The 115,343-nt window shown below is 51.3% G+C and carries 92 protein-coding genes (1 of these 92 running past the window's edge); 32 read left to right on the forward strand and 60 right to left on the reverse strand.

All coding sequences use genetic code 11. The features are described 5' to 3' along the window. Positions 1-102 precede the first annotated feature (102 nt). Entirely contained in the window at positions 103-906 is an 804-nt protein-coding gene (locus DEV76_RS23410; protein ID WP_109700382.1) for a KilA-N domain-containing protein, read from the reverse strand. A gap of 188 nt (positions 907-1,094) precedes the next feature. Here DEV76_RS23410 and DEV76_RS23415 point away from each other — a divergent pair, with 188 nt between their 5' ends. After that, positions 1,095-1,673 (forward strand): Crp/Fnr family transcriptional regulator, encoded by a 579-nt coding sequence (locus DEV76_RS23415; protein ID WP_232827028.1) that lies wholly within the window; start codon positions 1,095-1,097, stop codon positions 1,671-1,673. A 388-nt stretch (positions 1,674-2,061) separates the two neighbouring features. Continuing rightward, complete coding sequence (locus DEV76_RS23420) at positions 2,062-2,754, forward strand: type 1 glutamine amidotransferase domain-containing protein (protein WP_109700383.1); 693 nt, start codon at positions 2,062-2,064, stop codon at positions 2,752-2,754. A gap of 92 nt (positions 2,755-2,846) precedes the next feature. Here DEV76_RS23420 and DEV76_RS23425 read toward each other — a convergent pair whose 3' ends face one another. Beyond that, positions 2,847-3,332, reverse strand: coding sequence for an MbcA/ParS/Xre antitoxin family protein (locus DEV76_RS23425; RefSeq protein WP_109700384.1), 486 nt, complete (start codon positions 3,330-3,332; stop codon positions 2,847-2,849). A 94-nt stretch (positions 3,333-3,426) separates the two neighbouring features. After that, positions 3,427-3,669 (reverse strand): hypothetical protein, encoded by a 243-nt coding sequence (locus tag DEV76_RS23430; RefSeq protein WP_109700385.1) that lies wholly within the window; start codon positions 3,667-3,669, stop codon positions 3,427-3,429. 467 nt (positions 3,670-4,136) lie between these two features. Between DEV76_RS23430 and DEV76_RS23435 the strand changes: the two genes are divergently transcribed. Beyond that, complete coding sequence (locus DEV76_RS23435) at positions 4,137-4,472, forward strand: hypothetical protein (protein WP_109700386.1); 336 nt, start codon at positions 4,137-4,139, stop codon at positions 4,470-4,472. 14 nt (positions 4,473-4,486) lie between these two features. Here the strand turns inward: DEV76_RS23435 and DEV76_RS23440 are convergent, their stop codons facing one another. Continuing rightward, complete coding sequence (locus DEV76_RS23440; protein WP_109700387.1) at positions 4,487-5,956, reverse strand: hypothetical protein; 1,470 nt, start codon at positions 5,954-5,956, stop codon at positions 4,487-4,489. Between the two features lie 156 nt (positions 5,957-6,112). Between DEV76_RS23440 and DEV76_RS23445 the strand changes: the two genes are divergently transcribed. The 3 genes from DEV76_RS23445 (at position 6,113) to DEV76_RS23460 (ending at position 8,272) form a co-directional block, all read left to right on the forward strand. Then, positions 6,113-6,406: a hypothetical protein gene (locus tag DEV76_RS23445; RefSeq protein WP_109700388.1), complete on the forward strand. Its 294-nt coding sequence runs from the start codon at positions 6,113-6,115 to the stop codon at positions 6,404-6,406. Positions 6,407-6,562: 156 nt separating this feature from the next. Beyond that, on the forward strand, positions 6,563-6,961 hold the full coding sequence (locus tag DEV76_RS23450; RefSeq protein ID WP_157963073.1) for a hypothetical protein: 399 nt from the start codon (positions 6,563-6,565) through the stop codon (positions 6,959-6,961). A 798-nt stretch (positions 6,962-7,759) separates the two neighbouring features. Beyond that, positions 7,760-8,272: a hypothetical protein gene (locus DEV76_RS23460; RefSeq protein ID WP_109700391.1), complete on the forward strand. Its 513-nt coding sequence runs from the start codon at positions 7,760-7,762 to the stop codon at positions 8,270-8,272. A 138-nt stretch (positions 8,273-8,410) separates the two neighbouring features. Here DEV76_RS23460 and DEV76_RS23465 read toward each other — a convergent pair whose 3' ends face one another. The 8 genes from DEV76_RS23465 to DEV76_RS23500 all read right to left on the reverse strand — a co-directional run bounded on the left by DEV76_RS23465 (position 8,411) and on the right by DEV76_RS23500 (position 15,035). Beyond that, positions 8,411-8,809 carry a GreA/GreB family elongation factor gene (locus DEV76_RS23465; RefSeq protein WP_109700392.1) on the reverse strand — a complete coding sequence of 133 codons (399 nt, stop codon included), beginning with the start codon at positions 8,807-8,809 and terminating at the stop codon, positions 8,411-8,413. A 56-nt stretch (positions 8,810-8,865) separates the two neighbouring features. After that, complete coding sequence (locus DEV76_RS23470; RefSeq protein ID WP_109700393.1) at positions 8,866-9,048, reverse strand: hypothetical protein; 183 nt, start codon at positions 9,046-9,048, stop codon at positions 8,866-8,868. A gap of 307 nt (positions 9,049-9,355) precedes the next feature. Beyond that, positions 9,356-10,360 carry an outer membrane beta-barrel protein gene (locus DEV76_RS23475; RefSeq protein WP_157963074.1) on the reverse strand — a complete coding sequence of 335 codons (1,005 nt, stop codon included), beginning with the start codon at positions 10,358-10,360 and terminating at the stop codon, positions 9,356-9,358. 530 nt (positions 10,361-10,890) lie between these two features. Continuing rightward, the gene (locus DEV76_RS23480) at positions 10,891-11,655 is read right to left on the reverse strand and encodes a hypothetical protein (protein ID WP_109700395.1); all 765 of its coding nucleotides are present in this window, start codon (positions 11,653-11,655) and stop codon (positions 10,891-10,893) included. Between the two features lie 260 nt (positions 11,656-11,915). Beyond that, the gene (locus tag DEV76_RS23485) at positions 11,916-13,106 is read right to left on the reverse strand and encodes a glycosyltransferase family 87 protein (RefSeq protein WP_109700396.1); all 1,191 of its coding nucleotides are present in this window, start codon (positions 13,104-13,106) and stop codon (positions 11,916-11,918) included. A 48-nt stretch (positions 13,107-13,154) separates the two neighbouring features. Next, positions 13,155-13,586 carry a preQ(1) synthase gene (locus DEV76_RS23490; RefSeq protein WP_109700397.1) on the reverse strand — a complete coding sequence of 144 codons (432 nt, stop codon included), beginning with the start codon at positions 13,584-13,586 and terminating at the stop codon, positions 13,155-13,157. 50 nt (positions 13,587-13,636) lie between these two features. Further along, positions 13,637-14,098 (reverse strand): YhcH/YjgK/YiaL family protein, encoded by a 462-nt coding sequence (locus tag DEV76_RS23495; RefSeq protein ID WP_109700398.1) that lies wholly within the window; start codon positions 14,096-14,098, stop codon positions 13,637-13,639. 52 nt (positions 14,099-14,150) lie between these two features. Then, on the reverse strand, positions 14,151-15,035 hold the full coding sequence (locus tag DEV76_RS23500) for an AraC family transcriptional regulator (protein WP_109700399.1): 885 nt from the start codon (positions 15,033-15,035) through the stop codon (positions 14,151-14,153). A 276-nt stretch (positions 15,036-15,311) separates the two neighbouring features. Here DEV76_RS23500 and DEV76_RS23505 point away from each other — a divergent pair, with 276 nt between their 5' ends. Genes DEV76_RS23505 through DEV76_RS23515 form a run of 3 tightly spaced genes read left to right on the forward strand, consistent with a single transcriptional unit; the run spans position 15,312 to position 22,712 of the window. Beyond that, positions 15,312-16,652 (forward strand): sugar porter family MFS transporter, encoded by a 1,341-nt coding sequence (locus tag DEV76_RS23505; protein ID WP_109700400.1) that lies wholly within the window; start codon positions 15,312-15,314, stop codon positions 16,650-16,652. A 10-nt stretch (positions 16,653-16,662) separates the two neighbouring features. After that, positions 16,663-19,998 carry a DUF5107 domain-containing protein gene (locus DEV76_RS23510; protein WP_109700401.1) on the forward strand — a complete coding sequence of 1,112 codons (3,336 nt, stop codon included), beginning with the start codon at positions 16,663-16,665 and terminating at the stop codon, positions 19,996-19,998. A gap of 14 nt (positions 19,999-20,012) precedes the next feature. After that, positions 20,013-22,712 (forward strand): sugar-binding domain-containing protein, encoded by a 2,700-nt coding sequence (locus DEV76_RS23515; RefSeq protein WP_109700402.1) that lies wholly within the window; start codon positions 20,013-20,015, stop codon positions 22,710-22,712. A gap of 118 nt (positions 22,713-22,830) precedes the next feature. On the opposite strand, the gene DEV76_RS23520 is transcribed toward DEV76_RS23515, so the two are convergent. From DEV76_RS23520 to DEV76_RS23570, 11 genes are all read right to left on the reverse strand, one after another. Next, on the reverse strand, positions 22,831-23,082 hold the full coding sequence (locus DEV76_RS23520) for a hypothetical protein (protein WP_109700403.1): 252 nt from the start codon (positions 23,080-23,082) through the stop codon (positions 22,831-22,833). Positions 23,083-23,119: 37 nt separating this feature from the next. Then, positions 23,120-24,763, reverse strand: a complete 1,644-nt coding sequence (pafA, locus tag DEV76_RS23525) for an alkaline phosphatase PafA (protein ID WP_109700404.1) — start codon at positions 24,761-24,763, stop codon at positions 23,120-23,122. A 20-nt stretch (positions 24,764-24,783) separates the two neighbouring features. After that, a complete protein-coding gene (locus DEV76_RS23530; protein WP_109700405.1) occupies positions 24,784-26,922 on the reverse strand; it encodes a ligand-binding sensor domain-containing protein in 2,139 nt (712 codons plus the stop codon). A 17-nt stretch (positions 26,923-26,939) separates the two neighbouring features. Then, positions 26,940-29,204 carry a hypothetical protein gene (locus DEV76_RS23535; RefSeq protein WP_109700406.1) on the reverse strand — a complete coding sequence of 755 codons (2,265 nt, stop codon included), beginning with the start codon at positions 29,202-29,204 and terminating at the stop codon, positions 26,940-26,942. Then, the gene (locus DEV76_RS23540; RefSeq protein ID WP_109700407.1) at positions 29,201-30,424 is read right to left on the reverse strand and encodes a purple acid phosphatase family protein; all 1,224 of its coding nucleotides are present in this window, start codon (positions 30,422-30,424) and stop codon (positions 29,201-29,203) included. The genes DEV76_RS23535 and DEV76_RS23540 overlap by 4 nt, the downstream gene beginning before the upstream one ends. Positions 30,425-30,432: 8 nt before the next feature. Continuing rightward, positions 30,433-31,899, reverse strand: a complete 1,467-nt coding sequence (locus DEV76_RS23545) for a SusD/RagB family nutrient-binding outer membrane lipoprotein (protein ID WP_109700408.1) — start codon at positions 31,897-31,899, stop codon at positions 30,433-30,435. 18 nt (positions 31,900-31,917) lie between these two features. Beyond that, complete coding sequence (locus tag DEV76_RS23550; protein WP_109700409.1) at positions 31,918-35,370, reverse strand: SusC/RagA family TonB-linked outer membrane protein; 3,453 nt, start codon at positions 35,368-35,370, stop codon at positions 31,918-31,920. A 21-nt stretch (positions 35,371-35,391) separates the two neighbouring features. After that, a complete protein-coding gene (locus DEV76_RS23555) occupies positions 35,392-36,369 on the reverse strand; it encodes a FecR family protein (protein ID WP_109700410.1) in 978 nt (325 codons plus the stop codon). 81 nt (positions 36,370-36,450) lie between these two features. Beyond that, on the reverse strand, positions 36,451-37,044 hold the full coding sequence (locus DEV76_RS23560; protein WP_109700411.1) for an RNA polymerase sigma factor: 594 nt from the start codon (positions 37,042-37,044) through the stop codon (positions 36,451-36,453). A 94-nt stretch (positions 37,045-37,138) separates the two neighbouring features. Next, positions 37,139-38,080 carry a dihydrodipicolinate synthase family protein gene (locus DEV76_RS23565; protein ID WP_109700412.1) on the reverse strand — a complete coding sequence of 314 codons (942 nt, stop codon included), beginning with the start codon at positions 38,078-38,080 and terminating at the stop codon, positions 37,139-37,141. A gap of 12 nt (positions 38,081-38,092) precedes the next feature. Next, entirely contained in the window at positions 38,093-39,628 is a 1,536-nt protein-coding gene (locus tag DEV76_RS23570) for a sodium:solute symporter (protein WP_109700489.1), read from the reverse strand. A gap of 145 nt (positions 39,629-39,773) precedes the next feature. Between DEV76_RS23570 and DEV76_RS23575 the strand changes: the two genes are divergently transcribed. Then, positions 39,774-40,631, forward strand: coding sequence for an AraC family transcriptional regulator (locus tag DEV76_RS23575; RefSeq protein ID WP_109700413.1), 858 nt, complete (start codon positions 39,774-39,776; stop codon positions 40,629-40,631). Positions 40,632-41,048: 417 nt separating this feature from the next. On the opposite strand, the gene DEV76_RS23580 is transcribed toward DEV76_RS23575, so the two are convergent. The 10 genes from DEV76_RS23580 to DEV76_RS23625 all read right to left on the reverse strand — a co-directional run bounded on the left by DEV76_RS23580 (position 41,049) and on the right by DEV76_RS23625 (position 55,996). Beyond that, positions 41,049-41,420, reverse strand: a complete 372-nt coding sequence (locus DEV76_RS23580; RefSeq protein WP_109700414.1) for a VOC family protein — start codon at positions 41,418-41,420, stop codon at positions 41,049-41,051. A gap of 152 nt (positions 41,421-41,572) precedes the next feature. Continuing rightward, on the reverse strand, positions 41,573-42,439 hold the full coding sequence (locus DEV76_RS23585; protein ID WP_198652194.1) for a sugar phosphate isomerase/epimerase family protein: 867 nt from the start codon (positions 42,437-42,439) through the stop codon (positions 41,573-41,575). Then, positions 42,436-43,545: a Gfo/Idh/MocA family protein gene (locus DEV76_RS23590; protein ID WP_109700415.1), complete on the reverse strand. Its 1,110-nt coding sequence runs from the start codon at positions 43,543-43,545 to the stop codon at positions 42,436-42,438. The genes DEV76_RS23585 and DEV76_RS23590 overlap by 4 nt, the downstream gene beginning before the upstream one ends. A gap of 27 nt (positions 43,546-43,572) precedes the next feature. Continuing rightward, a complete protein-coding gene (locus DEV76_RS23595; RefSeq protein ID WP_109700416.1) occupies positions 43,573-44,286 on the reverse strand; it encodes a ThuA domain-containing protein in 714 nt (237 codons plus the stop codon). Positions 44,287-44,291: 5 nt separating this feature from the next. Then, complete coding sequence (locus tag DEV76_RS23600) at positions 44,292-47,492, reverse strand: PVC-type heme-binding CxxCH protein (RefSeq protein ID WP_109700417.1); 3,201 nt, start codon at positions 47,490-47,492, stop codon at positions 44,292-44,294. A gap of 5 nt (positions 47,493-47,497) precedes the next feature. Further along, positions 47,498-49,075, reverse strand: coding sequence for an MFS transporter (locus tag DEV76_RS23605; protein WP_198652196.1), 1,578 nt, complete (start codon positions 49,073-49,075; stop codon positions 47,498-47,500). A gap of 23 nt (positions 49,076-49,098) precedes the next feature. Beyond that, on the reverse strand, positions 49,099-50,163 hold the full coding sequence (locus DEV76_RS23610) for a glycoside hydrolase 5 family protein (RefSeq protein ID WP_232827029.1): 1,065 nt from the start codon (positions 50,161-50,163) through the stop codon (positions 49,099-49,101). 19 nt (positions 50,164-50,182) lie between these two features. Then, entirely contained in the window at positions 50,183-50,890 is a 708-nt protein-coding gene (locus tag DEV76_RS23615) for a DUF3823 domain-containing protein (protein WP_109700418.1), read from the reverse strand. A gap of 17 nt (positions 50,891-50,907) precedes the next feature. Continuing rightward, positions 50,908-52,803 (reverse strand): RagB/SusD family nutrient uptake outer membrane protein, encoded by a 1,896-nt coding sequence (locus DEV76_RS23620; protein ID WP_109700419.1) that lies wholly within the window; start codon positions 52,801-52,803, stop codon positions 50,908-50,910. 19 nt (positions 52,804-52,822) lie between these two features. Further along, positions 52,823-55,996 (reverse strand): SusC/RagA family TonB-linked outer membrane protein, encoded by a 3,174-nt coding sequence (locus DEV76_RS23625; RefSeq protein ID WP_109700420.1) that lies wholly within the window; start codon positions 55,994-55,996, stop codon positions 52,823-52,825. A gap of 391 nt (positions 55,997-56,387) precedes the next feature. On the opposite strand from DEV76_RS23625, the gene DEV76_RS23630 reads away from it, so the two are divergent. The 4 genes from DEV76_RS23630 (at position 56,388) to DEV76_RS23645 (ending at position 61,192) form a co-directional block, all read left to right on the forward strand. Then, the gene (locus DEV76_RS23630) at positions 56,388-59,450 is read left to right on the forward strand and encodes a ligand-binding sensor domain-containing protein (protein ID WP_109700421.1); all 3,063 of its coding nucleotides are present in this window, start codon (positions 56,388-56,390) and stop codon (positions 59,448-59,450) included. 6 nt (positions 59,451-59,456) lie between these two features. Further along, the gene (locus DEV76_RS23635; RefSeq protein ID WP_109700422.1) at positions 59,457-60,230 is read left to right on the forward strand and encodes a response regulator transcription factor; all 774 of its coding nucleotides are present in this window, start codon (positions 59,457-59,459) and stop codon (positions 60,228-60,230) included. Between the two features lie 94 nt (positions 60,231-60,324). Then, positions 60,325-60,954 carry a DUF2975 domain-containing protein gene (locus tag DEV76_RS23640; RefSeq protein WP_109700423.1) on the forward strand — a complete coding sequence of 210 codons (630 nt, stop codon included), beginning with the start codon at positions 60,325-60,327 and terminating at the stop codon, positions 60,952-60,954. Positions 60,955-60,958: 4 nt separating this feature from the next. Next, positions 60,959-61,192: a helix-turn-helix domain-containing protein gene (locus DEV76_RS23645; RefSeq protein WP_109700424.1), complete on the forward strand. Its 234-nt coding sequence runs from the start codon at positions 60,959-60,961 to the stop codon at positions 61,190-61,192. On the opposite strand, the gene DEV76_RS23650 is transcribed toward DEV76_RS23645, so the two are convergent. After that, positions 61,189-62,124 carry a sugar phosphate isomerase/epimerase family protein gene (locus tag DEV76_RS23650; RefSeq protein ID WP_109700425.1) on the reverse strand — a complete coding sequence of 312 codons (936 nt, stop codon included), beginning with the start codon at positions 62,122-62,124 and terminating at the stop codon, positions 61,189-61,191. The two genes, DEV76_RS23645 and DEV76_RS23650, sit on opposite strands and share 4 nt — an antisense overlap. A gap of 82 nt (positions 62,125-62,206) precedes the next feature. Here DEV76_RS23650 and DEV76_RS23655 point away from each other — a divergent pair, with 82 nt between their 5' ends. Further along, on the forward strand, positions 62,207-62,767 hold the full coding sequence (locus DEV76_RS23655; RefSeq protein ID WP_109700426.1) for an HD domain-containing protein: 561 nt from the start codon (positions 62,207-62,209) through the stop codon (positions 62,765-62,767). On the opposite strand, the gene DEV76_RS23660 is transcribed toward DEV76_RS23655, so the two are convergent. Both DEV76_RS23660 and DEV76_RS23665 read right to left on the reverse strand, forming a co-directional pair. Beyond that, positions 62,764-63,921 carry a serine hydrolase domain-containing protein gene (locus tag DEV76_RS23660; RefSeq protein ID WP_157963075.1) on the reverse strand — a complete coding sequence of 386 codons (1,158 nt, stop codon included), beginning with the start codon at positions 63,919-63,921 and terminating at the stop codon, positions 62,764-62,766. The genes DEV76_RS23655 and DEV76_RS23660 overlap by 4 nt on opposite strands. Before the next feature lie 110 nt (positions 63,922-64,031). Next, the gene (locus DEV76_RS23665) at positions 64,032-64,478 is read right to left on the reverse strand and encodes an SRPBCC family protein (protein ID WP_109700428.1); all 447 of its coding nucleotides are present in this window, start codon (positions 64,476-64,478) and stop codon (positions 64,032-64,034) included. Between the two features lie 291 nt (positions 64,479-64,769). On the opposite strand from DEV76_RS23665, the gene DEV76_RS23670 reads away from it, so the two are divergent. The 3 genes from DEV76_RS23670 to DEV76_RS23680 all read left to right on the forward strand — a co-directional run bounded on the left by DEV76_RS23670 (position 64,770) and on the right by DEV76_RS23680 (position 68,435). Then, positions 64,770-65,516 carry an acyl-CoA desaturase gene (locus DEV76_RS23670; protein ID WP_109700429.1) on the forward strand — a complete coding sequence of 249 codons (747 nt, stop codon included), beginning with the start codon at positions 64,770-64,772 and terminating at the stop codon, positions 65,514-65,516. Positions 65,517-65,542: 26 nt separating this feature from the next. Next, positions 65,543-65,806 carry an RNA recognition motif domain-containing protein gene (locus DEV76_RS23675; protein WP_109700430.1) on the forward strand — a complete coding sequence of 88 codons (264 nt, stop codon included), beginning with the start codon at positions 65,543-65,545 and terminating at the stop codon, positions 65,804-65,806. Between the two features lie 241 nt (positions 65,807-66,047). Further along, complete coding sequence (locus tag DEV76_RS23680; RefSeq protein WP_109700431.1) at positions 66,048-68,435, forward strand: ABC transporter permease; 2,388 nt, start codon at positions 66,048-66,050, stop codon at positions 68,433-68,435. Positions 68,436-68,561: 126 nt separating this feature from the next. Here the strand turns inward: DEV76_RS23680 and DEV76_RS23685 are convergent, their stop codons facing one another. The 10 genes from DEV76_RS23685 to DEV76_RS23735 all read right to left on the reverse strand — a co-directional run bounded on the left by DEV76_RS23685 (position 68,562) and on the right by DEV76_RS23735 (position 76,839). After that, positions 68,562-69,044: a cyclophilin-like fold protein gene (locus tag DEV76_RS23685; protein ID WP_109700432.1), complete on the reverse strand. Its 483-nt coding sequence runs from the start codon at positions 69,042-69,044 to the stop codon at positions 68,562-68,564. Between the two features lie 40 nt (positions 69,045-69,084). Beyond that, entirely contained in the window at positions 69,085-70,155 is a 1,071-nt protein-coding gene (locus tag DEV76_RS23690) for an alpha/beta hydrolase (protein ID WP_109700493.1), read from the reverse strand. Positions 70,156-70,169: 14 nt separating this feature from the next. Then, entirely contained in the window at positions 70,170-70,757 is a 588-nt protein-coding gene (locus tag DEV76_RS26310) for a DapH/DapD/GlmU-related protein (protein ID WP_317048100.1), read from the reverse strand. A 65-nt stretch (positions 70,758-70,822) separates the two neighbouring features. Next, positions 70,823-71,701 (reverse strand): helix-turn-helix domain-containing protein, encoded by an 879-nt coding sequence (locus DEV76_RS23700; RefSeq protein ID WP_109700433.1) that lies wholly within the window; start codon positions 71,699-71,701, stop codon positions 70,823-70,825. A 350-nt stretch (positions 71,702-72,051) separates the two neighbouring features. Continuing rightward, complete coding sequence (locus tag DEV76_RS23710; RefSeq protein ID WP_109700435.1) at positions 72,052-72,717, reverse strand: RloB family protein; 666 nt, start codon at positions 72,715-72,717, stop codon at positions 72,052-72,054. A gap of 21 nt (positions 72,718-72,738) precedes the next feature. Beyond that, on the reverse strand, positions 72,739-74,106 hold the full coding sequence (locus DEV76_RS23715; protein WP_109700436.1) for an AAA family ATPase: 1,368 nt from the start codon (positions 74,104-74,106) through the stop codon (positions 72,739-72,741). Between the two features lie 85 nt (positions 74,107-74,191). Beyond that, positions 74,192-74,887: a cyclic nucleotide-binding domain-containing protein gene (locus DEV76_RS23720; RefSeq protein ID WP_109700437.1), complete on the reverse strand. Its 696-nt coding sequence runs from the start codon at positions 74,885-74,887 to the stop codon at positions 74,192-74,194. A 20-nt stretch (positions 74,888-74,907) separates the two neighbouring features. Beyond that, on the reverse strand, positions 74,908-75,567 hold the full coding sequence (locus DEV76_RS23725; RefSeq protein WP_109700438.1) for a cyclic nucleotide-binding domain-containing protein: 660 nt from the start codon (positions 75,565-75,567) through the stop codon (positions 74,908-74,910). Between the two features lie 74 nt (positions 75,568-75,641). Next, positions 75,642-76,325, reverse strand: a complete 684-nt coding sequence (locus DEV76_RS23730; protein WP_109700439.1) for a Crp/Fnr family transcriptional regulator — start codon at positions 76,323-76,325, stop codon at positions 75,642-75,644. 307 nt (positions 76,326-76,632) lie between these two features. Next, entirely contained in the window at positions 76,633-76,839 is a 207-nt protein-coding gene (locus DEV76_RS23735; protein WP_109700440.1) for a hypothetical protein, read from the reverse strand. 255 nt (positions 76,840-77,094) lie between these two features. On the opposite strand from DEV76_RS23735, the gene DEV76_RS23740 reads away from it, so the two are divergent. Both DEV76_RS23740 and DEV76_RS23745 read left to right on the forward strand, forming a co-directional pair. Further along, positions 77,095-77,808 carry a hypothetical protein gene (locus DEV76_RS23740; protein ID WP_157963076.1) on the forward strand — a complete coding sequence of 238 codons (714 nt, stop codon included), beginning with the start codon at positions 77,095-77,097 and terminating at the stop codon, positions 77,806-77,808. Positions 77,809-77,844: 36 nt separating this feature from the next. Then, complete coding sequence (locus tag DEV76_RS23745) at positions 77,845-78,051, forward strand: hypothetical protein (protein WP_109700442.1); 207 nt, start codon at positions 77,845-77,847, stop codon at positions 78,049-78,051. Positions 78,052-78,093: 42 nt separating this feature from the next. Here the strand turns inward: DEV76_RS23745 and DEV76_RS23750 are convergent, their stop codons facing one another. From DEV76_RS23750 to DEV76_RS23795, 10 genes are all read right to left on the reverse strand, one after another. Further along, positions 78,094-78,714 (reverse strand): P-loop NTPase family protein, encoded by a 621-nt coding sequence (locus tag DEV76_RS23750; RefSeq protein WP_109700443.1) that lies wholly within the window; start codon positions 78,712-78,714, stop codon positions 78,094-78,096. Then, positions 78,698-79,369 (reverse strand): hypothetical protein, encoded by a 672-nt coding sequence (locus tag DEV76_RS23755; protein ID WP_109700444.1) that lies wholly within the window; start codon positions 79,367-79,369, stop codon positions 78,698-78,700. The genes DEV76_RS23750 and DEV76_RS23755 overlap by 17 nt, the downstream gene beginning before the upstream one ends. Positions 79,370-79,816: 447 nt before the next feature. Next, complete coding sequence (locus DEV76_RS23760; RefSeq protein WP_109700445.1) at positions 79,817-81,628, reverse strand: glycoside hydrolase family 71/99 protein; 1,812 nt, start codon at positions 81,626-81,628, stop codon at positions 79,817-79,819. A 20-nt stretch (positions 81,629-81,648) separates the two neighbouring features. Next, positions 81,649-83,406, reverse strand: a complete 1,758-nt coding sequence (locus DEV76_RS23765; protein WP_109700446.1) for a RagB/SusD family nutrient uptake outer membrane protein — start codon at positions 83,404-83,406, stop codon at positions 81,649-81,651. A gap of 33 nt (positions 83,407-83,439) precedes the next feature. Beyond that, entirely contained in the window at positions 83,440-86,547 is a 3,108-nt protein-coding gene (locus DEV76_RS23770; RefSeq protein WP_109700447.1) for a SusC/RagA family TonB-linked outer membrane protein, read from the reverse strand. Between the two features lie 36 nt (positions 86,548-86,583). Then, on the reverse strand, positions 86,584-88,479 hold the full coding sequence (locus tag DEV76_RS23775; protein WP_109700448.1) for a RagB/SusD family nutrient uptake outer membrane protein: 1,896 nt from the start codon (positions 88,477-88,479) through the stop codon (positions 86,584-86,586). 19 nt (positions 88,480-88,498) lie between these two features. After that, positions 88,499-91,672, reverse strand: a complete 3,174-nt coding sequence (locus DEV76_RS23780; RefSeq protein WP_198652198.1) for a SusC/RagA family TonB-linked outer membrane protein — start codon at positions 91,670-91,672, stop codon at positions 88,499-88,501. A 53-nt stretch (positions 91,673-91,725) separates the two neighbouring features. Beyond that, on the reverse strand, positions 91,726-93,489 hold the full coding sequence (locus DEV76_RS23785) for a hypothetical protein (protein ID WP_198652199.1): 1,764 nt from the start codon (positions 93,487-93,489) through the stop codon (positions 91,726-91,728). A gap of 508 nt (positions 93,490-93,997) precedes the next feature. Next, positions 93,998-94,609 carry a hypothetical protein gene (locus DEV76_RS23790; RefSeq protein WP_109700449.1) on the reverse strand — a complete coding sequence of 204 codons (612 nt, stop codon included), beginning with the start codon at positions 94,607-94,609 and terminating at the stop codon, positions 93,998-94,000. A 27-nt stretch (positions 94,610-94,636) separates the two neighbouring features. Next, positions 94,637-94,984 carry a hypothetical protein gene (locus tag DEV76_RS23795; RefSeq protein WP_109700450.1) on the reverse strand — a complete coding sequence of 116 codons (348 nt, stop codon included), beginning with the start codon at positions 94,982-94,984 and terminating at the stop codon, positions 94,637-94,639. A 207-nt stretch (positions 94,985-95,191) separates the two neighbouring features. On the opposite strand from DEV76_RS23795, the gene DEV76_RS23800 reads away from it, so the two are divergent. The 6 genes from DEV76_RS23800 to DEV76_RS23825 all read left to right on the forward strand — a co-directional run bounded on the left by DEV76_RS23800 (position 95,192) and on the right by DEV76_RS23825 (position 101,441). Beyond that, positions 95,192-96,577, forward strand: a complete 1,386-nt coding sequence (locus DEV76_RS23800; RefSeq protein WP_109700451.1) for a hypothetical protein — start codon at positions 95,192-95,194, stop codon at positions 96,575-96,577. A 100-nt stretch (positions 96,578-96,677) separates the two neighbouring features. Next, a complete protein-coding gene (locus DEV76_RS23805) occupies positions 96,678-97,415 on the forward strand; it encodes a class I SAM-dependent methyltransferase (protein ID WP_109700452.1) in 738 nt (245 codons plus the stop codon). Between the two features lie 103 nt (positions 97,416-97,518). Further along, positions 97,519-98,706 (forward strand): acyltransferase family protein, encoded by a 1,188-nt coding sequence (locus tag DEV76_RS23810; protein WP_109700453.1) that lies wholly within the window; start codon positions 97,519-97,521, stop codon positions 98,704-98,706. Between the two features lie 21 nt (positions 98,707-98,727). Beyond that, on the forward strand, positions 98,728-99,738 hold the full coding sequence (locus DEV76_RS23815; RefSeq protein ID WP_109700454.1) for a sensor histidine kinase: 1,011 nt from the start codon (positions 98,728-98,730) through the stop codon (positions 99,736-99,738). Then, on the forward strand, positions 99,735-100,439 hold the full coding sequence (locus DEV76_RS23820) for a LytR/AlgR family response regulator transcription factor (protein WP_109700455.1): 705 nt from the start codon (positions 99,735-99,737) through the stop codon (positions 100,437-100,439). Before DEV76_RS23815 ends, DEV76_RS23820 begins: the two co-directional genes overlap by 4 nt. 192 nt (positions 100,440-100,631) lie before the next feature. Further along, positions 100,632-101,441 (forward strand): methyltransferase domain-containing protein, encoded by an 810-nt coding sequence (locus DEV76_RS23825; protein WP_109700456.1) that lies wholly within the window; start codon positions 100,632-100,634, stop codon positions 101,439-101,441. Positions 101,442-101,537: 96 nt separating this feature from the next. Here the strand turns inward: DEV76_RS23825 and DEV76_RS23830 are convergent, their stop codons facing one another. Next, the gene (locus tag DEV76_RS23830) at positions 101,538-102,797 is read right to left on the reverse strand and encodes a hypothetical protein (protein ID WP_157963077.1); all 1,260 of its coding nucleotides are present in this window, start codon (positions 102,795-102,797) and stop codon (positions 101,538-101,540) included. 129 nt (positions 102,798-102,926) lie between these two features. Between DEV76_RS23830 and DEV76_RS23835 the strand changes: the two genes are divergently transcribed. Together DEV76_RS23835 and DEV76_RS23840 are read left to right on the forward strand one after the other, a co-directional pair. Next, positions 102,927-104,003 carry a hypothetical protein gene (locus DEV76_RS23835; RefSeq protein WP_109700458.1) on the forward strand — a complete coding sequence of 359 codons (1,077 nt, stop codon included), beginning with the start codon at positions 102,927-102,929 and terminating at the stop codon, positions 104,001-104,003. Between the two features lie 116 nt (positions 104,004-104,119). After that, complete coding sequence (locus DEV76_RS23840; RefSeq protein WP_109700498.1) at positions 104,120-104,416, forward strand: DUF1905 domain-containing protein; 297 nt, start codon at positions 104,120-104,122, stop codon at positions 104,414-104,416. A gap of 5 nt (positions 104,417-104,421) precedes the next feature. Here the strand turns inward: DEV76_RS23840 and DEV76_RS23845 are convergent, their stop codons facing one another. Further along, on the reverse strand, positions 104,422-105,468 hold the full coding sequence (locus tag DEV76_RS23845) for a linear amide C-N hydrolase (RefSeq protein ID WP_198652200.1): 1,047 nt from the start codon (positions 105,466-105,468) through the stop codon (positions 104,422-104,424). A 104-nt stretch (positions 105,469-105,572) separates the two neighbouring features. Here DEV76_RS23845 and DEV76_RS23850 point away from each other — a divergent pair, with 104 nt between their 5' ends. Beyond that, complete coding sequence (locus DEV76_RS23850) at positions 105,573-105,980, forward strand: DUF1801 domain-containing protein (protein ID WP_109700459.1); 408 nt, start codon at positions 105,573-105,575, stop codon at positions 105,978-105,980. Here the strand turns inward: DEV76_RS23850 and DEV76_RS23855 are convergent. Then, the gene (locus DEV76_RS23855; RefSeq protein WP_109700460.1) at positions 105,946-108,774 is read right to left on the reverse strand and encodes an FAD-binding and (Fe-S)-binding domain-containing protein; all 2,829 of its coding nucleotides are present in this window, start codon (positions 108,772-108,774) and stop codon (positions 105,946-105,948) included. The genes DEV76_RS23850 and DEV76_RS23855 overlap by 35 nt on opposite strands. Positions 108,775-108,975: 201 nt before the next feature. Between DEV76_RS23855 and DEV76_RS23860 the strand changes: the two genes are divergently transcribed. From DEV76_RS23860 to DEV76_RS23870, 3 genes are all read left to right on the forward strand, one after another. Then, positions 108,976-109,332 carry a DUF3088 family protein gene (locus DEV76_RS23860; protein WP_109700461.1) on the forward strand — a complete coding sequence of 119 codons (357 nt, stop codon included), beginning with the start codon at positions 108,976-108,978 and terminating at the stop codon, positions 109,330-109,332. 94 nt (positions 109,333-109,426) lie between these two features. Next, the gene (locus tag DEV76_RS23865) at positions 109,427-111,853 is read left to right on the forward strand and encodes an ABC transporter permease (RefSeq protein ID WP_109700462.1); all 2,427 of its coding nucleotides are present in this window, start codon (positions 109,427-109,429) and stop codon (positions 111,851-111,853) included. Between the two features lie 9 nt (positions 111,854-111,862). After that, a complete protein-coding gene (locus DEV76_RS23870; RefSeq protein WP_109700463.1) occupies positions 111,863-114,274 on the forward strand; it encodes an ABC transporter permease in 2,412 nt (803 codons plus the stop codon). A 719-nt stretch (positions 114,275-114,993) separates the two neighbouring features. Here the strand turns inward: DEV76_RS23870 and DEV76_RS23875 are convergent. Beyond that, positions 114,994-115,343: the final stretch of a hypothetical protein gene (locus DEV76_RS23875; RefSeq protein WP_157963078.1), read on the reverse strand. 415 nt of this gene lie beyond the right edge of the window; 350 of the gene's 765 nt are visible here — the last part of the coding sequence; its start codon lies off the right edge, out of view; it ends in the stop codon at positions 114,994-114,996.

Raw genomic sequence — 115,343 nt, forward strand, 5'->3', positions numbered from 1 at the left:
TCGGGAGGACACCTTTACAGACTTTTGAAGAAACACTACCTTTAGCCAAAGAAAAACAGCTGGACGATATACCGCCAGCTGCCTAATATTTTAACCCGACTGTCAGGGCAAATCGGAACTATTACAATTTAGGGCAGCCTCCCTCATCAAATCAAACCGCTCCTTCCGCCCTACCCCTTGCCTGATCAAAAATGCATTTAGATTCTCCAGATTGGAAAGTACAATCAGCCTGTGAGTATCAACACAATCCCTGATTGATTTTCGTTGCTTTGCTTCTTCAGGATATTTCTCCTTCCATTGCTTCGCAGTAAGGCCGAATAATGCCAGATTGATCAGGTCTGCCTCTTCACCATATATGTACACATCTTGTTTCTGATGTATATCACTCCATGGAATGAGCTTTTCCCTGATTGCGTCTGTATGAATACAGTTGTTCGTGGCTGCCAGTGCTCTCCTGAAGTTCCATTCCAGCTGATGGGTGTTGCTTTCAACTTCCTTTAAACGTTGGAATTCTTTAATAAGATACAGTTTGAAAGCCGCACTTATCCACGAACCAAATTCAAAGGCAATATCCTTATGCGCATATGTACCGCCGTAGCGTCCTGCTTTGGATATCAGGCCAACCGCACGAGTTTTTCCCGTCCATTCTTTCACACTGATCTTGAACGAATTAAGACCAGCCTGACTTTTAAGTCTGTCGTATTCAACGTAATTAAAATTGGGATTATTAATACTTTCCCAAATACCCAGAAACTCTACAGTATTCCTGTTCCTCAGCCAATTCTCAATAAAATAGTTGCCTTCTTTTGCCTTCACCATATCAGTTATAGAAATGTAATCGCTGTGGTTGTGATCCACTACAGCAATTGAAATACTGTCTACGTTAATGACTCTTTTCTTTACCATAGTTCTACTTTTAAGGTTATCAATACAATGAATTATACTTTCTTTAAATGCATTTTATTAGCCCAATCCCTTATCGGGATTCAAGTTAACCCGAGCAGAAGTATGTAATTTTAACTACCCCGAGTTCTGGGTAATTAAAACACTGCCCTCCCGCCACCTCTGAAATTTTTACTAAATTGGGCTTAGATATGGACATCAAAACCCAACTCCGCCAGCACTTTGCACAACTCGTTTCCCTCACAGACGACGAGTTCGAACGCATCTGGTCTCACTTCTCCCTTAAAAAGCTCAAAAAGCGCCAGTTCCTCGTACAGGAAGGCGATCATGTGAAATACCACTACTTTGTCGCAAAAGGACTGCTGAAAGCTTCCTATACCGACGAATCCGGCAAGGAACACATCCTCCAGTTTGCCATGGAAGACTGGTGGATCTCCGACTACCTGGCGCTTTACAACAATACCCCGGCCACACTCAGCATCGATTGCATCGAAGACAGTGAAGTACTCACTCTCTCCGACGAAGACCGCCAGAAACTCACCCGCGAAATCCATGCATTCTCTAACTTCTTCCTCCAGAAGAAAAACGCCGGATATGTAGGTCTTCAGCAAAGGGTGTTGCTCCTCCTCTTCAAGAACCCCCGCGAACGCTACGAGCGCCTGCAGGAATTGCAGCCCCGGTTGTTGCAGCGGGTACCTAAAACCCTACTCGCATCGTACCTGGGTGTATCCCGCGAAAGCCTCAGCAGATTGTATCAGGGCGAACTGTGACCTATAAACCCCTTCTCACATCGTCCCCCGATGTTTCCCTCTGAAGCCTCAGCAGAAGTACCAGGGCGAACTGTGAACCGGAAACCCCTTCTCACATCGTCCCCCGATGTTTCCCTCTGAAGCCTCAGCAGAAGTACCAGGGTGAACTGTGCCCCGGAATCCCCTGCTCATATCTTACCTCTCTGTATCCTTCGAATGCCCAATTTAATCCCCCTCCACACATCGTACCTCACCACACCCCGCGAAAGCCTCAGCAGACTTTATCAGGGCGAACTGTGATCCGGATCACATCTTTTTAGTGCGGCACCTCAACTTTTGCCTTCCCTGCCTGTTCTAATTTTGTACTGTCAAAACGACAAAATCAATTGAACAAGCAAAAAGCAATCGTATGAACGTCCTCAAAATTCTCATTGTACTTACCTCCCATAGCCAGCTCGGCAATACCGGAGAAAAAACCGGCTTCTGGGTAGAAGAATTCGCAGCTCCCTACTACGCCCTGGCAGATGCCGGCGCACAGATCACCATCGCATCCCCCCTCGGCGGACAACCACCCATTGATCCCAAGAGCGAACTGCCCGACTTCCAGACTGAAGCCACCAAACGCTTCTTCGCTGATAAAGCCCTGCAAACTAAACTGGCTTCCACAGTAAAGCTGGATCAGGTGAACGCTGCAGATTATGACGCAGTTTTCTACCCCGGCGGCCACGGCCCCCTGTGGGACCTTACCACCAATAAAGCTTCCATTGCACTCATTGAGCAGTTCTACAACGCAGGCAAACCCGTTGCGGCTGTGTGCCATGCACCGGCAGTGCTGCTTCATACGAAGAAAGCCAATGGCGAGCCCCTCGTTAAAGGACTGCAGGTAACCGGCTTTTCAAACACCGAAGAAGAAGGTGTGCAACTGACGAAAGTGGTCCCCTTCCTGCTGGAAGATGAACTGAAGAAAAACGGCGGACAATACAGCAAAGGCGCAGACTGGGGCAGCTACGTCCTGAAAGACGGGCACCTCATTACCGGCCAGAACCCTGCTTCCTCCGAAGAAGCAGCGAAACAGTTGCTGACATTGCTGCAGAAGAAATAAACCCATAAGGGTTTCATACTCGGAAACAATGCCCGGAGGCTTTTGCCTTCGGGCTTTTGTTTCTTATACAGGAAACGCAGGCATCCCCCACCTCATGGCGCCACCTGCACCTCTCCCGCAAAGCTTACCGGCGCACCATCCAGATCAATCTTCCAGCGTTCCTGCCTGATCCATTGCCGCACCATTCTCCGGCCAGTTGTACTGGTAAGTAAAGCCAGCGGGGAAATATACCCCAGGTAGGCCCGCTCCGTCCGCATCCAGCGGTTAAACAGCTGTATATCCCCGCTTGCTGCATATCCTTTCCCGTAAATGATGAGGATATCCAGGAAGCGTTCGCGAAGCGGCCTGTCTAAGTAGAGGTTAAGCTTATACTCAGGCAGCAGCAGTGCGTCTATCTGCAATACATGGCATAGCTCCAGCCAGGATATCTTCGTCATTCTGGCAAACTCGAAGAGCTGTCCGGCTGCGAGTACCCTGCCGCCTAAAGCCTTACTGCTGCGGCTGGGATGGTAGCCCAGATCAATAACGGATCCCGGGCACACGTGGAAATAAGGCAATTCAATAGATTGCGGTTCCATATGGATTGGTTTTTACATTTACAGGGAGAAACCGGCTAACAAACGGGCACAAACTGTGCAGGTATTTTTAAGGTTAACTTATTGGGATTAACAATCACACACTCATTTGCGACTGATACCGGGCGTACATTTCATCCAGTACATCGCCACACTGTTCGGTAAAGAATAACATATTGGCGCGCACTTCGCTGGTCCACATATCTGCATGGGCACTTCCCATGGCGGCCAGTAACAATTCCCAAAGGATTTTGCGTGCTTCCTGCGGTGCGGGATAACTTGCGATAAAGTCATCTATGACCGAGGGAGCGGGCCTTGCTGCTGCGGCTTGTCTCTTCATACATAAAACTTTTAAGCGTTAAAGTTTAGGTATCTGCTGAGTGCCGCAATCTTTTAAAAGATGCGGAACCCAACTTGCTTAACAAAGGTCCTAGGAGACCCCAAAGAGACAAGAAGGGCCCGCACCTGTAAGGTACAAGCCTTTCTCTAAAAACTCTCTTTGAATTGAATTTCCTAGGTTCTTGTTAAGAGAATTAAAGAAATAGCTGGTTATATCTAGCTAATATTTTTGTGAAATCGAAAGTAGAGAAAAGAGAAATACAAAACGTTTTTGAGTGCATTTTTTTCACCGAGAATATCTCCGAAAATCGGAGGTTATTTAGGTTCATTTTTTATGTTAAAAGTTCTGGCACTTTCGTATATTCATACATAGTAAATACGCCCTATAACTCCAATTTAATACATTATTAACTGCTCACTACAATGAGCAACTATTCTAAACCCACAATTTAAAAGCAAACCCCCGCTATGAAAAAAGCCTACAAATTATGCGTTGTATTAACGATGATTGCATGGAGCATCCCCTTTTCCAGTGCTTTAGCCCAAAAGAAAATCGGAGAAGCCAAACTACCTACCGGAGAGTACATCGTAGTGTTCGACGATATGACCTGGATGTATCGGGATGTCAATAAGAGTGTACGGAAAACCAGCTTAGAAAGTAACAGAACAATTCAGACGGTTAAACCCATTTACAAACCAACAGAATCCAGCAACAACTATTCCTCCACATGCGGAGCCAGAACTAAAAAAGGAGGTGCCTGCAGAAGGGTTGTAAAAGGTGGCGGGAGGTGCTGGCAGCATTAATATGCCTACCGGTATCAATCTATACTGTTTTCCTTTAGCAATTTATCAAACGCTTTACCACCCCAGTCTTTCTTCAAATTTGGATTACGACCGGGGGCTTCTTTGATCCGTTTATTGATTGAAGGATCACCGATAGCGATTAATACTTCCACTGTTTTTAAATAAATATGCGGATTAGTCTCAGTTTCCAGCCTGGCAAAAAAAGATTCTACCAGGGAGGTATCATTTATCTGTCCGGCTTTGTCTGCCACCTCCAGGAATGAATGCACATTCACAGTACGGATGTTTTTATTGATCAGGTCCAATGCTGCAGGCCTGTCATATGCCAGTAAAGTATCCATCATCACTGGCAGCAGTCCTACTGATGCTGCTTCATAACCAGCATAACCTCCGGTACTCAGGTAGTAAAAGTCATCTAAGTTCCGGAGGGTTTTCTTAATTAGACTTAAGCCTCTTGCCGGGTTCTCCGGATATAACTTTTCAAACATTGCAGTAGAAATCCGCTTTTCGTTCTCCCAGATATCCCATAGCAAGTCATTATAGTATGGCGTATAATGTGTTGAGACTGCGTCAAAAACAAAGTTGATATGATACTTCCGGATATCCTCATCCATGCTTTTCGTGAATGGGATTTTCAGAAGCTTTAAGGACGCATCATTTTTATAGCTGGCTATGGCATTGTAAAGCCCCTTCCATTCGGAAGCCAGCCTGTCTTTACCCACTGCTGACTTAACTGCGCTGTTTAATTCAGGTAGAAAATCGGGATGTGGAAATTCGCTGATAGCGTAATAGTTCAGGCAAACTTCACTTCCATTATCTCTTTTCCTCTTATGACTGAAGATAAGCGGAATATCGGCTACCCTTTTGAAACTGGCTAACTTTTCCAACGCGTCCTGATTATTTTCATTCACGACGACTTCCCTCACCCGATTATAAGTTTTCTCATTCATGGGGGCAGTTAAAATGGCTCTTCTGATGGAAAACAATTCATTGGGGGTAAATAATAGCATACTATCCAGATATGCATACTCTTCCGGCTTCAGCCTTAGCGTATCATCACGCCTGTATACCGGTCTTATAGATTCAACAAAGTAATCACCTACTTTATTATAACTGCCAATGCACCCAAAATGCATTTTAACTATTGCGGTATCATTGAAATGCTTGAGTACAATGGGTAACAGCTTCACATCACCGCGATTATTTAAAGCCCAGAAAGCGTAGCAGCGTACTGTGGGGTTTGGGTGATCTGTTAGCGTAATCAATTCTTTCTGAGTGGCGGCTTTCTCCAGTAATTCAAAATTTTCGTACTGCATGGGCCTCTCGCCCCCATCACCTATTACAGGTCCCTTCAATACATTTACCTTTTCGATGGCAGAAATCAATTCGGCAGTTTTATGGGAAATAGTACCATGATCAAACCTTGTTTGTGCATTACAAGCAATTGATATCGTCAGGATGATAAGGGAAAGGGATACTTTCATAAGTATTAATTACAATAAATATATACAATCCACTCCTGTCTATATTAACCGGCTCTCACCCAGCCGCATGATTTAGGTTTACTTTAACATTAAATACTGATACGAACCGGAGATATCCTTATATTTATCAGGACATTATCCCATAAACCTATTACCATGCGCCGTTTCAGGTTTAACTACCTCAAATTCTTTATCCCGCTGGGAGTTCTTTTAGGCCTTACGATTTATTACAATACCAGTTACTACATCCGTAATCATGAATGGAAACATTCCCAATACGATTCTCTGGGCGACTGGATTGAATTCACCAATCCTTTTTACTATGACCTGCAATGGCGGACCATATACAAACAACATACCCCCCGGGATAGTATTGATCTGCTTTCAGAAACATGCTGCCTCAAATACAACCAGCGGGATTATGTTTACTCCTCCTCTTCATCATCCTGAACATTAAACCAATTATGCGTTTTCTGAATTTCAAGATACCTGAGATACCGGATACTAAATCTTAATTAATCAACTGTGGCACGATTTTCACTACTTGATTAAAAGGCATGGAAAATATCCCATACGATCTCAATAATAACTTAAATCTCTCTTCCAATGATACAATTCAGTTTGATTAGCCTTGTACATGCAGCAATGCTCACCTTCAGCAACCCTGCCTCCGAAGGCACTCCCCTCCCCATACCCCAGGTAATGGAAGCGAAAGTAATTGTAGAACCAATTAAAATCACCGAATCAGATTATAAACTCCTGAAAGAAGATGAATACGCAATAGATCTGAAGATAACCAACCGGAAAAAGCTCAAAGCACTGCAAAAGGCAGTGCATCCGGTTATAATGTTAACCTTAAACGGGAAGGAATATGTGGTCAGGGAAAACTATATGCTGAATGCATCCTTCCCTGCGAACTGTGATGCCTTTTACTCAGCCAGCCAGGCAGGTAAGATCGTTTGGGAGAAGTCTAAGGAGATCAATTTAAGGAAAGTACCGAAGTAAAGTGTTTTCTATTCTTTGCTATTAATCCCCCTTTAACTATGAAAGGAAATCCAATTGGAAAAATTATCCTTTATATCTTCTTAAAGTATACCCTGCTTTATCTACTACTCATGGTTATTTGGGATAATGGTGCCTTAATAAAATACGGAACGATTAACGACCTGAAAGGCTGGTTCTCCTATCTGTGTATATACTATTTAGTCCCAACATTTAGCTTAATCTTACTTTCATGGTTGCTCTACTTTTCGCTAACGATGAATAGCTTATCTGCTTTAATTGTACTCTTTAGCATTTACATACTGGCAGACTATTTAATGTTTGTATATCTCGTTGGTAATAGTTTTATCCATATTCATGGGTTCTACAGTATTCTGATAGGAACAACCCTTTTCCTGGCAATGTTTCACAAGCGGATCAGCAAACTGTACAAAGGAAAAAACATTCAATAAGTAGTTATATAATATCCTTTACTATAATTCTGTATGCTTTACTTGCTGCATTCAGCACTACGCATCCGAAGAATATAAAAATAGCCAGGGTATACAGCAGGTTCTGCGCTAACGTATCCGCCATTTATTTCCTCATTAACCATTATCATGACTAATTGCAGATAAATTACAAACTAAACAGAAAAATGAAAATTACTTCTCTTACCACATTATCATTTCTCTTATGTTTTAATTGCTTTTCACAATCTGATACTATCATCAAAAAACAGGTGAAAGGATTTCTATTTTTGACTAACTACAACTATCAATAAAGATCCCTGCAGATTTTCATAAACAGATTAAACGAGGTATGAAATTTATACTTTATTCTGCACTAATGCTTTTAGCCGGAGGGGAAAGTAGTGCTCAATTATCGATATCGGAGCAAAAGGAATACAATGGATGGCTATTCTTATCGAATGAGAATTTCCAATACGACTGGAAAGAGGGCGTGTCTGAAATCAGGAACCTGGGTTTTCATGACTTTTTCTTCCTGGTAAATGAACTTCCTCTCAAATCAGTTCTGGATAGTAATATATCTATCACTTTAAAAAACGGTATCAGAATTGACTATTTAAATAATAGAGGAGACCTTAAGTCTAAGGCGCAAAAGGTCAATTGTAAAGATACCTCCGGATGTTATCGCTTTAAAGAATTTTACCTGCTGCCTGTATCAATACGTAGTACGGCCACAGCAGACTATGAGCCCTTTGTGTGTAATAGAAATTACTTTGAGCTGAAAGTGTTAAACGGTTGCAATCTTCGTTTTGAATATCAGCATGCTGTATTTATGAAAATTGATACAATTGTTATCAGGAAGTAGTCTTTGAATATGAAATAAATGGAGATAGAGGAAGGGCAGTTAGGATGTTAAGTCGTGGAGAATACTCATGGGAAATAACGAACATAAAACGGGCACCTAAACAGGTGCCCGTTATTGTTTAATTTCCAATTAGAGCTATCAGTCTCTTTCGTTAAACACTTCTTTGATCGTAAACTTTTTCTTCCCGCCGGGTACCTGCCACATTACTTCCTGGCCTTTGCCAAAACCAATGAGGGCTACTCCTACGGGAGCCATAACGGATATCTTGCGTTGTTTGATGTCGGCTTCTTCTGGCATTACGACGGTGATCTCCATCTCCTTCGGACGGTCCAGTTCCTGGACAATCACGCGGGAGTTGAGGCGCACAACGTCTGCGGGGAATGCGTCTTTGCTCACCAGCTTGCCTTTTTTGAAATCCGCCAGCAGCGATTCCACTACTGCGGGGCCGAAAGCACTCTCTCTCGCGCCTTCCTGCAGGCAGGCGTGGATCACATCAAAGTCATCCTTCCTGAAAATAGGTTGCTGTTTCTTTTGCATTGTAAAAGATTTAATTAGTTATAATAAATGTGTTGATGTTCTTCCGGCGCGGTTTTTCACTTCGCACCGGGCTTCCGGAACATTCCTATGATGGCTATCAGCAGCAATGGCACGGATATATACAAAGCCCGGTACCAGCTCGGATTACCCGTTAAAGCTGCCCGGAGAATCAGGGCGTTGGCAAAAACGGAAACGAGCAAAATCATGCCGCCGATGGAAACCCTTTCCCGAGTTTGCATCTGCGCAATTCTTTAAGCATCGAAAATAAGTAGCAGTAAAAAACCCCTGAACCCCGGAGAAATTGTTATCGGTTCAGGGTTAGCGTATTAAAGTCCTTAAAGTTTGAGAAGTAATACAACTTCTTGCAAAACGTACGGAAAGCCGTGCTGATACAGGCATACAAGAGCCCTGCTTCCGGTTTGGCATACCGGACAGCGCGGGAAACGGGCTGTATGTTAAATCCTGACATTAGACAAATATAGGAAAAATTCCCCGTAAGACAAACCCGGTGGTGCGCAAATACCACCCACCACCGGTAATTATATGTTAAAACCTGATCCTGATGCCCGCATTCAGCCCCAAACCGCCAATGTTGATATAACTCTTCAAATCATTTGCAGGCGCGTTATCGTTCTTATAATTGGTTTTAGCACCCGTTGCACCCACCGGCGTATTAGAATTCTCATCCAGCACCGTCACATAGGTGGTCTGCCGCTCAGCAGTACTTAAATCATTCATCGTACGCCCCGGCAACTGACTGATCACCGCATCCGTTTGCACATTCACAATATTATTGGTTTCACTGTATCTGGTCACTTCTTTACGTTTACTGCGCACCGGCACATTGCGGTATTCTGCTTCCGCAAAGATGTCTATCCTCCGGGATACGTTGTAATTGAACCCCATCGCCCCCTGGAAGCCCAGCGTAGGATTGGGCTCAATCTCTTCCGTACGGCTGATATCCGTGCGTACCATAGTGCCTGCAGGCAGTGGCACTCCCTGCGGACGGCTCATCCGCATCGCCTCCGTTTCAATGATCAGTCTACCCCACAACGGCACTACAAAACCGAAGCGTACATACGGGTTAAACTTCTCGTAACCGGGGCTTACCACAAGGCCCGGCGCAAAATCCACCGCATTCACATGCCCGTCAGACTCCACACGGGCAGCGTCTTTGCCCAGTCCCTCGAAAACACTGACGTTTCTTGTCATAAGGTTTTCCTGGCTGTGGAAATAGTTGAAGGTCCCTTCAATGGCAATATGCTTATTGATGTTGTAACCCACCGAAATACCGCCGCGGAGCCCTTCTCCATAGGAGCCGGTCAATACCCGTTCAAATACTTCCGTTACCGCCCCGGTGCCGGGATTTACGGTATTACGGATATCCCTCGGCGGATATGGTCCCACATCCGGGAACTGCCCGGGCGATACACTGAAGAAGTAACCGCCTGCTACTTTGAGATACATTTTCTTCGGAACATTCTGGGCACTTGCCCCCTGGACTAACAATAAAGCCGATATGCACAGGAATGCATGGTTTATCCGGTTCATATGCATGGTTGTTTTGGTGACTGAATAAGCGTTCTATCCTTACTTAACGATTTAGGTGTTGAAAGGTTTTGACAACGTCTAAAGGCTGTGGCAGGCACTCGTGAAGAAGTCTAACCGGGGTCAAATCCGGGTCTAATAGAAGTGGCTAGGCCCGGGCAAGAGAATAACAAGGCTCCCAACAAAGGGCTACGCGGCTGTTGTAAGGCCGTAACAAGGGGGTGAAAGGGTAATTAAACAGGGGGTAAAGGGGAGTTACAGAGGGGTTAACAGGCAGTGAAGTATACAGGAACTCCCCGGTAAACTACCGGTAACTATACAGTAACCGTACAGTAAAGGTGGACTTGATGCGGAGTTGATGCGTATCTGATCTGTAGATGATATATATCTGACAGCAGGCATATAAAGAGAAGAAAGCGTGCCTGCAACGCATAGAACCGGCTGGCGGAGGAGTTGCCTGCCGTGTAATTTAAGGGGCCGTATGTTTTGATAATGAATTACTTGCAACAAAATATCCTGTAATGGCACTGGGGCTATTCCCGCGGTACGTGAGGCTGACCGTTTTTAGCGGGTACAGTTTTGCGGGCAGGCTCCGGCGGCAGTTTGAGCAGCTGCTTACGGGGGCGCGATTTTGTAACAACCGCTTCCGGCCTTACATCTTCCACAACAGCAATGATATCTGCTGCATTGAGCTTCCGGTCGTAAGACAGGCCGTCTTTCAGGAAAGTTCTTACCTGCAGGGTTATCAGCAATGTGCCTTTGCCGGGTACATCTACCGTCATATCCGCCCCTTCGAAGGGTTGCTCCAGGTCGATGTGCAGCACGTCCGCATCCATGCCTGTTACAGTACGGGTGGCGAAGTCGATCCGGGTGGCGATGAGTTTTACTTCCATGCGCACGGCGTTTGCAAAGCCCTGTAGCTTTTGAGCAGGGATATGGAGTTTACCATCCTGAGAAAGAACAGGCAGTTCCGGGAAGAACTTCTCAATACCGGCATGCACGTTAAACCGGAAGCCTTTCACTCCGGCGTGGTTATTTCTGCCGGCAGATACAATGGTACTGTTCAGGCGGTTCACGACACTGCTATCGCACAGTATGTCGATATCGGGAGCCATAGCGCTGCGGATAAATGCGCCCTTTCGGCTGGCAGCCCCAAACCATTGCGCGGCGCGGCGGGTATTAGCCGTTTGCCTGACCGTTTCCGGCGCAGAGCGTAAACAGAACTTACCGTTCCGCTTGTAAGCAATCACATTACCGACTTTACCGGTAAATGTGATGACAGAAGTTAAAAAAGCCATTACATTCAGATTTTGTTGCAACTGAATATACGAAAATCAGGCCAGATTGTAAGGATTCTAAACGAAAACAGGTTCCTCCGTAATCGGAGGAACCGTTTCTGCTTATGATGCTAAGATATAAAGGGGGCAACAGTTGTGGCTTTATGGCAAATGCAAAAAGCTTAGATTCCGGGACGCGGCAGGCAGTTCAGATGAACCATTCTGGAATCTGACTGCAAGATCACTGCCGGATGTTGCCTCCGTGTTATGCCTTTATGAAATTAATGTGAAAACTGCGTGCCCGGCTGTGGCCAGCGCAGGAACCGCCGGGTGAGGATCTGGTAAACGATCAGGAGCCACAGCAGCAAACTGGGCATCGCCTTCGCCGCATACGGCACCACCAGGTTCTTCTTCACCCACGATGTTACCAGGTCGGAATGCGAGAAGCTGGTACCGATCAGCAGATACACAAAGAAGATGTTAGCCGCCATACTCCGCGGCTGCAGCAGGAACCAGATACAGGCCGCCGGGAACGCGATGATATAAGTGGGCGACTCCGAACTGCTGCTGTATAATACGGTAAATATCAAAGTAGAACAAAGGATCAGCAGCTGGTACCGCACATCATCCTTATACTTCAGCCAGATGTACTGCGCACCAAATAACACCAGCGCAGGCCCTATCACAAAAAGATTAGACAGATGCGGCAGCCGGAACGTACGCTTGATGAAGCCCATCGCGGAAATATCCTGCAGCACAATGCCCTGTTCAATTTTGGCATTCTTATCGTTCTTATAAATCAGTGCATGGTACCAGTCTTCATAACACTGTACAATAAACCGGGGCGATGAAATAGCCATGGGCAACACAAACAGCACAACACCCCACAATATAAGGCTGCCAATGAGTTTGAGTTTATGCCGGGAGAAGAAGAAGAAGGCCAGTCCTACGATACCATATAACTTCGTGAAAGCGCCGAACATAATGAAGAATGCGGCCCAGAAGTCTTTCTCCTTCCGCATGAGCGTATAGGCGAAGATGATACAGGAGGCAATAATGGGGTTAAACTGGTAATAGCTGCTGGCCGCCATGAGTTCATGGCTTGCAAAGATCAGAATAAGGTTCTGCTGTATGCGGTTCAGCGGCAGCTGCCGGATGGCAAAGAAGAGTACCGTGGCGTTTGTGAGCATCCAGAGTACGCTGCCCAGCCAGTCCGGCATGAGCGCGAAAGGCGCAATGAGCACGCTGAAAAGCGGCCCGTACATGTTCACATCAAAGTATTCGGGATAAGGCCCGTAAAGGTTCTGACCGTTAACGGTATGAATGTAAACGTGCTTGAAAATGGTGTAGTTGTTGAAATTGTTGACGGCGAATTCCTTCACCCCCACTATCAACGACAAACCGAACCAAAGCAACATTGCCAGCCATTCCTTCTCGCCCAGCCAGGCCAGTGTGATCCTTTTCTTCGACATGATGATTTTATTGAATACGGGCGCAAAATAGTAAAATCATCGCATAACTCACATCAGTACACCCCACTCTTCCTCACGTTCCGGATAATCCTTGTATTTATCTTCCCCGCCACGGTCTTTCCAGTCGGAATCAATCACCAGTTTGGAGCTGATCCCGCCGCGCGGGTTGCAGATAAGGGTGATACGGAGCCTTTCGGGATGGTACACCTCTTTCATATGGTCGTACATGATATTGATGAGCCGCTCGTACGACACAATGATGTCGCGCAGCTGATACACATACTGCTTCAATGATTTCAGCTCAATGATACGGCCGTTGGGATAGAAGGTAACGTACAGCTTTGCGAAGTCGGGCTGCTCGTGCACACCCAGGAAGGTAAACTCGGGTACTTTGATCTTCATCTCGTACTTTTCCTTGCTGGGGTTGGGCAGCGATTTGAGGAGGGCTTTATCAATAGCCTGGTATAGTTTCTTTTCCATGCTGCGAAAAAAATTTGCTAAAAGTACCTTATCCCCTGATCAATTACCACTTATTTTTTATCCGTCGCTATCTTAATAACGATCTTCCGCACTTTCAGGGATCTGCCGGAAATGAGGTTGGGCATATGCAGGTCTGTTGGATAGAAGATCGCAAAATCGCCCTTAGACAGCTTTGTGTAGAAAGATGGCCGGTCGGCATAAAGCATAAAATCGTCGGCATCGTCGTACGGACGGCTTACAGTTTGCTCCCTCAGCATATCGTGCCCTACCAGCTCCTCTCCCGCTACGATGTATTGTACATCTATATGCTTGCGGTGCGACTCCATTTGCTCGCCTTCTGCAGGGATGGTATCGTATTCATTAACGATGGCAAAGATGCGGTCGCCCTCGATGGTATGTTTTCCTTTTTCCAGTATAGTGAGGTCGGTGTTACGGAGCCACTGGAAGGCAGTCCGGAAGCGGTCGCCCAGTCCGGCGTATACATCTGCGTTTGCTAAAGTATCTATGATCATAAGAAAGATTGGCGGGCAATATACGCCGTTTCCCCGTTCCGCAAAACCGGAATCAGGCGCCCCGCCGTAAACGGTACTGCTGGGGCGATACGCCCATGAGTTTGCTGAACATCCGGGAAAAGTAATACGGGTCTTCCACCCCTACCGAAAACGCGATCTCTTTGATCCGCATATCGGTAAACAGCAGGTACTGGCAGGCCTTCTGTACTTTCAGGTGATGGAAATACTCCAGCGGGGAATACCCCGTTCGCTTCCTGAACACGGCTGAATAATGGCTGGCGGACAGGTTGGCTGAGGCCGCCAGGTCCGACAGGGTGAGCGAGGCCGCCAGGTGATCCCGCATATGGGAGATCGATTGTTCCACCGCATCATGGCTTTCGTGTTTTTCGGAAAGACTGAAGGGCTCTTCGAACAGGAAGCTGGACAGGTAATGCCAGAAGCACATATTGGCATAACTGAGGTTATCGCTCCCATAGCCCCTTTCGAGGCTGGCGTACATGTCTTCAAAAAGGCCCAGCCGCTTCTGCTGGAAGTTCACCTGCCCCAGATACCCTCCAAAGCGGCGTTCCATGGAAGCAACGGCATCCGCAGCACGGGGACCTTTAAAATGCACCCAGTAGATCGTCCATGCATCGGTATCGTCAGACGCATAGTGGTGAGGGCTCCCGGCGGGGATGAGGATAAAATCTTCCGGGCCCAGGTGGTACTCCCTGCCGCCAACAGTGGCCGTTCCGCGGCCTTCGCGGCAATAGATGAGGATATGCTGGTCGGTACCATGGCTCCGTTCCCGGAAATGGTAGCGTGCTTTCGGGTAATAACCGATATCGGTGATATACAGGCTGTTAATGAGCGGGTCGGCCGTGCAGGGGCCGGCTATAACCTTCCGTGGCAGTACAATGGCACGCTGCCCTTCGAAGCCTTCCTTCTTGCGGATCACAGTGGGTTATTTTTCATAATAAAATCCATGTATGAATGAATATGGTCCTGTTCAGGATAAAGATATAAAAAATATGGAATCATAAGATCGTCCATCATAACCATAAGAATACCCATTGAACCCCTGCCAGGTAATTCCAATATTTGTACGATGACTTTCCACGCCAACTTTTTCCATTATTTTCCACGCCGCGATATCCGCGGGCTATCCGTGTATTACGGGTATATAAAAGAACAACACGTTAAACTGAACGGGTTCCAACATCAATAGAAAAGCATGCAGAAAACGACATTCCATCACCGCTACATCCTCGGTATTTCCTTCATCTCCGCATTGGGCGGCTACCTTTTCGGCTTCGACTTCGCCGTGATTTCGGGGGCACTGCCCTTCCTCCGCGAAACCTTTGAGCTGAGTGCCTGGTGGGAAGGTTTCCTTACCGGCTCCCTCGCATTGGGATGCATGGCAGGCTGCGCCATGGCCGGGGCACTGGCAGAGCGGTATGGCCGTAAACCCGGCCTCATGCTGGCCGCCCTCATCTTCACCCTGTCGTCTTTAGGCATGGCCTTCTCCAATACCTTCTCCGTATTCACCACCATGCGCTTTGCGGCCGGCATCGGTGTGGGCATGGCATCGATACTCAGTCCGCTTTACATCGCGGAGATATCCCCGGCACACCTGCGGGGGCGCAACGTATCCATTAACCAGCTTACCATTGTGATCGGTATCCTCGTCACCAACCTCGTGAACTACTTCCTCGCCGGCAAGGGCGAAGATGCCTGGCGCTGGATGTTCGGACTGGGCGCCGTTCCGTCTTTCATCTTCCTGCTGGGAGTGTTAAGGCTGCCTGAGAGTCCGCGCTGGCTGGCTTCCCGCGGGCGATATGACGAAGCATCCAAAACCCTCGCACGCATCGGCTCCGGTGATTTCGCGGAAAACACTATCAACGATATCCGCGCTTCCCTGACCGGCGAAAGCCGCGCCACCCTGAAAATGGTATTCAGCAAAGCGGTTCGTCCGGCTGTAGTAGTGGGCATCGTTCTGGCGGTGTTCCAGCAGCTGTGCGGTATCAATATCGTATTCAATTACACCTCTACCATATTCGCCTCCGTAGGGGCTGATCTTAACAGCCAGCTGTTTGAAACGATTTCCATCGGCATCGTGAACCTTGTGTTTACCCTGGTGGCTATGTGGCAGGTAGATAAACTGGGCAGAAGGCCGCTGATGCTCGCAGGCTCCCTCGGGCTCTCCATCGTATACATCGTACTGGCGCTGTTACTGGAGCAGCAGGCAGCCGTGGGCCTCGTATCGGTATTTGTGCTGGCAGCCATTGCCCTTTATGCCACCTCGCTGGCGCCTGTTACCTGGGTACTCATCTCCGAGATCTTCCCAAATAAGGTGCGTGGACTGGCATCGTCTGTGGCTATTGTGGCACTGTGGGGCGCTTATTTCATCCTCGTATTCACCTTCCCCATACTGGCCGAAAAACTCGGCACTTACGGGCCCTTCTATCTGTATGCGGGCATCTGCCTGCTGGGGTTCCTCTTCGTGCGCAGCAAAGTTTCGGAAACGAAAGGCAAAACATTAGAACAACTCGAACATCATTTAACCGGACATTAAACTAAAAGCAATGAGCATTAACGCTGTGAAGGTTTGGGAAGAACAGATCATTATCCCGACTTACGGGACAGGCACACCCGACAAAAACCCTATGTTCTTTGAAAAAAGAGTGTACCAGGGCTCGAGCGGGGTCGTATATCCCAACCCTGTCATAGAAAAGATCATGGACGAAAAGCAGGATGTGGAATGGAAAGCGGTATTCCTTGAAAACCGTTACCTCAGGATCATGATCCTTCCCGAACTGGGCGGGCGTGTGCAAATGGCATTTGATAAAATCGGCAACAGGCATTTCATATATTACAACCAGGTGATTAAACCTGCACTGGTAGGCCTCTGCGGACCCTGGATTTCCGGCGGCATAGAATTCAACTGGCCCCAGCACCACCGGCCCAGCACCTACGAAGCGGTAGACTTCACCATCGAAGAGCATGCAGACGGCAGCAAAACCATCTGGGTGAACGAGATCGAAAAGATGTTCCGCACCAAGGGTATGGCCGGCTTCACCCTCCACCCCGATAAAGCTTACCTCGAAATAACCGGCAAACTATATAACCGCACCCCGCTCCCGCAAACCTTTCTCTGGTGGGCCAACCCTGCGGTGAAGGTGAACGACGATTACCAGTCCGTTTTCCCGCCAGACGTGCATGCCGTATTCGACCACGGCAAGCGCGATGTATCCTCCTTCCCCATTGCCACAGGCACTTATTACAAAGTAGATTACGCACCCGGAACGGATATATCCCGGTATAAGAATATTCCCGTTCCTACTTCTTACATGGCCATCCGGTCGGAATATGATTTCGTAGGCGGATATGAGCATGATACACAGGCGGGCGTACTCCATGTGGCAGACCATCACATCTCTCCCGGTAAAAAACAATGGACCTGGGGGCATAGTGATTTCGGGAAAGCGTGGGATAAGAACCTCACCGATGAAGACGGGCCGTATATAGAACTGATGACCGGTGTTTACACCGATAACCAGCCCGATTTCTCGTGGCTCATGCCTTATGAGGAGAAAGCCTTCACGCAGTACTTCCTGCCCTACCGCGAGCTGGGCCTGGTGCAGAATGCCAGCAAAGACCTTTTACTGCACAGCACCCCTGAAAACGGTACGCTGCCCGTGAAAGTGTATGCCACAGGTCCTGAAACCAACCTTACCCTGCAGGTGAGTGTGAAGGGAGAAGTGGTATTTAAAGATGTGTTCAACGCATCGCCCGAACAAATTTACCAGCAACATATTCCGCTGCCCGAAGGTGCTGCGGAGTCAGATATAGAAACGATTATACTGGGGGCAGACGGTGCGCAGCGGCTCCGCTATCAGGCAGCTGCTCCGCAGGAAACTTCCATCCCTGCACCTGCTCAGGCAGCGCTGAGTCCGGCGGATACGGAGAACAATGAACAGCTCTTCCTCACCGGCATGCACCTTGAGCAGTACCGGCACGCAACCTACTCCCCCGTTGACTATTACACCGAAGCCATCCGCCGCGACCCTAAGGACGCGCGGTGCAACAATGCCCTCGGTGCCTGGTATCTCCGCCGCGGCCAGTTCGCCAAAGCAGAAAAGTACCTGCGCAAAGCCGTGGAAACGCTTATGCAGCGCAATCCCAACCCCTACGACGGTGAGGCCCTTTACAACCTGGGGCTTTGCCTGCAGCTGCAGGGCAAGCTGAACGATGCCTATGAGCAATTCCATAAAGCGGTATGGAACAGCGCCTGGCAGGACAGCGGGTACTTTGCCCTTGCACAGATCAGCACAGCCCGTAAAGATTATACGACGGCACTGATGCAGATCGACTGGTCTATAGACCGGAACGGGCGCAGTAACAAAGCCCGTGCCCTGAAAGCTACCATCCTCCGTAAGCTGGGCCGTATAGAAGAAGCACTTGCAGTTTGTACGGAAGGCCTCCGCAGAGACCTTTTCAACCTCGGCCTGTATCATGAGCAATGGCTCACCTACGATAAAGCCGGAAACAGCGAAGCGGCTGCCCATGCTAAAAGCACCCTGCTCCGCCTCGCACGCAACCACGCTACCAATTACCTGGAGCACGCACTGGATAATATCGCGGCAGGGCTATACGAAGAAGCCATCAGCTGGCTGCAGTTATTACCCGCTAAATCCTCGCCCCTGCAATACTACTACCTCGCCTGGTGCTGCCACCACACCGGTGATGCCCCTGCCGCACTGCAATATCTTCAACAGGCCGCGGCAGCAGATCCTGCCTACTGCTTCCCTAACCGGATGGAGGATGTGAACATCCTGCAATACGCCATCAGCACCAATACCGCAGACGATAAGGCTCCTTATTACCTCGGCTGCCTCTGGTACGATAAGAAGCAATACGATGAAGCGATTGCCATGTGGAAGGAATCCATCCGCCGCGGAGGGAAATTTGCCACGGTGCACCGCAACCTCGGCATAGCACTGTATAATAAGCGCAACGATGCCAAAGGCGCGCTGGAACATTTCGAAAAAGCATTCTCACTCGATACAACAGATGCCCGCGTGCTCATGGAGCTGGACCAGCTGCACAAACGCATAGGCTCACCTGTAAAAGAGCGCCTGGCACGTTTGGAGCAATACCCTGCCGCCACAGCCCTTCGCGACGATCTGTACCTCGAACACGCAGCACTCTATAATTATATCGGGGAATACGAAAAGGCGCTGGCACTCATCCTGCAGCGTAAGTTCCACCCATGGGAAGGCGGCGAAGGCAAGGTGTCCGGACAATACGTGTATGCCCTTACCGCCCTAGCCCGTAAAGATCTGGCCTCAGGTAAACCCGAAGCAGCATTGGAGAAACTGCAACGCGCACAGGACTGGCCCGATTCTCTCGGAGAAGGCAAGCTGTTCGGTATCCGGGAAAACGATGTGCATTACTGGATGGGCAAAGCATACGAAGCCCTGCACCGCAAAGCCGATGCAGAGCCTTATTTCCTGCTGGCCACACAGGGCACATCTGCCCCTACGGCTGCCATGTATTATAATGACGCACCGCCTGAGAAGATCTTCTATCAGGGCCTCGCATGGGCTGCATTGGGCAGGAACGATAAAGCGGAAGCCATCTTCCGGAACCTTATTGCGTATGGAGAACAGCATGCGCAGGATGAAGTACGCATCGAATACTTCGCGGTATCCCTCCCCGATCTGCTCATCTTCGAAGATGACCTCAACGAGAGAAACCGCCTGCATTGCGTGTTTTTGAAAGGGCTGGGTTATCTTGGCCTCGGAAACGCAGTACCTGCAGCCACTGCCTTCAAAGAAGTACTCGGTAACGATATGCATTTTGGTGCAAAGGCGCACCTGACAATCATTGAAGAAAAAACAACAGCAGCATCCGTTTAAATCACAGGACCATCATGCTTAGAATATTCATCATCAGTCTTTTTACAGGCATCACCATTACCGCCGGCGCACAAACGCTGCCACTGGCCGGAGCCTGGCAATATGCCACAGACTCTCTCGATCAGGGTATTTCAGAGAACTGGCAGAACCGCCGGTTTCCGCAAACGCTGCGCCTCCCCGGTACGCTGGACGATGCCCGTGTGGGTGACAAGCCTGCCCTTTCTGCCGACTCCCTTACCCGCAACGTGATGCTCATGCTCAGCCGCAAACATCGTTACATAGGGCCGGCATGGTATGCCCGCGAAGTGGTGATACCTCAAAATTGGAACGGCCGCCACGTATCCCTCCTGCTGGAACGCGCCCTGTGGACCACCCGCGTATGGATCGATGGCAAGGAAGCCGGAACACAGAACAGCCTGAGTGCCCCGCACCGCTATAACCTCGGCAAGCTATTGACACCGGGCAAGCACCGCATCGTTATCCGTGTAGATAACAGGAAGCAATACGACATGAGTTCCAACAACATGGCACACGCCTATACCGATGGCACGCAGATCATCTGGAACGGATTGCTCGGCAAGCTCGAATTACAGGCCCGTACAGCCGCACAACTCACCGATGTGCAAACGTACCCCGACCTGCAAAACCGCATACTTCGAATTACTGTAAACATAAACAACCAGGGTCCCGTATCCACGGGAAGCCTCCTTCTCCAAACCGGGCAGCTCAAACAAAGCGTGCCGGTTCAATTACAGGAAGGCAGCAACAGTGTAACTGCGGAACTGAATGTTCCGGAAGGCTTCGCGGAATGGGATGAATTCAAGCCTGTGCTGCATACCCTCACCGCAGAGCTGAAAACTCCGGCTGGTAATGACCGTATTCAACAGCGCTTTGGCTGGCGAGCAGTAACCAATCACAATGCACAGCTGCAGATCAATGGCAAGCGCATGTTCCTGCGCGGCACGCTGGAATGCGCCATCTTCCCCCTTACCGGTCACCCTCCTATGGACAAAAAAGGCTGGGCGAAAGTATTCACCTCCGCCAAAGCATACGGTCTTAACCACCTGCGCTTCCACTCCTGGTGCCCGCCTGAAGCAGCATTTGCCGTGGCAGACTCCATGGGCTTCTACCTGCAGGCAGAGCTGCCTTTCTGGAATAACAACGCCGGGAAAGACACTGCCATGAATGCATGGCTGGCACAGGAAGGAGAAAAGATCTCCCGCGAATACGGGCATCACCCTTCATTCGTGTTCTTTAGCATGGGGAATGAACTGGAAGGGAATTTCGACTGGCTGGAAGAAATGGTGGCGAAGCTGAAGAAAACCGATCCCCGCCATCTGTACTCCACCACCTCTTTCACATTCCAGGGAGGCCATGGTAACTGGCCTGAGAAAGGCGATGAGTTCTTCATCACCCAGTGGACTAAAAAAGGATGGGTACGCGGCCAGGGCATATTCAACTCCATCGCTCCTTCTTTCAACAATGATTACACGAAAGAAACTGAAGGTCTTCCCGTTCCCATTATCACACATGAAATAGGGCAATACTCCGTGTTCCCGAACATGGATGAGATTAAGAAATACACCGGGGTGCTTGACCCGCTGAATTTCAAAGCGGTAAGGAACGACCTCCAGCGCAAAAACCTGCTGCATCTGGCTCCGGCCTTCCTGCAGTCGAGCGGTAAGTTTGCGGCGTTGCTGTATAAAGAAGAGATTGAGCGGGCTATGAAAACGAAGTACTTCAGCGGCTTCCAGCTGCTGGACCTGCACGACTTCCCCGGACAAGGCACTGCCCTCATCGGTATCCTCGATGCTTTCTGGGACTCTAAAGGCCTCGTTACACCTGCAGAGCACCGCATGTATTGCCAGCCTGCGGTACCGCTCCTGCGCTTTGAGAAAGCCACTTACCGCAACAGCGAGACATTCTCTGCCGAGGCAGAAACTGCCAACTTCAGCGGTGGCATCCTCAAAGGCATTACCCCTGAATGGACAGTTCGAGATCATACCGGGAAAGTGCATTTCAAAGGCACGCTGAATAAACAGGACATCAACGAAGGTACCGGCCAAACGCTAGGCAGCTTCCGCTTCCCGCTCAGTACTATCCATCGCGCCACCGCGCTCACTATTACCTTACGTATAGGTGAGCGTCATAACGAATGGCGCATCTGGGTATATCCTGAACAACAAAATGCATCCTACGCAGGTGTACATTTTACCCGCTCTGTTCCAGAAGCAATGGGATGGCTGAAGGATGGAAAGAAAGTACTGCTCAACCCTGATACGGCACAGATCCGTGGGGTAGACGGCTGTTTTGCCCCGGTGTTCTGGAGCCCGGTACATTTCCCGAACCAGCCTGGTACCATGGGCATCCTCTGCAACCCGAAGCACCCGGCACTGGGAGACTTCCCCACAGCGGCATGGTCCGACTGGCAGTGGTGGCATCTCATCACGTCCTCCAAAACCATGATCCTGGACGAGCTGCCTGAAATAGACCCCATTGTGCGTGTGATTGATAACTTCTTCAAGAACCGTAAAATGGCGAATGTGATTGAAGCGAAAGTGGGTACAGGCAAACTGATCCTGGTATCAGCTAACCTTTCTGCCGGCATTGCGGCGGAGCAGCTGAAGCATAGTCTTATGACGTATATGCAGGGGACTAAGTTTCAACCGAAGGTTGCACTTACGGAAGCGCAGGTGCAATCGTTACTACGATAATAATTTTGCAATATATAATGTAGCACGGCCGGAATTCTTTCCGGCTGTTTTATTTAAAAAAGGCTTGCAGTAAGATACATCCTACTGCAAGCCTTTTTATTTCGGGTACTGCCCGTCTTCACATAACAAATACTTCTTCACCTTTGTAAAGCACTTTAAACTTGTGCGTTTCGGCCCATACCGATACACTGGTTACTCCGTTCGTTGTTGAAACCACTACATTCATCACATCTTCCCCTAGGCCAGAATCAGGCTCTGTGGGTATAATCCGTAAAGATTCATTAACCGGCAGATGGAATACTTCACCGGTAGGTTCAAATGCGACAGTCATATGCGCTTCCGTATCGTTCGATATTCTGATGGATTTCATTTCTTTTATAGGTTCTGCGCGTAAATATAGCGCAAGCTCAGGGTTTATCTGCCCGTATCGCCTCTCCTATCACGTGCCCTATATTTCCGCTGGGCACCTGGATGTTCAGGAGGGCGGCTACGGTAGGCGCAATGTCCGTCATACCCATGGTGCGGAAGCTTCTGCCACCGGCATTGATGCCCCAGCCCATCCATACCAACGGGATGTGGGAATCGTAGGGATACCACAGTCCGTGCGTGGCACCGGTTCTGCTTCCGCCTTTTACACCGGAGTGCATGATGTAACCGATATCTCCACCGCGCTTGCGGTTGTATCCGTTCTCCAGCATGGTTTGCAGCGGCTCATGTAAGCCTGCTGCTCCCAGTTCTGTGAGCCATACGGCATCGGAGATCTCCGGTACTTCGCGCAGCTTCTGAATCACCAGAGCGGCAACTGTTTTCAGGTCTATATTCTTAGCGGCGAAAGCCGGCCGGTCGAGGTAGAGCTGATCTGCAGAAGTGGCTATGATGCCTTTTTTGATGCCAAAGGTTTTCTCGATGGCTTCGTTGATATCTTTCACGATGGCGCCGCCGTTGTATACACCTGTGGGCAGTTTATGCTCCTGCAGGTAGCCGGGGGATTGGGATACGCCATGGTCTGCGGTGATGAAATAGGTCCAGTTGCCTTTGCCGAAACGGCCATCGAGATACTGGAAGAATTCTCCCAGCTCTTTGTCGAGGCGGAGGTAAACATCTTCTATCTCTATGGAGTTAGGGCCAAACTGGTGGCCTACCGCATCGGGTGAGGAAAAGCTCACGGCGAGGAAGTCCGTGAACTTACCGCTGCCCAGTCCGTAGCCTTCTATTGCTGCTTTAGCGAATTCGAAAGTGAGGGTATTACCCTGTGGTGTGGAGCGGATGGATCCATTCTCCTTACCTGCAAAGCGGTGCGGGAATACAGGACCGGATTCATGCTTGAAGCTGTTCTCGTAATCCTTGTTATCTGCTTCGCTGAGGGTGTAGGTGGCTATGGGATACATGGTTTCCCATCCGTTAGCCAGTAGCTTCTCAGGGCGTTTGGCTGCGTTATATTTCTTAGCCCAGTCAGGGAGGTCCTGCATATAAAACGTGCTGGATATCCAGTTGCCGGAATCACCATCGTACCAGAAGGCCGCATTGGCGGCATGGCCTGCGGGGAGTATGGAGCCACGGTCTTTCAGTGCTATGCCCACCACTTTACTCTGATATTGCGTGGCTATTCGCAGCTCGTCTGTCACGGTGGTGGTCATCATATTTTTTGGAGACATGCCGCCTTTGGTGGCACCGTTGCCTACGGGTGTTACGGTACTGTCTTCCGTGCAATAAACTTCCCGTTTCAGCTCACGGCTATACCAGCCGTTGCTGATGATGCCATGTACCGCAGGCACGCTGCCTGTATAAACAGAGCTATGGCCGCAGGCGGTAACGGTGGGCGAATAGTTGATGTACGCCTGTTCGCAACGGAAGCCTTCTCGCAGGAGGCGTTTGAAACCATTCTGTCCGTAACGGGCGCTGTAACGGTAAAGGAAATCCCAGCGCATCTGGTCCACCATCATTCCCACTACTATCTTAGGACGGGGAGCAGGTTGTGCCTGAACGGCGGATACGGATAGCAGGATAATGGCTATTCCGGGAAGTGCTCGGCGGAAGAAAGTCTGTATCATGAAAGGGTTTTATAGTTTGTTTATTCGATCACTTTGAGATACCGCGCCATCCAGTAAGGCAGCAGGTATTCATCGCCCGCCAGCTCACTACGGCCACCGTTACCACCATCCAGCTGGAAGGCATTGGCATTATGGCGGTGAAGCGGCTGCTCGTCTAACGGGATCAGTGTTTCGGTAGACTGTCCCCGGAAGTTTTCGGGCAGGAATGTAAGATCCTTCCTGTGCGAGTTCTTCGTTTTCCAGCTCACCATATCCATGGGGAAGGTCTTCAGCCACCAGATGGTAGCTTCTTCATCGAAATCGCCCGCTGTAGCTTTGGTAATAAGGTTCCAGACAGCGTTCTTCTCCGGCCGCTCCATCTCCCAGTGGTTGCGGATGGCACCGGCGAAGAGCTGCTTCATATCCTCTGTGAGTGCGTAGCGGTAGAGCACCCAATAGGTCAGGAAAGCCATTTCATCGTCGGAGTGGTTCCAGCCGCCATTGCCCATATCGATGCCATCGTGGATATAGCCGTTGGTAGGCGCTATCTTCCGGTAATCGATCTGGATGTTCTGAAGATAGTGATGTTTATTGAGCAATTTAAGGGTTTCTGCTTTGTACTTTTCCTTGCCGGTGAGGGCGTAAGCCAGTTGCAGACCGGCTACGATGGTGGTGCTGCCGAGGCGGCGGTCGCCAATGGTTTCGGGATACCAGTTGATGTATTCCGGGTTCCAGCGGCCCCAGAGGGTGGGCTTGTTATCGATATCCACGAGGTAGTACTTATTATCGATAATGTGGGTCATGATCTTATCCATGAAAGCGGCTACGCGTTGCTTCTCGTCCTGCGTTTCTGCTACCATTTCATTCAGGACAGCGGCTATCCAGATGTAAGCTACGAACTCATCGCTGCTGGTATGCCCTTTCCATTCCCATTCCGGATCGGGAGAATCGCGCCAGCGCTCGGGGTCTGAGTTCTTATAACCTTTCCGCTCAAAGGTGCGGCTGGGGAAGCCTTTCAGCTGGTTAATGGAGAGTATCCTTTCAAAAGCCTCGAAGGCCTCCCATGCATAGCGCTTGGCTTCCGGCTCGCGGGTGGTGCCGTACCGGAAAGCCTGGCTGCCGAGGTAGAAGGCGCTCCATAGTCCGTCGTTATCTGTATCCGCCATTTGTGCAGTGCGGATATCACCGGGGGTAAGCAGGTGAATGTTGGAGATGAAGCCGTAGCGGATATGCCGCAGGCGGATTTTGCGCTGGAAGTAATCGGTTTTATCGGCCAGCGTATGCCTGCGGAAAGTAATCTTGTTCAGTCCGGAAGGCGTGAGGATCCAGATATTGCCATCCGCATCGGCCGACAAATCTTTCACCTCATCCTGATCCAGCCAGCGCTTCGAAGCGAAGTAACGGTATCCCCCCGATCCGTTCTCCGTATAAGCGCCCTCAGGAGTTCCGGCCCATACTTTACCTCCGGCCACCATCAGGCGGCCTGTGGCAGGCACCGGTACTTTACGCTGCAACGTCATGGCCGTATCGCCATTCTCACGGCGTATGGCGTAATAGCCGGCAGGCGTCCCAAGCAATATATCAGTTCCCCGGAAAGCGACGGTTTGCACGTCTTTCCCGGCGTGTAAGCGTTGTAATTGTCCACCCGCTATACGATAAAGCGCACGGGGCGTAAGGGCATAGAAAATGCCGTCGTGAATAAACAGCTCCCGCACACCTTCTTCCGGTGCGGTGATCTGCTGAATACCTTTACCCTCTGTAAGTGCCATAGCACCTTTCCCGGAAAGCAATGCATTACCTGCAGCGTTCACCACTGCACGGTCGTATTTACCGGCGGGGAAGGTTACGTAAGGGATACCGGCGTAGCCGTTGGTGATCAGCTTATCCTGCAACAGGTAGTACAGATGGCCATGGGTTTCCTGAACGGTAACATCCACGGGTACTTTATCCGCCAGCGGCCGGTAACGCACATCCCTTACCACATCATTACCGCTGAGGTAATACAGTCCTTCTTTGGCCAGTACGTGTACCGTGTTATTGTAATCGGTGAGCAGCTTTACGGGATGGATACCCTGCGGCAGCGGGAATTTCTCGGAAACGGCCTGAAGGAAGGGTTCATCCGGACCGGAAGCCCATGCGGGCGCGGAAATTGCCAGGAGGCAAAACAGGATCTTATGCATCTTTTGGTTGCTTTGTTTTATTGTTTGATTAACCACACCTCTGCGACGCGGGAATGCTGCCGCCAATTGAGATGCTCTTCATCTATAGGGTCCCATGTAAGGAGCAATGTTCCGGTTTTGCTGAGCGCCTGCGGTACGGGAAATTCTTTGATCTCACCCGTTCCTTTGCCATATACCGAAGGCGTGAGGCGTTGCCCGTTAGCACGGAGCAGGCTTTCGCCGTAGCCTGTAATGCGAACGGTGTATTGTGCCGTGGTATCGAGGCGTTCGTAGCGCATGGCAGTGGGCCAGCGCATGCTCGTCATCCACGACAGCCGTTTGCGGCTCATGCCACCCTCCCACCAGTCGAACCCGGGGTTATCACTGCGGCGCATGAGCGGATCGGTACGGAGGTCTTCCCCACGCACTACATGCGGGCTCTTTCCCACATGCCCCACATCGTCATAGAAACTGCCAATGCCGGGCTGCTCCCAATGCGCGAGGGTATCAATGGCTAAGCGCTGTGCATCTGCAGGCAGCTGCCGGATGCGTTTGAATTCATCTTCTATCCACCAGCGGTCGTTCAGCGGCCGGTCCAGGAAGTCGAGCACAGCGCCCCTTTCATTCCCGGAGGCTTTGTATTTAGCCACGCTCGTTTGCAGGGAAACGGAGCGGAATAATGCATCGCAGAGGGCAACGATCTTACTGCGCCAGGCGGGCTGCACACAGCTGTCGGCCTGCCGGAGTATACGTTCTGCTTCATCCATTGCCTGCGGACCTGCCAGCAGCACTTTACAGGCTGCGCGCTCCAGTTCCGCTTCACGGATCTGCCGGAGACGGGTGTAGGCATCGTAATAAGCGCGGAGCAATAACATCTGCCAGCGCCAGTTATCTTTGAGTGCGGGAGCAGCGGCTTCCAGCTTTTGCCAGTGGCTCAGCGTGGTGGTGATACTGCCATTCTCCACTATGCTGCCTTCCCAGTTCTTCTCCAGCGCCAGTATTCCATCTGCTGCAGCATCCTTTACCGCCGCCCCGAAGAAGAAGCCGGTGTATTGGCGCACCATCTCCCCTGGATCGGTAGCAGCGTTCCAGCCCAGGAGGTTCCAGATCATTTTGTTCAGATCGTCGTGGGCACCATCAGAGTAACCGATAAAGCCATCGATGTAAGGGGCAATGGCGCGGTAGGCAGCAGTGTAATAGTATGGCTGCGGGTTCACCGGTTCCCGCCCCAGTGTGAAGGCAAATGCCGGATCCCACCAGTACACGGGGAAGTCGCAGCGAACAGTATGCGTGATATCAGGATAATGGCGCAGTTTATATCGGGCAGGTAAGGCGGCACGGGTATCTTCCGGGGAAGGACTCCCCGGCCCTACTACCAGCCCCGCCAGCCATTTGGGCGAGCGTTCCCGGATGTATTTATACACGTAGGTGCATTCATCAGGCGTATACCCCTGCAGTGAAAGCCATATGCCTGCTTTGGGGTGATGTTTCTGCAACGGTGCCGCCAGCTCTTCCAGTAACGGGATCACCAGCTCCGGCGGATTATCGCCGGGGTCTCCTCCGGGAAAAAACACTGCATCCAGCCTTGGACTTTCACGGAACAGGGTATCGAACTGCAGGAGGAAATTATTTCTCTTTGTTATATCCTTCAGATCGAAAGATGCAGGCGTCCATACCCAGAAATCGGCATCGTAGCGCTGACAGCTTTCCGACATTTTGCGCGTCATTTCTCTGGAAGAGATGGTGAAGTGCGGACTTTGCGGCATGAAAGGAATGGCTTCGATGCTGTTGGCACCGAAAAGAAGTTGTTCTCGGATGTACTGGTCGTATTGCGCCGCAGTCCACCCGTCGTAGGAATTAGCTAAGTTGCGGTACCCTATCTGGTGCCCGCGTACGGCCTTTTCCGGCACCGCCCTTTCATCTATCGCATCCGGTAATTTCACTGATCCTTTAGCCCAGTCCATCATCCGCAGTAATCGCCCTACTCCGTACAGTACCCCACGCTTAGGAGAACCGGATATACGCAGTATTCTCCGGCCATTCTGTGTGCTCAATTTCAACTGATATCCTTCATCTGTCCCGGCACTTGCATCCATCACTATCACATCTCCCTTCAGTGGCATATACCCCGACACTTGCCAGCGCAGCCCTGTACGGCGGAATACTTCTTCCTGCAACACTTTACCAGCAATGTGGCCTTGTTTGCAAACAATAACAGGCTGCCTCCACAGCCCGCCCGGCGTGTTACGGATTGCCAGGCAGGCGTGCGGGAGCAGCAAGAGCATCAACAGAATTTTCCTCATGGCTTCATCAGATTCGTCAGCGTATTCTGACGGCCGGCCTGCTTCTGCAGTTTAAATGCATCATGCAGCGCCCCGTCTACTGTATAGGAACTATAATGTATGGCTTTGTCATCCACCCGGATGATCTGGTAAAACTGTTCGTGCGATCCGGTTTTATGCATCCATGGCGCAGGGTCTACTTCATACATCTTCGGTCCGCTGACAGATACTACATACACCGGTCCCTGGTTACCATCGCGGCCACGGGCATATGTATGATCGTGCCCCGTGAGTACGAGATCTACCTTGTACTTGTCCAGAAGCGGCTTGATATGCTCCTTCACGAATTTATTATCGCGGGTCTTTTTGGTAGAGAGTACGGGGTGATGGAAAGTCACTACCGTCCAGCGGTTCTTGTTCTCTTTCAGTACTTTCTCCAGCCAGTCGCGCTGCAGGTGGAGGAGCCTTTCGTTGATCTCGATCTCCTGTGAATTGAGGGAGATAAACCGCACGCCCTGTACATCGCTGTAATAGCAGGTTTCTTCCAGTCCGGCCGGCCCGTTCTCCGGCAGGGTGAACTGCGGCCGCCAGAAGACGGACACGATACCACTGTCGTTCGGGTAATAGTATTCGTGGTTGCCGGGTGTCATCAGTCCGGGTATGGAAGCATGTACAAAAGAACCGGCTTCGAACCACTGCTGCCATTCGTTGTAATTGTTACCCCGGTTTACGAGGTCGCCCGCGTGGATGATAAGCCTGGCATCCGGTGCGGCAGACCATGCCTTGCGAATGGCCCTCGACCAGAGGGATAGCAGGTTGGTTTGTGCATCGCCCAGGTATATGAACGAGAACGGCTGTCCCGGGAGGCCCGCGGTGCGGAACTGGAACCATTCGCTCCAGTGATCACCTTTACCTACGCGGTAGGCGTATTCCGTATTGGGCTGCAGGCCGTCAAACACCACATGATGGTAACGTACGGCCAGTGTATCTGAAATAACACCGGTGGTACCTGCTCCTTTGCGTATTGCCTTAGCGGTAAACGCGGGGTCTGGTGTGGATGGTGCTATCTCGGCATAACTACTGTCTGCCGCTGCATGGGTACGCCAGGTGATGGCGGCAGAGCGGGCGGGGTCTGCAGTTACATTGAGGACGATATTGTCGGGCCGGGCCTGCTGGGCGCTGGCCTGTTGCAGTAAAAAGCAGGTGGCGAAGAGCCACCTGCCTGTGTGGATTATGTTCATAGATAGTTTTACTTGAGATACCACATGAGCGTGGTTTGCTTATCTTCTCCGAATACAGCAATTGCACGCTGATATGCTTCTCCATTCACGCGCATTTCATTATCAGGGTACATATAACGCTTAGGCAGGGTTGGTGATGCAGCCAGCGGGCCCAGTACGAATACAGGAAAGCCGGTGCGGCGGTGATCGAACCAGCCTTCTGCACCTTTCAGGAACATAGCGATCCATTTCTGCCCGATAAGCTGGGAAAGGGTGCCATTGTATTTCACAGATACCTGATCGAAGTAATTAGCAGCTTCTGCCTGTGTAAGAACACCATAGTACCGCATGTTAGCACGGATACCATCGTAATACAGCGCCTCCGCAGTTTTACCCGGTACGGTGATCTTACCTGCCTGCGCAGCTTCTGCGAGGATGAAGCATACTTCTGCATACGTCATCAGCGAAGCGGCCAGCATGGGGTCCACATCTTTGTTGAAGAGCGGGGCCAGCAGGGAAATCTTTTTGTTACCGCCGTTATAGTCGTAAGGCGCCTGAATGGCGTTGGGCACACCTACATATTCACCGGGATCAACGGTACCACGCTCTGCTACAGGAGCTACCCATGCCTGTAGACGGGGATCATTCCGGAGCTTCAGTGCTTCCACGATCTCCTTACTGGGTTTACGCTTATCGAACTCATCGTAGGCATTGCCGGTAAGGCCACCGGGCCAGCTGTTTTCTTTCAGCTTACCGATGTAAGGCACTTCTGCATTATCTCCATTGGCTTCGAAAATGGGATACTTTGCTTTATCGTTCACGATAGCCTGCATTTCGGTGAATGCAGCAGGATAGTTTTTAGACATGCGCAGCAACAGGCGCAGGCGTAATGAGTTGGTGAACTTGCGCCACTTCATCACATCGCTTTTATACAGAACATCCTGATCCTTATTGATGGTTTTCTGCTGGGCGGCCAGCTGATCGTTGGCTTCCCGCAGTTCCTTTATCAGGTCGGTATAGATCTGCTCCTGCCGGTCGTATTCCGGGCGGATAATGCCTTCTGTTTTAGACAGCAGGGCTTTGGAATAAGGAATATCTCCGTAGAGGTCTGTGGCATATGCGAAGTTGAAAACGCGCATGACACGGGCATAGGGCAGGTACTCCGGCTGGTTGAACCACTCGATCATTTCGAACAGGCTCTTGTTGTAGGAAAGACGGCTGTAAATACCATCCCAGTTTTGCGGCCCCCAGTTGAATTTATCGTTGCCTTCGTTACGCACCATAGTGATGTAACGCCCGGCAGACGCAGGCCTGTCCATATAAGCCTCGCGCTGGTAATCCGTTGCGGTGGAAACGATCACGGAAGACAAGAGGAATTCCGGGTTGATCTTTTCCGCACCGTTCGGGTTAATGTTGAAATCTTCGATGTCTTTGCCGCATGCACCCAGCATCAGCAGGGCGGGAATGGCGAGATATTTAAAAGGTATGCGTGGCATATCCGTATTATTTGCGGTTTAGAAATTGAATCCGAGTTTAGCACCGAAGGAACGGGTGTACGGGAGCGACCAGCTGCCCACACCCTGCCCGATGGCGTTGTTAGACACCGTCATGGCGGTTTCCGGATCGTAGCCCATATCGGCGGCCGTCCAGGTAAACAGGTTACGGGCAATGAGCGAGAAGTTGAGATTGCTGATCGGCAAGCGGCCCAGTATCTTCTTCGGGAAATTATATGTGAGCGATGCTTCGCGCAGCTTCACATAAGTAGCGTCGAAGGTGGAACGGCTCAGGTAATCCCAGTAGTATGTGCCGTAATATGCTTCCGGATCAAGGATCTGGGTGTTGGCTTCATACTTGCCCGTAGCGTCGTTATACACATAACCATACAGGATGCTGCCATCGTTACGGCGCTCACCGGAACCATCGGTCCATGCAAGACCGCCCGTAGCCTGATCGCGGCCGGGAAGTGTGGTTTTGGTACGGCCATCGCTCAGGAGGTTCTTGGCCACATAGCTGTGGAACTGTCCGCCCTGCCGCCAGTCTATGAGCACATTCAGTGCAAAGCCTTTATAGCTGAAAGTATTGGAGAAACCAACCTGGTAGTCGGGATTGAAGTTGCCGATCTTTGTCCATACGCTCAGGCGGGTGTATTCACCACCGTCATTGATCAGCGGCTCGCCTTTATGCTCACCTTCGGGCACCGTAGCCCAGCTGCGTGCGTACATGTTACCCATCTCTTCCCCTACCCTTGCTTCGAACTGCACACCTTCAGAGCTGCCGAGGATGTACTCCTTCATGCCCTCTCCGAGTGAAAGCACTTTGTTCCGGTTACGGGTAAAGTTAGCAGACACATCCCACTGGAAGGCTCCTTTCACAGGTGTACCGGTAATGGTGGCTTCAATACCACGGTTGCGGATCTCACCGCCGTTGATCAGCTTCTGGTTGTAACCGGAGGCCATGGTGGTACCGATGCGGATAAACTGGTTGGAGGTAATTGCGTTATACCAGGTTACATCCAGTCCGAGGCGGCCGTTGAAGAAACGGAGATCTGCCCCGATTTCAGTAGATGTGGCGATCAGTGGTTTGAGGTGGTTGTTCAGCAAAGTAAGCTCCTGCGTGGCTTTCTTGGCAGTATTCCAATCCTGCCCGAACAGGAATGTATTGTACAATTGGTGCGGGTCCGGTTTGCCGCCTACCTGTGCCCAGTTAGCACGGATCTTCGCGAAATTGAGCGGACCGGATTGTATTTTCAGCATATCGCTCAGCACCCATCCCAGCGAAACGGAGGGATAGAAATAGGAGTTGTTATCTGCAGGCAGCGGACTGGCCCAGTCGTTACGCGCCGTTACATCCAGGAAGAGGTAATTGCGGAAGCTCACCTGCCCCATTCCGTACACGCTGTTGATCCTTTGTTCCCAGAAGTTGGTGGTATTTCTTACCGAACCGGCGGCAGCGTTGCCGATGTTATAGAGCTTGGGGATAGATAATGCATCCGCTCCCTGGAAAGTAGACTGTCCTTTCTGATGCATGCGGTTGGCACCACCAGAAACGCTGAAGAAGAAGTCGGTATTGATTTGGCGCTGGTAAGTGAGCAGGAAGTCCGTATTCCTTTCGGTGAACTTCTCTGTTTCCATGGAATAAGCCCCCCTTGGGTTACGAACCGATCCGAAGGGGCGTTTGCTTTCGCGGATCTCGTTGTAGGTATCCATAGCGGTGCGGCCCATGAGGGTCAGCCCTTTCGCCAGTTCGATGTTTACTTCCACGTTACCCAACAGTCGGTCGCGGTTGAAGCCGTTGATGAACTCGTAGGCCACAAAGTAGGGGTTATCCACGTTACCCGGTACATGCGAAAATTGCTTACGCCCTTCTTCTCCCGGAAGCCAGTAGTTGCGTAGTTTTTTAACATTCACGTTGGGCGTGGTGGTGTATACAATATTGCTGGCGCTTTCACGGTTGAATGTAGGCCTGTTGTCGCTCTTGTTATTGGTATACCCCACATTCGTGCTCACCTTTACTTTGGGATGCAGCACGTATCCTGCAGAGAGGTTGAGGGTGTTACGCTTCAGGTCTGTATTAGGAACGATCCCTTCGTTGGTAAGGTTGGTATACGACAGCCGGAAGTCTCCATCCTTGTTAGCGCCGGTGATGGCGATGTTGTTGGTGAGGGTGAAACCGGTCTGGTAGAAATCTTTCTGACGGTCGGGGTACGATACCCAGTCTGTAGGAATACGGTTGCCGCTGCCATCGAGCGGGCTGTCCCACTGCACATGTTTGGTACCGATATCCAGACGGGGGCCCCAGGATGCAGTGGAGATTGTTTCGGTAGTACCCGGCCGGTTACCCGAACCGAATTCGTTCTGGAACTGGGGGAACAGCCAGGCCTGATCGAACATGGCTGAGGAGTTCACCGATACGCCCAGCCCTTTCTTGGCACCGCTGCCCGATTTGGTGGTGATAAGGATCACCCCGTTCAGCGCGCGGGTACCATACAGCGCGGAGGCGCTGGCGCCTTTCAATACGGTAACGGTGGCAATATCATCAGGGTTGATGTCGGAGATAGGGCTTCCATAATCTACCACACCACGGCCAACAGGCTCTTTAGGGCTGCGAACCCCACCGGCGATGGGTACACCATCCACTACGTACATGGGGTTGTTATCGCCCTGCAGACTGCGTTGTCCGCGGATGGTAACAAATACCGAAGCACCGGGGTCGGAAGAAACGGCGCGTACGTTCACCCCGCTCACTTTTGCGGAAAGGGCGTTGGCTACGTTTACTTCTTTCACGGTGGCTACCTGATCGCCTTTGAGGGTGGCGATGGAGTAGCCCAGTGCTTTTTCTTCTCTTTTAATACCGAGGGCGGTTACCACTACGCTGTTCAGTTCCTTTACGTCTGATACCAGCGTGATGTTCACATCTCCCCTGCCTGCGGCCTTCTCCTGGGTCACGAAACCTACGGAGCGGAACACCAGCACCGAGGCTGCGCCTGCCACGCGTATGCTGTAGCGGCCAAGGTTGTTGGTGGCAGTACCGTTGGAGGTCCCTTTTTCGTGGACGCTCACACCGGGCAGCGGCTGGCCATCGGCATCGGTTACGAGGCCCGATACGGAAAGATCAGCGTTTTTGGATGCCGTGGTGGAGGTAACAGAACGGATGGCATAATCGTGCGCAGAAATGCGAACGGCTTGCAGGCCTGCGGGGGCCAGTGCTTTGGCCAGCTGCTCATCGAGCTGGGCGGAAGGGATACGGGCAAACCTGTCGGCTACCCATTTGCCCTCTACCTGGGCGGCGGAATAGCTGAAGCCCACCTGCAGGTTGTTTTCAAGGGCGGTGAACATCTCCCTCAGGGAGATCATGCCGGCATGGCGGCGGGCATCGTTGCCGCGCACCATGGCGTCCTGCGCGTGAGATTCCGCACACGCAAGCAGGATGCAGAGCACCGCGCAAAGCTTCGTAAAGCTCTTTTGCATAAGTGTAAGTTTTAAAGATCTTTATTCAAGTATGATCGTATCGTTGTGTTCCCGCATCTTCAGTCCGTGTACCGTACACACGGCCTTCAGCAGCAGTTCGGGTGATTCCAGCGGCGCAGAGCCTGTAAAAGGCAGCGTTTCCATTCCGGGCCGCGCGAAGGTAATTTGCCGGCCGTACAGATCTGCCATCCGGAGGGCCACTGTAGCCAGTGTACCATCCCTGATCACCACTCTCTTTTCCATCCAGGCGGTAAAGCCTGTTGCCGGCGATTGTGTAAGTGAAATACCAAGGGCACTTTTCTGCAACAGGTCTCCCGGTTTCATGGCCCTGCCGCTGGCAAGCACACTGCCTTCCGCAAGGGCTATGGCAGCGGAATCGTGCCGGTTATATACATTAAATGCGGTACCGGTCACTTCCACATCGGTGAGGGAGGTATGTACTACAAACCTCGGATGCAGCCCTTCAGGTGCATGTTTCACTTTAAAATAGGCTTCCCCTTCCAGCTGTACCGTGCGCACATCGCCTGCCGTCCATTTACGGGGATATTGAATGGATGAATTTGCATTGAGCCATACTTCGGTACCGTCCTGCAACGTAATGGTGCTGGTTTCACCGAAGCCGGTGCGGAGTGTCAGCATCTCCCCATCACTTCCGGTGCGCTTTATCACTACAATGGCAGTAATGGCAACCGCGGCAGCCGCGGCAGCACCTAAGAGCAGCCTTCTTACGAGAGGGGTACCCTTTTTGCGCTCTTCCGCATCCAGCACACTATCTATGGCCGCTTTAACAGCATCCATTTCAATCGGGTCAGCATCCATGGCATGAAATCTGAACGAGCGAACCATCAGCTGTGCTTCCCGCAGTACTTCCCGTTTTTCGGGGTGGGCCGCAGCCCACTGTTCCCAAAACCGGGCAGCCGCTTCGTCTGTCCGCTGCACCCAGCGCTGGAAGGAAGCTTCCGCCGCAAAATCCGCCGCTTCGTAATCTTGATATGACATAATTAAGCCTTGTACATAAGAAGGAGGCGTACAAGGGAGGAAATACCCTCAGGAATAAGGAACTTTTTTTAAATTATTTTTCTACCGGCTGAAAAGCAATGCCTCGGCACCTGCCAGCAAGGGCTTCAGCTCCGTTAGCGCGCGGTACACGAGGGTACGGGCGTACTTCACCGCTTTGAGCTGCATCACTTCAGCGATCTCGTCGTAGGAAAGACTTTCATAAAACCGCAGGTAAACCGCTTCTTTCTGCCGGAGGGTGAGCCTGTCCAGCGTTTGCTGAACGTGGCGCTCGGCTGTGGCGGCAGTCTGCCGGCTGATCAGGTAGCTTTCAGGGGAAAGCTCCAGGAGAAATACAGGCTCCTGCTCTTCCGGGAGTGTACGGGTAAAGGGTACTTTGTCTAAAGCACGCACCAGCTTGCGGCGTACGGAAACGAGGAGATAGCTTTTCGGTTTATCCGGCGTGCCCAGCATTGCGCGGCGGAGGTAGAGATCGGTGAAGAAGTCCTGCAATGTGTCTTTTACCAGCCCGGTATCGTGGGTGAAGCGGCTGCAATAGCGGAACAGCAGCGGGAAATACCGCCGGTAGATTTCGCTGAATGCTTCCCTGTCTCCTTCCCGGAGACGATCCCAGAGGAACCTGTCGTCTTGCTGCTGGTAAAAGGCGCCGGTGGTCATATGAAGTGATTTAGGAATAAGGATCGAAATGTAAACTACATACCCTTCGCTGCTAATCCAACCGATCTCCGGTAATATAACCTTTTATTAATTTCTAAAAAGCATGCGAAATCCCCGATACTTCCCGTATGCCCAGCCGCTCGCACCAGCCTTTAAAGTCGTGGTGGATGCCCTGCAGCGTTTCCTTCTGCTGCGGCGTTAGTTCCAGCACGTGAGCGCGACTGATCGTGCGTACCGGTATCCCCCGCTGCTGCAGGAAATACTTGGCGCTGAGAGGGTAAGCGACGTGTATCAGCGGGTCTACCCTGCGCAGCTCTTCCTGTATCCAGGCCACATCTTCCGCCTTCGAAGGGTCGTTCGCGTTATTACAGAGCCATACCAGTATTTCCGGATAGAAATTCCCGGAGATAGATGACATGCCGGCCGCTCCCATACGCAGTGAATCCACTGCATTAGGGGTATGCGCATCGTAGAATTCGAACTTCGGCTCTTTAATGATAGCCAGCTTCTGCCGCACGCTTTCCACATCACAGCTCGTGTCTTTATGATAGATGAGCCGGTGGGAAGATAAAAGCGTTTCCAGTAATTCGGCAGACAATACCCTTTTGTAGGGTGCGGGGCACTCATACAGTCCGAGAGGGATATCGCCGGTGAGATCGCACAGCTGGTTGAAGCGGTCTACCAATACCTGGTCAGGCTCATCTACGTTCGCGAAATGCCCTGTGATCATGATCACCGCATCCACACCCGTTTCGTGAATATTACGGGTAAACTGTGCCTTGTCGGCAATCGTAAGACCGAAAGAGCCCGTAGCCACTACGGGCACGCGGCCGTTCACATAATCCACCACGTGGCGTGTAAGCTCCAGCCGTTCATCTTCACTGATACTATACATTTCCGAAGAGAGGCAGTTGGCGAAAAAGCCTTTCACGCCTGCTTCGAGGTAAAAATCAATCAAATGCTCCACCATATCGAGATCAATACGCGCTTTCAGGTTAAAGGGCGTGATCATTACCGGTACGAATTTCTTTTGCATAACAAACAGGGTTTAAGAATTGGTTTGAAGACGGCGCTGCATCCGTGAAAAGAGCAGTCCCGTCAGGAAAATAGCCAGCGTGCCTACCACGATGACCATATTAATATGCAATGTGCTCCGGAAGCGCTGCAGATCTTCCGGAAGGTATTTAGACAAGCTCATCCATAAGATGACGAGGATACCCGTAATAGTAGCTGCCACGGCTGCGGCGTTCTTTGCTTTGGAAATAATCCCCAGCAGGAAGAGGCCCAGCATACCGCCGGCGAAGATGCCCGACAGCTCCCACCACATATCGAGAATGCTCTTCACTCCTATCATGGCGATGCCGAAAAAGATAGCCAGCACGCCCGTTACCACCGTAGCCAGGTGCAATACGCGCATTTCTTCTTTAGGCGATGTTTCCGGCCGTATATAACGCTGCCAGATATCTTTAAGGAACACCGTAGCCGAACTGTTCATCCCGCTGCTAAGGGTGCTCATGGCGGCAGAAAGGATGGCGGCGATGATGAGCCCCAGAAGTCCGGCGGGTACTTTCTTCACCATAAAATATGGCAGGATCTTATCCCCGTAATCTGCCGGTGTTAACGATGCAGCAGCTACGCCTCTTTCCACCGCTGCCTGTTGCAGCACGGCGTCCAGCATGTCAGGGTGCTGCAGGAAGTAAGCGTAGAGGGCGGTACCTATAAAGAAAAACACCGCGCTCACCGGGAGGTACCAGTACACACAAAGCCACACACTCCGCGCGGCTTCTTTTTCGCTGCGCGCTGCATGATAGCGTTGTACATAATTCTGATCCATACCGAAATTGTTGAGGTTGATGAAGAACCCGTAAAGAAAAACCACCCATGCGGTAGAGGAACTGAAATCTGACAGGCTTAAACTGCCCAGGGAGAACTTCCCTTCCGCCGCGCCTGTCGTGAAAATATCGCTTACACCGCCCTTCATTCCATCTATCACCAGCCAGAGGATCACGATGGCTCCGGCGGTTTTAATCAATCCCTGTAACACTTCCGTCCATATCACCGCTTCCATGCCACCCAGCACCGTGTATATAATAATACAAACACCGGTTACCGCCATGATGGTACGCATATCCAGTCCGGTGAGTGCCTGCAATGCCAGTGCCACACCGAAGAAGATGGACCCCATCCGCGCCAGCTGTGTGAGGATGAAGCACACCATGGCGTATGTGCGTGCCCATGGACCGAAGCGATGTTCCAGGTGCGTATATGCGCTCACTTCGCCGCTGCTGCGGTAAAAGGGAACGAAATACTTCGCGGAAATCCAGGCGGCCGGTACCATTGATAAACTGAATACAAAAGCATTCCAGTTACCGCCGAAAGATTTCCCCGGCACGCCCAGGAAAGTATTGCTGCTAAGGAATGTGGCATACAAAGACAAGCCCAGCGCCCATCCCGGGATAGTGCCAGATGCTGTTGTAAACTGTGCCGCATTCTTGTTCTTTCTTGAAAAATATACGCCGATCAAAATCATACCCAGCAGGTATGTTCCGATCACCGCCAAATCTGTAACAGGCAGTTGATGCATTTCCTGATGCTGTTGGTTGACAGGTCCATTCCTCACGTGGATTGTAATCACCGGATAGCTCCTCCGGTCATTGGCAAGTTGGGTAAATTTTTCGGGGGAAACAATGTTGATTGTTATGAAAAGAATAGCTTAAATTACTGCGGTAATGAGTCAGAAAAGTGCCAACATCTCTACTGCCTGGACGCTCCCGGACCAGCTACAACGTAAGCTGGAAGCGCATCCCATCGGCCGGAACCTCTTCATCACCGCTATCCGTTTTTATCCGGAGAATGACGCAAAGGAATGGGGCGAGCCCAAAGGGGCACCGGGTTACACCCTCTTATATTCCGCTCATGGCAACGGCTGGTTTGAAACCGATAACGGGCGCCATACCGTAAAAGCCAATCAATATGTATTGCTCGCCAAAAACACGCCTTTCCGTTGCGGACATGATGCCCGTAACCCATGGCGGCTGTACACCGCACAGTTTACCGGATTACTGGCAGATGAGTTATGCGATTACCTCACTAACGGACAACCAGTCCATACCACGCCCCCGCTTGTAGGCCGTGTTGCACAGTTCTGGGACATCCTCCACCATCTCGATTTGATGAATAATATCGAGAACCTGCTATACGCCAACTTCCGGTTCTACAGCTTCCTCGGCACCTTCCGCCTTTCTGTATTTAATTACATGCAACAGGGTTCCGACAATCAGATTGAGCAATGCATTCAGCTGATGAAGCAGCAGCTCGATAAAAACCTCACCCTTGCGGACCTAGCTTCTCAAACACATATTTCCGCATCCTACCTCTCCGCTATCTTCAAGGAGAAAACGCGTTACTCCCCTATCCAGCTATTCACTTCCCTGCGTATGCAGAAGGCCAGTCAGTTGCTGAAAGAAACGAACCTCACCGTAAAAGAGATCGCCCAGGAAATGGGGTATCCGGATCAGTATACTTTCTCACGAACGTTTAAGCTGATTATGGGTATTTCGCCGAAAGGGTTCAGGGAGAAAAGTTAGGAAACACGTGAAAAGTCCGGATATGTTCCTGCCTTTTTTGTTAACCTGCCAGGCATGATACATTTATAATATTTCGTATATTTAGTATAGAACTTTTAGAGGTAGCTAACTAATCCCCTATACCATGGGTTACCTAATCTTCTTTGCAATAATCGCAGGACTTGTAGTACTATGCGAGCACTGGTATTTTGAGCAGAAACGTAAACGCAGGCGTGATTACTATATAAATGTTTACCTGCCATCGGATGCGTGGAAGCGGAAACGATTTGTAGTATTGAGAAGGGATAACTGGACCTGCGTGCACTGTGGTGCGCCAGCCACCCAGGTACATCACAAAAGGTATTTAATAAAGAACATCGGAAAAGAACCTATTGACTGGTTAGTTTCTGTATGTAACGCTTGCCATTCCAACCTGCATCAAAAAAAGACTTTATCAAACTCAATCATCTCCACCCTGTTCCCAAAGGGATCACGGAAGAAGCAGCGTTCGCGGCCTTCGATCTTTGATGTGTAGGCGATGGCGACACCGTGGGATTGCAGGTAGGATTTGGCGGCTTCGAGGCTTTCTACTTCGAAGGCGGGATGGCGGCCGCTGAGCAGCTCTGTGGTCTTTTCTTCTTCCACCAGGTGCAGCTGGATGCCCGCTATTTCGTACCAGATAGCGTTGCGGGGGTGCTGGCCGGGTATTTCCTTAAGCTGGAGAAGGTCTCCGTAAAATTGTCTGGCGGCGGCCTGTTGGCCGGTAGGGATCATGACGGCTACATGGTCGATCTTCGTAAAGCGTATCATCCTCGGGTCGGTTTTTACTGTTCCGGCGCAAATATCCGTCAATCCCAAGAATTTTCCAGCTAAATATTTAGCAAAGAATAGCCGTCCGGGAAACCGGACGGCCTTTTCCACACGTCTTTACGTTACAGTCAAAGGTATGATTTGACAGCTTCTTATGTAAAATTTCGTTTATAGAAAGCAGCCCCTTCATTGGCCAGTTCATCTGCACTACCCGCCAGCGGCCGCCATATACAGGCCGCACGGGCCAGCTCTTCAGACGGTTCGCCGAAGGTTTCGAGGACTACGGCACCACGGTAACCAATGTCTTCCAGCGCTTCCCGGATGGCCTGCCAGGGCAGGTGCCCCGTACCCGGCGTACCTCTGTCGCTTTCGTTTGCCTGCACATGGAGGAGCAGATCGCCCGCTTTGCGGATGGCCGCAGGGATATCTTTTTCCTCTATGTTGGCATGGAAAGTATCGAACGAGAGGCGCAGCGATGGGTGATCCGCTTCCGCGATGAGCGCCAGCGCCTGATCGGTTGTATTGATCATATCGGTCTCAAAGCGGTTCAGGGCTTCTAATCCCAGCAATATGCCATGGTCTGCAGCGGCTTTGGCGGCTGTGCGCAGGTTCTCTATACACCATGCCCGTTCCTGCCGCTTTTGCTCCGCGGGCACAATGCGCGTTTTACCCACGGCGGAATAGAGCGGACCGCCGAAAAGCGGGCTGCCCGTTTTCTCCGCCAGCCGGATGCATTGCAGGATGTAATCCAGCCCTTCCTTGCGGAATATGGCATTATCTGAGGATATATCCCTCCGGGGGCCGAAAGCCCCGCTAAGGGTGATATCCAGTCCGATATCGCGGGTCATGGAAATGAGGAGATCCCAGTCGATGAGGTCTGCCTGCTCAACAGCCACTTCCACAATGTCGTATCCCGCTGCTTTGATCTTTGTGAGCAGGTGGAAGTCGGCCGTTTTGAAGGGCGATGCATACACGAACGTGCTGATGCCCGTCCGGATGCGGGGTTGCTGCGTCATCATTCGAAATCCGGTATTTGAATACGTTTACCACCGTTCATGGCCGACTCATGGGCACAGATGCCTGCACAGGTGTAGTTGGCAGCCCAATGCGCATCAACGGCCGATTCCCTGCCTTCCACGATGGCCGCCAGGAACTCCTGTACCAGGTGAGGGTGCGAACCACCATGGCCGGCTCCCTGCAGGAAGGACACGTGGTTGGGATCGTCTATCTTCTCGCGCTTGGTAAAATGCGCGATCTCAGGGATGAGGAGCGCGTCCGTATCGGGGCATTCTATCCTGCGGGCGTTTTCTCCGCCGTCGAATACAGCATGCTCTTCGTCCTGCAGCTGCTCCCATTCGAAAGACATCTTAGTTCCATATACGTCGTAGCTTTCGCGGTACTGACGCACCACGTCGAAAAGGGAACGGGTAGCCTCGGCCACCACGTCGGAGTTCTTCAGGGTGAAAGTGGCGGTTTCCACGGCATACGGACTACCATACCGCGCAGCGAGATCTTCGCTCAGGCGGCCGGAGCCATGGCATACTACGGATTCCGCTTTGGTATTGTTGATACGCAACAGCGGGGAAATAGCGTGGGTACCGTTCAGCATGGGCGGGAAGCCTTTCCAGTATTCATCCCATCCGGGCATGCTCATATCCTGAATGTGCGAGCCACGAACAAACTGGATGCGGCCCAGCTGGCCGGATTCTGCGAGCTGCAGGCCATACAGGAACTCGCGGGTGTAGAGCGCGGTTTCCATCATCATGTATACCTTACCGGATTTGCGGCGTGCTTCCACGATGGCTTTGCAGTCTTCCACAGTCATAGCCATGGGGATGGTACAGGCGGTATGCTTACCGGCGTTCAGGCTGGCCAGCGTCATACGGGCGTGCTCAGGAACGGGTGTTACGATGTGGATGGCATCTACATCGGTACGTTTGGGCACGTCATCGAAATTGGTGAAGATAAGATCGTCGTCGAGGTTGAAGCGCTCCTTCAGTTCTTTCAGCGTTGCCGGGTTCCGCGTGCAGATGCCCACACGCTTAATGGCGGGGTGTTTCTGATAGATGGGAATAAACTCTTTTCCGAATCCCATCCCTACAATTACAACCGTGATCTGTTTCATAATATCCTGATTTTAGTAAGTGATTAATTATCGGCGGCCCGCCCATTTAACGGCATTCCGCAACAGCGTCTGATACGCTGCCAGTTCATGTGATTTGGCATCATGGCCCAGTGCGAGGCCCACAATGCGTGCGTTTGGATGTTCCACCACAAACACTGCCGGGTGACTTACGCCTTTCTCATTGGTGCTTTGCGCCAGCACGGTGATCTTCGCGGCAGCGGGGTCCGCATTGAAATGATATAGTTCATCATCCAGCGTAAAGGATTTAGGTACTTTCTTCGTGACAGGGTGCTTCCCTTTCAGCGTTACGGTAAACGGACCATACTTCTCATGCGAATTGCTGCCGCCACCAACGAGCCGGGCATTATATTCCGGCCAGTCTTTCCAGTTGTACCAGATGGCAGCATGTGCCAGTACCAGTCCTTTCCCGGCTTCGGCATGGGCGAAGATGGCCGTGCGGATAGCGGGATCTTTCAGGGGCTGGTTGTTACTGAGCAGCAGCACGTCCGTTTCAGGGAGGAGGCCTGTGATGGCGGAGGGATCGTCTGTGTAGGTCACCTTTGCCAGTCCGCCGCGTTCGAGGGTGGCAGCGTCTTCCACTTTATACCAGCGGTTGAAATCGTGCGATCCGCCACCGCCTACGATCAATACCCGCAGCGGGGCTTTTTGTGCGGCCAGCGGTAATGCAGCGAGCAGCAGTACTGCAACAAACAGCTGACGGAAGAAGTGTTTTCTGTGCATAACGTTTATTTAATGACTTGAAGAATTCCATTCATACCGCGCCAGTGGCCGGGGAAGGTGCATACATAAGGATAATCGCCGGGAGCAGATGGCGCAGTGAACGTGAGGCTCACTGTTTCACCAGGGTTCAGCAACCGCGTGTAATGCAGCACTTCCGGCACTTTGGGCACGTATTGCAGTTTAGACGCGTTAGGATCACGCACCATGGCATCTGCCGCTGCACCTACTTTGTTCAGTGTACCCGGTTTTATAAGGAGCAGGTTATGCTGCATCCCGTCGGGGTTCTCGAGGCGGATGGTCACTTTCTGACCGGCTTTTACGGTGAGCTTTTTCTTGTCGTACTGCATGATGTCTTTCACCACTTTCAGATCTATCACCAGTGCCGGTGCTGTTTCTGCTGTTGGCTTAGGAGCCGAGCGGCTGAGCGACAGGGTTACATTGCGTAATTGTCCCGCGAAGCGTTCATCCGTTTTCCATTCTTCTGCCTTTGCGGTAAAAAGGCCGGGTGCTTTAGCACTGCCGGCTGCTTCACCGTTCACGAGCAGGCGTATGGCACCGTTCTTCTGCAGCTGTGCTTCCACATCGGCTTTTTCAGGTAGTGCCGATTCAGATATGGCGCTGTAAGTTTTACCCGCCTGTACCACATCAAACTGCAGTTTACTATCGCGTACTGCCAGCGTGTACCCATTCTGCGCATCGCCCTGTGCAATGATGATCCCGGAAGGGCCTTTCCCTTCCCGGGTAGTACCCACCGCGGCCTTAACCGTTATTTCCTTACCTGTCAGGTCAGGCGCGGCGGGCATAAATCCGCGGGGATCGAGGGCGTAATCTTCGTGATACAGCGCATCGATCAGCTTCTTTGTAAATGCATTTCCGGGAACAGTATTGGCTGCTGTGAGGAACCCTTTCTCATGACGCACCGCTGCTGCCAGGATGGCTTTGGCGAGGAAGGGATCTTTAGCGTTCTGCGCTACAAGGCTCATCTTATACACGGCAGCGCCTGCATTATCAGATACCGGGTATTCCACCAGTTGCTTCAGGGCGGCGAGGCGTACCTGGAGGTCTTTATCCTGCAGGATGCCGCTGTTCAGTAACGCTGCCTGCCCTTTTGCGTTCTTCGGCAGTACTTCGGCTGCTGCTTTGCGCACTCCGGAGGCCGGGTGCTTCAGGGCTGTAACGTACGTCTGGAACGTGGCTGCATCATCAAGCCCGAGGCCGTGGAGCGTCCATAAGGCATGTACGGCAGGACTATTCAGCCCAACCGCATCCATGCTCCTGTTAGCGGCAATTTTGCGGAGGAAAGGCGCCATCTGCGTCAGTTGCTCTTCCACGATGAGGCGCTGCGCCGTCATCCGCCAGAACATATTTTCATGCGTCAGTCCCGTGCGCAGCGACGCCGTGTCCGTTCTGGACAGGCGTACCGGCACGTAGGGTTTCGCGTTTTTGTATACTACCCTGTAAATACGCCCGTGCGATACATCGCGGTGCTCGCTTTCGAAAGCATTGCCTTTACCGTGAGGCTGTTCTGTAAAAGGCAGGATCGTTTCGCGGGGAGCCTGCTCTTTCACGAATACGTTGTGCTGGATGATGAAGTTATACCAGTCTGCCACCCATACCGCGCCATCCGGACCAGTTTCCGCATGCACAGGTCCAAACCACTCGTCGGAGCTGGCCATAAGGTTCCAGCCGTCTTTCTCTTTAAAGCCTGCCCCATCTTTCTCTATCACTGCATTATGCACCAGGCGCACGGTAGGTTCATTGATGAATGCTACGCGGTTCCAGTACTCTTTCGGGAAGCTGCGCGCCGTATAGAAATGGTGCCCCGTGGCGGAGGTGAAACCGCCCATTACATCCACCTGCCGGAGGTTCGGCGTCATGGCATGAACATCGTAGTGGCCGTCTATCTTCTGTACGGGATCAGCATTGCCCACGTCTATCTTCCGCTGCATATACCAGAAAGGCATGGAGAACCAGGCACTGTGGGTATTGTTGGCGGTAGAGATGAATACATGGTTATCTTCAGTAAAACCCAGTCCCCATGTGTTGTTAGACGTACGCCCGAGGAATTTGAAGTACGACCCGTCGGGCTTGAAGTGATACACTCCCTGCGGGAACTTCTGGCGTTCGCCATTGATAGTGCCATCAAAACCGGAGTAACCCGTTACGCCCCATATCCTGTTATCGAAACCGTATTGCAGGTTCGAAGGACCGGCATGCGTATCCTGCTTACCCCAACCCGTGAAGATCACCTTCTTTACATCGGCCTTATCATCGCCATCCGTATCTTTCAGAAAGAGGAAGTTAGGTGCCATGGAAAGGATGACACCCCCATTGGCGAAAGTGATGCTGGTGGGGATGTTCAGGCTATCTGCAAACACGGTGAACTTATCCGCGCGCCCGTCACCATCCGTGTCTTCACAGATCTTAATACGGTCGTTGGCGGTAGAATCTGTTTCTACGAAGTCATTGGGATAATCCACGGTTTCCACGATCCAGAGGCGGCCTCTTTCGTCCCACGCCATAGCGATGGGTTTGGTGATATCAGGCTCCTGTGCAAACAGCTGGATCTCGAACCCGGCGGGCACCTGCGTGAGTTTGTTAGACTCTGCCGGTGGCAGCGCATCCTGGAACTTGGGAACATTGTACCGTTTGGTATAATCTGCGATGGTATCGGAATTGTAAATATCCACGTCAGGGATCTTAGCTGCGGCGATACGTGCCCTTGCATCTTCGCCTACTGCTTCCATTACACTGTTACGCATGCGGTCGAGGAAGGCTACCTGCTTCCAGGCATCGTCCTGCTTACCATCGGGCACTATCAGTACACGGCCTTTGCCGATGTTGCCAGCCTGCTTAGCCCATGGTAATGCGCGGAGGCCTTCAGCGCCCTGGTGCAGTACCAGCAGGCCTTTGCCTCCTTCCACAAAACTGCGGAGTGCCATTATCCCTGCGGGAGATGGCGCTTTGGCACTGCAATATATCACCGCATCGAAAGCTGCGAGTTTCGCAGGCTGGAGATCTTCCGGCCTTTCGGTATACGTAATGTTAACGCCGCTTTTAAACAACTTCGTAGCCAGCCAGGTGGCCTGCACGTTGCTGTTATTCCCAACGAACAGGGCTTCTGCCCTTCTCCCTTCTTCTTTGCCCGGCGCAGGTGCCCAGGCGCATATAATGCCTGTCAGTATTATGGCTAATATTCGTTTCATTGTCGTCAGGTATTTGATGATTGATGACCATCTGCCGGTGACAGCAGCACGGGTTTATAGCCGCCTCTTCTCCGGAAGTACAGGATCATACCTATATAGCACAGGAGCATGATCACGGGGAATACCGATACGGTACGGAGCGCATCTTTCTTTGCGCCTTCCCGCACACCCCGGATGGTTTCCTTCGCGGCATCGGGTGCGGTCTCGAGACGGGCATTGTCGATTACGCGGTATTCGCCGAAGAGGCTTTTACGGTCCTGCGTGAGGTACGTGGCATGAAGGGCGGTGTGGTTCCCGGCATCGTAGCGCATGAGGTTTTTATCGAGCTGCTTATCCTGCACAAAGCCCAGTATCACCGCACCAATTACCCCCACGCCCACCTGGCCAACAGCGCCCGTGAAGTTCAACGCCAGCACGCCGCCTTTGGGGAAGCGCTCGGCTACTACGCCCAGCATGGTGCCCCACAGGAAGGTTTTGCCCAAAGCATATACAGTGGCAGCCACGAGGATCATAATACCACTGGACCACGACAGGAAGTTCAAACCTGCAAAGGCTACGGCAGCGCTTACCGCCAGCAGCCCAAGGGGGGAAAAACGATGGACGATCGGACCGGCATAAAACCGCAGCACTGCCATGATCACGGAAGTATAAATAAGCACCCAGCCACCCTGCAGGCCCATTTTGGCCATCTCGGGAGTCATAAGGTCAGTAATCCAGCTATCGGTACCCAGCTCTGTGGTGGCCAGTAAAACCATCACCAGCAGCAGCAATATGAACATAGGCCTGCCCCAGGAGCGGACCACCAGTCCGGCAGCGAGCGTAATGCCAAGAGTAACGGCAATCTTCCCCGTCAGCGACCAGTTCAGTAAACTCCCTGCCTGGAACACACAGAGCGATACGATGATGGCGATGCCCAATACCCCTACTTCCTTCACCATATCGAGGTACGACACGCCTGCCTGTACCCTTTCACTCACCGGGAACTTCTTCCCCATAATCATCCACCCATAGGCGACTACCGGTAGCAGGATGCAGCCGATCATGATTTCCCAGCGCACCTGGAAGTGGATGAGTGCAATACCCAGCAGGCCTGCCAGCACCATCCCCGCAGGCCATCCGGCATGGAGGATATTGAGCCATTTCGTTTTTTCCCGCGGGTACATGGTAGCCACCACGGGGTTCACCACCGCTTCTGCCGCGCCGTTGCCCAACGCAAATAGTAATGTCCCGAAATAGAGCATCCAGTAGCCCGTGGCCATCACGGTAAGCACAACGGATGCGCAATGACAGGCAAATGCGAAGAGCATGGCGGATTTATAGCCCACACGGTCGATGACAAGACTAAAAAGCACGATGCTGATACCGAAGGGCCAGAAGCTTACCCCGAATATCTCGCCCTGCTGTGTTTTACTGAGCCCAAACTGGATGCCCCATCCGTCCATCAGGAAAGAACGGAAAACGAACCCGAAAGCGGAAGCTACCAGCACCGTAAAACAGCCCCAGAAGAGCAAAGTGCGGTCGCGACCGCCCAGGGCCGCCGCAGCCTCCGGGGCTTGCGGCGGGGCGGTTGTAATCATATCCATACTTGTAATTTTTTAGTGTCTGCTTATCTGCCCAGCGTCAGTTGCCGGATGAGAGTAGTCTCGGAGGCGTCATAGGGTTGCCCGTTCGGACGGAAAATATCATGGAACCATACTTTAGGTTCTCCGCCGTCTTTCATAGGTGTATCCCATGCATAAATGGTGTTGGATTTACCCTGCACCAGGCCCCAGTTGATGGCGATGATACCTCGCTCTTTAAGGCCTGGCAGGGAATTGGCGAAATGACTGTTGCGCGTACGGGCCATATACTCCGTGCACACCAGCGGCTTGCCGGTTACTTTGAGTAGAGAATCTGCCACAATCAGGTGGCGGTCTGTGTAGTCGTGGTATGTGATAACGTCGGATTGCACCAGCTGGAACTGTGTGAGGTTTTTCAGATTGAAATTCCAGATGCCGGCACTCAGCGGCTGATCGGGGTTAATGGTACGGCCCCAGATGAATACGTTGCGCAGCAGGGGCATCGATTTATCGCCCCAGTTGGAATTGCCCGGCTCGTTGTAGAGATCCCAAAGTAAAATACGGCGGTCTTTGCGGAAGGTTTTCAATACGTCTTTCACGTACACTTCCAAAGTTGCCATGAGTGCGGGATCGTCGTGCAGGAGTTTGCCGGGGTCCTGCACCCATCCCGAGTTGTGAATCCCGGTTTTGGGTGCAGGCTGTTTTCCCACGGCGTATGTGTTATTCCAGCAGTCGTCGAAAATTACAAAGACCGTGCGTATGCCATGGCGGTCTGCAATGGAGAGGTATGTATCCATGCGCTTCTTAAACCCTTCCTTATCCGTTTTCCACGCAAGGTGGTGGAGATACACGCGCATCACTTTCATACCGATGCCTGCGGCATAACCCAGATCACGGGCAATGGTGGCGGTATCAAACGATTCCGCCTGCCACATTTCCAGCTGGTTGATAGCCGTAGCGGGGTAGAAATTAGCGCCTGCCATCCAGGGGGTGGACTGGTGCCACTTCCAGGCTTTCTCTTTGGACCATACGGACCGTTCCTTTTGCGCCTTCGCCGGCAATGTGAATGCTGCCAGGCAAATGAGCCATACATGCACAATCTTCATTTTCATAATGCTACTTTAAAAAATATCAAAGGGTGATCTTGATGACGGGTGAAAATATCATATCCTCCACGCCCTGCATCTTCAGTCCTACCCGCGCAAAAATGTACGATTGCGCAGGCACGAGTGCCGGAATGTTCACTTCCATGGAAATGCTCGCAGGGTCTGTGATGGCGCCGCTGCCTTTCTGGGAAGAAGCAATGCTGTAATCGCCCCCGCTGGATACGAATGCGGTTTTGTTGATGTAGAGGTTTACGCGCTCTATGTTTTTACCATCCACACCATTCACGATCTTCTCGAGGCCGAAAGTGGCCGTCACTTTATTAGCGGCGGCACTGGCCTGCACGTTGCGGATCATGTAAAAGGGCGTCACTTCGAGGTCCAGCTGCTGATCGCCGCTCATTCTCACTGTGATAGAATCGGGGCGGCCGTTAGCCTGTTTCTTCCACAGGAAAGGGCCCTGCCCATTGGGGACGGTGAGCTTGTATTCGCCTTCAAACAGCAGCACGGAGAAGCTGCCATCCTGCGTGAACTGGGTATTGGAAACGGGGCCTACTTTCCCGAAGCCGAACTGGTACAGCTGGAAAGGCACCTGGTTATACTCTACCTGGATTCCCTCGCCCTGGTACACCAGTCTGCCATGCAGGCGTGCGGCCGGCGGGTCGAAGTTGTCTTTCTTGCAGGACGCTGCCAGCACAGCCAGCAGGGGAAGGATATATGAACAGAATTTTTTCATGTCGGGAAGTTTAAGGTTTAGTCCTGGTTCGGGTTCGGAACGATCTTCGGGTTGTTAGACCGGATATCGTTGTTGATGAACGAATAATAGTTGCCCATCCGGAAGCGGTTGGTACCCGTTACCAGCGGCGATTTGATGATCCGGTAGGTCCATTTGCCATGGGTAGGACTGCCGGGGTTGTGTACTTTGTATGACCACAGTGAAAACGGCTGGGTGCTGTGTTTGGAAGGTGATCCGATGTTAGCCAGCAGATCGGCCTCATTCATGGGCACCCCGTCCCAGATCACGTGTGCATTGCGCCATCTTTTCTGGTCAAATACCACATGCCCTTCGAACGAAAGCTCCGCCCTTCTCTCATGCATGATACGGCCGAGATTGATATCGCCCGCAACCAGCGGTATGGTGAGCCCTGCGCGCTCGCGTACCTGGTTCATATATCCCGCAGCCACACCAGTTTGCCCCAGTTCAAAGGCAGCTTCTGCAGCATTCAGCAGCACTTCTGCATAGCGGTACCGGATAAAAGGCACCTCACTGCCCGTTCCGCGTGAGCCGGAGCCTGCGGTGGGGTCGAGGTACTTGCGGAGGTAGAAGCCGGATTGTGCGGTATGTTCCTTGCCGTGGATGGGCCCATCGTAGCCTACCACCTGCACAGGTTGTGTGGTGCCGGGGAGGGTTTTCTGGGAGCCGCGGTCGTCTCCCGTAACTACTGAACCGTCCGCCAGTACATATCCTGCCCAGATATCCACCATACGGCGTTTGAACAGTGTGCCGGGGAGCATTACGGTACCTGCCAGGCGTGCATCGCGGCCGGCGAATATCTGCGTCTGGTTATCGTAGTAAATGGGATTGCCTGCACCGTCTTTCACCGGCAGCGGGCCAAAGGTGTTATCCAGCTTTTCGAAAGCCTGTACGAGGTTCAGGGAAGGATTGATCCTGCCGCCTTCTTCCTCTTCCGCCCCGAAGCGTGGCTGGTTCACCTGCGTGAAGCCATGCACCTTGCCGCTTTTCAGTTTGAAGTCTTCGATGAAGATGCTTTCCGGGTTGCCGATCTTATCATAAAACAGGGCGGCGAAGTTCTCGGAAAGGTCTGCATTGCGCCTGTACAATGCATAGGTGCCCGCGTTGCCGGATATCAGGAGCTGCGCGGCGGTGAGGGCTTTGGTATAATAATCCACGGCCTTTGCTGCTGCAATACCTACTTCTCCATTTGGCAATGATACGGTGGGCGTTACCGCACCATACTTCGCGATGGAGCCTGCATACAATGCAGCGCGGCATTCCATGGCCAGGGCTGCTCCCCTGCTGGCGCGGGATTTAATATTGATATCTGCGGGGAGATCGGAACGGATGGCCTGCATCTCTGCTATCACGAAATCGTACATCCCTGCTTCGGTTGCCCGTGCATGCTGCAGGTAGGTAGGGTCGCCTTTGTAATCCCAGGTCATGGGCTCCAGGATGAGGGGTACGCCACCCATGCGCTTCACCATTTCGAAGTAGTAATACGCACGGAGGAAACGGCCTTCTGCGGCGAAGCGCTTCTTCTCATCATCTTTTAGTTTGGTAGCATTGTTCAGCCTGTGCAGGAAGAGGTTCAGCTCACGGATGAGGGTATAATCCCAGGTGCTCCAGAAACCAAAATCCCACTGGTTACGCTCTACGATCGTTTTAGGGCCTCCGTTCTGTGAAGGGAAGCTCTCACTGAAATCGGCCATCGACTCCCAGTTCTTTACCGTGGAAAAATCGGTCTGCCGGTTATAGAAATTCGCGAGCATAGACAATACCAGGGCCGGATCGTTGAATGCCTGTTCGTTATTGAGGATGGCCGTAGGGTCTACATTCAGGAACTCACTTTCCTTCTTACAGCCGCCCGCAGCAATCGTTGCGAGTAATATGATGGATACTAACTTTTTCATAACGGATAATTGTTTGGATTTAGAAGGAAAGACTGCAGCCTACATTAAACACCTTGCTCTGCGGGTATTGCAACCCGTTCGTTTCCGTGATCTCCGGATCTGTGCTGTATTCCTTCATGTTGTCCAGAATAAAGAGGTTATATGCGTTCACGTAAAAGCGCGCTTTCTGGATCCTTGCACGGTTCACGAGCGGCGTGGGCAGTGTGTACCCCAGCTCAATGGTACGGGCGCGGAAATACGTGATATTATGGTTCCAGAATGTTGATGCGCGGTTGTTGCTGTGCCCCTGATCGTTGTAGCGCAGTGCAGGGTATTTACCGGATACCCACTGACTGTTACGGTCGTAAGGATCGGTACGGTGCCAGCGGTCGGTGAAGATCTCATTCAGATTACCATCGTTAATGAAAGGCACTTTCATTTCCCACTCCTGAATCCAGGTGTAGTGCGAAGCACCGGAGAAATCGGCGGTGAAGTCGAACCCGTCGTAGCTCAGTCCTATCTGCATACCGAAGTTCATGTTAGGCTGCTGGCCCGAAGCCCAGCCCATAGGCCGGCGGTCGTTGTCAGTGATCCTGCCGTCGCCATCAACGTCTTTGTAAATAAGATCTCCCGGGAGCAGGCTCCTGTTGCCTTTACCGTCGATGTTCACGGGATAGTTGTTGATCTCTTCCTGTGTCTTGAACTGCCCAACTGCTTCCCAGCCCCAGGTGAAGCCCTGCAGACGGCCTTCGGCGGAATTGAAATACCGGTCGATGGAGTTGAAGAAGATAGGATTGTAGGAAGACACGAACTGGCCGCGGGAATAGGAGATATTACCGCCCACACGGTAGTTCAGTTTGCCGATCTTATTGTTGTAAGACAGGGATAAATCCTGCCCGAAACGCTTGTCTTTGTTGATGTTTTCATCCGGCAGCGCGTAGCCCAGTTCTGATGGCAGCAGGATGTCCTGCTTGCGGCCACGGAGACCGTTACGTTTACGCACGAAGTAATCGAAGGCGCCATTCAGGCGGCCGCCGAGCATACTGAAATCGAAGCCTACGTTGGTGATGGAGCTTTCGAGCCAGCTGATGTTGGTGATGGGCACGCCCCTGTCGCGGGAGCCTACAACGGCTACACCGTCGAGGATGGCGATACCATCATTATAGTTATACCCTTCGTAGTAGGCGAACTCAGCAAGGCCGAGCGCTTCCCCGTCGTCACCGAGAATACCGTAGGAACCGCGGAATTTGAAGTCGGACAGGATGCTGCCGTTACCCACGATGCCTTTCATGAAGTTCTCTTCCGTAACGCGCCATGCTGCGGATACGCTGGGGAAGTAACCCACTCTTTTACCCGGAGCGAAGAGGTACGAAGCATCGCGGCGCATGAGGCCTTCGAGGAAGTACTTGTTACCGTATTCATAATTCAGACGGCCGGCGATACCGGTACGGGTTTGCCGGAAATCGGTATCGGTGTAAGTATCCGAAGTATTGAAGTAAATGAGCGGCAGCTGGTTGGAGATGGGTACCGCGTGAATCCAGTTGCGGAGGCGCTGGTTGTTGATACGCTCGCTCACCACCATGGCGCTGAGCTTATGATCACCGAACTTCCTTTCATAGCCGATCCTCACCTGCGAGCTTTGGTTGATCTGCTTCTCCTGGTTGCGTTCGCGCCATGGGTTGGTAGATCCGCCGGTGCGGGTGTAAGTGTCTGTAGAAGGATTGTAGGTGTAAGTATCGTATGTGTACTCGTGGTTGTTGAGGATGTTATCCGCCATGTAATACGAGTACAGTGCGCTGATTTTGAGGCCTGGCGCGAAGGGAACATCCCACTCGGCATCGAGGTTCATCTGCAGCTGGCGCCAGTCGCTTTTAAACTTCCCGGCATAGCGGGTATTGAGATAACCCCAGTTGGTTTCGTTGTGCTTGATATCGTTCAGATAAGCCGGGTTATCGTTGGCGAAAGGGCGCTCCAATGGCGTGTTGCGGAGGATGGCGAAGCGGGCCTGCCAGTAATCGTCCACACCGGGCACACCGGGGTTATCGCGTGTTTCCACACGACCGTTGATGCTGGTACCTACACGCAAGCCGTTTGCCACTCGGGCCGATACGTTGCTCTGGATATTGGTACGGGTGAATTTATATTCGCGGCCCAGTACCGAGTTCTGGAAGGTGCGTGTAGCGGAAACATAGTACGTCACTTTATCGGTACCACCGGTAAAGTTCAGGTTGTACTGGTTGAGCGGGGTGTTTTCCTTTACGATATAATCGCGCCAGTTGAAGCTTTTATAGCCGTACTCCGTACCCTGACGGTACTTCTCCAGCTCTTCGCGGGTGATGTTGGTAGTGATGGGATTGTCGCCGATGTTAGGGAAGCGGTTCATTTCCGCTTCAGCTTTGAGGCTCATGTACTGATGTGAATTATCGAGTACATCAATGAAGCGGGTCCAGCTTTGCCAGCCCCAGTTGGCATCGAGGTTGATGGAGCTTCTGCTGCCCACTCTCCCTCTTTTTGTTTGCACTACCACTACCCCGTTTGCCGCACGCACACCGTAGATAGCGGCGGATGCATCTTTAAGGAAGGATATGCTTTCGATGTCGTTGGGAGAGATGTTGTTGAACTGTCCTTCATCCTGCTGCACGCCGTCAATAACATACAGCGGTCTTCCGAGGTTACGGATCTGGATGCTGGCGGAAGCACCGGGGCGGCCGTCGGGCATCCTGAACGATACGCCGGGCACCTTGCCTGCCAGCGTGGTGCTTACTGTGGCTCCGCCGCGTACATTACCGATATCTGCGGCGGATACGCTGGAGATGGCATTGGTGAGTGACTTTTTACGTGCCGCACCATATCCTACGATCACCACATCGGTCAGCTCTGTGGCGGAAGTGAGGAGCGATACGTTCATGGCGGCGCCGGGAGTGGCAGCCAGCTCCTGTGTGCGGAAGCCTACCATGGTGAATACGAGGATGGCACCGGGTTTTACGTTAAGGGTGAATTGTCCGTCGGCCTGAGAAAGTGTACCGTTGCGGGTTCCTTTTTCATAAACGGTTACCTGGGGAAGTGGAGATCCTGCGCTGTCGCGGACGATGCCCGATACTTTCTGCGGGCCCGTTTGCGCCCCGGCAGCTGCCCAGGTAAGGCAGAGCAACAGCAGTAACAATAGCTTCCTGCTACGAACCGTTGCTACTTTTTGTAGTGCAATTACGTTCATACGTGAAATGGATTTTGGGTGATTAAAGGATGCTGTCTCAATCCTCCGGCATTCAGCCGGTTTTTCATACCGTATTTTGATGAACCATTAGACGTGTGATCTCATTTCCCTTTCGCAAGCGCAATAGCAGTCCGTTCCGCCATGGAGGCGGTTTACGGGGTGTGCTGCAATATTGGCGGCTGATATCAGTTTTTCTTCAACGCGGTTCAAAGATTGAAAAAACAATTGTCAAGCATTGGCCGATTCATATCAATTTTTCGCCATTTCGTTTCATTCCGTCTTCTTCCTCCCGGATATTTTTATATTTACGTAGCCTTATAATTATACCACGTTGCAGTCATTCAGGTACATACTGTCTTTTCTATGCCTTTTACCGGCTACCCCGCCTGCAATGGCGCAGCAGTACTATTTCCGGGATTACCAGGTGGAAGACGGGCTTTCCCACAACACGGTGTTCTGCGTGGCGCAGGATAAACAGGGCTACATCTGGTCGGGCACCAAAGATGGCCTTAACCGCTTCGATGGCCGTGAGTTTAAGGTATTCCGCGAGAAGCCGGGCGATTCATCAGCTATTGGCAACAACTTCGTATTTACATTATGTGTGGATGATAACGGGCAGCTGTATGCAGGTGCGGGCAATGGCCTTTACCGATACCACGCCGCTACGGAAAGCTTCGAGCGTGTGCCTTCTCCGGCCGGACAGGACGTGAATTCCCTCCGTGCCGATAAAAAGGGCAACCTCTGGTACATCAGCTGGGGCCGCCTCTACCGCTACGATCCTTACCGGAACATTACGGAGAACATGGCCAACGGCAGTGTGCCGGGTGCGCTCAGCAGTATTAATATCACCCGTGATGGCTCCATCTGGATGTCGTCTGCCCAGGGCGCGGTACGTAAGTATGGCGACTCGCTGCATACCTGGGATGTATGGAAGAATTCCCCTAAATCCCTCACCCGCCACATCACCCACCTGCATAGCATGCCCGATGGCCGCCTGCTCGTAGGCACCGCCAACCAGGGCCTTAAACTGCTGGACCCGAAAAAAAATGAGTACGAAGACCTCATCCGGTATTCCGACGGAGATGTGGGTGTATATGTAAGATTCATTGCGCATTATGGCGGCGATGAATACTGGATAGCCACGGAGTCTGGGATTTACATCATCAACATCGCCACGAAGAAACACATCAACCTCCGCAAGCAATACAACAATCCTTATTCCCTCAGTGATAATGCTATTTATTGCCTGCATAAAGACCGTGAAGGCGGCATGTGGGCAGGCAGCTACTTCGGTGGTATCAACTATTATCCGAAGCCTTATACTTACTTCGAAAAATATTTCCCTGACAACAGCGGACAAACACTCGGCGGCAACGCGGTGCGTGAGATCTGTGAAGACCGCTTCGGAAACATCTGGGCGGGCACGGAAGATAATGGCGTGAACCGCGTGGATGTAAAGACAGGGCGCATCTCCCAATACACTCCCCGTAAAGATTGCAAAGCCCTCTCCCACACCAATATCCACGGGCTGTATGCCGATGGGAATAATCTCTGGATAGGTACGCTGGACAATGGCGTGGATGTAATGGACATCCGCACCGGGCAAACCGTGGCGCATTATTCCGCCGGACCTGAATCTTTCTCTTCCAACTTCATCCTCTACTTCTACCGCACCCGCGGTGGCGATATGCTGGTAGGCACCGGCGGCGAACTGGCCCGCTTCGATCCCATAGCGAAGCGTTTCCGCAGAGTGGAGGAAGTGCCCCGCGCCAGCCAGCGCAGTATAGCAGAGGCTGCCGATGGTACATTGTGGATGGCCACTTCCGACAATGGCGTGCAATGGTACAGAAAGGCTACCGGTGAGCAGGGCGCGTATCATCATGATCCCAAAGACTCCTTTTCACTGGCGGGCAATAATGTGAACACCATACTGATCGATAAATCGCAACGCATATGGGCGGGCACGGAAGGCAGGGGCATCTCCCGGCTCGATGGCTCCGGCAAATGGAAAAGGTTCACTACGGAAGACGGTCTCCCCAGCGATTATATATTCCGGCTGCTGGAAGACCGGCGGGGAATGATATGGGCCACCACTTCGAGGGGCCTTGTATGCCTGGAGCCGGAAACGGGGGCGGTTAAAATCTATACCACCAGTCATGGTTTGCTGAATAACCAGTTCAATTACAACTCCGGTTACCAGGACCGCGAAGGCAATATGTACATCGGTTCCGTGAAAGGGATGATCCGCTTCAACCCCGATCATTTCCTGCCCGATACATCTGCCGCCCCGGTGTATATCACTGGTATGGATGTGCGTAATATGACGATGGGACCGGCAGAAAAAAGGAATATCCACTATGCGAAAAAGATCACGCTGCCGTACGATAAAGCATCGTTCAGCATCAACTTTGCCGCACTGAGCTTTACCGCGCCGGATATGATCTCGTATGCCTACCGGCTGGAAGGGCTGGATAACGACTGGATATGGCTGAAAAGCAACCGTACCGTGTATTTCACGGATCTGAAACCCGGTCACTACACCTTCTACGTAACCACTACCGATGCAAACGGTAAACGCCGGCCCGGTGCTGCCATGTTACAGATACAGATCATGCCGCCTTTCTGGGCTACTTCATGGGCCTACCTGCTGTACGCCCTGGCGCTGCTGTCAACAGGCTACTATGCAATTGCCAGGTATCACAGGCAACAGATGCTGAAACAGAAACGGCGGATGGAAGCATTGCAATTGAAGAAAGAAAAGGAACTGTATCAGGCTAAAGTGGATTTCCTGACCAATGTGGCGCATGAGATCAATACCCCGCTTACGCTTATTAAAGGCCCGCTGGAAGAGATCATGGACCATCCCGGTGCCCTGCAGGAAAACAGGCACCACCTCGCTATTATGGAGCGGAACACCAACCGCCTCGTGCAGCTTACCAATCAGCTGCTGGATTTCCGGCAAACGGAATCATCGGGCTTCCGGCTGGATTTTGTTCCGCTGGACCTGCGTAAGATCCTGCAGGATACCTACGACAACTTCCGCCTGCCTGCACAACAGCGCAAGCTGCAGTTTACTGTGCAGTTACCCGAAGAGGAAGTGATTGCTTTTGCCGATGAGGAAAGCATCAACAAGATATTCAGCAACCTCTTCAGCAATGCCATCAAATACGCGCAAAGTACTGTGGAAGCCCGGCTGGAGGCCACCGGTGGCCGCGTGCAGCTGACCGTGGCGAACGACGGGCCACTAATCCCGGAAGATATGCGGGAACGCATTTTCGCCCCTTTTGTGCGATTGCGGGAGAATGAAAAGCAGAAAGGTACCGGTATTGGCCTGAGCATCTGCCGCTCGCTCACGGTATTACATAAAGGCGAACTGACCGTTACTGCAAACAACGGTATGAATATATTTACCTGGAGTATCCCGGAAGGGGCATTCATCAACCTGGAAAAATAACAACCTATGCAACCTGTTATCCTGCTGGCCGACGACAATGAAGAAATCCTTGATTTCGTATCATCCATCCTCATGCCCGAATACCAGATCCTCCGTACGGAGAACGGGCAGGAAGCCGTGGCCATGCTTCATCAGGAAAATGTGGACCTTGTGATCAGCGACGTTATGATGCCGGTAATGGATGGTTTTGAGCTGTGTAAAACCATTAAAACCACCTTTGCCATCAGTCATATCCCCGTTGTGCTGTTAACCGCTAAAAACACCCTGCGGTCCAAAATAGAGGGGCTGGAAACCGGGGCAGACGCATATATTGAAAAGCCCTTCTCCCCTGCCTATCTCAAAGTACAGATCGCTAACCTGCTCAGTAACCGCAACAAGATCAGGCAGTTCTTCGCCAGTACGCCGCAGGCCCCTATTCAGGCCATGGCGCATACCAGTGAGGATGAAGCTTTCCTCAACTCCATCCACCACTTCATACTGCAGGAACTGGAAAACACCGAGCTGGATGTGGAACACCTCTCCCGGCACGTGAACATGAGCCGGGTAAGCCTCTACCGGAAAATCAAAGCCATCTCCGACCTTACGCCCCATGAACTGATTCATGTAACCCGGTTGAAAAAGGCGGCCGAGCTTTTGGCCGGGCGCAACCTTAAAATCTATGAAGTAGCTATGATGGTGGGGTATAAATCACAAACCCATTTCGGGAAAAATTTCATTAAACAGTTTGGGGTGAGCCCCAGCCAGTACATCCAGCAAACGAGGGGTATCACAGCAGAGTAATGGCCCTTTATCAGCTATTATTTATTGTTTTTCGATAAATATATTTTGTATTTCGGAAAACTCGCCCTAGTTTTGTCCTATCAAACTACACCACATGAAAGGACAAAGAACTTTCGATATCGTAAGGGTACTGGTCAATGTTATGTACTACGTTGTAGCCCTCCTTGCATTGCTTGTCGTGATTCTAAAATCGATGGCGCTGGTGATGGGCAGCAGCGAACTGACGGATACCACCAGGCAGCTGACAGTCAATTTCGACGTGAAGGCATTCCCAAAGAAAGACACCCTTCCTCCCCAGCTTATTTATGGCAGCTTACAGAACGCAGCGCTGGAAAAGAAGCAGGATATGTATATCCTCCGCGCCACCAGCCGCTCTCCGCTGGGTATTTACAGCTATATAATTACCCTGCTGGGCGCCATTGCGGTGGTAACCGGTATGGGATGGCTGCGTAAGATTTTTCAGGATTCTTCTTTGAAGGAGCCTTTCCGGGAGATCAATGCGGTACGTATCCGGAACATCGGTTTATTGCTCATTGCAGCAGATGCAGTGCGGCTGATAGGGTATTTCATTTTCAACAGGATGACAAACCCCTACTTCACCCCCTATTTTCAGCAATTGGTGGATGTGGGAAACAGCTTCTGGATGGGGCTTTTATTGCTGGCCCTGGCAGTGGTGTACCGCCGTGGCGTGGAAATTTATAACGAGAACCAATTAACGATATAACCATATGCCTATCATCGTGAACCTCGACGTGATGCTTGCAAAACGAAAGATGCAGCTCACCGAACTGTCTGACCGGATGGGCATTACCCTCTCCAACCTGTCCATTCTAAAAACCGGAAAGGCGAAAGCCATCCGGTTCTCTTCTTTGGAACTGATCTGTGAGATCCTGGAATGCCAGCCGGGCGACATACTGGAGTTTGTGCCGGAGAAAGGCCCAAAGCAAAGTGATGGGGATTAACCCATCGCTTTGCGCAGCATCTCCACACTCTTGCGTACACCGGATTCTGCGGCTTCCTTGCCTTCGAATTCGATGGAGATATACCCATTGTATTTAGCATCGCGGAGGATGCGGATAATACGCGGATAATCGAGATCCAGTGTGTACCATTCACCACCACCGTAATAGGTTTTAGCCTGTATGAAATCGGCATGCGGGGCTACCATCTGCAGCTTATCGTACGGATTTTCGAGGAAGTTACCGGTATCGAGCAATAAGCCCATCCAGGGAGAATCAATGGCTTTGCGGATGCGGATCAGGCCTTCGGGAGAAGAGGTTAGCCCCCAGTGGTTTTCGATAGCCAGCATCACACCGCATTCCGCTGCTTTGGCGAGGCATTGCTGAATACTGTCTATACACCATTTGAAAGCATCATCTTCCGTATAGCCGGGAATGGCAGGTTCTACACCCCGTGCAGCCATGAGATCGTCGAATGATTTGATGGTGCCCCAGCGGCCGGAGTTGAGCCGGATGCAGGGGATGCCCATTTTATACGCCAGCTCTATGCATTTGATGGTATGGTCAATATCCTTCTGCCGCTCTGCCGCATCGGGAGACACGAAATCCTGGTGGATAGACAGGGAAACCAGATCCACGCCATTGCGGAAGGCATGGCGTTTTAGTTTCTGCAGATAGGCGTTATCTTCACTTTCCATTTGCCGGTGCAGGATATCGACACCTTCCACACTCAGCAATGCGGCTTCGTCGATCACCTTTTCAATGGGCACCTTTGGTGTTTTGAAGTGCCAGTACGAATACGTGGAGATGGCCAGTTTGAAAGGCTTAGCGGGTGCTGCAGGGCTTTGGGCAGCCAATGCCGCACCGGCGGGCAGGCTCATAAGGGCGGCGCTACCGATGCTGTTGCGCATAAATTCACGACGGGAGATAGACATATTCACTGTTTTAACGGGTTTCCATTAAAATACACAAATCTTTCAAGCCCGTAGCGGCATTTTTTTTGATGAACACTTACATATGGATGCAATACTGGCTGCTGTAGAAGCATATACCGATAAGGCACATGGTGAGCAAACACGGAAATACTCGCCAGACCGTTACATCGTACACCCCATGCGGGTAATGCGCCTTTGCGGGGAATACACACAGTCTCTCCCGGTACTTGCCGCTGCCATATTGCACGATGTACTGGAAGATACACCCGTTACTTACACGGAATTATCCCACTTTCTCGAAGCCACCATGCCGCACCATGATGCACACTGTACCCTGCAACTGGTGGTGGAACTAACGGATGTATATGTTAAAAGCATGTACCCGCAATGGAACCGCCGCAAGCGGAAAGCCGCAGAAGCTAAACGCATCAGAAACAACAGTCCCGAAGCACAAACCATCAAGTACGCCGATATCCTGGACAACTGCATAGGCATCGCCAGCCAGGATAAAGACTTTGCCCCCGTTTTCCTCCGCGAATGCCGCCAGCTGCTCAGCATCATGGATAAAGGCAACCCGCAGCTCAGAAAGCGCGCGGAAGATACGATCCGCCAGGAGCTGGCCACCCTCGACTACAGCCGTTAACGCACGAAGCTTAGGAGGAACAGCTTCGCAAATGCGGAAGCATCTACCCGCTTGTTCAGGTTCTTTTTAAAGGGGTGAAACATGGACATTACACCCGGGATGGGCTGTACGATATGGTAGAACGGGCGGGAAAGATCCTGTGAATTGGCCAGTACAATAAAAGTAAGGTTGCGGGATGGCACTTTGAGGAACAGGGCGGAGTAACCCGTCCACCACCCGGTATGCCACACTACCTGTTCACCTTTATACTTCCCGGTGAACCAGCCCTGTCCATACTGGATCTTTTTACCCCTGCGGTTCACAAATGGCGCCCACATGGTATCCCATTGGGCGCCACTGAGCATCTTCCTTTCATCGATGGCAATGGCATATTTAGCCAGGTCGGTTACGTTACTTACCATTCCCGCAGCAGGACCAAAGCCATATTTGAATCCTTTAATCCTTTCCAGCTTTCGTTGCTTCTTCATCCAATCGTAGGGAATGGCCATGGATTTTACATAGGTGGCACTATCCAGTCCCGTTAGCCGGAAGCTTGTGGAATCATCCGGACTGGGTACAGTTTCCGTCATCCCCAACGGTTTAACGATCCGGTCCAGCAGTAACTGGCCGAAAGTTTCACCGGAAGCTTTATGGATAGGTTTCCCCAGCTCCTGGTACCAGGCGCCGTTATAGCGGAACTGGTAGCCGGGTTTGTAAGCATTCCAGACGCCGCCCATGGCAGTATGTGTGAGCAGATGTTTTAACCTGATGCGGGGATCGCTGCCCCAGCGGGCACCGAGGTTAATGCCGTATCTGGAAATGGGATCGTCGAGGGAAAGTTTATTGTCGTATGCCAGCTGCAGGAGGATCACCGCACCGAAGGTTTTGGTGACGGAAGCTATCTGGTAAGTGGTGTGGGCATCGGGTACCTTCTTATTCTCCACATCCGCGAAACCGAGGCCTTCGCTCCAGGCGAGGCGGCCGTTGTGAACTATACCCACGCTTATACCGGGGATGTGGTATCGGGTGCGGAGCTTTTCAAGATGCTGGCGGAAGGAGGTCATGAAGGCGGAATCGCTGAGGCGGGAGGCGATGCCGGTATCCTGTTGCTGTCCTGCCGCGAAGAGTGCGGGCAGGATCAGCAGCAGGGTAAAAAGGATGGATCTGTGATGCATATAGCCAATCGTTTTTTGATGGCAAACATCCGTATCCATGTAATAACTTACTGCTCAAATCCCGATTTGATCGTTGATTAACCGGTTTTTGAGCGAAAAAAGTATTCAAATCAGTTCTTTTCGGCAATGCCTTTCAAAGCTTCCAATGCTTTTGGCCACATGCCTGCAAACATTTCAGCATACTCACTTTTCTCATCAATCTCCATTTCTATGCGCACACGGGTGCCGCCATCGATTTCTTCCAGCCGGTAGTTTTCGTGTGCACCGTTCCATTGCTGTACTTCAGGGCTGGTGGTATCTTCCACACCACCCATGATGGTGCCGAGGTGTTCTATGGACATATACTCGTTGGGAATATTCTCCTCAACCCGGGAAACCATGCCCTCGCCTTTGGCATCGAGGAAAAGTACGCGGCTGCCTTTCTTCCAGTCTGTTACCGCGCGGGAACCTTCGCTGAAGGGGCGGGTCCATTGAGGATAGGTTTCTTCTCCCCAGAGTGTTTCCCATACTTTTTCGCGGGGGGCATTAATGTCTATCTGATAATTTTGCGTGGTCATAATAATCAGGTTTAATGGTGAAGAATGAGTGTTTTCCAACACAACAAAGATGCCGAAGCCGGCCGAAAACCGGGCGGTGTGCTTATGACAAAAAAGGGGGCATTTAAGCCATTAGGTGGTTTATGCTTTCCTTAACATAAAAAAGACTACCTTTAGGGTAATTGAAACTCACTGAATTCTTCTCTTATTACCGTCTATTTTAGTGCTCTCTCTCTTTCTCTGACGGTCTTACTTCCTGAATTTGCTGTTTTTCCACAGTAACATTTATCGTAAAACAGTAGATTCCTACGCATGCTCTTTTTATTATTTTTCATATTACATTGGTATTTATCGTTATTCTCACAAACGTTCTTCCAGCACCGCTATGCCGCGCATAAGGCATTTAGAATGAACAACTTCTGGGAAAAATTCTTCCATATATTCGCTTATCTCACCCAAGGATCTTCTTACATGAGCCCCCGTGCATATGGCATTATGCACAGGATGCACCATGCGTATACTGATACCGAGAAAGATCCGCACTCCCCCCAGTTTTCCAAGAACGTATTTACGATGATGTGGCACACCCGCGGGGTGTACCTGAACATTGTAAACAATAAAATGGAGGTGGAAGAAAGGTTCGAGAAAGGTGTACCTACCTGGCCTGCGTTCGACCGTTGGGCAGGCAGCGCCTATAGCCGGTTGCTGTGGGTAGGTATTTACACAGCTGTTTTTATACTCCTCATGCCTACGCCATGGTTGTTGGTATTACTGCCCATCACTGTTGCCATTGGTGCGGTACATGGTGCTATCATCAACTGGTTTGCACATAAATACGGCTATCACAACTTCAAAATGAAGAATACCTCCCGCAACCTGTTTAACCTCGATGTTTTCATGCTGGGAGAATCTTATCACAATAATCATCATAAGCGCCCCTCCTCTATAAATTTCGGATTCCGCTGGCATGAACTGGACCCGGTGTACCCGGTTATCCGTTTGCTTGCCTTTATGCGGATCATCCATCTTAATAAGCCTTCAATGGTGGAAGCGCATTAACTATTTTATAATTTAAACTGTTCATCATGAACCTTTATGTATCTAATCTCATGACCCACCTGCGGGATGAGGACCTTTTCGATATCTTCTCCGCCTACGGCCGCGTTGACTCCTGCAAAATCATTATGGACCGCTACACCGGCGTATCGCGCGGGTTCGGTTTCGTAGAAATGCCCGAGCAACAGGAAGCAATGAATGCTATCCGTGAGCTGGAAGGCAAAGCTATCGACGGCCGCCAGATTAACGTTTCCGAGGCTAAGCCCCGTGTAGACCGCGACCGCCGCTTCTAAAATATCCGGCAGATCAAAAATAGTAATCCCCTTACCCCGGTTTATCCGGCTGGTAAGGGGATTGTTTATTGGGTATATTTACCTTTATCTCTGAGGCCGCACACTTATAACCGAACACAGGTGTTCATTATCGCACACTAAACCCAAAAGCCGTAGCAGCAGAAAAGGCCACCACAGCGCCTGATCAGTTTATACTGGTGGGTGGCATAGTAGTTGCCGATTCCTGACAGAAATATACCTTATGCTATCGAACTACTTAAAGATCGCTTTCCGTGTACTTTGGCGCAATAAAATCTATGTAGTCCTAAATATCGTAGGATTAGGCTTTGCCATTGCCTGCTGCATACTTTCTTATCTTAACTACAACTACAGGAAAAACTTCGACAGCAACCACACCCAAACCGAACATATTTACCGCCTGAACAGTACCAGGCTGGTAGATGGAAGCAGTCAGCCCTGGGCCGTTGTTCCCCTGCCATTAGCAGAAGCCATGCAAAAAGAAACTGCAGGTGAGAACCGTATAGCCCGGCTGAACAGTAAGGCCGTAGTTGTAAAAGCCGGTGAGCATACTTTCAATGAACAGATCCATTATACGGATAGGAACTTATTCGATTTCTTCAGCTTCCCCTTGAAATACGGCAACCTGTCTGCCTTCAACCAGTCTAACCAGGTAATCATCAGCGAGGCCTTTGCGGAAAAATACTTCCCAGAACAGGTTCCCGTTGGTCAGCAGCTGACGTTGATTGCAGCAGACGGCAAGCCCGGAATATATACAGTCAGCGCAGTATTGCAGCAAATCCCTGCTAATTCAAGCATTCAGTTCGATATCGTTACCTCATTTGAGAATGGGATACTACCCGGGCAGCCAGCCGCGGACGACTGGACAAACCCCTCCCTTGTTACCACATTTGTTGAACTGAAGCACCCACAGGCGGGTAGCAGGGTTACGGCAAATCTGCAGCCCTTTGTTGCGCTGCTAAACCGCAACCACAGTGCCTGGCAGGTAGCAGGTTTTACCCTCCAGCCATTCTCTGCGCTGGCCACGAGTTCTGACATTGATATGCCGGGTTATGTGCATGGCAGCCAGTTAACGTCGAATCCACGGGGTATACTGGTAATTGTGCCGGCAATTATGTCGTTGTTTATACTACTGATCACCTGCTTCAATTTTACCAATATCTCCATCGCTTTTGCCAGCGCACGCCTAAAGGAGATCGGCATCCGCAAGGTAATCGGCGGCTTCAAACGCCAGTTGATCTGGCAATTCCTGACCGAAAACATTATACTTTGCCTGCTGGCAGTTGTACTGGCTTTATCGTTCGTTCACCTGCTTTTACCCATAGTCAATCAACTTACGACGGTAGACCTTTCCCCTGACTATAGCAAAGACTACGGTTTCTGGTTATTCCTGCTATGCATACCCGGTATCAGTGCTATCTTTTCCGGTTTGTATCCCGCAATCTATATAAGCTCTTTTCAGCCATTGCAGATCCTTAAAGGGAAAACGGTACTTGGGGCATCCAGCCGCTTTACCCGCTTCCTGATGATCTCACAATTCAGTTTATCCTGCTTTGCGCTGGTAGTAGGCATTGTAATGTCGCAGAATGCCTCTTATCAGAAGAAGGCAGATTTTGGATATGCCATCAATGAAGTAGCGGTAGTTGAAATCAACCATCCCCAGGAGTACGATGTATTCAGTCAGGCTATCGGGCAGCACCCCGGCATCAAAAGCGTAGCAGGCAGTGTTCAGCAAATTGGTGGCGGCTCGTACACGCAAACCGCTAAAACTGACAACCATGAAATTCAAACACAGGTCGCAAAGGTTGGTGGCGAAGCATATTTAAACAGCATGGGTATCAGGCTGGTTCAGGGCCGTCAGTTTAATAATTCCGGTATAGATGCAGACGAGTCGGTACTCGTGAACCAAACCTTCCTGAACCGGATGCAATTAACACAGCCGCTGGGCCAGCGCATTACGCTGGATAGTGCCCGGTATACAATTGTAGGGGTAATCAACGACTATAAGGAATACGGCCTGCATGGCCTTGTACCACCCTGTGTGCTTCGCATGGCTAAGCCCGAAGAATACAGGTTTATGGTAGTACGCACGGATAAAGAAAAACTGCCTGAAGTAACAAAGTACCTGCAGGATACCTGGCAGCAGCTGGTACCCAATGTACCTTATCGCGGCTATTTACAGTTGGATCTCATTGAAAAGGAAATCCGGATGACGCTTGCCTTCCAGTCAATAGCGTTTTTTCTGGCAATAATAACCCTGCTGTTATCTGCTTCCGGGTTGTTCGCACAAATATCCCTGAACATAGATAAGCGGAGCAAAGAAATAGGCGTCCGTAAAGTACTGGGTGCGTCTATCCTGCAGATTATCGGCCTTGTAAACAAGGAATTCATACGCGTACTCCTAATTGCATTTGTAACCGGATCAATTTTGGGTTACCTGTTTACCAGCAAGTTTATTTTCAAGGTTATATATCAATATCACCCCGCAGCCGGGCCTGTGCCATACATTGCTACCTTCCTGATCGTATTGCTGAGCTGCAGTGCAATTATAGGAACGAGAGTATTTCAGGCTGCCAGGGCGAATCCCATTGACAGGTTGCGTTCTGAATAGAAGCTTATCAGAAAAGCCCGCCGGCGTACCAGCGGGCTTTTCTTACCCTTTACATTATTTAAAAACTGGAATCGCTATTCCGCCATAATAATATACACCCGGGTTAGACCTGGCAGTCTGCTAATGTCATTCCAGCTCAAACACCACTTCCACGTTTCCCGTCCCCAAAGCTGCCGCAAGCCCCTCAGGATTATTGATCTTACAGATGGAGGAATAACTGTAAGAAGAATTGAATGTTTTATAAAAAACAACCAGTGTTTTGGTACCCCAGAGCAACAGATCACCGGAATAGATCCTTCCGGGCACAAAAGAATTTCCAGGCAAATCTTTCGCCAGATCGAAATACTTCTCGTTTCCGTTCAGTTCCGTCATTCTGATCTTCATCGGTAACAAAGCGATGAATGCTTTAGCCGTTGAATTTTTTGAAAGTATTGCGGAAAAACTCTTTGAACCTACAGTAATTTTCATTTTTACGGTGATTGAATCATTAACATCAACAGGCTCCCGGTGGTTTTGTTCAGCCATTGCAATTCCTTCTTTATTACCACAGGCGGTTAATGCCACGGTAGTCAATGTAATTGAAAGTATACCTGTTATTGTCCATTTCATATAAAGCTATTTACATCCGCAATTCATTACCTTATTACTGTTATCGGGCAAGGTATTGATTGAAGAAAGCGGTGAGTTTATCGAACGGGATAAGATCGGTTTTGTCATAAAGATCCACATGGCCGGCGTTGGGAACAATAAGCAGTTCTTTGGGCGTGGCAGCACGTTTGTATGCATCTTCACTGAACTCCCTTGAATGGGCCTGATCGCCAGTGATCAGCAACAGCGGCCTTGGGGAGATGGTTTCAATATCATTGAAGGGATAGAAGTTCATAAACTTCACGTTGCTGGTAAGCGTCGGATGTGTTGTCAGATCCGGAGAGCTGCCTTTCGGGGTATATTCCCCGCGCGGGGTGCGATAGAAGGCATAAAACTCACGTTGAATGGGATCGGTACTATCATTCAGCATGTGCACTGTTCCTCCGGTGTACCTTAGGGCGCCACCTCCAAACTCTACATAACGTTGTTCCGAAGCTTCAGCGATGATCTTCTTCCGCTGTTCAACAGTCAGTGAATGATGCAGGGCATTACGGCTGGCAGCTCCCATATCGTACATACTTACGGTTGCAATAGCCTTTAAGCGCGGATCGATCTTGGCGGCGCTGATCACAAAGCTCCCGCTGCCGCATACACCAATGGCGCCAATACGTTCCCTGTCAATAAACGGCCGGGTGCCCAGGAAATCAACTGCAGCACTGAAATCTTCTGCGTAGATATCCGGCGCCACCACATTGCGCGGTTGTCCTTCGCTTTCGCCCCAGAACGATAAGTCGATTGAAAGCGTCACAAATCCACGCTCTGCCATATGGGTTGCGTAAACATTGGCGCTTTGTTCTTTTACCGCACCCATGGGATGCCCTACAACAATGGCTGCGTGTTTCCGGGAGGTATCCATATCACGGGGCATGAACAGGTGCCCGGCCACTTCCATATTATACTGATTCCTGAACCGCACTGGATGCATAGTGATTTTATCACTTACAGTGAAAGTGGTATAATGTTGCCCTGAAGTGTCGCTTACTACCATATTTACTTCCCGTTGCTTCGCCTCGTTGCAGGCTGTTCCTGATATAGCAATCAAAGTCACCAGAATGGACGAAAGTATTTTCATAATATCCTTGTTTTTCAATTTATTGTTTTAATTATTTTAGCCGGTACGCCACCCACAATTGTATTATCCGGTACGTCTTTCGAAACCACTGCCCCGGCAGCCACCACGGCATTTTCCCCAATAGTGACACCTGCCAGTATAGTGGCACCCGCCCCTATCCAGGCGTTTCTTTTGATGGTGATGGGATGAGACACTGTGGATCTTCTTTCCGCAGGGTTCAGGGGATGGTTCGTAGTTATGAGGTTTACTTTAGGACCTATGAGCACATCATCTTCCAGCGTGATTCCGCCACGGTCCATAAACGTGCAGGCATGGTTCACGAATACATTCTTTCCAATGCGGATGTTTTCTCCGAAATCGGAATAAAAAGGCGGAATCAGGAAAAAGGAATCATCGACCCTGTAGCTGACCAGTTTGCTAAACACATCGCGGATTAATTGTACATCGTCTGTTACCAGTGTATTCAGCTCTGCGGTAGTGCGCATAGCTTTCTGAATCACCGCGAAAAGCTTTGGATACTCCGGATCATCCAGGCGGATAGTATTACCCAATCTGTCCCTTTCGAAAATATCGTTTACCGTATGATTCATTTCTTCGTGCATAAGCACAAAGTTCCGTCAGAAAGGTACCTTGCTGCTAACGATATTCAATACATTCATTAAGGAAATCAAACCAACTGATCCCGGTAAGCGGATGGGTTAATACCCATCATCTTTTTAAAGAAGTTATTAAAATACGTAGGATACTCAAAACCAAGAGCATAGGCAACATCTGATATATTCCAGTCGGTATGCTGTAGCAGAGCCCGGGCTTCGGCGATGATACGTTCACTAATGTGGGTGGTAGTGGATTTACCTGTAACTTCCTTTACGGCGCGGTTGAGGTAATTAACGTGGACAGACAGGCTTTTGGCATAGTCTGCCGCGGTTTTAAGGGTTAAAGGCCGGCTGACTGACTCCACGGGAAACTGTCTTTCCAGCAGTTCAAGGAAAACGGATGTGATCCGCGACAGGGCATTACTATGCTTGTCGAAGTTTTCGGAGGGCCTGAGCTTTAGCGCTTCGTGAATGATGAGCTGGATGTAGTTACGGATCAGGTCATCTTTAAAGGCATACTCCGACTGCTGCTCTTCTATCATTTTGATAAAAATGCTGTTCAGATACTGGCGCTGAGGTTCGCTGATCTGCAATACAGGTGTACCGCCAATCCTGAAGAGGGGCGATTGTTGGAGGCTTTCGGAACGTTCCCCGCTTTGCAAAAAATCTTCCGAGAAAAGGCAGGTATAACCGATATAGGTAGTAGAAAGTGTTTCCCATGAATATGGGATATGTGGATTACCGAAAAACAGGATGGTTCCATCCATATCGAAGCTGCGATCGGCGTAGTGGATTTTGCTTTTACCGGTGGTAAGGCAGATTTTGTAGAAGTCTTTCCGGCTGTAAGTGCGGGTAGCACTGCCGTCGCTTTCTATCCGGAAGGCATTAAAACCTTTCATTTTAAGCTCATTGTTATATGGCGAGAGGGAGCGACGGTTACCTTTATCCATACAACGAAATTAAGAAAATCAAATCAAATGGAGGATTACCATTAGGTTCATTTAACTTATACTATTGCTTCAATAACACCGCCCCTTTCTTCGCCAGCCTTTTACCTATGGCTATAATCGCATCTTTTTCAGCTTCCGTAAACTGCCCGCCAACTTTAACCTTCCGGTAATAAGTAGCTTCACTCCATCCGCAGGCCTCACATACCTCCTTCTTAAAGTTGGAAGGAGCATCGTGGAAGTATGCGTGCAGGTTTAGGAAAATGAATTGATGAAAGGAATTAAACAATGAGTCTCAGGATACTTACAGTTTATTAAAAAAGCACCTACTAAAGTCTCATTGTCCTAGATTGCTAGGGACTTGTAGATAGGATCAATTTTTCATCAATCTTATAAACATGACTACCAACAACAGTAGGATAATCTTCTAAAGCATGATCACGTAACCTTGCCTGTCTAATCGCCAAGTCCAGATTGGCAATATAAACATCGGTTCGAAGATTGCTTTTATTATAAGATCCTCCTAAGGCAGCCATTAGCAATCGTTCTACATGTGTTCTTGAAGTCCTGCTCTTCTTATTTGAACGAATAGCCTCAATTTCATCTGCTGTAAATTCTGATATATCCAATACATGCAGCAACAACCAAAGTTCGAAGCAAGGATTACTTACAGCAACATACATATTTCCTTGTGCCCGACATGCAGCCACAATATCAGGGATATTTCGCCACCTATCAGTATCAATTACCATCCACAGCTCATCTTTCGGGCCGAAATTATACCTGTCCTTCGCTTCTCTCTTTAACTTTAGGAACACGTGCCTGGAAGAACTTTGGTTATCACCTTTCGGTCTAACTAACGCATGCAACTCAACCAAATCTCTGTTAAAACGTCTACAACCTTTAACAGCATCAAAATACAAGCGTTCGGTATCAACGCCTTCATAAGCTAACACAATGATCTTCTCTTTATTTTTGGAGCCACTTTCGCGGATGAAATCAGTTCTTTCTCTTGGCATAGGCTATACCTACTACTTATTTTAATTAGGAATTACTGTTATTTTATTTCGGTTACCCAGGTGCGGCACACCTCTAAATCTGCCTAGCAAATAGTCTTTCCTGATTTCTTTGTCAAACCGGACATCATATTCCTCCAGGGAATGTAATCTGCTTGCGCCACTATCGTCCTTTGTAACAAACCAAATTTCATCTTTTCGCAACAATTTCTGTGTAAGCAATGTAGATTCATGGCTTGCCACGATCAATTGACTATTAATCTTTCCAGCTCTGGAAGTGAAAAAGTCAATCAAATCATATATTATGTTGGGGTGTAAACTTCTTTCCATCTCATCTACCACAAACACATTATCCCCTTTCATCAAATCCATCAATAGTGGAATGAAATCAATAATACGATTAGTGCCATCGGATAAATCTTTCGAATCAAAAAGCTCAAATTCATTTGAACCCTTGATCCTGTGTTTAGTCATAAACTTTTGATAGATGAACCCATTCTCGCTTTTACTGATAATATAGGTGTTATTCTTGCTCGACATTATTCCACCTTTTGCCTGAGATTCAACGTTAAATATTTCATTCTCGATAGCTGATAATACTTCATCCGGAAGATCAACTTTACTTCGGTCCACGTCTTCAAATGAGATGCCATGGATGCCTGTATCAAAGTAATCAAGTAACTCCTGGAATACTTTCAGCACATCCTGATTATTCTGTATTTCAAATTTCAACCCTTGCTTATACTTACCTTCAGGGGAGAGAACATTAAGGCTGTTATAAAACCAATCAATAACATTCATCAAATCATCAATATTTGAAACGTTTCCTTTGGTCTTCCGCTCTCTTATTTCGGTCAAAAACAACTGGTTATCTGGAGTACTTTTAGCGATAAATGTTAAAAATTGCTTTTCTTCCACCTTACTGTTTAATTTAAAAAAGTATTCTAAATCAAAAGGTTCCTCTTTTCTGTTGTCCCGTTCAAAAAGCTTTACTTCACTAGTCTTTTTTACCTCATACAACCACTCCTCCACTATCTTTTCCCTGTTAAAAACAAAACCGTAAGCATAATTTTTCCCCCGGTGCTGTATTTCATATTCAATTCGAGAATCAGCTCTGGAAAAAGATTTATCCAAACGGAAATTTTGAAAATCGATAGGTGAGTCAGCTTTTGTACCCTTCAACACTAACCGCTGCCCAAAAGCAATAGCTTTAGTCAGATTTGATTTTCCTGAAGCATTTGCACCGTATATTAATGATGTTTTAAGAGTTGATATCCCATTGACAGGCAAAGTCTTATGTTCGGATTTCAGGGTCGTTCTACCAGGAATCAGGGAAAACTCCTGCCTTTCTCCAAACGACGTAAAATTCTCTACTTTGAACCTAATTAACATACATTATGGGTTTATAATGTCAAATCTAGTGATTTTTTCACTGCAAATAAAATTATCAACCCTATTAATTAGTTCGCCTCAGATATTAATTCAAATCCCTGATTATATCCCGAATAACTCTTAATTCACCTTCAGCTACTCCGAGGTGCAAAGCCAATTCAGCAGATGGTATCCGGGAAGTTAATTGTGGATTTTCATTAAACACTTTATTGTATCTCCCATCAGCATCCAATCCACGTAACTTACTCCTTCTATCCAACTTAACTAAGGATAATTCATATGCTTTTACTAAAATATTTCTGGCTTCCTCATATTTACTAGTAAGTAAATTCAATTGCTCCCTACTTATCAATATGCATGCTGAATCTTCCAACGAATAGACATCCAGATTATAGTTTAGTGGCATATAAAATTCATCCTCACACATTACACTATTCATTTCCCCCATGAACCATGGTACATCAACTTTGGTAAACACCTTCGTTTTAGATGCGATTAATCCTTTAACGGTTACCACATGATAGTTTTTCACATCCTGATAGACATTCATCACCGCTCCTTTCTTTAGACGAAGTGAGATACAGTATTTGCGGAATTCCTCTTTGAAACCATCAGACAGATGCTTTACTTCCTTACCCGGTACCAGTAATTCATTCAAATAAAGTGGATCACAAAGGAGACGCTCATATCTGGAAAATACTTCAACAAACAATACATCCTGATCAGGTAAAGACAATTCTTCAACTTCCCCTTTTTTAACAAGATGTTTCCATGATTCCATGATGTGTTATATTATGATTATTAATTGTGATCACTACCGATCAGTTTATTCAGATTGCGAAGCTGTGTGACAACTTTTTTATCAACCCTCAGATACTTAGCCAACTCCTCATCAGGCAAGCTGATGATCAGTTCAGGGTTCTCCTCATAAATGTATTGATATCGATTTATGGGAGGCAAATCCCAATAATACGACTGGTCCCTCTGAATCAGCAAATTCTCATTTAGTTCTTCATCCACTATTTCCTCAAAACTCTCATAGGAACCAATTAATATCTCCCTTTTATCATTGGGTAACATGATACAATCAGACAATTCCAAAGCTACCACCTGATAGTTGTATTGCATTTTCATGTAAAAGCTCCTCTCCATTACACTACAATTCGTCCTACCCATAAACCACATAACCCGCTCCTTCACCCCTGAATTTTCTTTGGCTGCAATAAGACCTCTGACAGCTACGATACTATGCTGATTTCCCTTCTCATAGCTATAAATTTCAGCCCCCTTCTTAAAACGGACCACCTCGCAACACTTCCGAAAGTCTGCAAAAAATGCATCTGACAATTCCGGACAATGCTTACGGTACTCAAATGCTATTTTATCAAACATTTGCTGTTGCACTTTCGTGGGGGTTATTGACGCCTCTCCATTTTCGATAAGATGTTTCCAAAAACTCATTATGATTGATTTTTAGGGTAAATAAATGCTCCGATTCAATTGTACATTATCTATATAAAATCCTGCTATTACACTCATCCAAATAATTTAAAAATGCTGATGACACTCATTAATTTATTCCTGAAGATCAAGCCTTTACTGCGGCTTAATGTAGACTTATTAACTCCCAGATAAGAGGCCAGCATTGCATCAGAAACCCGGTTTATAAATTTTGGACTCTCCTTAAACAACATTTTACACCGGCCAACTGCGGAATCCGACAGCAAGGTAATCCTCTCATCCCACAGTACATGGTACTTCTCCGTCATCAACCGGCCAACTACATTAAATTCAATATACTTGTCGTAAATAAATTGCAGATCATCATTGTGCAGTGCAATACAATCCATATCCTCCATGACTACGAGGCGGCCTTCGCTCGGCTCTTGCGTATAAAAGCTTTTCACTGATATAACCACATCCCCTTCTGCCATAAACCAACATGTTTGCTCCTTACGCTCTCTCTTCAAAATCAAACGTACTAATCCCGTTGCTGCAAAAAGGACATGCGTGCACACCTCGCCATGGTTCACAATAACTGCATCTTTCTTAAACCGTACAAACTCACACCGCTTCCATAATTCTTTTACCACCTTTTCAGAAAGCTTCGGGTACAACCTCCGGAACTCCACAATCATTGCATTAAACATTGCCAAAGCCATCTCATCAGGTAACTCATGCACCATACCAAGGCCGGCTAAGTGACTCCATGATCTCATTTTGTAATTGATTTAGGGTTAGCTGGTTAACTAAGGGAATACTTATGGCTAAAATGGGAGCGTATAATTTGCTTTCCATAACGCAAATGATAATGGAATGTTCATAATGTGAAGTAAATTTTCATAAATACAAACTCGTTAGTATTATAACCAGCTTACCCAGGCAATCACCGACTCCAAAATGCACGCTAAAGGCCGTTGAAGGCAGTGTAGAGGCAGTCTACCCCTAGTGTAAAGACAGTCTAAAGGCAGTGAAAGGGCAGTCCGAAGACTGTAACGAGGCAGTCAAAAGGCAGGAATCGCCAACTTACATCTCAAAAAATTGCCTGATTTCATCTTCCGTTATTCCTGCAAACCTGCAAAACTCAGCCACGGTAACATACTGCTCTTCTTCCTTCTTCAGTTTACCCCTTAGTCTTACCATCAACCTCCGGGCAGTACGTGACGATGTACCCAGGATGCGCTGAATATCTGCAGTAGACACAACTCTTCTTAGTAGTGAATTCTTACTCATTTTGATAAGTTTTAAGCGGCCAAAAGTGATCAAAACGGCCAATTGCGGCCATAACGGCCATCTCATTTTTTTTGTTTTTCCACTCCTCCTACTTTCGGTTTGTAATTACGAAAACACCACGCTGATCACGTGAAAAGCTTTACTGGCACGGCTTGATAGTGCCAATTACAAACTTTTTAAAAAATCAATTTTATGTCTAAAAAACAAACTGGAAATCAAACAGGGATATTCCAACTGACAGGGGAAACCCAGAAAATGATGATCTACAGAAAGAAGAACGGGGAATACGCAGTCAAGAAAAAAAGCCCCGCTGTTGTCGACAGGTTTGCGAATGATCCGAATTTTGAGCAGGTACGGCTGAATGCGCTCGACTTTGCCAAAGCCGGAAAAGCAAGCATGCTCATCAAAAGAGCCTTCCATCAGATGACACCTCAGCGGGCGAATACAGACCTTTTCCCCAGGCTTACAAAGCTGTGCAAGGCTATCATGAAAACCGACATGCTGCATGAAAGAGGGCAACGCAACCTGCTGGATGGCGACACCAACCTCTTTGTGCCTTTCGACTTTACAGAAGACGGACGCTTCAGCAACAATGTGCAGGTTTCGTTTACCCATTCGGTAAACAGGGTGGCAGGCAACGCGAACATCGAATTGCCGGAGTTCATTCCCACGGAATTGATCATCGCCCCTCCCAAAGCCACACATTGCAGGTTGAAAATGGGTGTTGCGGTGCTGAACTTTGAAACGGTGAAACACACCTTTTCCTTCAGTGATTCTGCTGACATCCTGCTGGATGCAACTCCGGCAGCGCCGCAAACGCTGACGGTACCCATTCCCGCAAACTCGGCAGACCCTGTATTCATAGCGCTGTCTATCGAATTCACGGAGGAAGAAAACGGCGTCTTCTACCCCATCAACAACGGTAAATTCAAGCTGATGCAGCTGGTAGCGGTGGATGTTCCGGTTTAATGGTATCATTTTTTTCACCTTTTAAAATTTCGAAAAATGGAACTTTTTCATCGCCTCTCAGCCCCTACTCCCCCTTTCTTCCAGAAAGTGCGGAACATTGGGCTGCTGCTCACGGCAATAGTTTCTGCCCTGTTCGGTTTACCGGTAGAACTTCCCCAATGCATCAGCGAAATCGCTGGCGGGATTGGTATCGCCGGCACTGTAATGGCAACGTTGGGCCAGTCTGCCATCAAAAATGAGTAGTTCATGGCTTCCTGTAAGCTCCCGGTCTTGTACCGGGAGCTTTCACCTACGCTTATCCGGACTATCCTTACTAAAATGTATCAGGTTGAACATGGACCGCATCAGGCTACGCACAGCCTTTCCGTATTGCTTTTCAAGAGACACTGCATCCATCCTGGTTGTAACATGGGTAAGTATCAGTTGCGAAGCGGCCATTTCTCCCCGGGAGATCAGGATTTCAGCCAGCACATTACACGGCGGGCCATAGTGGCACATCGGGCGTTCAACTCCCAGGTTATCGAAGCAGTATACTACCGGATGGCGGGTTACAGGGTGAAAAGACTGATCTCCATACTTCCGGATGATGACATGACCCTTATCTGCATAATCCAGCGCAATCTGACCGGCATTCACGATACAGGGAACAAAATCACCACCGCTCATGGCAGTAAAAATCTGCATTAAAGCAGTTTTACCGCATCCTATCGGTCCGCTCAGCATCAGTCCTTTCCCGAGCCTAATACCCTCCGTTCTGGCCATCTCAACATCCTGAAAGAAGTAAGTAATCATCTTCCTTACAACCGGCTCATCAACCTTATGGATCTTGTAGGAGCTACCGAAGATGATTTTACCCTGCTCTTCCACCAGTCTGAGCATTTCGGGATAATCACAGAGGGGTTCCATAGTTCTGAGAAGTTGGGTAATCATCATTCCGTTTATTAGGGAATTTGACATTTAGCATCCACTTATCTGCAGCGGCTTTCCAATTGGTGATGGGTACTTTACCATTCTGCAACCAGCCATTGGCCTCGTAATGAGCGAAGAACTTTTTAGCTTCTGATTCAGGATAACTCATGGAAGTGAAAAAAGCAGCAACGGCGAGTGCCGTGGGAGTACTTATTTCTTTATTTATTTGTATTTCTGTTTGTATTTGTTTTATATGGGTCGGTTTCGGTTCGAAATCGGCAACATTTCGATCACATTTCTCATCCATTTCGTCCATTTCATCGCGAATTGTGTTCAATACACCTTCGAAACAGGGAAATCCCATAATCGAGATCATGGTAAAATCTCCCGGGTTTTCAGGTTTAAAGTGTCTGATATAGCCCCATTCTTCCAATTCATGGAGGCTTTTCCTGAAACACGTTTTGGTGCCAATTTTGCTGGCCTGCATGATTAATTTCAGGTTGATACGGAAAGGATTTTGAAAGTGAAAATCGTTCCACCACCGGAAAAGCGTAAGGTACAAGCTAATGTGAGAAGGGCGCAGATCGTTATCGAGATCAGACTGCACAAAAAAGTCAAGCAGATGACGGATGAAGTTGGGGGTACTTTTCATAAGAGTATTTAGATTTAAAGATTAATCAGATGGATATGGCAATAAGGCGCCCAATACGTAATCCGTGAAAGGATACATAGCAACTCAGGGCTAATCAGTAAAACGAATTGTAAAATTTAAGAAGGCGTCATTAAACAGGGTATTTAGTAAAACAATCTTCTGACAACTGCCGAACCTATAAGAAACATGCTTGCGCTTTTGTCTAGTACATATGTGCTATCGATGGACAAATTTAGGGAGATGAAGTATTCAACGCGTTAGCCCTCAACAATCAATGCGAAATGCAACGGCATGTGGAAGAAAGTGGTACCATGCCAATTTTTCATCTTACTGATAATGAAATATTTAGAAGATATTTTTTAATATGAAAAAACTTTACTTACCACATACAAAAATCCCCTTACCACCCGGTACATCCAGGCAGTAAGGGGTTGTTTATGCTAAAATTTAACGATGCACGTACCTGTAACGGAAACGCGCATTCGGTGCAGCATCTCCCTTATCCAGCCAGCCTATGGCTCCGGCGCTCAGCGGGAAATTATCAGCCCACTTCACCTGCAGCGTGTAAGCTGCTCCTTTAATACCCAGCATCTTCTTCGGAATAGCAATTTCCATTTCGCTGCCCTGCTGCCGGCATTGTAATTTGCCTTTATCGGTCCACACATTGCCACCACCTGATTGCTTCAGTATGGCGGATGTAGCATCCTGTGCAGCAGGCTCTGCGATAAACTGGAAGCCCTCCCATTGCGGGCCCTGCTGCCCTTCCACCTCGATAAACAGACGCATCCAGTCGGGATCGGTACGGGCGGTCATATCCTGCGCGGTTTTTACGTAGAAGTATACATTGTCTGCATCGGCGGCTACCGCTCCGGCTACGATATCATTGCGGCCGGTTGTGTTCGTATACGATTGTATGCGGCCCCATCCGGGATGGTTGCGGTGCTGTATATCACCTTTATCGTCGGTAAAGCGGGTTCTGATATTCGTCCAGTCAGCAAAGGTGCCATCTACACGGATCTTATCTTTCCGGGAGGCTTCCTGTGGCTGGCGGGCGCCTTTAAACTGTCGGATGAAACCGGCCAGCTGGTAATAGTAGTGATCTGCAGTTACCGCATTGGCGGGTTCTGCATCGCGACTGAACTCTGCGTTGTAGAGATCCACGAAAAAGCTTTCGCCTTCTTTGGCTTTTTTGCCCAGGAAGTCCTGCCCGGCGCTGCCGGCGGCGAAGCGCATGGCTACCCACTCGTTCCATCCGGTTACGAAAACGAATTCCGGATCTACTTCGAGTGCGCGCTTCCACTGTTCGTTGAAATACAGTCCGCGTTCGGTGGAGTGCTTTTCCGGCTGCTTTCCGTCATGAAAACTGCGGCCAATGTTGGATACAGGATGCTCGGCTACGGATACGCTGATCTGCTCCGGTTTGTCTTTGGATTCATGCCAGCCGTAGTTCTGCGGCGTATGATCGAGCCAGGTCCATTTGTCTTTCCCGTCACCGAACCACTTCTGCCCTTTGCTCCAGGCCCACGACTGGCGAATGGAAAAGAACGCGCTGATCTCCGGCGTTACCGCTTCCGGCGGGCACAGCAGCAGCGGCTTCCCTTTCCAGTAAAACCACAGGTCTTTGAAGAGGCCTTTACTATAGATCTCGTTATACAGGTTGGCTACGGTAGATTTGGGGCCACTATTCACGATGAACGCGATGGAGGGCGCCGCCTCTCCTTCTGCCCGCAGCTTGCGGTAGGTTTCCGCTACTTTTTTAACGATGGGCAAATAAATAGGGCCATTGGTTACATCGAAAATGATCACGTCGATACCTGCATCCATAAGCATCTGCGCATGTTTGCGGATCACCCATTCATCATCAGGGAGGTAATACCCGAAGTAAGGCTCACCCCAGTGATGGAATGCGTGCAACGGCCCGTATTTGGGATTGTCCGGCTTGGCTTTCAGCAGCTGCGTGATATCGTACGGACTCACCGAATCTGCCGGTGTTTTCACCACCACGCCGCCGCCGGGGCCGCCGGCAACATGCCGGTCGTAGCCATGGGCGCCCTGCCAGATGAAGTAGAAGATGCCCACATATTTACCATCCCGCGGGGCGGGATAAGTGCCGGGAGAAATGCTTCGGCCCAGTCCGTCTGTAGCCGCCCATTCATCGGCCCTGTGCGGCGGAACTGCCACCGGGGTGGTTTGCTTTTGTGCGAAAACCGCCTGCGCGGCCAGGATGGCGGTGCAGGCGGTAAGGGTAATCTTATTCATGTGCTATATGCATGGTTTCGTTATTCGTTCCATCCCGGATTCTGCCAGTTTACACCGGTGAGCTCACGGATCTTGTCGGCCTCATTCTGATCGATGGGATACATGAGGAAGCGGTCGGTATTCGAAGAGCGGTCTTCGAACCGGAAGCGCTGGTAAGATAATACGCCGTTGTTATTGGTGATGCGCATGCCGGTTACAAATTTATCGGTTTCAGCAAGCGTTTTCCAGCGGCGCACATCAAAGAAGCGGTGCTCTTCAAAGGCCAGTTCCACGGCGCGCTCGTTGCGGTATTTCTTGTCGAATGTTTCCTTCGACATACCAGTGGGAAAGGCAGGCATGCCTACCCTTGCCCTTACTGCGTTCACCGCTTCGCGGGCCGTCATGCTGAACGTACCTACAGTCACTTTCACATCGGGCCCAACGGCCTGGTTGGCTGCTTCTGCGAAGTTGAGATATAACTCTGCCAGGTGGATGAGGCGAACCGACCCGTCGGCATTACCATTCTGTTTCGATTTCCAGTTATTGAACTTGCGTACGTAATAACCGGTGCGGGTAAAGCGGCGGTTATCGGGATTGATGCCTTCGGCTCCGCCTACGAATGTTTCCACTTTTTTACCGGCAGGCGCGTCCAGGTTGCGTACCGCACCATTGTAGTAGATGGAGGCATAGAAGCGCGGATCGCGGCCGGTATAAGGGTTCTGCGGATCGTATCCTGAAGCAGGATTGATGATGGGCGTTAAACGGTCGGCATCGCTATAACCCAGGATGGGTGCTTCGCCGTTGGCCATTTCATACCGGTCTACCATTTCCTGTGTGGGATTGGGGCCTGATTTGGACATGCTTGGCGTACTGGGCAGCCCGGCATTCTGCCACATGGCCATCTGCCCGCCGGTGTGCAGGATAGTTTCCTTGTCGCGGGTACGCATATCGTTGGAAGTGATGAAATGGTACAGGGCATAACCGTTCTGCGCAATGGCAGCATCGGGTACTTCGTTGAACAGGGTGTACCCGTTGGCAAGGCATTGGCCCAGCGCTTCACCGGTGGCCGTAGCTACCTGCTGCCAGGTGTAGGAACCATCGTTCCAGAGCGGACTGGCGGCATACAACATAGCCTGCGACCGTACGGCATACGCCACCGCACGGGTCATGATGCCGTACTGATTCTCGTAAATATCCCAGTTGAAGCCCGGCCGGCCCACAGGCACCATCAGTGCCGAATCGCATTCTTTGATAATGAACGCCACCACTTCGGAGAACTTAGCCCGGCGGTCCTTCGAGAAATCGTACCCGATGGGCAGCGGTTTATCGAAGATGGGAACACCGCCGTAGCGTTTGATGAGCTGGAAGTAGTACAGTCCGCGCAGGGTATGTGCCTGTGCCACCCAGGAGTTACGCTCTTCCGGAGATGCCACGATATTGGCATCGCGGATACCGTTGAGGAATACATTGGTTTTGCGGATGCCTTCGAACAGGCGCTGCCATGGCTGCCCGTCTGACGACTGCCCCGCGTAGCTGGAGGCAGTTACATCTCCCGCATACCAGGCACGGTAGCGGGAATTGGCGGTGAGGTCGTCACAATCCTGCGCCTCGTCGGTAAAAGACGAGCGGTCTACATGCGGACCGGGCACAAAGCCATAGCAGGAATTGAGGTAACCGCGCGTGTAATCATAATCGTTAAAAACTTCTCCCAGCGTGATGCGGCCGTCCTGCGGCAGATCGAGCTGCTTGTTACAGGCCAGTGCGGCGGCAGCGAGGAGGAAGGGGAATATCTTTTTCATGTCGTTATTTTTAACACGTCATCGATGCTGTGATTAGAATTGCAGCTGAACGCCTGCATTGAATACCCTGTATACCGGGAAAGCTCCGTATCCACCACTTTCAGGCCCGAAGTCGGACGTGGGCAGCTTATCCCACGTGAGCAGGTTCTGTCCGCTGAGCAGCACACGCAGCCTTTGCGCCGCGAGCTTTTTAGATACCGATTCCGGCAGCGTCCACATCAGCTCCACGTTTTTCAGGCGCAGATACGAACGGTCGTAGAAATAGAAGGTATTGGTTTCATGATTGACCGTTTTGATCATAGACAGTGCGGGATGCGAGATGGGCTCACCCGCAGCATAGCGCTCGGCCGTCCAGGCATTGCGGTGGATGGAGCCGTATACCCCGTCGAACTCCGTTTCCCGGACGCCCATACCGGAGTATGAAGTGGCGTACTTCGCGGTGCCCTGGAACAGGAAGTTCAGTTCCAGTGTACGAAACTTCACCCCGCCGTTGATGGCGTACTGCTGCCGCGGTGTGCTGCCGTAGCCCATGGGCGCTTTGTCTTTCTGATCGATGATCTTATCGCCGTTGAGGTCGGTATATTTAAGATCGCCGGGGCGCGGGGTACCAAAGGAATAGGTAAGCCCGCTCCGGGTGATCTCTTCCTGCGAGTTGAAATAGCCGTTGCCGTTTGAATTGTCTACCACATATCCGAACTCTGTACCCAGAGAATACCCTTCTTCCCAGTTGCGGTAGGCATAATCCGCCGCACGCTTCGCTTCATTCCAGCTCACGATGGTGTTCTTATGCTGCGCGAACCATCCGCCGATATTCAGGCCCCAGTCGCGGTTGAGCTGCCTGCTGAAAGAAGCGGAAATTTCAAATCCTTTGTTCCTGAACACTCCCATATTGGTACGGGGATAGTTACCCAGCGGAATGCCCTGGTACTGCGGGATCTTATTCACTGCCCCCACCACCATATTGGTCATTTCTTCATTAAATACATCGGCCGTGATGTGGATGGCATTGAACAAGCCCAGATCGATGCCGCCGTTGCGCTTCGTGGATACTTCCGCACGGATGCCGGGGTTACCTACCAGGTTTTCTGTGATATTGTATTGCAGGTAACCAAGGGGGCCGCCACCGCCGAAGGTAACGTTGTCGAGGTAAGCGAAGCGGGAAAGTCCGGTACGGTCGTTCGCGGTTTTACCCCAGGAGCCACGCAGTTTGAGTAGGCTGAGCCAGCTCGCTCCTTCCATCCACCGCTCCCCTGTTACCAGCCATGCGGCAGATACAGCGGGCGTGGTAGTAAAGCGTACATCACGGGCGTATTGCTCGGAGCCGGAACGGCCCAGATCGAACTGCAGGAAGTATTTACCACCGTAGCTGTAAGCCACTTCCCCGCCGAGGCTCAGGCGGTTGTAGGGCAACATGCCGGGTGCGCCATTGTCTGCCGTAGTGAGGTTCTGGAAGTAGCCGAATGCAGTAGCGCCTATGTGATGCTTCCCGAAATCGCGGCTGTAATCCAGCTGGCTGTGATAGGTAAGGTTATAATAGTAGCTGTGCGTTTTACCGTAACTGAGCGGGGTATTGGTTTCACCGCCTTTCTTCACGAAAGCCAGCGTATCCCGCCGGTCGGTACGCATGTAGCGTTCATAGTTTTGGGTAGTGGAAAGACTGCCCACTGAATTTGTCTGATAAGCAAAAGTGCCCGTCAGCGATAACCCTTTTGTGAGCCACGACAGATCGGCCTCCACGCCTACCTGCGAGTTGATGTTCACCACCGTGTGGCGGTAATAGCCCGATCGGTTGAGCATTCCGTAAGTGGGAGATCCTACCTTTTCAGTGGTCACCACCTGATCGCCTGCATTCGTTTTGCCGGAAGAACCAGTAATGAGGGGCGTAAGCGGGCCGTATGTAGTAGACGGCATCTGGAACAGGCTGGAATACACGGTGGAATTGCCTGAACCCGGCGTACGCTCGCGTTTGATATTGCCGCTGAGCCGGAGGAAAGCTTTGATGTATTTGTGCAGGTTCATATCCAGGTTAGAGCGGTAGTTGGCCCAGATATTATTCGCATCCGACTTGTACTTGTCGGTATCGATATTCCATTGCCCACCCTGATGCATGACGTTGAGGTTGGAGAAAAACTGCACGCGGTCGTTACCTCCGTTCAGGCTTACGTTCACCCGCTCCATCCGCGCGAAATCGCGCATATAGCGGTCGTACCAGTTATTTTCCGGATACAGGTTGCGGTCGGAACCCGTGCGGAAGCCCTCCATCTGCGCTTCGTTGAAGATGGCGAAATCACCACGGCCGTCGTTCTTAGCCGCCTGATTGCGCATGGAGGCGTATTCGTAGGAGTTGTACCAGGTGGGGCGGGTGGTTACTTCCTGAACGGACTGATCCAGCCGTACATCCACTTTTAACGGTCCCTTTCCACCACGCTTCGTTGTTACCACGATGATGCCGTTGGCACCCTGTATGCCGTACAGCGCCTGCGCCGCCGCGTCTTTCAGTACCGACACGGATTCGATTTCGGAAGCGGTGATATATTCCAGTGTTTGCTGGCTGTTGTAGGAAACGAGGGTACCATCCATGATCACCAGCGGGCCCTGCTTGCGGGCGGATGACTGGCCGCGGATAAACATATCCGTAGCAGCGCGCGACAGTTCGGAACTGGCTTCGTGGGTAAACAATCCCGGCAGGCGACCTGCGAACGACATGCTGAGGTTGGCTACAGGCGCACGCTCCAGCTCCTCGCCGGACACGGTGGCCACTGCGCCGGTGAGCGCACGTCTGGTAGTGGAAGTGTAACCGAGGTATACGGGCTCATCGAGGTGATGAACATCTTTCTTTAAAACGATATCAGTTGCTGCGCCGGGCTGCAGGGTATCGCGGCGGTAACCGCGCATCCAGGCGGTAAGTGGCAACTGATCATTTTCGACGGTCAGTTGGTACTGGCCGTTAGTGCCGGTAGAGGTACCATTGCGCCCATCCATGGTTTGAACGGCAACACCGGCAAGCGGACGGCCCTGCGCGTCGGTGATACGGCCGGAGCGGACGGTCCCGTTAGCCTGCTGAGCAGCGGCAGGGATCGCAGCGCAGGCGAATATTGCAGCGAGCGCCAGAGCGAATGTATGTTGAAGTTTTTGTTGCATTTGGATTCGTATTTCAGTCAGAAAACTATCCCGCGCTTACCAGCCGGGGTTTTGCCATATTTGCCCGGTGATGGAGCGGAGGCGGTTGGCCTCGTCCAGTGGCAGGGGCAGGTAGAGGAACTTCGCCGTGTAGTTCTTACGTTCCACTTCCCGCACGGGGCGGCGCTTGTAGGTATAAGTTCCATCGGCGTTGCGGGTGATCTCCATGGCGGTAACCCATTTATCGGTTTTGGAGAGATCGCCTCCCGGGGCCGTCCAGCGGCGCACGTCGAAATAGCGGTTTTCTTCCAGCGCCATCTCTACCCTGCGCTCGTTGCGAATGCGGGTGATGAGCACCGCTTTGGGAAGACCGGCAGGCAGATTGGGCATACCCGCACGGGCGCGGATCTCATTTACCGCCGTCCATGCTTCATCCAGTTTACCCGCCTCTGCGGCAGCTTCCGCGAAGTTCAGCACCATTTCCCCGAGGCGGTACCATTTGTGGCCCGGACCAGCCACACCGTTATCATCGCCGGAAGTAGGGTAAAGGAACTTGCGTTCGTAATACCCTGTGCGGGTAGCACTTCTTCTCGCAGCATGAATGCCTGTGAAAGGCTCACCCACATAAGTGGTGATGATACGGGTACGGTTGCCGATGCCAGCAGGAAAGTTTTCAGGAGACTCGGGCGTTTCCGCAAAACCCCAGCGTGCCTTGCGTTTGGAACCATTGTAGTAAATGGTGGCGTAGAAACGGGGATCGCGGTTGGCGTATGGATCTGCCGGGTTGTACAACGTATTGTCGGGATTGTAGTTGGGCTGGGTATGCTTTTCGTCGAGGTAAGGATTTTCCGGGTTCAGCACGGGTTTACCGTCGGAGGTTTCATAAGCATCCACCAGCTCCTGCGTGGGACAGGTACCGGATTTATACCCGTTCTGCGCCCCTACTCCATCTACGTGAAAGATATTGCCCGTGTTGCTGCGGTGCTGGTAAATGGTTTCCTTATCGATCGGGTTATCACCATACTTCATGGCCTGCGTGAAATATTCGTTGTACAGGGCGGTATGCGGGTTGAGGTTTGGCCCCAGGTGCGCATCGGGCACGAGGTAAAGATGCGGCAGGTTTACTTTGTTATATAGTTCATAACCATTGGCGCGCAGGGTGGCCAGGGCCTGTTTCGTGACGTTGTAGGCTTCTTCCCAATGATCCTGCCCTTTGTTGTACAGCGGGCTGGCGGCAAAGAGCATCATGCGGCTTTTGATGGCGGCGGCCATGGCTTTGGTAAAGCGGCCATTCTCCGCATCTACGGTAATGCGCCAGGGCAGCTCGTTGGTAGCCAGTGCCACATCGCAATCTTCCATGATGAACTTCACCACTTCGTAATAGGAAGCCTTTTTCAGGTTAGAAAAATCGTCGGTGAACTTGTGCGGCACTTTTTCGATGGGTACAGACGGGCCGTACCACAGCAACAGCTCGGTGTAATAAAACGCGCGGAGCAGATGGGCTTCTCCTTTCCAGCGGCTGCGTTGGAGGGGATCGGTTACCGTGGCCGTATCGATGCGGCTGATGAACAGGTTGAGGTTACCGATGGAGTTCCAGTAACGGTTCCAGTAGTTGCCGTTGTTCTGGTCGATGGAGGCGGGATTATCGAGCGGGTGCGCACCTGGTGCGGCATCGCCATTATACATCCTCCCGGAAATGAGCGTAGGCTCGGCTTCGGCATCGGTATCCCAGGAGTCATCGCTGAGGTTTACGGGGCCGCGTGAGGTGAAGAAGTAGCCCAGTCCTTTGCTGGGTACGTTGCCGTAGCAGGAATTGAGGAAGGCCGCTACTTTATCGTTGTCGGCAAATATCTCGTCCATGGCCAGCTTTCCATCCGGCGCCATATCCAGCGCCTTATTACATGAAACGGCCGCCACGGCGCACATCAGTATAAAGGCATATATCGATTTCATGTTAAACTGGTTTGAATGATCAGAAGGAGGTGTTGAAACCGACGCTAAACGTACGGGTGATCGGGTAGCCGATCGCGTTATTCGCCTCCGGGTCCAGGTGCGTCATCACAAAGTTTTTAGACCAGGTGAAGAGGTTCTGTCCGCCTACATACACCCGTGCGGTGCGCAACCCGATGGGGCTGATCCATGATTTCGGGATATTAACGGCCACTTCCGCATTCTTCAGGCGGGTAAAGGCCCTGTTGGTGATGAAGAAATCGTTGGCGGTGAAGTTGGTATTAGACTTGGTGCTGAGGGCGGGATAAGTGATGCGCTCCCCTGCCGCGTAGCGCTCCGGCGTCCAGGCATTGTGGTGCAGGTCGAAGAATGTGCCCTGTTTGATGATCTCATACACGCCATTATCTGCATACCTTCCCGTGTATTTACCTACACCCTGGAAGAACACGGTTACATCGATCATTTTCCAGGTAGCGGAGAAGGTAGCGCCCCAGGTGAAGCCGGGGATGTGGGTGTAGCGCAGCGGCTGCATATCCTTATCGTTCACAACACCATCGCCGTTGAGGTCTTTATAGATGAAATCGCCCACACGCGGGCTGCCGAAGCCATAGGATGTTTTGGACAGGTAAGCGTCCAGCTCCTGTTGCGAATTGAAGAAACCGTTGCCATTGCTGCGGTCGATTTCATAGCCCCAGTGCTGCCCCAGCGGATAGCCCGTGCGGCGAAGACGGTAGGCATAGGACTCATCGTTGATGGCTTCGTCGATGAAGCGCACTTCGTTTTTATTGGTGCCGTAGTTACCGCGGAACTGAACGAACCAGTCGCGGTTGAGCTGACGGTGATATTCCAGTTCGATCTCGAAACCTTTATTATAGATCTCCCCGAGGTTCACTTTCGGGATATTGCCCAAAGGCACGCCCTGGATGGCGGGGATGGTACCGCGGGTGATGAGGATCTTGCTGCGGTCTTCGGTATAATAATCGAAGGTGATGGTGAGGTCGCTGAAAAGCTGGAGGTCGATGCCCACGTTCTGCTTCAGTGCTTCTTCCCAGGTGATTTCAGGATTGCCCAGGAGGCCCTGGCTTACGCCCTGGCCGAGGCCAAGACTTCCCAGCGGACCGCCACCCATGGAAATATTGCTTTGGTACAGGAAGCGCGCGCCGCCCATTTTATCGTTCCCTACTTTACCATACGAGCCGCGCAGCTTCAGGTTGGTGACGATATTATTGCCCTTCAGGAACGCCTCGTTGCTCACCACCCAGCCCAGAGATGCAGCGGGGAAGAAACCGAAGCGTTTGCTGGGAGCAAACTGTTCGGAACCATTGTAGCCTGCGTTCAGCTCAGCGAAGTAACGGTTATCGTAGCCATAGGTAGCCCTTGCTGCCACACCGATCACGTTGAAGGGGATTTCCCCTCCGGTAGATTCCCAGTAATCGCGCTGCGCCAGCACCATACCGGTTACATCGTGCTTACGGGCAAACTGGCGGGCGTAATTGATGCGCCCCTGCATGTTGATATTGTAGCGTGAATCCGCACCTTTAACGAGGGAAAGACGGTTCTGTCCGGTGCGCTTCACGGAATAGATCATCTCATCTGTAGCATAGTTCACCTGCGCCAGGTAGAGCGGTTCCAGCTTGCTGCCCTGCATGGCAGTGGTACCGCGGGAGTCGAACGAGATCATGCCACGCATGCTCAGCCCCGGTGTGATCAGCTTGCCGAGATCCCATTCCAGTCCGAGGGAGCTGTTGAGATTGGAACGCACCTCGTTGCGGTAGCCCTGGCGGTTCATCACTTCGAAAGCGGAACGGTCGAGGTAACCGGGGTCGATGATAGCGCCTTCCGGAACACCGAAGCCCGGGAGCGCGGTGGGGCCGGGAGTGATGGGGATGATCGTTTGCGCCTGATACATCAGGTCGGAGATCATCCAGTCTGTACTGCTGTTGGGATAAACGTTTGCGGAAGGCATGTTCACCCGCTCTATATAGCTGCCGATATTCAGGAAGCTTTTGAGGGAATTGGTGATCTTATAATCGAGGTTCGAGCGGAAGCTCCAGCGGTCCATTTTTGCCGATGGGTCATAACCCAGCTTCGACTTTGGTTCCACGTTGAGGTTACCGCCCTGATGCAGATAGTTGGCGTTGGCAAAATAGCTCACCTTTTCCGTACCGCCGCGGATGCCGAGGTTCACGCGTGTTTGCGGCGCAAACCGTTTGATCAGCTCGCGGTAATAATCGTGATCGGGATACATATACCTGCGCACGGCGGCCTTTGCTTCATAATCAGGATCGTTGGGATCAAGGCCTGCGAGCGGGTTCTCGTATTTGGCGATTACGTTTTCCGGGAAAGGCGCTTCGGTAATACCGTCGTTCTTCGATGCCTCGTTGCGCAGGCGCATGTAATCGATAGAATGGAGGCGCGACGGTTCATGTGTAAATGATGCCCAGCTCTGGTCTACATTGAGGTTCAGCTCTGCTTTACCGGGTTGTCCGCGTTTGGTGGTGATGAGGATCACCCCGTTGGCCCCCCTCACCCCGAACGCCGCCGTTGCCGATGCATCTTTCAGAATGGTGATGGTGGCTACCTCGTTGGGGTCGATGGTGCGGATGTTATCGCGCGGAACATCGTCGATGAGGATGAGCGGGCTGGCGCCGTTGGTGGTAGCTACGCCACGGAGGTACAGGGTAGCATCGTCGCGGCCGGGCTGGCCGCCGGCAGACTGGATGGATGTAAGGCCGGGAAGCTTTCCTGCAAGGGCTACGGCTAAGCTGGCGGAAGTGGTCATCCGGAGGTCTTCGGAACCGATAGAGGATACGGCGCCCGTAACGGATAACTTCTTCTGCTGGCCGTAGCCTACTACTACCACTTCATTGAGACTTTCGTTGGTAGCGGAAAGGCGGACGTTCAGGGTGGTTCTGCCACCTGTTGCCAGCTGCTGCTGCCGGTAGCCGATGAGGCTGAAAACCAGTACGGCATCGGCCGGCACCTGCAGGGTATACCGCCCCAGGGGGTCGGTTTGTGTACCGGCGCTGCCATTGAGCACCCGTACTATTACCCCGGGCAGCGGCGTAACGCTGGCAGAATCGGCCACCGTTCCCGTGACGGTTATTTTGTTTTGCGACCGGGCCGGTAAGGCAAAAAGCATTACCGCCAGGAACATGGAGCATGTTACCCGGAATCGAGTATTCAGTTTCATCATGACGTGGACAATTTTTCTTTACATGTTGTGGATTTGTTGACGATATACGTGGATCATTCTGAGAAAGCGTAGTTGAAACGGCCAGCGGGTGCTACATCGCCATTTACGAGGAAGTCCATGATGTTGCCATCTTCCTGCATATTATCCGACCATTTGAACTGGAAGCGGAGCGGCCCGCTGCCGAAGAATTTTCGGGGGATGCGCAGCTCGAGGCGGTTACCTTCATACCGGTATTCCACTTCGGCCTGTTTGCTCCAGTTCCACCCCGATACAGATTTTTCGAGGATGGCTTTTTTACCCGGTGCATTGCGGTTAATCATCAGGTCGTAACCCTCCCAGCCGGTTTTGGCATCGCTGTCGGTATCGATGAACAGCCGCATCCATGAAGGATCAGTATGGGGCGTGAGCGGGGCGGCCGTCTCGATATAGAAGTAAACATTCTGTGCATCGCGTGCCACGCGGGCAGCCACCAGATCGTTACGCCCGGTATTATTGGTATAGTGCGTGCCTTTAAAGCCGTCTGAATCGCGGTGAATGGTGCTGCCTTTATGCGCCCGGTACAGCGGCAATACGCGGCCCCAGTCGGAGAAGCGCCCGTCGATCTTTACGGTTGCCGGTGCGGAAGGCTTCGCTTCTGCAGGCATGCCTTTGAACCTCCGGATATTGGATACCAGCTGGTAGTAGTAGTTGTCGCCATGACCGCCTTTCATCGGCTCTATATCACGGCTATGCTCGTTATCGAACTGATCGGGGAAAGCGTTGGCCTGGCCCTGCCATACTTCATATCTCCCCGCGATCCATTCGTTCCATCCGGTAACGAAAGCGAGTTCTACGTTTTGACCGAGGGCACGGTCCCACTGCTCCTGGAAGTTGAGGCCGTACTTATGCGCACCGGGCCGGGTATCGTGGCCGTTTTTATCAGTATAGCTGCGGCCGAAAGCGCCGGGCATATTCATGGCGCTAAGTCCGTTGGCTTTGGTCCAGTTCTGGGATACGCCAACCGTCATTTGCTCGTAGCTGCCATCAGTGTTTTTAACGAAGCCGTGTTGCGGGTAGATTTCCAGCCAGCCCCAGTGATCGTTGCGCTGGGGGCCTTTGTCGTAGACCGGCTGGCCGGGGCGGAAGGTGAAGAAGTTTTTGATTTCGGGATCTTCGATATTATCGGGGTACGCCATGATGAGGGGCTTCCCTTTCCATTGGAACCATAAGTCTTTATAGAGGCCTGGTTTGTAGAGGTCGTTGTAGATCTGGTTGATGGCGCTCAGGGTATGCTTGCTTGGGCCAAAACCCAGCATAAAAGCAATCTGTGGGGTACGAACACCATCTTTCCGGGCCTGACTGAACACTTCGCACAGCGCCATATAAGCGGGCTTCCATACGAGGTCGCCATTGGTGCAGTCGAACATGATCATATCCACCCCGGCGTCTGCCAGCATTTCGGCATGTTTGCGGAGTACCCATTTATCGGAGTTGGTGTAGAAACCGAAGAGGGGTTCGTTCCAGAAGTTCATGATATTGGCCGGCCATTTGGGGTGGCGGTAATTATGAATGGCATCCGGATATTTCTCTAAGAAAGCGGAGGTATTGTGCGGCGCCAGTTTGTCCTGATGGTAATGCCATGTCCAGTAAAAGATGCCGACGAACTTATCTTTCTTTACCGGGCCGGCGGCAGCGCTAACGGGGAGCTTACGGCCGAGGGCGTCCGTTGCGGGCAGCGTGGCGGAATAGTTTTCCGGAGATTCCTGCGCACGCAAAGGCTGCAGGAAAGACAAAAGCATACAGATACCGGCGGCCTGCCGGATAGCGGATATATACATACAGTAAGAATAAGCGATAGTTGGTGCTGCCCCCTTAGCTAAAATGGCGCACTGATTTTCATACGTGGCAAAACTGTGAAATTTTCATGTCTGCTGTTCCGGATCGTGATGCTGCCCCTGCCATCATATTTCGCTGCGTATCAGTTCTTGCAGGCGCTGCAGGCTTCCTTAACTTTTCATATCATATCCGTTCATCTCTATTTTTCCACTCAACAAATCAATAATACTCGAATAAATTCGTCTCTGCAACCTGCTCCATCCTGCCCGCGCGTCCTGCACTGTCCTGCCGGTGTGCTGCAAACAGGCCATAGCCGGGGATTACATCCCTTCCGCAGGAAAATATTTTCCTGTAATTCTCATGTAATCAGGATAAAAATAACAACAGCCATTGCACGAAACGGCAATGCCTAATCCCGGAAGGATGTAGTAACGGTGAGATTTAGCAGCAGATAAACAGTTGGGAACCAGAAATGGAAATGCTTAACAGGGATCCATACACGAAAGCAGCTTAAGGCTGCTTCACCGCTGCGGGCTTCATGGCGCCTGGGTGGAATGGCAGATACGATGAGGAAGGGTCTGCTCCGGGTGCGTGCAATATCAGTCCGGTACAGAACATTTTCTGGTTTACTTCGAAAGAGATGCCTTCGGGTGCGGTGAGTACCCGCACGGTGTCTGTCCCTTCGGGATACCAGGCGGTTTGCGTAAGTGTAAAGTTGCGGGCCAGATCGGCCAGTGGGGAACCGGGACCTGCTTTGCCGGAGGTACGGTAGCCGGGGAGTGTGGTGCGGAACATGCGGATACGGGAGGTGTCATCTACCCCCATATTGCGTTCGGTAAAAAGTGCGGTTTCATACCCGTTTGTTTTCCAGATGGCGAGTGCTTTGCCCATGGCGGCATCTCCACTGTCGGGCCGTCCCATGCGGGAGAGCTGGGGGCCTGCATCCGCTCCCAGTACAAACATACCGGCAGACTTCCCGGGGGTTACCAGGCTATCGGGCGGAACGGTATCTGTTACGGGAGCTTCCGGCGGAGGTACCGCATCGGAATTACTGGTACGGGGGCCTGCATGGCAGGCGGCCAGCAGCATGGCCGGGACGAGGAATGGCAGCAGGTTTTTCATGTACAGTTTGCAGCAAGAACCCTGCCATCAGCATAAATGGAATTGCTTCTTCTTAAAGTCAATCACAGCAGGTCCATCTGAGCAGCCTCCAACCTCTTTCGCATGTGCGTCAGCCGGGCCCCGCCCGATGATCCACTTGCCTGTGGGTTTGTGCTTCATAATGATCCCAGAATCAATCACCTCCCCCTTCTTGCCAGACAGTGTACCAGCGGCATGAATCACCCGAATTGAATCGCCATGGATCACCACAGTTACATGCTGGCCCTTTGCCCGCTTATCCCATTCGGCATACACCACATCATAGGTATACCGTCCGTCTGGCGGATGATTCTCCTGCGGCAGGGCAAGCATTAACAGGGAGAATAGAAAATGCATAGGGATGTCTTTCCTATGAAAATACAATAAGCTCCGGAATCAATCTCCCCATACATACATTTCAGCCATCGATTTAACCGTTCCATTCGATTGATGCCCCTTCAAAAAGGTAGCTTCAGACATATAAAACGCTGTTTGAGGCCGGGGGCACTGGTGGCAACCGGGCATACCAGATAGCTTTGCACCTGAAACCAATAATTACCCCCTATGATCCGCCATGCTTTGTGGGCTTTAGCCCTGTTGACCGTTGTTTCCTGCTCCAAAAAACCGAAAGTGGAACAACCCGGCCCTTCCCTGCCGCCCCCTACCGGTAAACCGTTCACTACCGCCAAAGGCGCAGTAGCCGGTACCGTTGCCACCGCCGTGATCGGTGCTGCGGGTGGACAGCTTCAATCAACCGACGGACAAGTCCGTATCCAGGTCCCCGCCGGCGCCGTAGCCGGAGACCAGAACTTCAGTATCCAGGCAGTATCAAATACCCTGCGGCCCGACAGGCCCCTGGTTGCCTACCGCCTCCTCCCCGAAAACGTGACCTTTACCAAGCCGGTGAATGTTACCATTGCCTACGAGCCCTCCGCCCTTACAGCAGGCAGCGAAGAGATGCTCATGCTGGCCTGGCAAACGGCAGACGGCACCTGGCGCCCTCTCCCCACTTCGCTCAACAAAACTGCGCATACCGTAACCGCGCCGGTAACGCACTTCTGCGACCTCGCTTTCTACGAACAGTTCGAGCTGTTTGCGGCTAAAACCGAGATCAGGGCCGGACAGGAAGTAGCGCTCCGCTGTGGTGTGCAGGAGATCAACCTGAACCAGGATTCCCTGCTGGCACCTATCGAGCATAAGGTAGATGATGCCACTTTTGGCCGTACCGTGGTCAGCAATTACTCCATGATACACGACAAGTATGTAACCCGCGCCACCGGCTGGAAAGTACTCAGCGGCCCGGGAACGGTTACCGCCCAGAAGAACCCTTTCGGTATCGAGGGGAATGCCGTGTACAAAGCGCCCGCCACCGTAACCGGTGTTACCACCGCCATCGTGGAAGTAACGCTGGAAGGCCTCATCGGACTGAAAGACCCCAATTCCCCCAACGGCATCCGTAAACCGGAAAAGCTTGTACTCCGCCAGCCCATTCAGCTGGTACCGGAAGCTGCTGCCACTTTTATGAAAATTGAAATAGACGGGGAAGTAATCATGATCGCTCCCCAACAGGCCATGTTTGCCAACTATGATAACGATCTGGCACTCTTTGATGTGGAAGCGCCTAACAACTTCAACTGCCAGGTATCGCTTACAAATCCCAAAATCGGGACATGGCCCTGTGGTCCGCAGAACGGAGCAGTCACCGAAGCTTACGTGACTTTACAAAAGAGCACTAACGATTTCATGGCTTCCATGTTCTGTGAAGAAGTGGGCGGGCAGCCGGTTTCGAAACATTCTGCCGGAAAACTCATCATTTCCAAAGTAGGCAATGCCAATGAGCCGATTGAAGGTGTTTTCACCGGCACCCTCTATAAAAGTAGAAGCGTAGTGGGCTGCGACTATGAGACCCATTCCGTAAAAATAACCTTCCGCTTCCTGCGGTTTGTCTGATACCAGTTTACCTACACTGTAAGGCAACGGCCCCCATTGCGGGGGCCGTTTTCCGTTTGTGTAATACCCTATATTTGCCCCATACCGAAACGCTGACGCCATGCAACAAAACAAATACGACGACCCGGAATTCTTCCTTCAGTACAGCCGGATGCCACGCTCCACACAGGGCCTGAACGCGGCAGGCGAATGGTCTGTCCTGAGAAAAATGCTGCCGCCGCTGGAAGGGAAAACCGTGCTCGACCTGGGCTGCGGTTTCGGATGGCATTGCCGCTACGCACGCGAGCAGGGTGCAGCGCAGGTAACCGGGATAGATATTTCAGAAAAGATGCTGGAACAGGCGCGGCAGGCTACCAGCGACGAGGCCATCACTTACCGCCGCCTCGCCATAGAAGACATCGATTACCCCGCAGGTTCGTTTGACGTAGTGCTCAGTTCCCTTGCCCTGCATTACGTAGCACCCTATGCCGATGTATGCCGTAAGGTTTTCAGCTGCCTGCAGCCCGGCGGATCGTTCGTGCTCTCTACCGAGCATCCCATTTTTACCGCCCTTCCGCAGCAGGACTGGTACACCGATGCAGCCGGTAAACGCCTTCACTGGCCGGTGGATCGTTACCAGGACCAGGGCCTCCGCCATACTACCTTCCTAGGCCATACCGTGGCTAAATATCACCGTACACTGGAAGCGCTGCTTAACGGTTTACTCGAAGCCGGGTTCCAACTGCAATCCGTTGCCGAGCCGCAGCCTACGGCAGAAATCCTCGCCGCATATCCTGAGATGCAGGACGAAACCCGCCGCCCCATTTTCCTCCTTGTTGCAGCTTTAAAACCCTTCTAAGCAGGTAACGGTTGATGCAGTTGGTCAAAGCACAGGTGCGGATGGTCAATCGGAGGGGCTATAACATACGGGGAGCGGGTAAGTTTGTAGCAAATCCTGCCGTATGGAAACATTTAAACGCCAAAGTTACCTCGACTGGCTCCGCGTTGCCGCTATTGCCGGAGTGCTCCTTTACCATGCCGCCCGGCCTTTTATGGTCGATGATCCCTGGCATATCAACAATGCCGCGGGCAGTGAGGTACTGTCGGAGTTCGCTTTCTGGCTGAGCCGCTTCCGCATGCATCTGCTGTTCTTTATCTCCGGGGCGGTAACCTGGTTTATGATGCGGCGGCGTACGGCAGGACAGTTTGTGGGATTGCGGTTACGCAGGCTGTTTATTCCGCTGGCGGCAGGCATGTTCCTCATTGTACCGCCGCAGGTGTATATGGAGCGGGTGGCGCAGGGGTTTACGGGAAACTTCCTTGATTTTTACGGATCGGTGCTGCGGTTTGAGCCATACCCTGCGGGGAATTTCAGCTGGCATCACCTCTGGTTCATCGCTTACCTGTTCCTGTACGATCTGCTGCTGGCGCCCTTCTTTGCCTGGGCCGTATCCCCCAAAGGAAAAGCCTTCGCGGAAAAGCTCCGCTGGCTGGCAAAAGGGTACCGGGTGTACTGGCTTATTGTACCTTCTGTTATTTGGTTCTCTGCCATGGTATTGCCTTACCCTTCCACCAACGATCTCATCCACGATTATTGCTATTTCTTGTACTGGATGCTGTTTGTGATTGCAGGGTTCATCTGTATGATGCAGCCTGCACTCATGGAAAGCCTGGAGCGGAACCGCAGGGTTTCACTTACCATGGCCTTTATCCTGCTGCTGGGCATCAATTATCTGCGGTGGAACGATATTGAACTGGAAAACTGGCTGCCCGACTGGCAAACCAACCCCGTTACTTACCTGTACCTGGCGCGGTGGCCCCTGCTGTCGTGGATGTGGGTGCTGGCGATAACGGGTTATGGGAAACGGTACCTCTCCGCCCTGCGGCCCGTGCCGGATTATGTGAACCAGTCGGTTTACCCGTTCTACATCCTGCACCAGACCATCATCGTCATCATCGCCTATTACGTGGTAAAAACCGATGATACCATCGGCATGAAATATATCTTCGTCACCATCACCTCCCTGCTGGCATCGGTGCTCATCATTCACCTGTTCATAAGGCCGTTTGCCTGGGTGCGCTTCCTCATGGGAATGAAGGTGACGAAGCGGCAGGTAAAAGAGCCTGTAGCGCAGCCGCAGATGTCCTGAAATTGATTTAAATTGAATGATATGAAAGGCAGATACTGGAAATGGTTCTTCCCTCCCCTGTACGGACTTTGCATCTACGCCAGCATGCGGCTGGTGAACGATGTGATCTCCGAATCCCGCTTCTGGGAGCGGCACTGGAGTATCAATGCCATAGAGATAGGTACCTGTCTTACCCTCAACTACTTCTATTTTTACGTATTGGGCCGCCTGCTGCAGAAGCACCTCCGCTCCGGCCGCAGCGCACCGCTGAAAGAAATGGCGGAAGCCTTTCTCTATATAGAACTGATTTCGTCGGTAACGCTGATTCCCATGGCGGCGCTTACGGATGATGGCTGCCAGTGGTATGATGTGATTAATATCTACCTGATCCCCGCATTGTATTTGTTATTGTATTATGCCATAGCCCGTGGCAATGCATGGGTGCGCAGGAGTTATGAGCAGCAGCTGCTGATAGAGCAGATCAATAACGACCGGTTGCAGACGGAGTTACGTTTCCTCAAAGCGCAATACCATCCGCATTTCCTGTTCAATGCCCTTAACACCGTGTACTTCCAGATGGATGATGATGTGCCGCAGGCCAAGCATACCATTACCGCCCTATCCGACCTGCTCCGCTACCAGCTGTACGACCGCCAGCAAACCGTACCGGTAAGCCGTGAACTGCAGCACCTCGAAGCCTACATCGGCCTGCAACGCGAAAGGATGAACGAGCACCTGCGCCTTAATGTACACTTCGATCCGCAGCTGGATGCACAACACATCTACCCGCTACTCCTGCTGCCACTGGTCGAAAACGCATTCAAATACGCAGGCGGAGATTACTGGATAGATATCAAAGCTGCACTGGAAGGCAATGCCATCCGCTTTACCGCAGCCAATGCCAAACCTGCTATTGCCACTACCGGGAAGGAAGGCGGCATCGGACTGGAGAACCTCCGCAGGCGGCTGGAGCTGCTTTATCCGGGCAGGCACAGTCTGGCCATAGATAACCAGCCGGATCATTTTACCGTGACTTTAAAAATCGAATTATGAAGATACGCTGCGCTATTACCGACGATGAACCGCAGGCCCGTAAAGGCCTGAAAGGTTATGTGGAGCAGATCCCTTTCCTGGAGCTGGCCGGCGTATGTGAAGATGCCGTGGCGCTCAATGAGCTGCTGCGAACACAGGAAATAGACCTTCTTTTCCTCGACATCGAAATGCCGTATATCAGCGGCATCGATCTGCTGAAAAGCTTGCCCCGCCCGCCCAAAGTGATCTTCACTACGGCCTTCGAACAATATGCCCTGAAAGGCTTTGAGCTGGAAGCGGTGGATTACCTGCTGAAGCCCATCCCTTTCGACCGGTTCCTGAAAGCCGTGAACCGCGCGCATGATCTGCTGGCATCACAACCACAATCAACCGTACCCGATCATCTCTTCATCCGTACCGATGAGAAGCTGGTACGCATTGAATGGGCTGATATTCTATATGTGGAAGGAATGGAAAACTATGTGCGTATCCATACCACGCAAGGCACGCATATCACCCATGCCACTCTCAAATCAGTACTGGATCATCTCCCCGATCCTCCATTCCTGCAGACCCATAAATCCTATATCGTGAACTCCGCGAAGATCACCGGCATTGAAGGCAATGTAATTGAGCTGGGAAAGGTACAGGTGCCGCTTTCCCGCACGTTGAAGGAGGCCGTACTGGAGCGGCTCCTGCGCGACAGGTTACTGAAGAAATAATACTAACGTCACCAATTCCCTTGAATTTCTTACAATTACTCCTTCATTAACTCTTTCAGCTACCACACTATAGCCCACAATCCCGCATTCATTGTACTTCCTGACGTTGCATAAGCTCTCCTTTTTCGATCCCTTTCCTGAAGGTGAATTAATGGGAAAAAGACTGTAATTTGAAAGCTCAAACCCTTATTCATGAGTGAACCCATTGCTACCGGCAGGGCACGTATGCCCGAAGGCACCGCACCCGTACTCGACCGCAGAACCGTTGAAGCCGACAACCACAACCTGCTGCCCCTGCTGCAACCCGGCATGCGCGTACTGGATGCAGGATGCGGTACCGGTGCCATTACATCCGGTATTGCGGCACGCGTAGCGCCCGGAGGCTCCGTAACGGGTATTGATACAGGAGAAGCCCTCATCACCCAGGCGCAGCATAACTTTGCCGGAGTGCAGGGTTTACAGTTTGAAGTAGCCGATATCCATACCTACGCGCCCGCAGAAAAGTTTGACCTCATCACTTCTGCCCGGGTGCTGCAATGGCTCCCTGATCCCCTGCAAACCCTCCGCAGCATGAAGGCCCTCCTTCGCCCCGGAGGGATGATTGCCATTCTCGATTACAACCATGAAAAGATAACCTGGGACCCTGCCCCTCCGACATCCATGCGCCGCTTCTACGATGCCTTCCTGCAATGGCGGACCGATGCCGGGTTCGATAACCGTATAGCCGATCGGTTGCTGCACCTCTTTCGTGAAACCGGTCTCACCCACATCACCACCCAGGCCTGCCATGAAACTTCCACCACCGGTACACCCGACTGGGAAGCCACCGCCGGCATCTGGACCAAAGTAGCCGCCTCCCGCGGGGTACAGCTGGTAAATGACGGATACATCACTGAAGCGGAGCGCCTTGCGGCTATGGAAGATTATAATGCGTGGGTTGCTAATACAGGGCAAACTATGCAGCTATATTTACTGGCTGTAAGTGGGAGGAATGTGGAATAAATACAGCAGGATATTGGCGTGCTATTTCTGATGGGAGAGTTCATATGAAAAAGCCTCTCCCTGGGAGGCTGACCTTGCGGGTAGCATGGCGAAAAGCTAAAACTCCTCCCCAAACACCACCGTCCCATCCGTCTTTGAGAACTGAACGGAGTTAACGGCGCCGGTACCATCGAAGCGGTAGCTGATGCCTACCAGCTCCCCTGCCGGCTTAACGTACTTATAGTGGAACGCTTCCTTACCATTAACGAATATCCGGGCATCGCGCCCCTTCACTTCACAGCGCACTTTCACCCACTCGCTTACCTCACAGCCAAGGCCGGATAAGTCGGTGCCCATGGCTACGAACATGGTATCACCTACCATGAGGGACATATCCCCCACGCAGCCGGGTTTCGCTAAGGGAATGATGTAAGCGCCAACCGTACCGTGAATGACGATGCGGATACCGCCGCAAACTGCGGAGCCTTGTATGTATTCGCTGCGCAACTCCGTTTCGAGAATGAAATCATCGGCACTAAGGCTCTTCATGTGATCGATGTAATACATCTTCACCAGCGGTGGTTTGGGCTGCATGTTAATGTTGCGGGCTGCCAGTTGCTGTGGTGTAAGGCGCAATACACCGTCGCGGATCGTTTCTGATGCGGGGTAATACACCGGCACGGGCTCCTGCTCTACGGCGGTAAGCCAGCCTTCTGAAGGAATAATTAGATCCTGCTCCTGCACGATATCGCGGCCTACTAGCAACTTGGCCTTGAAGTGGCCGGGGTAGTAATATATGGATGTATAGACTTTGCCGTTGGAGGGTACGGGGAAGCGGCGCTTCGGGTCCCACGACTGCTGAATGAATACCGAATCACCTCCCGCGGCACCTGCATCGTAATGGAACACCACGGAATTGGGAATCCCTTTCGCCAGGGGCTCCATGGAAAAGCTAAAAGCGCCCTTATTACGGACGGGCTGCCCTTTCAGCCAGCGCATCCCCTGCCAGCCCGCCAGCAATACCAGCATGAGTACAGCAGCCCATATTAAAGGCTTCCGGCGGGGAGGTGCTCCTGCCAGCGGGGCGTCCTTTTCATCGGGTTCGCCACCGGAGAGCTGCTGCTTCAGCTCCCGCCAACCGGCATGCCCGGCAAAACGGGCAAGGGTGTTGAGCGTGGTGATCGAAGGCATACTGTCGTACTTCACTTTACCCCAAACGCGTTTAAGCGTACTAACGCTGAGCAGCACTCCCGTTTCCTCCTGGATGCGGGCGCTGAGGGTTTCAAAATCGCCCCGCTGCCAGTCGCCGCTATGGCCCCAGCCCATCCGGAGCGCAATCTGCCGGCAGCATTCCTGTAATACCTCCTGATTATTCACAACTGGAAATCAATGATTTAAGAATTTGAACCTGGTTTGAACACGATTGGTCAGTGGTTGGGCAGTCACTTTTATCCGGGGAATTTATCTTGCCACTGATCCTTCCCACAAATTACAAATTTCAATTCCATGCACCGCACCCTGTTCATTTTTCTTTGTCTGACCGCTTACCATGCTTTTGGCACTACGCCCGTACCCTTCGATTCTCCCCGCTGGAAATTTGATGCAAAAACCGCGGTGCGGGAAACCCGTTTCGGACAGGAAGCCCTCCGCCTGCAGGGAGGCTTCGCGTTACTGGCGGATGCTGATTTTAAGAACGGGGTTATCAGCTTCGACATCTCTGTGAAAAAGGCGCGTTACTTCCCCGCTATACAGTTCCGTATGCAGGGCGCGGGACAGTTTGAAGAGTTTTACCTGCGCCCCCACCAGAGCGGCAACCCCGATGCCATGCAATATACCCCGGTGTATAACGGGCTTGGCGGCTGGCAGCTGTACCATGGCCCGGGATATACCAATGCCGCGCCCCTGCCGTTCGACCGCTGGCTGCATGTGAAGATCGTGGTGAATGAGCGGGAGGCGGAAGTGTATTTTGATGATCAGCCTGAGCCGATACTCTTTATATCGCGGTTAAAAAGAACGCCTGCCGCGGGCATGATCTCCCTTGCCAACCCCTGGCCTGAAGATGTCTGGTACAGCAATGTGATCATAACGCCGGAAGCGGCGCCCGTTATTAAAAGTAAGTCCAAACCTTTCCCTCCGCTGCCTGCAGGAACCATTACCCAATGGGAAGTGTCGGCTCCGTTCAGCGAAAAATTGCTCGCCGGTGTAACCACCCTCTCCTCCGCCCTCCATTCTCCTCTTTCCTGGGTTACACTGGCAGCTGATGAAGCCGGAACGGCAGACCTTTCTATACTGAGCGCTGTTTCGAAAGACAGCAATACCGTGTTCGTAAAAACTACTATCACCTCGGCCCGCGACGAGATCCGGAAGTTCTCTTTCGGATTCTCGGACCGGGTTAGACTGTATTGTAACGGAAAACTGCTATATGCGGGAGAAGACAACTTTCAGTCGCGCGATTACCGCTTCCTCGGTACCATTGGTTATTTCGATGCGGTGTGGCTGGATCTGAAGAAAGGCCCCAACGAGGTCTGGATGGCCATTTCCGAGAACTTCGGGGGCTGGGGTGTGAAAGCCCGGCTGGAGTAACAACAAAAGACGCAGGCATTGGCGCGTTTCCCCTGTGGGATTGTCGCGTTATGCCTGCGTTTACTTTGCGGAAACAGGTTAATTTCAGGTATTAAATGATGATTAAATCCTTCTTCATGAATACCACCACTGCACCTCCCAAAGGGACCATTAAAGCACGCTTTACCGCCAAACTGGTGAAGAGCGAAAACAAAGGCGGCTGGACCTACCTCATCTGGCCGGAATCCGTTGCCTTCTTCGGCACCCGTGGCCTCGTAAAGGTCCGGGGAAAGATAGACGGGCACGTTTTCCAAAGCTCCTTTATGGCATTGGGCAACGGTACCCACAAACTACCTGTTAAAGCGGAACTGCGCAGCCTGCTGAATAAATCTGCCGGAGATACCGTAACGGTATCACTGGAAGAAAGGCTCTGAGCATTTTAAATCCCCAGGAATTTAAACGGAGCCGCTTTTACAAACTGCTTGCCGGCATCGCCTGCATACGTTTCATCTTTCGTAAGCGGCAGCTTCTTCACGGTGGCTTTGGGGGAAAAGTCCACCTTCTTCAGATCTATCCAGAACGTATTCGGCGTACGGGCAGTTTCAAAATAGTATACGAGGTTTTTCTGATCAGCCACCGAACGCCAGCGGGTGGAGGAGATATTCGGCTGGTCGGGGGTGGAAATACCCAACGGCACCGAGCAGTTGCGGATCACGCTGAACACGCTGGCTACTGCCAGGCGGGTATTGTCTGTTTTAGGAATGGCACCGGCGTAGAAAGATGCCCGCACGAAACGGTCGGCCGCACGGTTGGTGCCCGGCAGCATGGTGGTACCGCCAATCTCTTTCCAGTATTCATTCAGCGCCAGCTGCTTTTCGTAAATGGGCGAATTGGTCATAACGTTGTACTCCGGACTGTGATGGATGTTCAGCTTGCCACCCACATACTGGAAAATGGCGTTATCGCCCGAAGGGTCGGAGATGGACAGGTGCAGGTTCGCCAGCCGGTCCATACCGGGAATCTTATCCGTTACGATCACGAACTCTTCTTTCCGCAGTGCATCCACCGCTTCTTTTACGGTGGCGAAATTATCCAATACATACTGGCACCAGGCGGCAATCGTCAATCCTTTTTTATCTGCAGTAAACGGCGGATACTCCGATTCCGCGAGGAACAGCAGGTTGGCCACCAAGCCTTTTTCATTCATACCGTCTGTAGTGGAAATATCGTATCCGGAAGCGATGATGCTGCCATATCTGGCGGTCCATTTGATGGAGTTAGGCCCTGTTTCCCCGCTGCGCTGCATGCCCCGGGGGAAGATCCAGAGGTTGGTCATGATATCCTCTTTCCAGTCCATAGACCGGGCTGTGAGCAATGTACCGTTCTGGCCTTTGTATACCACGCGGGTACAGGCATTACTGTCTGCCGCCGGGGAAGCTACTGCCAGCATACCCGCCAGCAGCAGGGTTCGCATAGAAATTACCATGTGTCACGTTTTTCTATACAACAGTTCCTTTCCGGGAAAAGTTCATACCGCCAGCAGTTCCGTATTCCCCGGATTTATGTAATTTACCCGGATAAGAATGCCCCATGAAACAAGTAGACGCTTATTTCCAGCAACTCACCGAACCCAATAAGAGTTGCCTCCTGGCCCTGCAATCCATCATCCTGCAGCAGGATCCCGACGTTACCGCCGAATGGAAATACGCCATGCCCATGTATTGCTACAAAGGGAAAATGTTCTGCTTCATCCGTGTAGATTCGAAATCGCAGTTGCCATATATTGGAATGGTGGAAGGGAAAAGACTGAACTACCCCGGCCTCGAACAGGGCGACCGGGCACGTATGAAGATAATGACCTTTGACCCCGGGGCAGACCTGCCGGCGGATGTACTACATGAAATGCTGAACGAAGCCCTTGACTTTTACCGCAAAGGCATCATCAAAATAGAAAAGGAAAAACTTAATCAACACACTCGTCGAGCAGGTAAACGATAGACTCATAGCTTTTACCCACAGCTTCTGACAGGGCCATTTCGCAGGTTTTGGCGCTGGAATAATACCCATCATGACAGCCGCCTTTCACATCATCTGCTTCGGGCTTTGTGGCGGATGCAGTGAGTTCGGGGAAGAGGAATCCTCTGTCGCCCGCCATACCACAGCAACCTGCGTTCACCGGTATCATCACGTTATCTGCCAGCTGCTTCGCCACCTGCGTGAATTTATTCTCGATCCCCATCTTCTGCAATGAGCAAACGGGATGCAGGGCAATGCTGGCCTTGCGGCGTTTCACTTCCACACGCGGCAGCACTTCTTCTGCCAGGTACTCGATACTGTCGAGGATGCGCATGGCATCAAAGCGCGATTTGTTTTGTTCGGTGAGCGCCGGGCGGCAGTCGCGCAGCGTATGTGTGCAGGAAGTGATATCCAGAACCACCGGGAATTTACCGCCCTGTGTCCATTTCCAGAGCTTTTCTACCGTAGCGTTTACGGTGTGGGTATATGCCGGGGCAAAGCCTTTGGAAGAGTAGATCTGTCCGCAGCAGTTACCGCCGATATCATTGGGTTGTATGAGAGAAATGCCCGCTTTCCGGGACACGGAAGCGAAGGTATCGGTGATGTTCTTTTTACCTGTTTCGGAACTGCCCATGATGCGGTTGATGCAGGAAGGGAAATATACCGCACGCGGCCCGCTGCCTTCCGCGATGGTTGCGGCGGGTGAAGGGTTCCAGGTGGTAGGGTGCAGATGCGTGCTCCATAAAGGCATGGCGGGCACTACTTTCCGGATGCCTTTGGTAAGCTCCGTCATGGCATGTTTGCCGAACACCGAGTTCACGGCAGCACCGGCCTTCAGGCCCACCCATACAGCTTTGGATACGAAGTTGAAATTCTTTGCTACCTGCAGGGCTACCTTGTTGGCGAAGGGACTGTGATTCTCCCGGCGCAGGCGCTTTACGAGCATACCGGTATTGATGTCTACCGGACAGGCAACGGCGCACAATCCGTCTACCGCGCAGGTATCCAGTCCATCGTACTGATATTCTTTCAGCAGTTGCTGATAATCCTGTTTACGGTGCTGGTTCTTCAGCTTCACCAAAGCCCGGCGCACTACGATGCGGCGGCGGGGTGTGAGGGTGATGTTACGGCTGGGACATTTGTATTCACAGAAACCGCATTCCATGCATTTATCCACTTCCTCTTCCACACGCGGCAGCTCTTTCAGGTTCCTGATATGTGCTTCCGCATCGGCATTGATGAGTACGCCGGGGTTGAGCAGGTTATCGGGATCGATGGCAGTTTTGAGTGTTTTCATCACTTCATAGATGCCGGGGCCCCATTCGGTTTCCACGAAGGGTGCCATGTTTCGTCCAGTGCCGTGTTCTGCTTTCAGCGCACCATCGTATTTACCGGCTATGAGCTGCACTACTTCACGGATAAATCCGTCGTACCGTTGAATCTCTGCCGGTGTATCGAAAGCCTGGGTAACTACGAAGTGGATATTCCCGTCTTTCGCATGCCCGAATATGATTGCGTTTTCGTAACCGTATTTCGTGAACAGTACCTGCAGATCGAGGATGGCATCACCAAGGCGGGCTACCGGCACGGCGATATCTTCCAGTATTACGGTGGTACCGCTCTGGCGCACGGCGCCTACTGAAGGGAACATGCCTTTACGGATCTTCCAGAGGTAGGCCTGCTCCACGGGGTTTTCCGTGAAAGAAGGCGGTACAATGAGGGAGATGGCACCGGATAATCCGAGGAACTTATCTTTCTTCACTTTCAGTTCTTCCTGCGTATTGCCCTGGTATTCCACCAGCAAGGCAGCAGCGGCTTCCGGCAGTGTTTTCACCAGTTCGGGGATGCCCGGCAGGTGTTCTACCGAGCGGAGGGATGCCCTGTCCATCAGTTCCACCGCTTCCGCACCTGATTCCGTGAGGGGAACGATGGCGGAGCAGGCGGTATGGATGTCGGGGAAATAGAGTAGTCCGGTTGATTTTTCAGGGTAATCCGGCACAGTGCGCATCACGGCTTCGGATATGAATCCGAGAGTTCCTTCTGCACCGATGAGCAGATGCGCAAGGATGTCCAGTGGTTCATCGAAATCCACCAGTGCGTTTACGGAGTATCCGACTGTGTTTTTAGTACGGTATTTGGCGCGGATGCGTTCGAGCATCTGCTGATCATTACGGACCCGGTCGCGCAGTGTAATGAGGGTATTGTATAAGTCGCCGCACTGTTCGCGGAAGCGTTGGTATTGCGCCGGTTCTTCGGTGGTGAAAGTCATCCCGTTCGGTAAAATGAACCGGATGTATTGGACCGTGTGGTAGGAGTTTTTGCTGACGCCGCAGCACATGCCGCTGGCGTTGTTAGACAGGATGCCGCCCATCATGGCGGAGTTGATGCTGGCGGGGTCCGGACCGATCTTTTTACCATGCTGGCGGAGGCGTGCGTTTACGATGCCACCGGTGATACCGGGCTGAACGCGAACGGTGGCGCCATCGTTTTCGATCTTCATGATTTGCCAGTGGCGGCTGAGATCGGCGAGGATGCCGTCGGTAACGGATTGACCGGAAAGACTGGTACCTGCCGCGCGGAAAGTGAGGGGGATGCGGTGCTGCTGCGAAAAGCGGAAGAGTGCCTTCACTTCATCTTCATTGACCGGTTGTACAACGGCTTTGGGTTCCAGATGGTAAAAACCCGCGTCAGCGGCGTAAGATAAAATGTCGATCAGCCTCGTTTTGATACGATCCGCCGGTAGAATTGCTTCTAATGCGCGTCCAATAGCCTCCATTCCTGTCAGATTTGGTTCCTGTAGAGATAAAAAATCACCCCAAGTTACGCCATTGGCGGAAATAACGCAATCCTAAACCGGCAATCCCGTGTTAAGCGACTGATTCTGCCATTTGAGCCGCTTCGATTTTCACTCCGGCTTTGAACTGTTGGCGTGAGCCCATCCCGCCAGCTATTTTTCAATCTACCGACATATGAGATTATGATTCAACTATTCCTGCTGAAGCCCGATTTCCGGGACGAGAAACTGGCCCCTGCCCATCAGACTTATTACTGTCCCGAATGCGCCTGGGTCGAGGGCATCCTTCACTACTACCCTTCGCTGAGAAGCCATATGGAAGTGATCTATGTGGATTTCCCCCGTCCGAGGCCCGCGCTGGAAGCCGTGCTGGGCAGCCAGCATCAGTCGTGCCCCGCGCTGGTGTTTAGTCCGGAAGACGATCCCTGGCCCCTGAGCGGACAATTCACCTACGCCCGCGGACTTCATTTCACCAATGACAAGATGGTGATAGCCCGGTTTTTCGCGGAGAAATGGGGTATAGGGCTGCCGCATCCCTGACGAACTGTCCGCCGGTGTACGCCCAATGTCCGGAACCGGACACTAAGGGCGGGTGCTTTCTGCCGAAACGCCCGCCCACATTGCCTCTCTCTGATTGGCATACCGCTTGCGTCCGCAGGGCATGCTCATCAACTACTTCCGGACGGCCTGGAGGAACCTGCTCCGTCACAAAAGCATTGCGGTCATTAACCTGGCCGGACTATCCATCGGTTTTACCTGCTGTATGCTCATTGCGCTGTATCTGCATCACGAGTTGCGGTACGATGATTTTCAGGAAAAAGGGAACCGGATTGTAAGGGTATTGATGGAGTATAAGTTCGGAAACTCCGAAGGGGGTACCAACAAAGGGACATACACCAGCGTTCGCGTAGCGCCACACTTCCAGCGGAACTTCCCGGAAGTGGAGGCCGGTGTGAGAATGACCAGCGCTCCCCGTGTGGTTCGTAAGGACGAGCATGTCCTGAACGAACAGCGGTTCGCCTATGCCGATTCCACCTTCTTCCGCGTATTCTCCTTTCCCCTCCTGCAGGGCAATCCGCAAACCGCACTGAACGGTCCTGACAAAGTGGTGCTTACTGCCTCCACCGCCCGGCGCTATTTCGGTAAGGAAAACCCGGTAGGGCAAACCATCCTCGTGGGCACCAACGCCAGGCCCTACGAAGTAACCGGCGTAACAGCCGATTGTCCTGCCAATTCCCAGATCCGGTATGATTTTGTGGCCTCCTTCTCTTCGCTGGGCATCTCTCCCCAATCGGAGTCTACCTACTGGAACGCCAACTACTTTACATACCTGTTACTGAAAGACGAATCGTCTATAGCCTCCATGCAGGCTAAGCTGCCTGCTTTCATGGCAAACGAGTCGAAAGGCTCCGGCGCCACCATCAACTTTTACCTCGAGCCAATGCGCTCGGTACACCTCTATTCCGAGTTTGAAGGATTTGAGGCCAACGGCAGTATTATGGCCGTGTATGTACTGGGTGCTGTGGCGCTGCTTATCCTGCTCATTGCCTGCTTCACCTATATCAACCTCAGTACCGCACGCAGTATGGAAAGGGCGCGCGAAGTAGGTGTACGGAAAGTACTGGGTGCAGGGCCCCGCCAGCTTTTCTGGCAGTTCATGAATGAGTCGGCCATGCTGTGCTTTTTCGCCATGCTGATAAGCCTGCTGCTGGCCGCCATGCTGCTCCCTGCCTTTAACGGGCTTACAGGCAAAGCACTCTCTGCTTCTACCCTCCTTTCTCCCCTGTTCATAGCCGCATCCATTGCCGTGGCGCTGCTGGTAAGCGTGGCTGCGGGCAGCTACCCTGCACTGGTGCTCACCGGCTATCAGCCCGTTAAAGTACTCAAAGGTGCCTTCCAGCGTACAGATTCAGGACAGTGGGTACGTAAATCACTCATCACCTTCCAGTTCGCCATATCGGTTTTCCTCATCGCCTGTACGCTCATGATCAAGCAACAGCTGTCATACATTCAGGCCAAGAAACTGGGCTTCGACCGGGATCATGTGGTGGTATTGCCGCAGGATTCCAAAATGCTGCCCATGATGCAAAGCATCAAGCAGTCGTTTACGGCAGGTCCGGGTATATTGGCTGTATCCCGCTGTGCACGCACGCCCGTTGAAGGAGGCGGAGGTTACAATATGCGCTCCGCCGAGATGCCGGAAGACCAGCAGATGAACGTAACTGCCAACCCGGTAGATGAAGATTATATCAAAGTAGCCGGCATGCACCTCATTGCCGGAGAAAACCTCACTGCGCAGGACGTGAAAAACGCAGAAGACACGACGCCTGGTAACCGCCGGTTCCAGTTCATCCTCAATGAATCCGCAGTGCGCCAGCTGGGCTGGACGCCCGAACAAGCTATCGGCAAACGCCTCTGGCTCGATGCAACCCGCCCCGGTGTTGTAAAAGGTGTGGTAGCCGACTTCCATTATGAATCGCTCCGGCACAGCATTCAGCCATTTGTTATGTTCCCCGCGGAATATACCCGCAGGCTGATTGTGAAGCTCGACGGAAAGGATATGCAGCGCAGTCTGGCCCATCTCGAAAGCGTATGGCATAAAGTAGCACCGCACCGCCCGTTTGAATACACCTTCATGGATCAGGATTACAATCACTTATACGACTCGGAAATAAGGCTGGGCCACAGTATGAACGTATTCGCCATCGTAGCCGTGGCACTTGCCTGCCTGGGCTTATTCGGCCTGTCTGCCTACACCGTGCGCCAGCGGTTTAAAGAGATCGGTATCCGCAAAGTGCTGGGTGCTTCGGCAGGCAGTATTTTGCTGTTGCTGTCGGGCGGCTTTGTACGGCTTTCACTCGCGGCGATCTGTATCGGTCTGCCACTGGCATGGTGGGCCACTACCACCTGGCTGCAGGATTTTTCATACCGCACACCAATACACTGGTATATCTTCGCAGGAGCAGGCGCATCGCTGATCGTACTCACGCTGCTCACGGTAGGGATGCAGGCGTTTAAAGGCCTGCGCGCCAATCCGGTAAATAGTTTACGTTCAGAATAACCACATCTCATGCTCGTCAACTACATCAAAATAGCCAGGCGCAACCTGCTGAAGCACCGCTTCCATTCCATCCTCAATGTAACAGGACTGGCCACAGGCATCGCTTTCGCCATGCTCGTAATGGCTTATGTGTGGAACGAGCTGCAGGTGAACCAACAACTAAGGAACCCTTCACGCCAGCATATCCTGCTGAGTAAATGGAAAGATCCCAACATGGGCTTTGAGTTGTCGACCTACGGCAACCTGCCGGTAGCACTGAAAGAAGAATACCCCACGCTGGTGGCGGACTACTACCGCTGGGATGGCATTACGGGACAGGTGAACGTTGGCGAAAATGCATACCGGGAAGGCCTGCAGATAGGAGACAGTACTTTGATAAAGATGTATGGCTTCCGGGTGATTTCGGGAGATGCTTCCCGTGCGTTGCATACCGCTTCTTCCGCTGTGCTTACTGCAAGCATGGCGAAAAAGTTCTTCGGCAAAACCGATGTGGCAGGTAAAACGATAGAGGTCGCCAACTTCGGCGGCAGCAAACAGCTTTTTACGATAGATGCCGTGATAGCAGATCCGGCTAAAAATACCATTACGCAAATCAATGAGGCGAACAAGAACGGCATCTTCCTTTCCGCGGCTTCCACCCCTTTCTTTGGCCGGGAACTGAATAACTGGACCAGTCCATATATTGTAGGGATGATTGAGCTGCGCGAAGGCGTAACGGCCGCTGATCTGGAAGCGCCGCTGGCATCCCTGCTAAAGAGGCATACCAACAGCAGCGTACAGGCCAATCTGCGTATGGAAGCAGTTCCCCTTACAGAATATTATCTCAGCAATAATAACGGTCTCGTAAAGCGGATGCTGTATACCTTATCCGGTATTGCCCTGTTCATCTTGCTCATGGCCATCGTTAACTTCGTGAACCTTTCTGTGAGCAGGGCTTCATCGCGCATGAAAGAGATCGGGGTGAGAAAGGCTTTGGGCGGACGGAAGAAGCAGCTCATCTTCCAGTTCCTGCTGGAATCGTGGCTGCTGGTACTGGCATCAGCCGTACTCGCCACCGGACTATACTTTGTCCTGAAAGCCCCGGCAGGACAACTCCTCGGCCAGGAGCTTCCCGGATTCACTGACTTCCCTTTGTACTTCGCAGCTTTCCCTGTAGCACTGGTAGTGCTTACTGGTCTTGCTGCGGGGCTTTACCCGGCATTCGTACTTTCTTCCTTCAGGGTAACCGATTCGCTGAAAGGCAAGCTGAACGCCGCGCAGGAAAAAACCGGATTGCGTAAATCGCTGGTAGGATTTCAGTACATCACCGCAGCCGTAGTGCTCGTAGCGGCATTTATCATCACCCGCCAGGTGCAGCTGTTCTTCAGCAACAACCTCGGGTACGACAAATCACACCTCGTATCCCTTCCCGTTCCCCGCGACTGGACGCCCGAAGGCTACAACCGCATGCAGAACATCCGCGGACAGCTGGCTGCCATGCCCGAAGTGCAATCAGCCACAGTATCGTTCGAGATCCCGGATGGTAATAACTCCGGCAGCATCGTGGTATACAATGCCGCTTCCGATTCCACCTCCGCCATTTCATCTTACCAGTTATATACCGATGAATACTTTGGACAAACCTATGGCCTTCAAATAACTGCCGGCAGGTTCTTTAGTGAGCCCGGGAAAGTTGTGGCTCCCAATGCTGTAGTCATCAATGAAACGCTCGCACGCCTCCTCGGCTGGAACACCACCAGCGACGCAATCGGGCAGCAACTCCGCGTAGCAGGATTCGATGCCGTGCTGAAGATAACCGGTGTGGTGAAGGATTTCCATTTCTCCTCCATGCAACAGGCGGTACAGCCTATTGTGATGGTACATCCGTCCGCTACTACCATTTACCGCTACATATCCCTGAAGCTCAGGGGAGGTGAAAGCATCGCCACCCGGCTATCCGCCATCCGTTCCAAATGGGCGCAGTTGATGCCCGGTGCGCCATTCGAATACCGTTTCACAGATGAGATGCTGGCCCGCATGTATGACGCGGAACTCCGCCTGCAATACGCCGCCTATGCCGCCACTGCACTCGCCCTCGTAATAGTATTACTGGGCGTAACGGGCCTGGTATCTTTCAGTATTCAGAAGCGCACCAAAGAGATAGGAGTGCGCAAAGTACTGGGCGCATCCGTCAACAGCATCATTGCCCTTTTTGTGAAAGAGTTCCTGAAAGTGATTGTGATAGCCATGGTTATCGCCATCCCTACGGCTTATTTCATCATGAACTACTGGCTGAATGATTATGTGTACCGGATTGCCATTACCCCTGCACCTTTTGCGGTAGCATTCCTGCTGCTGGCAGCGGTAACTGCCACGCTGATATTCGTGCAGACATTCAGGACGGCGAATGCGAATCCGGTGAAGAGTTTGAGGACGGAGTAGGTGAAGGGAATTTTCTAAACCCGGAAGAATGGTACCCATGGAGCCTTTATATCTACATGGTTAATTATAAAATGATTTAAAACTGCAGTGCACTTCACGATTCATGAATCATGAAGTGTCAATTGCGCGGGTTACCTGAATATTTTAGTCTTCCCGTATTAGCAAATAAAAGCCCCCTCCTGGTAAATCCCATTCAAATTCTCGCAACTGGAATTCCCCATTATAATTACATACCCCATAAGGCCGTGTGACGCAGTGTAGAAGAAGTCTAACAGAAGTCTGGACCGGGCGTAATAAGGGAAAACAGGCCCGGTAGAGGCTGTAACAAGGCTTCCAACATGGGGCCAGCATGCAGTAGTTGGGCGGTATCAAGGCCCAAACAGGGTGTGGAAAGGGAACTGAACGGGAACATAAAGGCGGCCAACAGGTAGATTAGATAGCACCAACATACTGTCTACATGCAGGGAACATGCAGGGAAATAGCAGGGAACATACCGGAAACATAACAGAAACTGTGCACTATAGGTGGACTTGATGCGGAGGGGATGCGGTAGTGTGCTGTAGGTAAGATGTACTTTGTCACAGGCCTGTGAGAAGAAGAAAGGGCGCCTGCAGCCCATGGCAATGGCTGGCGGAGGAATGGCCTGCCGGGTAAATTTGGGAGCTGTATTAATTGAAATTGAACTATTTATAACAAAATCTCCATGAATGTCTGCAGGTTATTCCCTCGGAATGTGGTCCTTTGCTTCTTTTCCGGGAGCGGTGTTGCGGACGGGCTCCGGCGGAAGTATGAGTAGCTTTTTACGGGGGCGTGATTTCTGATGGGGCTTTTCCTGTGGCTGGTCGCCAATTACTGCAATGATATCAGCAGCGTTATACTTCCGATCGTAGGATATCCCGTCTTTCAGGAAGATTCTTACCTGCAGGATTACGAGTAAAGTTCCTTTACCGGGAACGTCTACCGTAAGATCCGCTCCGGGGAATGGTTCCTCCAGGTCGATGTGCAATAGGTCAGCATCCGTGCCCGTAACGGTACGGGTGGTAAAATCGATCCGGGTGGCGAGGAGTT

Source organism: Chitinophaga deserti (assembly GCF_003149455.1).
Classification (GTDB): domain Bacteria; phylum Bacteroidota; class Bacteroidia; order Chitinophagales; family Chitinophagaceae; genus Chitinophaga; species Chitinophaga deserti.

What these genes read in the sequence shown, in the direction of transcription:
- DEV76_RS23635 (WP_109700422.1), top strand. Translation starts at nt 59,457, where the DNA reads ATGCAACCTGTTATCCTGCTGGCCGACGACAATGAAGAAATCCTTGAT.
- DEV76_RS23625 (WP_109700420.1), bottom strand. Translation starts at nt 55,996, where the DNA reads ATGAACGTAATTGCACTACAAAAAGTAGCAACGGTTCGTAGCAGGAAG.
- DEV76_RS23575 (WP_109700413.1), top strand. Translation starts at nt 39,774, where the DNA reads ATGAGTCAGAAAAGTGCCAACATCTCTACTGCCTGGACGCTCCCGGAC.
- DEV76_RS23860 (WP_109700461.1), top strand. Translation starts at nt 108,976, where the DNA reads ATGATTCAACTATTCCTGCTGAAGCCCGATTTCCGGGACGAGAAACTG.
- DEV76_RS23425 (WP_109700384.1), bottom strand. Translation starts at nt 3,332, where the DNA reads ATGGAACCGCAATCTATTGAATTGCCTTATTTCCACGTGTGCCCGGGA.
- DEV76_RS23595 (WP_109700416.1), bottom strand. Translation starts at nt 44,286, where the DNA reads ATGCACAGAAAACACTTCTTCCGTCAGCTGTTTGTTGCAGTACTGCTG.
- DEV76_RS23725 (WP_109700438.1), bottom strand. Translation starts at nt 75,567, where the DNA reads ATGAGTTTTTGGAAACATCTTATCGAAAATGGAGAGGCGTCAATAACC.
- DEV76_RS23610 (WP_232827029.1), bottom strand. Translation starts at nt 50,163, where the DNA reads ATGAAAATGAAGATTGTGCATGTATGGCTCATTTGCCTGGCAGCATTC.
- DEV76_RS23750 (WP_109700443.1), bottom strand. Translation starts at nt 78,714, where the DNA reads ATGGAACCCCTCTGTGATTATCCCGAAATGCTCAGACTGGTGGAAGAG.
- DEV76_RS23560 (WP_109700411.1), bottom strand. Translation starts at nt 37,044, where the DNA reads ATGACCACCGGCGCCTTTTACCAGCAGCAAGACGACAGGTTCCTCTGG.
- DEV76_RS23460 (WP_109700391.1), top strand. Translation starts at nt 7,760, where the DNA reads ATGAAATTTATACTTTATTCTGCACTAATGCTTTTAGCCGGAGGGGAA.
- DEV76_RS23685 (WP_109700432.1), bottom strand. Translation starts at nt 69,044, where the DNA reads ATGAAATGGACAATAACAGGTATACTTTCAATTACATTGACTACCGTG.
- DEV76_RS23775 (WP_109700448.1), bottom strand. Translation starts at nt 88,479, where the DNA reads ATGAAATCGATATATGCCTTTATACTGATGTGCGCCGTGGCGGCCGTT.
- DEV76_RS23580 (WP_109700414.1), bottom strand. Translation starts at nt 41,420, where the DNA reads ATGATACGCTTTACGAAGATCGACCATGTAGCCGTCATGATCCCTACC.
- DEV76_RS23780 (WP_198652198.1), bottom strand. Translation starts at nt 91,672, where the DNA reads ATGATGAAACTGAATACTCGATTCCGGGTAACATGCTCCATGTTCCTG.
- DEV76_RS23710 (WP_109700435.1), bottom strand. Translation starts at nt 72,717, where the DNA reads ATGCCAAGAGAAAGAACTGATTTCATCCGCGAAAGTGGCTCCAAAAAT.
- DEV76_RS23535 (WP_109700406.1), bottom strand. Translation starts at nt 29,204, where the DNA reads ATGAGGAAAATTCTGTTGATGCTCTTGCTGCTCCCGCACGCCTGCCTG.
- DEV76_RS23870 (WP_109700463.1), top strand. Translation starts at nt 111,863, where the DNA reads ATGCTCGTCAACTACATCAAAATAGCCAGGCGCAACCTGCTGAAGCAC.
- pafA (WP_109700404.1), bottom strand. Translation starts at nt 24,763, where the DNA reads ATGATACAGACTTTCTTCCGCCGAGCACTTCCCGGAATAGCCATTATC.
- DEV76_RS23700 (WP_109700433.1), bottom strand. Translation starts at nt 71,701, where the DNA reads ATGGATAAAGGTAACCGTCGCTCCCTCTCGCCATATAACAATGAGCTT.
- DEV76_RS23420 (WP_109700383.1), top strand. Translation starts at nt 2,062, where the DNA reads ATGAACGTCCTCAAAATTCTCATTGTACTTACCTCCCATAGCCAGCTC.
- DEV76_RS23795 (WP_109700450.1), bottom strand. Translation starts at nt 94,984, where the DNA reads ATGCATTTTCTATTCTCCCTGTTAATGCTTGCCCTGCCGCAGGAGAAT.
- DEV76_RS23815 (WP_109700454.1), top strand. Translation starts at nt 98,728, where the DNA reads ATGAAAGGCAGATACTGGAAATGGTTCTTCCCTCCCCTGTACGGACTT.
- DEV76_RS23850 (WP_109700459.1), top strand. Translation starts at nt 105,573, where the DNA reads ATGAAACAAGTAGACGCTTATTTCCAGCAACTCACCGAACCCAATAAG.
- DEV76_RS23715 (WP_109700436.1), bottom strand. Translation starts at nt 74,106, where the DNA reads ATGTTAATTAGGTTCAAAGTAGAGAATTTTACGTCGTTTGGAGAAAGG.
- DEV76_RS23545 (WP_109700408.1), bottom strand. Translation starts at nt 31,899, where the DNA reads ATGCCACGCATACCTTTTAAATATCTCGCCATTCCCGCCCTGCTGATG.
- DEV76_RS23490 (WP_109700397.1), bottom strand. Translation starts at nt 13,586, where the DNA reads ATGGAAAAGAAACTATACCAGGCTATTGATAAAGCCCTCCTCAAATCG.
- DEV76_RS23645 (WP_109700424.1), top strand. Translation starts at nt 60,959, where the DNA reads ATGCCTATCATCGTGAACCTCGACGTGATGCTTGCAAAACGAAAGATG.
- DEV76_RS23495 (WP_109700398.1), bottom strand. Translation starts at nt 14,098, where the DNA reads ATGATCATAGATACTTTAGCAAACGCAGATGTATACGCCGGACTGGGC.
- DEV76_RS23565 (WP_109700412.1), bottom strand. Translation starts at nt 38,080, where the DNA reads ATGCAAAAGAAATTCGTACCGGTAATGATCACGCCCTTTAACCTGAAA.
- DEV76_RS23690 (WP_109700493.1), bottom strand. Translation starts at nt 70,155, where the DNA reads ATGAAAATACTTTCGTCCATTCTGGTGACTTTGATTGCTATATCAGGA.
- DEV76_RS23415 (WP_232827028.1), top strand. Translation starts at nt 1,095, where the DNA reads ATGGACATCAAAACCCAACTCCGCCAGCACTTTGCACAACTCGTTTCC.
- DEV76_RS23555 (WP_109700410.1), bottom strand. Translation starts at nt 36,369, where the DNA reads ATGTCATATCAAGATTACGAAGCGGCGGATTTTGCGGCGGAAGCTTCC.
- DEV76_RS23800 (WP_109700451.1), top strand. Translation starts at nt 95,192, where the DNA reads ATGATCCGCCATGCTTTGTGGGCTTTAGCCCTGTTGACCGTTGTTTCC.
- DEV76_RS23720 (WP_109700437.1), bottom strand. Translation starts at nt 74,887, where the DNA reads ATGGAATCATGGAAACATCTTGTTAAAAAAGGGGAAGTTGAAGAATTG.
- DEV76_RS23450 (WP_157963073.1), top strand. Translation starts at nt 6,563, where the DNA reads ATGATACAATTCAGTTTGATTAGCCTTGTACATGCAGCAATGCTCACC.
- DEV76_RS23730 (WP_109700439.1), bottom strand. Translation starts at nt 76,325, where the DNA reads ATGAGATCATGGAGTCACTTAGCCGGCCTTGGTATGGTGCATGAGTTA.
- DEV76_RS23740 (WP_157963076.1), top strand. Translation starts at nt 77,095, where the DNA reads ATGATGATCTACAGAAAGAAGAACGGGGAATACGCAGTCAAGAAAAAA.
- DEV76_RS23430 (WP_109700385.1), bottom strand. Translation starts at nt 3,669, where the DNA reads ATGAAGAGACAAGCCGCAGCAGCAAGGCCCGCTCCCTCGGTCATAGAT.
- DEV76_RS23620 (WP_109700419.1), bottom strand. Translation starts at nt 52,803, where the DNA reads ATGAAAAAGTTAGTATCCATCATATTACTCGCAACGATTGCTGCGGGC.
- DEV76_RS26310 (WP_317048100.1), bottom strand. Translation starts at nt 70,757, where the DNA reads ATGCACGAAGAAATGAATCATACGGTAAACGATATTTTCGAAAGGGAC.
- DEV76_RS23845 (WP_198652200.1), bottom strand. Translation starts at nt 105,468, where the DNA reads ATGGTAATTTCTATGCGAACCCTGCTGCTGGCGGGTATGCTGGCAGTA.
- DEV76_RS23855 (WP_109700460.1), bottom strand. Translation starts at nt 108,774, where the DNA reads ATGGAGGCTATTGGACGCGCATTAGAAGCAATTCTACCGGCGGATCGT.
- DEV76_RS23485 (WP_109700396.1), bottom strand. Translation starts at nt 13,106, where the DNA reads ATGTCGAAGAAAAGGATCACACTGGCCTGGCTGGGCGAGAAGGAATGG.
- DEV76_RS23745 (WP_109700442.1), top strand. Translation starts at nt 77,845, where the DNA reads ATGGAACTTTTTCATCGCCTCTCAGCCCCTACTCCCCCTTTCTTCCAG.
- DEV76_RS23755 (WP_109700444.1), bottom strand. Translation starts at nt 79,369, where the DNA reads ATGAAAAGTACCCCCAACTTCATCCGTCATCTGCTTGACTTTTTTGTG.
- DEV76_RS23650 (WP_109700425.1), bottom strand. Translation starts at nt 62,124, where the DNA reads ATGTCTATCTCCCGTCGTGAATTTATGCGCAACAGCATCGGTAGCGCC.
- DEV76_RS23825 (WP_109700456.1), top strand. Translation starts at nt 100,632, where the DNA reads ATGAGTGAACCCATTGCTACCGGCAGGGCACGTATGCCCGAAGGCACC.
- DEV76_RS23435 (WP_109700386.1), top strand. Translation starts at nt 4,137, where the DNA reads ATGAAAAAAGCCTACAAATTATGCGTTGTATTAACGATGATTGCATGG.
- DEV76_RS23630 (WP_109700421.1), top strand. Translation starts at nt 56,388, where the DNA reads ATGGCGCAGCAGTACTATTTCCGGGATTACCAGGTGGAAGACGGGCTT.
- DEV76_RS23640 (WP_109700423.1), top strand. Translation starts at nt 60,325, where the DNA reads ATGAAAGGACAAAGAACTTTCGATATCGTAAGGGTACTGGTCAATGTT.
- DEV76_RS23530 (WP_109700405.1), bottom strand. Translation starts at nt 26,922, where the DNA reads ATGCATAAGATCCTGTTTTGCCTCCTGGCAATTTCCGCGCCCGCATGG.
- DEV76_RS23655 (WP_109700426.1), top strand. Translation starts at nt 62,207, where the DNA reads ATGGATGCAATACTGGCTGCTGTAGAAGCATATACCGATAAGGCACAT.
- DEV76_RS23585 (WP_198652194.1), bottom strand. Translation starts at nt 42,439, where the DNA reads ATGATGACGCAGCAACCCCGCATCCGGACGGGCATCAGCACGTTCGTG.
- DEV76_RS23805 (WP_109700452.1), top strand. Translation starts at nt 96,678, where the DNA reads ATGCAACAAAACAAATACGACGACCCGGAATTCTTCCTTCAGTACAGC.
- DEV76_RS23790 (WP_109700449.1), bottom strand. Translation starts at nt 94,609, where the DNA reads ATGAAAAACCTGCTGCCATTCCTCGTCCCGGCCATGCTGCTGGCCGCC.
- DEV76_RS23605 (WP_198652196.1), bottom strand. Translation starts at nt 49,075, where the DNA reads ATGGATATGATTACAACCGCCCCGCCGCAAGCCCCGGAGGCTGCGGCG.
- DEV76_RS23465 (WP_109700392.1), bottom strand. Translation starts at nt 8,809, where the DNA reads ATGCAAAAGAAACAGCAACCTATTTTCAGGAAGGATGACTTTGATGTG.
- DEV76_RS23505 (WP_109700400.1), top strand. Translation starts at nt 15,312, where the DNA reads ATGCAGAAAACGACATTCCATCACCGCTACATCCTCGGTATTTCCTTC.
- DEV76_RS23510 (WP_109700401.1), top strand. Translation starts at nt 16,663, where the DNA reads ATGAGCATTAACGCTGTGAAGGTTTGGGAAGAACAGATCATTATCCCG.
- DEV76_RS23735 (WP_109700440.1), bottom strand. Translation starts at nt 76,839, where the DNA reads ATGAGTAAGAATTCACTACTAAGAAGAGTTGTGTCTACTGCAGATATT.
- DEV76_RS23760 (WP_109700445.1), bottom strand. Translation starts at nt 81,628, where the DNA reads ATGAATAAGATTACCCTTACCGCCTGCACCGCCATCCTGGCCGCGCAG.
- DEV76_RS23590 (WP_109700415.1), bottom strand. Translation starts at nt 43,545, where the DNA reads ATGAAACAGATCACGGTTGTAATTGTAGGGATGGGATTCGGAAAAGAG.
- DEV76_RS23840 (WP_109700498.1), top strand. Translation starts at nt 104,120, where the DNA reads ATGAATACCACCACTGCACCTCCCAAAGGGACCATTAAAGCACGCTTT.
- DEV76_RS23440 (WP_109700387.1), bottom strand. Translation starts at nt 5,956, where the DNA reads ATGAAAGTATCCCTTTCCCTTATCATCCTGACGATATCAATTGCTTGT.
- DEV76_RS23770 (WP_109700447.1), bottom strand. Translation starts at nt 86,547, where the DNA reads ATGCAACAAAAACTTCAACATACATTCGCTCTGGCGCTCGCTGCAATA.
- DEV76_RS23615 (WP_109700418.1), bottom strand. Translation starts at nt 50,890, where the DNA reads ATGAAAAAATTCTGTTCATATATCCTTCCCCTGCTGGCTGTGCTGGCA.
- DEV76_RS23680 (WP_109700431.1), top strand. Translation starts at nt 66,048, where the DNA reads ATGCTATCGAACTACTTAAAGATCGCTTTCCGTGTACTTTGGCGCAAT.
- DEV76_RS23520 (WP_109700403.1), bottom strand. Translation starts at nt 23,082, where the DNA reads ATGAAATCCATCAGAATATCGAACGATACGGAAGCGCATATGACTGTC.
- DEV76_RS23515 (WP_109700402.1), top strand. Translation starts at nt 20,013, where the DNA reads ATGCTTAGAATATTCATCATCAGTCTTTTTACAGGCATCACCATTACC.
- DEV76_RS23835 (WP_109700458.1), top strand. Translation starts at nt 102,927, where the DNA reads ATGCACCGCACCCTGTTCATTTTTCTTTGTCTGACCGCTTACCATGCT.
- DEV76_RS23480 (WP_109700395.1), bottom strand. Translation starts at nt 11,655, where the DNA reads ATGGCTTTTTTAACTTCTGTCATCACATTTACCGGTAAAGTCGGTAAT.
- DEV76_RS23445 (WP_109700388.1), top strand. Translation starts at nt 6,113, where the DNA reads ATGCGCCGTTTCAGGTTTAACTACCTCAAATTCTTTATCCCGCTGGGA.
- DEV76_RS23660 (WP_157963075.1), bottom strand. Translation starts at nt 63,921, where the DNA reads ATGCATCACAGATCCATCCTTTTTACCCTGCTGCTGATCCTGCCCGCA.
- DEV76_RS23410 (WP_109700382.1), bottom strand. Translation starts at nt 906, where the DNA reads ATGGTAAAGAAAAGAGTCATTAACGTAGACAGTATTTCAATTGCTGTA.
- DEV76_RS23810 (WP_109700453.1), top strand. Translation starts at nt 97,519, where the DNA reads ATGGAAACATTTAAACGCCAAAGTTACCTCGACTGGCTCCGCGTTGCC.
- DEV76_RS23600 (WP_109700417.1), bottom strand. Translation starts at nt 47,492, where the DNA reads ATGAAACGAATATTAGCCATAATACTGACAGGCATTATATGCGCCTGG.
- DEV76_RS23475 (WP_157963074.1), bottom strand. Translation starts at nt 10,360, where the DNA reads ATGAACCGGATAAACCATGCATTCCTGTGCATATCGGCTTTATTGTTA.
- DEV76_RS23765 (WP_109700446.1), bottom strand. Translation starts at nt 83,406, where the DNA reads ATGAAAAAGATATTCCCCTTCCTCCTCGCTGCCGCCGCACTGGCCTGT.
- DEV76_RS23785 (WP_198652199.1), bottom strand. Translation starts at nt 93,489, where the DNA reads ATGTATATATCCGCTATCCGGCAGGCCGCCGGTATCTGTATGCTTTTG.
- DEV76_RS23820 (WP_109700455.1), top strand. Translation starts at nt 99,735, where the DNA reads ATGAAGATACGCTGCGCTATTACCGACGATGAACCGCAGGCCCGTAAA.
- DEV76_RS23670 (WP_109700429.1), top strand. Translation starts at nt 64,770, where the DNA reads ATGCTCTTTTTATTATTTTTCATATTACATTGGTATTTATCGTTATTC.
- DEV76_RS23665 (WP_109700428.1), bottom strand. Translation starts at nt 64,478, where the DNA reads ATGACCACGCAAAATTATCAGATAGACATTAATGCCCCCCGCGAAAAA.
- DEV76_RS23550 (WP_109700409.1), bottom strand. Translation starts at nt 35,370, where the DNA reads ATGCAAAAGAGCTTTACGAAGCTTTGCGCGGTGCTCTGCATCCTGCTT.
- DEV76_RS23470 (WP_109700393.1), bottom strand. Translation starts at nt 9,048, where the DNA reads ATGCAAACTCGGGAAAGGGTTTCCATCGGCGGCATGATTTTGCTCGTT.
- DEV76_RS23540 (WP_109700407.1), bottom strand. Translation starts at nt 30,424, where the DNA reads ATGAACATAATCCACACAGGCAGGTGGCTCTTCGCCACCTGCTTTTTA.
- DEV76_RS23570 (WP_109700489.1), bottom strand. Translation starts at nt 39,628, where the DNA reads ATGCATCAACTGCCTGTTACAGATTTGGCGGTGATCGGAACATACCTG.
- DEV76_RS23675 (WP_109700430.1), top strand. Translation starts at nt 65,543, where the DNA reads ATGAACCTTTATGTATCTAATCTCATGACCCACCTGCGGGATGAGGAC.